Genomic DNA, 115,343 nt, shown 5'->3' on the forward strand with positions numbered 1-115,343 from the left:
CTCGTCCTTTACGTTAGGGTGTTTCTTGAATTCAAAGAGTTTTACTTGCGCCACAATTTAACGCAAGATTAGCGAAATAATTTCAGCACTATTTCGTAATGTGCCTTGTCCACCTAAATACAATGGATAGAAAAATCCTGAATAGAATAAAAATGATTCAAGCATTACAGATGCGTACATTGCTTTCCATAAGCTTTCAGGATTGCCTTCTTCGATACTGTTATAGATTTCACTAATTTTATTTGCTTTGTACTGTAAGAATTCATTGTTCTTCACCCATTCAAATAGCTCGTCAATTTCGGAGTTTTTGCATAGGGTTGTGAATATATAAGAATATGATTTTGCGTGAATGGCTTCAAAGGATCCAAAGACAGTTAAAACAGCTTTTTCCTGCAAATCTGTTACATGGGCTGCTATTTCATTCATCCCTATATTGGTTTGAACTGTATCGAGTAATGTAAGCCCCGCTAAAACTTTTTTGTAAGTCTCTTGATACTCGAAGCTTTGCCATTGCTTTACGTCTTTCGATACAGCGATTTCTTCGGGAAACCAAATTTGTTTCCACTGTTGTTCCCAGAACACTTGGGCTAGTTCACTCGTTGGTTTATTCCAATTAACTGCTTCATAGATTAAATTTGACATGCTACACACTCCTCAAGGGTTTGTAATCGTTGACGAACATAGTAAACGGACTTTATGCCGCGCGTCCAAGCGTAAATATAGATTTTCGCTAGTTGCTCCGTTGTCCACTGATCCGTTACATAAAGTGTCATTGATATTCCTTGGTCTACATGCTTTTGAGCTGCTGCATACAAATCAATCATGTCATATGGATTCACATCGTATGCTTCAACATATAAGTGAGCATTATCATTTGATAAGTGTGGCATTGGATAAATCGTTCGGCTATCCGCATAATCGCGAATTTCCACGCGTTCTGTACACGGTGCGATGGAGGCTGTGCAGGACCTTATATAACTTATGGAACCCGTTGGCGCAACTGCTAATCTATAGCTGTGGAACAGACCATATTTCATGACATCTTCTTTTAGTGCATACCACATTTGTTTCGTGATAATCGGAATATTACCCAGAGCTTTTAAAACAACTGGCGACACTTCTTGCTCGTCTTTATTCACATATTGATTAAAATAAACTCCCGAAGCATAATCGCTGTCTTCATAACGATAGAACGTTTCCCCACGCTCTTTTGCTATTTCCATAGATGATTTAAGAGAATAGTAGTTCATCGCTTCCATAAAGCAATCAATAAAATCGATAGAGTCTTTCGAACCGTAAAGGATTCCCTGTGTTACGAGGTGTCCATGTAAGTTCATTGCACCAAGCCCTACAGAATGCATTAGTTGATTCGCTTTTGCAACTGAAGGTACGTTCTTAATGTTTGTCATTGTTGAAACATTTGTTAGAAGGCGCATTGATGTGTCTATTAACTTCCCGAAATCTTGCACTTTGCTTGCTGCATGTATATCGATCGACCCTAAATTACACGAAACGTCTAAGCCGTATTCATTCTGCTGATCTTGGTCGGTGATGTTGCTTGTTTGCTGTACTTGCAATATTTCTGTGCATAGATTCGACATCTTCACCCGACCAATTCCTTTCAATGGGTGGGCTTCATTTACATTATCATCGAAAATTTCGAAGGGGTATCCAGATTCAAACTGTGCCTTCTTCACTTCTGTATAAAGCTTTCGGGCATTTAGGCGCTTAATCTGACGAATGTTTGGATTGCTTAATAGCTCTTCATATATTTCAGTGATTGAAATTTCAGACATCCGTTTATCGTATTCTTTATAAATATCGTAAGGACTAAATAGCACGATATCTTCATCTCTTCTCATGAGCTCGAAGAAAATGCTTGGTATGATAATGCCTGTGGATAAAGTTGCTAGGCGGATTTTTTCGTCGGCGTTAGGCTTTTTACTTGAAATGAAGTTTTCGATATCTGGGTGAAAAATATTTAAATAGGCGACCCCGCTACCATTTCGCTGGCCAAGCTGGTTCGAGTAAGAGAATGAATTCTCAAGTAATTTCGCTACTGGTAGCACACCGCTTGCACGATTCAAAATACCTTTAATCGGATCCCCCAAAGGTCGCAAATCTGTTAAATTAACTCCAACACCCCCACCTAATCGTGATAATTCGAGACAGTACCCGATATTTTCAGCAATACTGTTCATTGAATCATCCATCGTTAGTTTGAAACAGCTCACTAATTCTCCGCGCGCTTTCTTCCCACTATTTAAAGCGGTTGGCGTTGCTGGTTGGTATGCATCCATCATTGCTTCCACTGCCCGTTCCGCAAGCTCTTGATTCCCTTGGGCTAAATACAATGCAATAATGACAATGCGATCTTCATATTTTTCTAGAATTTCTTTTCCATCACGACTCTTCATGGCGTAGCTGTCATAAAATTTGCTAGCACTCATGAAAGACGGGAAACGGAAATTGTGTCGGTATGCTTTTTCGTACATTTGTTTAATAAATTCCATATCGTACAGTTCAAGAAATTCTTTTTCATAGTAGCCTTCATCTATTAAATAACGAATCTTTTCTTCAATCGTAATAAAATTTCGTAGTTTTGGATTTACATACTCCAAAAAATAATGACGCGTTGCATCATGGTCTTTTTCTAATTCTAATTGGCCAGTTAAACTGTACTGATTTAAAACTTCATTATTTAATTGTAAGTAAGTTTTCATTTTTCACCCTCGTTTCGTAAAACTGTTGAATTGCATCATAATCAGCTTGAAAGCCTCTTAATTCTAATTTTCGAACTAGTGGAATTTGATAAGCTTTCGCAATTTTGTCTCCAGCTCCACCAAAGAAGCTATGGCCAAAATTGCTATTCCCACTTACGACAACCCCTTTGCATAGTTGACCATTTGCTTGAAGAAATTGCGCCACTTTTGCGGGCACTTCTCCAAGGCGATCCGTATAAGTTAATAAAAGATATGGCTTGTCCACTTTTAAGGTTTCCGTCAATTCAATCGATTCCGCTTGTAATTTAGAGACGATGTATCTTACGTTTCCAGTCCGACTTGCATAGACAATCATTGAGTTACCAGCTCAATTTTTGAAACAATCTCCTTCACATCCCCTATAAACTCTCCGTTATGTTCAAGAACAGGCACACTTAAAAATCCAGCATTTAACACTCGTTGTTTGGCTTGTTCATCATGATCAATATTAATAACCTCTGCTTCAATACCGGCATTCTTTAATTCAGCCTTTACCCACATGCATTTTGGGCAGATTGTTTTCGTGTACAGTTTCATTTTTTATCCCTCTTTCTTTGTATTTAAATTGTTTCTGCTCTAAACGGTCTATAAAAGACATTTTGAATGGATATCGATACCCTTTTGACCTTTAAAGGACCTATTAAAGACATTCCTTTGTAAATTCCGCATCCTTTTGTCCTTTAGAAGCCCTATTAAAGACATTACAGTTCAATTTCCGCATCCTTTTGTCCTTTAGAAGCCCTATTAAAGACATTTCAATGCAAATTCCGCACCCTTTTGTCCTTTAGAAGCTCTATTAAAGACATTACTGTGCAAATTCCGCATCCTTTTGTCCTTTAGAAGCACTATTAAAGACATTTCAATGCAAATTCCGCACCCTTTTGTCCTTTAGAAGCCCTATTAAAGACATTTCAATTCAAATTCCACATCCTTATGTCCTTTAGAAGCACTCTTAAAGACATTACTGTGCAAATTCCGCACCCTTTTGTCCTTTAGAAGCCCTATTAAAGACATTTCAATTCAAATTCCACATCCTTTTGTCCTTTAGAAGCACTCTTAAAGACATTCATTTGTAAATTCCGCACCCTTTTGTCCTTTAGAAGCCCTATTAAAGACATTACTGTGCAAATCCCGCATCCTTTTGTCCTTTAGAAGCCCTATTAAAGACATTTCAATGCAAATTCCGCACCCTTTTGTCCTTTAGAAGCTTCTATTAAAGACATTCCAATGCAAATTCCACACCTATTTGTTCTTTTGAGCAAAATAAAAAGGCTATCTCTTCGAAAAGAGATAGCCTGGAAACGTTCAGCAATTGACAAATGGATACAATAAGCTTACGTCTCCATTCCTCAATCCCCGAAGAAATGATTGATCGGTTTTATGAGGCAGGTCTCCTGGCTTTGCTTCATCCTCCGATTCCCTTCCCATGTATATTCACACAGTGGATCATGAATCATCGTCAGCATTACAGTTGCGGGGACAGCGTCGGATTTACACCGAACTTCCCTATTAAACTACATATAGTAGTACCTCCACAAAACTTACACAATATATTGTTTTTAATTACAATGGTTAGTGTACCATATACTAACAATAGAGTAAATCTATAAATCTCTTTTAGGTCTTTTAGAATAGATAAGTAAGCTTCACAATATTAAATGCCCATAAGCATCAAATTATCACGGAAATAATCATAGAGCCATTGAACTCTTCTAAAAAAAGAAGGGGTAGCCGTACATCTCCAGCTCCCCCTTACAAAACTTAATATTTAAATTGTTGAACTGTTTGTTTTAATCTTTCAGCCATTATAGCAAGTTCATCAGCTGAAGCTGCAATTTCCTCCATGGAAGCAAGTTGCTCTTCTGTGGAAGCTGAAATATTTTGCACACTCGCCAAGTTTGTTTGAGAAAGTTCTTGTACAATATCTGTAGCATCTGCTACTAAATTGGCGTGATGAGACATCGCTCCAGTAGCTACTGAAACTTCTTCCACTTCATTTGACACTTCAATCACATTTTCACGGATACTTGAAAACTTCTGGCCCGCTTCATTCATGACATCAATTCCTTTAGATACTTCTGCAGTACCAGCTGCCATTGTATTTACCGCTTGCTCGGTTTCAATTTGAATATGTGTAATAATGTCAGCAATCTGAGTTGTTGCTTTTGAAGATTGTTCAGCAAGTTTACGAACTTCATCTGCTACAACGGCAAAACCTTTACCAGCTTCACCAGCTCTTGCTGCCTCAATCGCTGCATTTAAAGACAACAAGTTTGTTTGATCTGCAATTTGTTTAATAGTTTCAACAATATTACCGATGTCCGCTGAACGTTTACCTAAATTCGTAACTGCTCCTTCAATCGACTGAACAGATAAGTTAATGGATTGCATTTGCTCAACAGCCTTATGAATCGTTTCGTCACCAAGTTGTACCTCTTGTAGAGCTTGTTTTACTTTATTTGTTGCATTATCCGCTTTTTCGGAAATCACTCTAATATTTGTTTGCATTTCCTGTGTAGCTTGGGAACTATGATTCGCAGCAACAGATTGCTGTTCAGCTCCACTTGCAAACTGTTGAATAGAGTCTACAATTTGGTTTGTTGCTTTTTGATTCTCTACTGTGCTTGCAGTTAATTCCTCAGATGAAGCGGCTAGCGTATTGGACTGTTCACTTACTTGTCGAATGACTGTTTGTAATGAGTCCACCATTTTATTAAAGATATTTGCTAACTTGCCAAATTCGTCGTCTTTTTTAAGGTCAATTTTTTCACGTAAATCGCCTTCTCCAATTCTCACAGCAGATTCACCTAATAATCGTAAGGGTCTTAAAATTGAGCGAATAATCGGGTACCCAATTAAGAATCCGATAACAATTGAAATTAACAGTACAATTGAAGTTACTTTCAATATACTATTCGTTGCAGCAGAAACATCTTCTTTCATTAATGTTCCAACAACATACCAACCTGTTAATTCATTTTGTTTATAGAATATCTGTTTATCAACGCCATCTTCATTTATTTCAAAATTACCAATCACATTGCCTGACATGTGAGTACTATATCGCTCGTTCGCTTGGGTACCATTTTCAATAGTGGAATCAGCTAAGTAAGTTTGGTTCGCATCCATTATGGAAGCATAGCCACTCTCCCCTACTTTGATGGCTTTAGTTAAACCAACAATTGTTTCTAAATTGATGTCGATTGAAACAACACCTGAACCGTCATTTAATACAGAAGCCACTGACATCGTTAGTTGACCAGTTGCCGAAGAGATATATGGGTCAATAATTACTGGTTCCTCAGGATTGTCCATTGCACCTGTATACCACGGTCTAGTAAATGGATCATAGTCGTCATCATAACTATAATATGGATTTCTTAAAAGATTTCTCCCTGGTTGAGCAATAGTCACTGACTCTACTCTTTCTTCAATACGATTATACTTATCTAATTCTTTTATTATCTCTTTTTCAGTCCAATGACTTGAGATAATTGTACGGTAGTACTTAGCTTGTTCAATAACCGGTCGAATCTCTTTCGTAATGAGCGTATCTAATTGTTCTACTTGTTGCATTGCACTATTACTAAGTTCTGACTGAAACTCTTTGCTAGCGTTTATGTAAGAAATCGAACCAATTGCTATACTTGGAACGAATAAAATAAAGATAAAGGTTAAGATTAAACGAACCTTTACTGATATGCTTCTCCTGTTGTTCATACTGTACTTCCCCCAAATTTAGTGACACTTTACTCTACAATAGTGCTAAGCAAAATGAATCGAATGGCACCACTTTAATTTTCTTTAACTTAAACTATATTACTATAAATGTTTGATAAGAAGACATTAATTTTCAAAATAAACACCAGGCTAACTTCTATTTCTACTAAACGTCTCTTTTCCCCATCAAAAAAGGCATTTCTTCCTTAGGTAAGAAATGCCTTTCTATTAATTAATATCACTCTTCCATTTGTTCTTCGGCAGCTTCTGCATCTTCTTTTGTTCTATGAATTGTGCCATGAGGATGATGTGGAGGTGCATAGATTGAATAAATTTTAAGTGGTTTATCTCCTGTGTTAATAATGTTATGCCATTTTCCAGCAGGTACTAGAACGACGTAATCATCATAAACATCTTCTTCAAAGTCGAATTGTTTTTCGTTTCTACCCATTCGTACAATTCCTTCGCCTTCTTCAATGCGTAAAAACTGATCTGTATCTGGATGCATTTCAACACCAATTTCTCCACCTACATCAATACTCATTAACGTCAATTGTAAATGTTCTCCTGTCCATAATGCTGTACGGAAGGTATTGTTACGCTTTGTTATTTCATTAATATCTACCACAAATGGATCAGGTCCGTAATCCTTTATTTCTTTAGTTAATGATGGAATATCCGTGTTTCTAAGATTATCAGTATCATTAGAATTATTAGAGTCACTAGGGTTATCTATTTTAATTTCATTGTTAGGGTTAATAGGATTTTCTGATAATGAAATTCTAATTGCATTGAATCTTGTTGCATGTTTAATTTCATCTGAAAAAGCCCGGAAGAATACATCTCGAATTGCTTGATTTCTTGTTTTTAAATATTGGTTACGATAGGTTTCGTAATCTTTCAATTCGTCTTCGAAAGCCTCTTGTAATCCTTCTTCAAATGTATTAAACGCTACTCTTTCCACTTCATACTGGGGATGACGCTTTGTTAAAGTGTAAAACAAATTTACAAAGCTCTGTAAGTGCAATCTTTCTTCTTCAGCAATTTTTAGAATATCATTTTGATCTTTAGAGTTTGGCGCAAGTTCAGCTAGCCTACTATAGAAATCTACAGCAGCAGCTTCACCTTTCATGGCATTTAAAAGCGTTTGAAGAAGACCATCTTCATTGTACATTGGGGTATATTGGTTAGGGCTTCCATTAAAGCGCGGAAAATTATTGTTCAGTGTACTCATCCTTTCAATCAAATTCCCCTTGGCGTACTTACATTCAAGATTAGAATGATGATAAAACATTCAAATTAGCATATGCCCAAATCACAAAAAAGTTATAGATAAATAAAAAAAGCTAAGCTCCTCATAAAAAGAACTTAGCTCATAATTAGTTATTGTTTTTCACCTACAACAGTGAATCTTTCTTTTACATGTTTCGCATTTTCAATTTCATCAACAAGGGCAATTGCATAATCTGCATAACTAATATAACTTTCACCTTGAGAATTTACTAATAAATGGTCTTTCCCAGCCTTATATGTACCTGTACGTTTTCCTTCAGGATCAAACATAACTGATGGACTAATGAATGTCCAATTAAGATCTGTTGTTTGTTGTAGCTCTTCTAAGTTACGACCTTGACCTGTTGCTGTTGGCTTAAACATATCTGGGAATTCCGGTGTATCTAGTAATTTTACTGTTTTCGCTTCGTCCACGTAAAGGCTACCTGCACCACCAACAACAATAATTCTTGTGTCTGTGCCTTTAGCAGCTTCAATTAATGCATGTCCTGCATCAACATGTGCTTGTTCTTCTCCAAGCGGAGCCCCAAATGCATTCACCACAACATCAAATTGTTTCACGTCTTCAGTTGTTACATCAAAAATACTCTTTTCAATAACTGGAAAAGCTTTATCTGTTAACTTAGATGCATCACGAACGATTGCTGTTACTTCGTGTCCGCGCTCTTTAGCTTCTTTTAAAACAAGACTTCCAACTTTACCAGTAGCTCCAATAATACCAATTTTCATAAGATCCATCCTCCAATTATATGAATAAAAATCCATACTGTAACTATAATTGTTACCTGTAACTATAATAGTTACATTTCATTTCAATGTCAATTAACTTATACTGTATAAGTATAATTAGGTATAATAGATTGTAATCAAATGTATGACATTCATATAAATTAAATTTAGTTCTATATAAAGAAAGGTGACCTAGATGTCAATCAGCAGCCGTTTTTCTGTTGGCATTCATATATTAGCTTTACTTGAGATCAATAAAGATGGTAAAAACACATCAGAACTTTTAGCAAGTAGTGTTAATACGAATCCAGCTTTAATAAGGAAAATTATGGGTATGTTAAAAAAAGCCGGGTTAGTTGAAATCCACCCCGGAATTGCAGGTGCTAAGCTTGCGAAAGGTTTATCCGAAATTACATTTCTTGATGTGTATCAAGCGGTCAATGTAGTAAATGAAAATGAGTTATTTAGTGTCCATGACAATCCAAACCCTAATTGTACTGTAGGGAGAAATATTCAAGAATCGATCATGCCTATTTTCTCAAATGCCCAATTAGCACTTGAAACCACATTATCAAAAGTTACCATTGAAGATGTCGTTATGGATATCGTTCATAAAGAACATGAAAATACTTCAAAATAAAAGCGAAAGAAGGTTTCCCCTCTTTCGCTTTTTATGTTCCACAAAATGTTCTGTATGGAATTGTTGATGGCGCGGGTACGGAACAATATTCTTCTTTAACAGAATCATAATCGTAGGGATCTGCTAAAGCATTTAACAGATTTTCCATAACACTAAGATCACCATTCTCTGCAGCTTTTAACGCTTCTTCTACTCGGTGATTACGTGGTATAACAGTTGGATTGCTGATTCTCATTAACTCTTGTGATTCATCTCTAGATTGTTCTTGTCGGTTAAGACGTGCTTGCCATTTTTCATACCACACTTGGAATGGCTTTGTATCAAATAGCAATAAGTTTTCCAGTTTATTCATTGTTAAGCTACGGAATGTGTTTGTATAATCCGCTTTATGTTGGTACATGAGCTCAAGGAGTTCATTTATAAGATGTAAGTCTGCTGGCTCCTCATTGAACAAACCTATTTTTGCCCGCATTCCTGCCGACCAATTTTCTTCGTAACGTTTTGGATACTCTTCTAAGATACTTTGTGCAATTTCTACCGCTTTTTCTTCGTCTTGATCGATTAAAGGAAGTAACGACTCTGCAAATCGGGCTAGATTCCACAATCCAATCTTAGGTTGATTTTCATAAGCATAACGTCCGTGGGTATCAATTGAACTAAAGACCGTCTTTGTATCGTACGTATCCATAAATGCACATGGTCCATAGTCGATTGTTTCCCCACTAATCGTCATATTATCCGTATTCATCACACCATGGATAAATCCTACAAGCATCCATTTTGAGATGAGATCTGCTTGTCTTTTAACCACTTCGTGTAGGAAGTTACCATAACGCATTTCATCATTTTCAATATCTGGATAGTGTCTTACAATGGCATACTCAGCTAGTGTTTGTAAATCCTCAATTTTTAAGAAACCAGCTGCATACTGAAATGTTCCTACCCTTAAATGACTTGCAGCAACTCTTGATAATATGGCACCTGGTAAATCTGTTTCTCGAATAACAGGATCACCTGTAGTGACAACAGCTAAACTACGTGTCGTCGGTATACCCAATGCATTCATAGCTTCACTTATAATATATTCACGTAACATCGGACCTAAAGCAGCACGACCGTCTCCACCTCTGGAATAATGTGTTCTTCCTGCTCCTTTTAGTTGAATGTCCATTCTGTTACCTTCTGGTGTAATCTGCTCACCAAGTAATACAGCGCGGCCATCTCCTAACATCGTAAAATGACCAAATTGATGTCCTGCATAGGCTTGTGCTAAAGATTCTGCCCCTTCAGGCAGTTGATTTCCTCCAAAAATCGCTTCTCCTTCTTTACTATTTAAGAGTTCTGGATTTAAACCGAGGGATTCAGCCAATGATTTATTTAAAACTACTAATTTTGGTGAACTTACAGGTGTAGGTTTAGTCGGTTTAAAAAAGGATTCCGGTAGACGTGCATAACTATTATCAAATTTCCAACCTATATTATTTTCAGCCATTTCAATCCTCCTTTTGCGCTTCTGTAATGATCCATTCACTAGCAGCATATAAATCTGGAAACGCTGCATCTGCAAGGGGATCACTCCCACCAATAAATACTGTTCTTGTTCCTGCCTTCTTACCTGCGATTATATCCGTATCCGTGTCGCCCACCATATAGGATTTCGATAAATCCACATCGTATCGTTGTGCTAAATCTTCAATAAGCTTTGCATTCGGTTTTCTACAGTCACAACCTTCTTTTGGTTTATGTGGACAATAAACCGCTTCATGAATGATTGCACCTTCTTTTTTTAATTCCGAAATCATATGCTCGTGTATTTTTTGAAGTTGCGTTTCCTTCATATAGCCTAATCCTACTCCACCTTGGTTCGTTACGACAAAAATAAAATCAAAATACTCATTTAGATTTTTAACCGCTTCAGCAACCCTAGGTAAGAAATATAAATCTCGAGGCTTATTCACAAATTTTACTCTTTTCGTTAATACTTCATTGATCACACCATCTCGATCTAAAAATACAGCAGTTTTCGTTTTCACAATTGAACTCTCCTTATAAACAAACACTAAATGGGGTCATGTTATTTTCCCATTAATCTTACGTAAGTATTCATGATGTTAAATATGTATGATCAAAATCTTCAACCTAATTAAAAAGTTGGCAACTACTTAGTAGAGCCAACTTTATCATTTCTTATTTTAATTTATTCATCTTCTAAAATCTCATCAAACGCATTTGAAACTTTATCAAATTCTTCGTCACTTTCAATGGCCTCGAAATCGCCTTCTTCATCTACTCTTAAGAAGAACACGTCAATCTCTTCATCGGTTTCTTCTTTTAAATCTTCTACAAACCCTACTGCAACATACTGTGTACCTTCAATATTAATTGCTGCAAGGACTTCAACTTCTTGTTCTTCACCATCTTCTTCACCAATCGTGAAAATTTCCCCAACTTTAATCTCTTCCATGGATAAGTCCCCTCTCTCTAATAAAACATTCATTATTATTTTTTATCAAATTTGCTACGAATCATTCACTGTCTGAATTACCATCTTATAGAAGTTTGCTTATTAATAACACCATACTTATTTTGGATTTGCAATAGTTCCCATGAAAAGAATCGCATTTGACGTCTCATCAACAATGGCAATAAAGAATGGTCGATTCACTTCCATATGAAATGGTTTATACGTTGGTTGCATAGATGTTTCTGAAACGATGACAGATGTTACTGCGGCAGCTTCTGTCCCTTCCTCGTTCAAATCTATATAGGTTTTTTGTTTTACACTTGTAATAGCTGAATTAGATGTTCCTTCAATCATTTTTGACAAGTTAGCATTGTTAAAGGCTGTTGACATTCCTAGTGCTTCTAATGTTTCTCTTAGTTCAACTTCATACTCTAATGTAAATTTAGGAAGTAATACAGTACCTTCTGTTTTATAAAAACTGCTTTGCCATTCTTGCCACTGTTCCATTGTAAGCATTTCTTCAAATTCTTTAAGGCTAACATTTTCGTTTGGCAAAAATACCTTCATTGTTATCTTTTCATCGCCATATGGAAGAGAAACAGCTTGGAACATATTATTTTTTGTATATGACAGCTCTTCATGCATTTCCATTAACGGCACTTCAATCGTCGAGCCGTCCTGTAATGTAAATTTCTTTTCTTTCGTTAATGATGTGTCAAAAGGATAAGTCCAACTACCTTTAAAATAAATTGCGTTTATAAGCATCGTTATCATATCTGGACTTAAGTTTTCTCCAACGACATTGTCAATTTTTCCATTTGTCTTGTTATTTACCCATTCATTTATCGTTTTTGGAGTCTGTGGATTTTGAACGTCAATTTCCGTAATTTCAGCGTTATAATAATCCCTATTTGTTGACGCAAACTCAGCTTGGAATTGATATTTATTATTCAACCAAATTGAATTCGCAATGTTTAATTGGATTTTATCTGAATTATGATCAAGCAATGTCATTAATGAAGCGTTAGCTCTATTTAAATCTTCTGGTGTCAGTCCATCCACATTAAGCACATTTTCTAACTCTTCCTTCGTTACTCCATCCGCACCGTTGTACACCATGGAAAGAGCCATAAATAAACTTGTAGGCGAAACGAACACATTTCCGTTTTCACTTCTTGAGACTTTGGATAGTAAATCAAAACCTAATGCATTATTTGAAGATACTAGATCTTTATAATCTTCTTCTCCAAACTCAACATTACTGGAAATTTTCAATGTATTCCCCGTAGACAAAGAAGTAGTACCACAACCAACGAGAACCAAACTAATTGAAAACATCCAGATTAAAGCTTTTCTCATCTCATCACCACCTTAATAATTTGACTAAATCATTAATTAAAATGTTACAAAATTTATATAATCTTCTTAAACAAAACACTGAAACATAAGGCAATAGAATAAATATAAGGACCTCTAAAGTATTGCCTATTTTAATAGCGTTTATAAAATGAAATTAAAAATCTCATTAAAGATTTGTTAAAGGTTGCTTTTTTAAATGTACATTGAAAAATTTAGGGTGGGTAAACTATGTACAAGATGATTACACGGAGGGATATGGAATGAAAAAAGAAGAAAAGTTAAATGAAGAAGCAGCTATGAATAATAATTTAGGTTCCTCAACACTTCAAATGAATCAGGATATTGCAAAACAACATGTAAAACCTAAAAGTACAAAGTCAAATAATGAAAAAAAATCTAACTTAAAATTGAATTAGTAAAAATACCAATAGGCAACAAATAATTATCTGTTGCCTTTTAATTCTACCTATTCTTCTTGGATAAATTTAACCACGTCATAACCACATTCTTTACACGCAAACAAATGGGGGCAAATTTCGTCACTTGCTGTATTTGGATAGCCATCTCCCATTTTTACGGTCTCTTCATCATTATAATGACCATACGGATCTAAAAAATCTGATACTTTACCGGAGTCTTCTAAAAGAATGTTACAGTTGGAACAGTAAACTTTTAATTCTTTTAAAGAGTTACATAAAGGACAAACTGCCATTTCACATAGCTCCATTTCTAAATAGTATGTAGTACTCCATCTAGTATTACCTAATGCTGAACAGTTTCATGACTCTATTGAATGAAAAAAATAAAATTGAGCATTTCATAATGAAAAGAAATGCTCAACCTTATCCACTTTGTCCTTTTGAAAATTTCGATTGAAACTTTTTAAATATCGACTTTTTTTGTTGATTTTGATTGCCATTTGAATTTTGCTTGTCTTGGGAATTTTGATTCCTCTTGGCGTTTTGATTACTTTGGGAATTCTGATTCCCGTTGGCATTTTGATTTCCTTGGGAATTCTGATTGCCGTTGGCATTTTGATTTCCCTGGGAATTTTGATTGCCATTGGTGTTTTGATTTCCTTGGGAGTTCTGATTGCCATTGGTATTTTGATTTCCTTGGGAGTTCTGATTGCTATTGGAGATCTGATTGCCACTAGCATTTTGATTTCCTTGGGAATTCTGATTGCCATCGGTGTTTTGATTTCCTTGGGAATTCTGATTGTCATTAGCGTTTTGATTTCCTTGGGAATTCTGATTGCCATTGGCGTTTTGATTTCCTTGGGAATTCTGATTGCCATTGGCGTTTTGATTTCCTTGGGTATTCTGATTGCCATTGGCGTTTTGATTACTTTGGGAATTTTGATTTCCATTAGCGTTTTGATTACTTTGGGAATTCTGATTGCCATTGGCGTTTTGATTTCCTTGGGAATTCTGATTGCCATTGGCGTTTTGATTTCCTTGGGAATTCTGATTGCCATTGGCGTTTTGATTTCCTTGGGTATTTTGGTTTCCATAGTAATTTTGATTAGTATTGATATTTTGATTACCTGTAGAGTCCTGATTTTCTTCTTGCACCTTCCATGGTGGATCTACATTTTTATGAATTTTTTGATTCCATTTGTGAATGCCATAAGGAATTGCAAATGCCAAAAAAGTACAAAAAAATGTAAAGAGAGTAGGAAAACGTTCCATTATTATTCTCATCATCTAAACCTACTCCCATCTGATGTTTTATTTATCGTTCCCGGTCTTTCTATCAATACATCTATATCGAAAGTGATTTTACTTTTAGAAAAGTAGTTTTCACCGATTTCCCAATTATTTTTCATTTGTTCCCATAACTTAGGATGATAATGATGTAAGTAAGTCCCTAATCCTAAAACATCGGTCATATAATCTTTTTGTAATTTTTCAACAGCTTTCTCAGTTAGTTCACTTATTTTTTCCTTAAGTTCTATTTCAAATTTTTTGTGTACCTCCTCTTTCATGACATCCTGATTTCCATATTGTTCAGCGATTGTACCATTTACCTTAAGATTTATTTTAAATTGTAAGTTGCTCGGATCATTATTTTCTAATTGAAATTTATGGTCAATTCTAAGCAGTTCAATTGCAGCTACTTTTCCATCAACCTCAATGTTAAGCGTACCTGTATTTTTTTCTTCTATAATAATGTTTAACCCTTTCGCTTCATCGCCTTTTAAAGTACCGACCATTTGAGCCTTTCTTCCGTTATAGACAGCAATCCCTTCGTAATCAATAATTTTAGGCTCTAGCTTTTTTAATTGTGGAAGTGTAAAACTTTCCTGTTGTAATACTTTTTCTTGGATATCTCCAATTCGAATCGATTCAACCGTTTCAATATTACCTCTAATTTCCAATAACTCACCGATATAGTGGGAAGGAAGCTTTTCATCTTCCGGTTCAACAGATAATAAATCACCAGCTTTTCCGCTAGCAATGGCGATTAACATTCCCCTACGCATATCTTTTTCACGGAGAAATACATCAATATGTTCTTTAAATAAATTAGGTTGTTTTATTACATCTTCCGAAAAAAGAATAACCCTTAAATGAGTTACATCAGTCACTCGACTCGTTTGTTTAAGCGTTTCTCTATTATTATTGATAATTGTGTCCCCAGTCGCAGATAAATTACGATAAGCAGGACCACTACCTCCTCCACTCAAAGTAACGAGTTGCTCTGGAACTATAAGTTGAGAAGTTAACTTAATTTTTGATGATTTGGACGATGATTGTTCTTCTGCAAGATCTATTCCAACTCCATAAACAAATGCCCTTTTCTCAAGTTCTATCTTGTCCCAACATCCTGTAAGGAGTAGCAAAATTACTATTAATAAAGTTATTTGTTTCATACAATTCAATTTTGATTACCACCCTTCACTTTATAGGTGATTCCTAAAAGGATAGTGATTAATATGATTAGAAATAACATGGAATTGGATAAAAACCTACCAATTGTTGTTAGTTCGATATAATTAACCGGTAATGAACTAAGTAGGAAAACTAATGGTGACAAAAAATAGATAAGTTTCATTTTATTAGCTTTTTTAAATAACATCATCATTAGTAAAATAACTAAATCAAATGATATTAATGTTGTTGTAAAGAGAATCATTGTCCAAATAACAAATACGATGACATCAAATCGCTCAAAAAAGCCACCTGGAATTTCCACTGCTCTAGATAGATCAAAAGATGGAAAAAATAAGTTACTCGTTGTAGCATTTCCGAATGTTCCAACGCAAACTAGAAAAAGAAATAGTGAAAAAATTACAGCTATGAGGATTCCTTTTATGGCCATTTTAGGAGTGTTTTTTGGCTCTTTAACAACTTCAATATAAAAAAGAATAATACTAAACCCTAAAAACACATGAACACCAGAATAACTAGCTCTTAAGTAACCTTCGAAATCAGTTTGAAATATAGGTAATAAATTTTCCAATTTAAATAAACCTATCGGAAGTAATGTTAGAAGTAATAATCCAACAATAACAGTAGGATAAAACAAAACAATCAAACGAAAAATTCCAGCACGTGATCCAGCGACTCCATAGACAACAACCAAAAGAAAGCTTAAAGAAATCACTTGGATTGGCGTTTTATCAAACAAATATTGATGCGCCAATACACTAACTTCACGTACTTGATAGGATGACACTAAAATAAAATGTAGAATAAAAAGTACTGAAATAATTACCGCTATCGGTTTTGAAAGTAAATACGAAGTAAAATTGAAAAAGGATTGATTTGGAAAAGACGATGCAATTTTAGCTATGAGCCAAGCTAAAAAACATGCAATGCACCCGCCAATCAAAATTGGTACCCATCCATCCGCAGCACTTGTATCCTCGGCAATTATTCTTGGGAACGTTAATGTTGTAATTCCTATAATATTAGTAGTGACAGTAATCATGATGTCCCGGTCACTTATAAACCCATGGGTTAGCGTAGGTTTCATTTACTACTTTGACCTCCATCATTGATTTTTTTTATATCGTCTGTTTTCAAATATGGTGGACGTTTTGTTAGTGTCGTAATTGGTGCTCGTATAAGTAAATTTTTTAAGTCCCCTAAAAAATATGGCGCAAATGGTGATGAGTATGGAATACCCATACTTTTTAAATTCACTACATGAATCGCAAGCAATATAAATACAAGAATAATTCCGTATAGTCCTAAAATTGATGCTCCAATTAACAAGGCATACCGAATTACTCTAACAGCCATTGCCAAGCTATTATTTGGGATTGTGAATGTTGCAATTCCAGTAAGAGATGTAACGATAACAGTTGCAGGTCCTACTATACCTGCACTAACTGCTACTTCTCCAATTACAATTCCTCCAACAATACCAATGGTAGCTCCAATAGCTTTTGGCATTCGAATCCCTGCTTCTTGTAAAATTTCAAATGTAACAGCCATTAATAATACTTCAACAATTGCCGGAAAAGGTACGTTTTCCCTAGTTGCTGCAATTGAAAAAGTAAGTTGCGATGGAATCATACCAGGATGATATGCTATCAATGCTACATAAATAGCTGGTAAAAACACTGCAATAAATGCAGAAATATAGCGTAGAAACCTTAACAGTGATCCCAATAACCATCGTTGATTGTAGTCTTCAATTGAAAGTAACGCATCCCCTAAAGTAATGGGTGTTATTAATCCAAAGGGACTTCCATCTACTAGAATTCCTATTTTTCCTTGGAGTATATTATATGTTAATCTATCGGGTCTTTCTGTATCTAAAATTTGTGGGAACGGTGAAAGAAAACTATCCTCTATCCATTGTTCAACAACTCCTGAATCAGGAGCAAAGTCAATATCAATTGTTTTTAATCTTCGATTCACTTCATCCAAAATATCTTCATTGACTATACCAGCAACATAGCATACTGCAAGCTTTTGTTTGGAACGCCGACCAATTTCATGAATATCAAAGCGTAGATTGGGATCCTTAATTTCCTTACGGATTAAAGATAGATTCGTATTAATGTTCTCTACAAATCCTACACGTGATCCCCTAATGACGGATTCTGATTGTGGTTCATCAATGGAACGTTTCTCACCACCGACAGTATCCATGATTAAAGTTGTTTGCTCACCATCTAAGATAAAGATCGAGTTACCAGACAACAATGCAAATGATAATTCGTCTAAAGTCTTCACTTTCTTACTATCTGTAATAGCTATTACTTCTGTTAATATTTGGTCTAATAAAGTGGAATTAGACTGCGAGTTATTTGACTGTTCGTTACCTGACTGACTGTTTTGGGACTGATTATTGTTGTTTGATTGACTGTTTTGGGATTGACTATCGTTGTTTAATTGGCTATTGTTTGTCCCTTGATTCATTGATTTGTTGCTACTTGTTTGATTGTCACTTGATTGGGAATTGTTTGACTGCTCTTTATTGGATTGGTTGTTTTTCTGATCATTACTTGATTGATTGCTATTGTTATTTGACTGATCTTTGTTTTGACTCGATTGAATCTTACTTGATTGAACTGCTTTTAATATATTGTTGTTTACTAGGTCAGAATTTGTAATTCCACTGATATATAAAATCGCACATTTCGTTTCTGTGCTACCAACTTTAGTTTCCCTAACGACTAGATCACTTGGATTACCAAGCATTGTTTTAATCGTTTCAATATTTTTCGCCAAATCTTTTTCGATTGTAATACTAAATTCTTCACCTTTATTATTTGGTGAATTGTTGTTATTTGTATTGTTATTTTTGGGCTTATTACTATTTCCTGTAAAAATATATCTCATGCTCATGCTAATAACTCCCATAAAAGGATTTGCTTCTTATTGTGCTATAAATTTGAAATTATATACTCCAAAGGAAAAAGTTAAGGGAACTTTTCACACTTACCAGTTATTCATTTTTCGAACATGGTAATATTGGCCAAATTCGAACTACTGCCTTTTTAGAGTAGTGAAAAATTGGTTTTCCAACGGATGATAATAAGTTGAATTGTTTCAATATTGAATTGTGTTGAAAGTCCACATCCGCATCTTGGAGCAACCATGAACGATGTAAAATATCACTACGAAACGGCTCGCCTTTGTCATTAACTGTATAAAGACAATACCTTTCCACTAACCACTCTTCAAGCGTTCCTTTTTTCGCAAGTCTCGGTTCAGAAATAGGACGGTATTTCCACCATAAATTTTCTTCATTTCTCCTGTAGGGGGCACTTTCAAAATGGATGGTGTCCCCTACTTTTTTATAATCCATATTTAAATAAACATAAGGAAGTCTAAAGGATTGCTTTGCCATTTTTGCTGTCAGCCAGTTCGCTGCAGCAAGGTTGAAAAAATATACTCCCGGTTTTCCATTTATCTGGATGTATGTACGAACATTAAATCCTAGAAATTGACTTAATCCTGGTATAGGTGGAAGACCACGGGCTCTAACTGAAGTGGTTAGATAAGGAACGATCGAAATCCATCCTGTATTGTTGAATGTATCAAGTGTTAGCGACTGGGGAACTAATTTTGAGAGTTCCTCTAACTTTACTGGATAATGAATAAACAAATTATCTAACCAAGTTTGTTTCATTACCCAAGGAACTTTTCTAGGATGACTTAAACGTTGGTGTTCGTATGAGTTTGTGTTGAATTGCTCATTCATGGTGTTTCACCTCTTTAAAGGTTGTATCATTTTTCATGGCTTTCCTCATTTTTCTCAACTTTGGCCAATATTAGACAAGTTGAGTTATGTTTTGAGCGAATATTTTATATGGAGAGTTGTTAATAATGAAGAAGAATGGATGCTACTTTACTTAACATAGGAGGATTCAAAGTTGAACATTCAAAGAGCCCAGGAAATAGCAGAGTCAGGCCATTTAGCAAAGGTATTTTATAATGGGGAACGTGTTTACATTCAACACGTTGATGAACAAAAAGAAACAGCAAGAATTTATCCTTTAGATGATCCACAAAAAGAGCAAGAAGTTTCTTTATCTAGTTTAAAAGAGATGAATTAAGTACGTATAAATAATAAAGGACATTTTACTGTGATAGATACAGTAAGATGTCCTTTATCGATGTTATTATAGACATTTTGAATGGATTTCCACACTCTAATGTCTTTTATAAACCCTCTTAAAGACATTTCCAACGGATCTTACCTCTCGAATGTCTTTTATACTCTAAAATTTAATTAATTACCTCAACTACAACCAATGCCCACGCCACAAGGAATAAAAGACCACCAATTGGTGTGATTGCTCCTAGTTTTTTCACGCCAGTTACAGAGAGTACATATAAACTTCCGCTAAAGAAGATGACTCCAACAAACATTAAATAAGTCGCCCAAGTTAATAACGAAGATTCCCCTATTAACGCATCCATTGATAAGATCCCGATTGCAAGTAGACCTAACGCGTGGTACATATGGTATTGCACACCCGTGTTCCAATATTGTTCATGTTTCGGTTCTGGGAACTTGTCCTTTAAAGCATGCGCACCAAATGCCCCGAGTACTACACCTAAGAAAGCTAAGCCGGCGCCTAGTAATAAACTAATATTCATAACGACTCCTCCAACTATGTATTTCTGTTTTAACTATATAGATTTCAAGAGATGTGTTCAATTCATTTAGAAATTATCGCCGAGGTGCTAAGAGCATTACTGACACACCAATTATACAAATACAAGCACCAATCCAATCATAAATATCTGGTGTTTTCTTATCAATCCCCCATCCCCATAAAACAGAAAGGACGATGAATACTCCTCCATAAGCTGCGTACACTCGACCAAAGGATGGATACGCCTGCCATGTCGCAATAATGCCATATAACACTAATGCCACTCCACCAAACAATCCTAACCATGCTGACCTATCTTCTCGTAGCCATTGCCATATTAAATAGCCACCACCAATTTCCGCTAACCCAGCTAAAATAAACAACACCGCTGCTTTTATCAAATTGATCACCCTTTTATTCAATCATTCATTTATTATTTCATTATTTAATAAAAAGGTGAACTTTTACGTATTAAAAGAAACGCCAATCCAGAATAAGATTGACGTTTCTTTTTACCAAATATTATCCTCCAAAGAATAAATCCAATATATTCATACCTCTTGGGGAGTCTTTATTATAAAACTCTGAATATCCACAGCTTTTACAATACACAACTGTGAATTGATTGTGTTGAACATCAAACATTCTAGATAACCCAGTTCCGGTCATTGCCACTTCTTTTGTATCTGCGTTGTTACTTCCACATTTAATACACCCTTGCTTATTCATCTGTGTCGTCCCCCTTTGCTTTACTACTTCTACGAATCTAAAGTCATCAAGTTTCACTTAAGTAATAAAACTTCCAACCAAAAAAAAGCATGGATTAAGCTACTCCATGCTTTCGAATTTAAAGTTTAAAACCTTCTTCTTCTTCCTTTACTCGGTTTTGTTACTAGTGAAAGAATTACTATGATGACTAATGCACCTATAATAATTACAAACCAATTAAACGAAGACCCTTCTTCACTACCTGTTTCAGTAGCTGCCTCTGCTTGTTCAGCATTATTAACCATAAATAAATAACTGCCACTCATTGGATGACCGTCTTCACCAATAATATTCCATTTAACTTCATATGTACCGCTTTCTAGTGGGGTTTCTATTTTTGCAATCATTGTATCGTTATTAACTGAAATTGTAAGTGGTATTTCTTCACCATTTTCATCTGTTAGTGTTGCTATACTCTTACTTTCAATAGGTGTTTCAAATACTAACGTAAGTTCATTTATATTTCCTTCAATAATTTGTCCATCTGATGGGGTTGTTGTCTTAATATCTGTGTGGGCAAAGGTTGTCTGAGCAAAAACAAACAATAAAAATAAAGTAGTAATTAAAACCTTCTTCATATCATCCTCCTTCATATTCCCCTTTTGTACAATATATTGTTATCGATGAACATTTAGACGTTTATTAGACACTATTCATCTTTCCTTGCCTATTAAAATCGACAAATTAGGTAGAAATATATATTGCTATTGTAAATCTCGCCCAATTATTGCTACAATGAATAGTGCAAGTTCATATCGAGAAGAATGTAGGGGAGCTGGTGTGGCCAGCTGAGATTGTATCCTTTAGATACTAACCCTTAGAACCTGATTTGGTTAATACCAGCGTAGGGAACATTGACTTCAAATTTACTTTCATTTGAATCAATATGTTTATTTACGTCTGGGATGTATCCTAGGCGTTTTTTTATTCTTCGAGTATGAATTGACAATTCATATGAATGGGGGATCTTATCAATGAAAAAGTTATTTATGTTGCTAGTGGTTGCTGTTTTAGCCCTTGTTGGCTGTCAATCACAACAACAGTCAAACGAAACAGAGACGAATTCAGCTAATGAATCGTCTGACCAATTACAAAAAGTATCTGTCGTTTTAGATTGGACGCCAAATACAAACCATACTGGTCTATATGTAGCGAAAGAAAAAGGTTATTTTGAAGAACAAGGCTTAGACGTTGAAATTATCATGCCTGGCGAAGCAGGTTCCGATCAACTTATCGCTTCTGGAAACGCTGAGTTCGGTGTGAGTATACAAGAAAATATTACCCTTGCACGTACACAAGGAGTACCAATTGTATCGATCGCAGCAGTTATCCAACATAATACATCGGGCTTTGCTTCACCTGCGAACTTAAATATTGCTTCTCCAAAAGATTTTGAAGGGAAAACTTATGGTGGCTGGGGTTCACCGATTGAACAAGCTGTACTAGAAACAATTATGAATGTTGACGGTGCAGATATTGATAAGTTGGACATCGTGAATGCTGGTAATGCAGACTTCTTCACTATGAACAATCAAGGTATTGATTTTGCTTGGATTTACTACGGTTGGACAGGCGTTGAAGCGGAGCTTCGTGGAGAACAGATTAACATGGTTTATTTAACGGATTTTAGTGAAAAATTGGACTACTATACGCCGGTCCTAGCAACAAATGAAAAAATGATTGAAGAAAATCCTGATACAGTAAAAGCGTTCGTAGCAGCGGCTGCTAAAGGTTATGAGGATGCAATTAATAATCCTGAAGAAGCTGCTGGAATTTTATCAGCTGCTGTACCTGAACTTGACGAAAAATTAGTAGTAGAAAGTCAAAAATGGTTAAGTACAAAATATCAAGATGATGCACCTCGCTGGGGTGAACAAAAACTAGAAGTTTGGAAAAATTATGCTGACTGGATGACGGACAATGGTGTTTTAGAAGGCGAATTTGATCCGGAAAAAGCATTTACAAACGAATTCTTACCGGAATAAGGAGGGCGTCTATTTATGGCTAATGCATTAGTTAGTATTCAAATCTTACCTAAAACAAAAAGTGGCGAAGATGTAATTCCATTAGTCGATGCAGCAATTGCTGTGATCGATGAGTCTGGTGTTAAGTATCAAGTCAATCCATTAGAAACAACAATGGAAGGAGAACTTTCACAGTTGCTTGCAATCATTGAAAAAATGAATGAAAAGATGATTGAATTAGGTTGTCCAGGAGTACTGTCCCAAGTGAAAATTTCGTACAATCCATCGGGGGTTTCAATGGAGAAATTAACGGAGAAATATCGTTGATGAGGACGTTTTGGCAACGAGGAGGAAAGTCTTTTCTTTTCCTCCTCTTTTTATTCATCTTATGGGAAGTACTTGTACGACTAACAGAAACGCCGAAGTGGTTATTACCAGCTCCTAGTGATGTTTTAAAAGAAGCGACTGTGGGATTTGACACTTTTTCTGGACACATATTCCCTACAATTTCCTTGGCATTGATAGGCTTAGTGATCGGAAGTAGTGTCGGACTCATCATCGCTATCATTCTTTACCGTCTACCTAAAGTAAATGAATTGTTCTATCCATTATTAATATTGTCGCAAAACATACCAACGATTGTCCTTGCTCCCCTACTAATTATTTGGTTTGGGTTTGGAATGTTGCCAAAACTAATTGTCATCAGTCTTGTATGTTTCTTCCCAATCGTTGTAGCGAGCATGGATGGATTTAGACAAACTGCTCCAGAACTGAAACATTATATGCAAATGGTTGGTGCATCTCGTCGTCAAATCTTTTGGAAATTGGAGTTTCCACACTCCCTTCCCTCGATTTTCTCAGGGCTGAAAATCGCCGCAACTTATAGTGTAATGGGTGCTGTTATTTCAGAGTGGTTAGGAGCGAAAGCAGGTGTTGGGGTTTATATGACTCTTGCCCAATCATCCTTCCGAATTGACCGCGTATTTTTAGCTATTTTCTTTATTATGCTATTAAGTGTTATTTTGTTCGGTGTGATTCGCTTGATAGAAAAACTTTTAGTTAAAGGCAGAAACGAGGGTGCTTAATATGTTGTTAAATATAAATAAATTAAATAAAACATTTGGGGACCTTCATGTATTAAAGGACATTAACTTAACAGTAAATGAGGGTGAATTCGTTGCAATTCTTGGCCCTTCTGGAAGTGGGAAAAGCACTTTATTTCAACTAATAGGTGGAAATCAAATTCCTGATCAAGGCGAAATCTTCTTAAATGATGAACTAATCAACGGGAAAAAGGGTTTTATTAGCTACATGCCTCAGCAACCTTCCCTCTTCCCTTGGAGAACTGTTTTGGAAAATGTTGTACTAGCAGCTGAATTAAAAGGTAAACCAAATTATGAAGAAGCTAAGCAATGGCTTGCAAAAGTTGGTTTAGCTGATTTTGAAAATTCTTATCCTATTGAATTATCTGGTGGAATGAAACAACGGGTATCATTTATAAGAGCTTTACTAAGTAAGCAGAACTTACTTTGTTTAGACGAACCATTTTCAGCCTTAGATGAATTTACAAGGTTGAAAATGCAAAAGTGGCTTCTTTCTGTTTGGGAGGAAAATCGTAAATCGATTTTGTTTATAACTCATAGTATCGAAGAAGCAATCTTTTTAGCTGATCGAATCTATATACTATCGAAAAGACCCGCTGAAATTAAAGCAGAAATTAAAGTGCCCTTCTCTCGACCGCGTGATGAAAGGTTACTTGAATCAAGTGAATTTTTCACTTTAAAACAAGAAATCTTCCAATATATAAGGGAGGAAATTACCGAATGATCATTGATGCTCATATTCATTTGGATCAATATGAGAAGGACGCTCAAAATAAGATACTTTCCACATTAAACGAACATCAGGTAGAAGCTTTAATTACAGTGTCGTTTAATTTGGAATCTTGCTTGCAAAACCGCGCATTTTCAATGTTAGATACTCGAGCGAAACCTGCTTATGGTTTTCACCCAGAACAGGATATCCCAACCCAAATGGAAATCGACCAACTATTTTCTTGGATGGAACAGCATAAGGATGAAATGGTGGCTGTCGGAGAAGTTGGTTTACCTTATTATAAGAAGTTAGAAAACAATGGTCTTTTAGATTACAAGCCCTATATGAGGTTATTAGAAAGATTTATAGAATTCGCAGTTGAATGTGATAAACCCATTGTACTTCACGCAGTATATGAAGATGCTGCGTTAGCATGTGATTTGCTCGAAAAACATCGTCTAACTAAAGCGCATTTTCACTGGTTTAAAGGTGATCAACCAACTGTGAAACGAATGATTCGTAACGGTTATTATATATCTGTTACGCCCGATGTATTATATGAGAATGAAATACAACAATTGGTGAAGAGGTATCCTCTTGAGTTGATGATGGTCGAAACGGACGGTCCTTGGCCATTTGAGGGACCATTTGCAAATCAAATGACGGAACCAAAAATGATTCATCAATCCATTGTGAAAATTGCAGAACTTAAAGAACAACCAGTAGAGAAAACGAAACGAACACTCTATGAAAATACGAAGAGGTTTTATAATATTTAGTGTTATCGTGATGAAAGCATGAGTCTTCATAAATGAAAACTCATGCTATTTTATATTAAAGATGAATTAGACAACCGCATTGTTATTAACAAACTCTTCAAAGGCTTCTTTCCTTAATGGTTTGCTATAATAATAACCTTGTCCAAACAATAAGCCTCTCTCACTTAACCGAGAAACATGTTCTTCTAACTCAATCCCTTCCGCAATTACATTTAATCCTATTGTCTTTGCTAAATTTAATACTGCTAATACAATCGCTTGGCTTTCTTGATTGACATGAATATCTTTAACAAAGGATTGGTCGACTTTTAAAGTATCAATTGGCAAATGCTTTATATAACTTAATGAACTATATCCCGTACCAAAATCATCTACAGAAATTTGGATCCCTAACTTACGAACTTCCTGTAAAATAGAAACTGTATTTTTTAGGTCAGCGAAAATGCTCTCTGTCACTTCAAACTCTAGCCATTTTGGGTCTAGTCCCGTTTCTTTTAAAATCTTATGTACTTGTTCAATAAAATTCGGTTCCTCTAATTGACGAACGGATATATTTACTGATACAGATAGTGGTCCATAGCCCTTATCTTGCCATTCCTTCGTTTGTCTACAACTTTCTCTTAAAACCCACTCACCTAATGGTACAATTAGTCCTGTTGACTCCGCTAATGGTATAAATTTCATTGGAGGAATTGTTCCTAAGTCTGGATGTTTCCATCTTACCAACGCCTCCATCCCAATGACCTCATTTGTACAAATGTTAAGTTTAGGTTGGTATTCTAAGTAAAATTGTCTTTCTTTTATACCCTTTCTAAGAGCATTTTCTAAAATTCTACGTTCAAATGATTGATGTTCAATGGATTCATTGAACACGCTAAAATTATTTTTCCCATTGCCCTTCACTGTATAAAGTGCATCATCTGCGTTTTTAATTAGTTCATCGGATGATGTTCCATGATCAGGATATAGCGCTACTCCTAGACTACATGTAATTCGATGCTCCACACCATCAATGTTTAACGGGGTTTGAAATTTTTCCAGTAACTTTTTCACTACAGCGCTAGCTTCTTCTTCACTGTCTATATCTTTTAACATGACAACAAATTCATCCCCACCGAATCTTGCAGCAACATCTTTTTTGCTTAACACAGATTGGATTGTGTTTGCAGCTTCCTTTAATACTAAATCCCCTATGTCATGTCCCCATTGATCGTTAATATTCTTAAAGTTATCTAAATCAATAAATAATATTGCTAGTTTGGATTTCGTTTTCGAGCGATTCATCATTTCATCTCTTAGCTTACTAATAAAGGAACGACGATTTGGAAAATTTGTTAAAGAGTCATGATACGCTAAATGATATACAGTTTGTTCTACTGCTTTACGATTACGAATATCTCTCATAACAATTAAAAGTAATTCGTTAGAAGAATAAGTTGAATTACTAATGATTCGAATCGTTGCCTCAACATCAATATGATTACCGGAATTATTACAAATGCGAAATTCCATTAAAAGTGGTTCTTTTCTTTTTCGACAATAGGTTTGAACATCATGTTTAACAGCTTCTAGATCTTCTGGGTGTATTAAGTCGAAAAAGTTTCCATTTATTAAAGAAGCAACATCGTAATTTAAAAGAGTATTAAATGTTGGCGATACATATCTAAAAGAACCATTGGATTCTATAAGTGTTAAAAGATTGATTGTATTCTCTGCGATTAGTCGATAATTCTCATTATTTCTTCTTGCTTCTTCCGCAAATTCTTTTTCTTTCGTAATTTCTGTACTAATAGAGTAGTATTGAACAGTCTCTCCCTCTTCACCTACAATTGGTACAACTATAGAATGAACCCAGAATTTTGACCCGTCTTTCTTTTCATTTTGCATTTCCCCCTTCCAAATACGTCCTTCTAACAACGTCTTAACCATATCTTTTAGGTCGTTAGCTTTAAACGTATTCGAATAGAAAAAAGCATGTTGTTGCCCGATTAATTCGTCCCTACTGTACTGACTTGATTCACACGCTAGATCATTTACATAAATAATCTCGCCCTTTTTATCGAATACAATAACGATTGAGGATTGATCAATCGCATATTCCAACAGTTGAAGTTTCTCTAATTTTTGTCTCACTTTTAGTGGTAGATTTTCTAATTCTATTATTTCATCCTCATTATTGATGTAATTATATTTCATAAAGAAAGATACTCCTTTTTACTCAACGAAGTTATTAACTTAGTGCGAATGAATCATATATTTCACTATAAGATAATACCTAATATCTATATTGTATACAAATTTCTTAACTGTCAAAATTAAAAATAAATGATTCCCCTTTATTATGTACTTTATCTAAATAAGCGATAACCGCTTCGATTATAGAAATAAAAAATGTCGGAAAATATACTTTTTCCGGCAAATAGTAATCTTATTTTTATATTCTATTAACAGTTACAAATCATCACTACATTACCATCGGGATCTTTAATATTGAACCAAGCCGTATCCCCTACTCTTTCAATTTCTCTAACAATTGAAATTCCCTTTTCCAAAACATAGTTATAAGCTTCATCGATATTTGTAGTAAAGAAATTAAAAATTGGATTTGGACTGACATGATGTTGAAATATTGGATCAAATGTATGGTCATCTAGTGTGAGTGAAGTTGTACCTGTAATTGGAACATTAAATACAGGAGATTGTACTTTTTCTAAATTGATTTCTAAACCTAGTAAACCACAATACCATTTGGCAGATTCCTTTAGGTTAGTTACATGAATAAATACACCATTCATTTGATTTATTATCGGGACTGTTTTATTCATTTCTTCCTCCTTGGAGTTATTTTTACTTATATTCAATAAGACCAAAACTAATTCCTACTGGGTCTATTAAATAGGCAAGATAAAACTCTTCGAACTCCATTTTGTCACGTAGTATTTTAGCTCCCGCATTGCAACTTTGTTTAATGACTTCTTCAATCGAATCCACTTCTATTTGAATGCGTGTTCCGTGTGGGAAATCTGCAGGTCCCAAGCTGATTCCTCCATTAATGTTTGACTCTAACCCAGTATCTACTGGCCAGTAATCGTAATTTGGTTCTGATACTTTCCAACCGAAAACATTTTTATAAAACTCAATTGCTTTCTCGGGTTGTTGACTGTTCATTTCAAAGCCGACAATTTTAGCCATTTGTGACATCCTTTCTTTAGAATCTATTAGATTTATTATTCGGTTAATTAATTTATGATTCCTTGTTTTATTCAAGAAAACTTGTTAATTTGATTATGACTTAGTAAGAATTTGGCTATATTTCATTCATATGCTGATTCACAATATGTGAAATTTATGATATTATTTTAGGGTTGCTGTTTTAATGTTTTATTAAAATAGTGATTGAATTTCTATCATTACGTTAGAAGTTCACCGATCAGGTATATCCTGCAAATATAATTGAGAGGTGGAAACAAATTGGATTATCGAGTTTTACTTTATTATCATTATAATCACATTGAAGACCCTGCCGCTTTTGCAGCAGAACATTTAGAGTTTTGTAAGTCGATTAACTTAAAAGGTCGTATTCTTGTAGCACATGAAGGTATTAATGGTACAGTTTCAGGTACAGTTGAAGATACAAATGCATACATGGAACATATGAAAAATCATCCATTATTTGAAGGCATCGTTTTCAAAATTGATGAAGCAGACGGTCATGCATTTAAAAAAATGCATTGTCGCCCTCGTCCAGAGCTTGTTAACTTAAGCTTACCAGAAGATGTTAATCCGCACGAACTCACTGGCCGTTACCTTTCTCCACAAGAATTCTTTGAGGAAATGCAACGTGAAGATACAGTAGTTCTAGATGTACGTAACACTTATGAATATGATGTCGGTCACTTCCGTGGTGCGATTCGCCCAGAGGTAGAAACATTCCGCGATACTCCACAATGGATTCTTGACAACAAAGAGCTATTCGAAGGGAAACGCGTTTTAACATACTGTACAGGTGGTATTCGTTGTGAGAAATTCTCTGGATGGTTAATGCGTGAAGGTATTGGTGAAGAAGTTGGACAATTACACGGTGGTATTGCAACTTATGGTAAAGACCCTGTTGTAAAAGGTCAGCTTTGGGACGGGCAAATGTACGTATTTGACGAGCGCTTAACTGTTCCAATTAACCAAGTTGAGCACGTTGTAGTTGGACGTGATCATTACGATGGTACACCATGTGAACGTTATGTTAATTGTGCAAGCCCTGAATGCAATAAGCAAATTCTTGCATCAGAGGAGAACGAAGCAAAACACCTTGGTGGTTGCACAATCGAATGTACAAAAGACCCTCGCAACCGTTACGTAGCAAAACATAACTTATCAGAAGAGTATGTTGCTGAAGTCGTTGCGAAATTAGAAGAAGAACAACAACTTGTATAATAGATAAATTTTGGGCACTCCTATTCGGGAGTGCCTTTTTGTCTTATTTATAAATTTCAATCACCGTTTCTAAAAAGGCTCGTAATGCATGTGGTGTGTAACGATTTTTTTTCACGGCAATGCCAATTTTCCAAGGGATATATTGACTGCTAATTTCTTTAACAGCTATGTTGTTTCCAAACATTTTTACTAATGGACTCGGCACCATTGCCACTGCTAGACCTTCTCTTACTAAAGCAATTAGTAGATCCCATTGTGATGTGTTATAAACTTCATTTGGTACAAACCCTTCTTTTTGGCAACTATGAAGAACGATTTGACGTAGTGCAAACGTTGAGTCAAATAAAACCCAATTCTCATCTTTCAATTGTTGTAGTGACAGTTCCTTCGCATCTTGTAAGTTATGATGTTCCGGTAAGCAAACAACAAAATGCCCTTCATAAATTTGTTGTACTTCCAACTCATTACTCTTTGCGGGCAATACAACAAAGGCTGCATCTACTTCCCCCTTGGCAACAAGCTTCTCAATTTCTAGACCGCCATCCTCTACTATTTCTAGGGTCACATCTTTGTAAGTTTTAGAAAACTGCTTAGCTACTCTTGGAAAGAAAAACGTTCCAATAATTTGGGGTAATCCAATTTTTAAATGGCCCGTAATCTGTTCATTCATATCTCCGAGGGCAAACTCCAATTCCTTTTTTTGTTGAAGGATAATTAGTGCCTTTTCATAAAGTAACTTTCCTTCATCTGTTAAACGAATAATTCGGTTCGTACGGTCAATTAATTTAACCCCTAGTTTCTGCTCTAACTTTTGTATCGTTTTTGAGAGAGATGGTTGGGCAATGAAAAGCTCTTCGCTTGCCCTTGAAAAACTACCACATTCAACTACTGCCTTGAAAGCTTCTAAATCACGAAAGTTCATTATTGCCCTCCATTATTCCATTTAAGAATACTAATTATGTCTTTTATATATTTTACATTATATTCAAGCTTAAATTAGACTTTTTATGTATGGGATTTAATTAGAGTTTGTTACGCTAGGGTGCATTTAGTGATTTTTCTACTCCCTAGTGTGGATTACTACTGTCACCATTGTTGTAACAAACTCTACTATGTTTTAACAATACGCATTTCAAACAAAGGGGTTTCTATATGACGAATTGTAAAGTAGCTGTTGTACAAGCAGGTTCGATTGTCATGAATAAAGAGAAATGTATTGAGAAAGCAGTAGACTTAATTCAAGAGGCTGGAGAGCAAGGGGCTAACATTATTGTTTTCCCAGAAGCTTATATTCCAGCGTATCCTCGTGGGATGAGCTTTGGGGCTGTAGTCGGTAGTCGAACACCTGAAGGACGTAATGAATTTTTACGTTATTCTAAAAACGCGATTACAGTTCCCGGTCCTGAAACGGATCAATTAGGTGAGGCTGCAAAAAAAAGCGGTGCTTATGTTGTTATGGGAGTCATTGAACGGGATTCAGAGCTAAGTGGTGGTACATTGTACTGCACTGCGATCTTCATTGGTCCGGATGGTACTTTGCTTGGAAAACATCGGAAATTAAAACCAACTGGTAGTGAACGTCTCATTTGGGGTGAAGGAGACGGAAGTACTCTCCCAGTGTTTGATACGCCATACGGCAAAATTGGTGCTGTGATATGTTGGGAAAACTATATGCCATTACTACGTACAGCAATGTATGAAAAAGGAATCCAAATTTATATTGCACCAACTGCCGATCATCGTGATTCTTGGTTTGCAACGATGCGCCATATCGCCTTGGAAGGGCGTTGCTTCGTATTATCTTGCAATCAATACAGTACAAAAGATATGTATGAAGAAGATTTGCTGGAAACAGAAGATATGCAAAAGGCACCGTTTGAACTAACAAGAGGCGGTAGCTGTATTATTAATCCGCTGGGAGAATTTTTAGTGGAACCTGTATTTGGCAAAGAAGAAATTTTATACGCCGATTTAGATTTAGACGATATTACACGAGGTCATTTTGACTTTGATGTCGTTGGCCATTATAATCGTCCAGACATTTTCAAACTGATACTAAATGAAGAAAAACAATAATAACTTTGATGGGATGTTTTGAAAGTGAATCTTTCTTAACACCCCGTCTAATTTATAAGTCTTGAGATAATCGAATCATATCTCTACATTGAATTCCATTTTCATAGATTTCATCAGAATAATGTTTAACAAAAAAATCGTGGTCAATACCTGTTATTCTAAAGCCACATTTTTGATACAGGGCAAGCTGTGAAATACTTGAATTCCCAGTACCAATTTCGATTGTTTTATAACCATTTCCCCTAGCCTTTTGAATGGCATCCAATACCATTTGTTTCCCTAAGCCCTTCCCCTGGTGTTTTCCCTCGACTGCTACATTAACGATTTCAACAGTTTCAGGTCTAGTTGGAAGTAATACATAAACTCCAATCATTTCATGATCCACTTCAACAACATAGCACTTCCCCCTTGCCAAATAACCTTCAACTATTTTTATAGAAGGGTCTGCTAGTAATAATAAATTCATTGGTGGTTTTTCCTGATCGTTTAGTTCTCTAATAATCATAAGCTACTCCTATTAATAAATTCTCTTATTATCGGTAAATCTGGCGGACTAATGTTCTGTGGGAGATCATGAAGTTCAAAGAAAGACATAGCTTGGGATTCTCCTTCATCAATTTTGATTTCGCCTTCGTAGTCATCACAAATGTATGCTGAAACTACGTTGTACACTTCATCACCATGAGGATATTTATAATAAAATTCTTCCCCAGAGTAGACATTGAATAGCTCTAATTTGTTGGCTATCAAACCCGTCTCTTCATAAAGCTCTCTTTTTGCAGCTTCCTCCAATGACTCCCCTAGCTCTAAGGAACCGCCTGCTAACCCCCAACAGTTGTTGTCCTTCCTAAGCTGTAACAAAATCTCTTTATTTTTATTGAATACAATAACACATGCTCCAACCATGATTAGTGGAATGCTACCGACAATTTTTCTTAACTCCATTATGTAATTCATAGATTTTCTCCCTTATATTTAATGGCTATTATTCTATGAAATCAAAGATTCTTATATCGACTGCATCGATAGGTCCAAGTGGTTCTTTTAAGTCCCATAGTTTAATTTCCGATGTCTCATTATTTTGTAGAAACGATTCTAGTTCTTCGATTGTTGTTGTATATACAGGATTGTATTTAATCTTACCATCTGATAAGTTTTTAACTTTAGCTAATCCTTGAAATGCTAAATCCTGAACCTGTTGCCCAGTTTCCTCATAAAGTTCTCGAATCGCGCATTCTTTCGGTGTTTCGTTACCCTCACATTTTCCTGCCGGTATCTCCCATTGCTTTCTCCAAGTGTTGTAACAAAGAAGATATTTACCTTCGCATTTGATGAGAGCAAATGAACCTGCAAGTGGATTGAATTGATGCAGTTCCTCTTCATTTGTATAGATAAAATCAATGAACTCAAATCCATTATTTTTAGTAATATTCAACTAGTCACCTTCCTTGTTCCGGCATTAAATATGCTAGATTGGATAGGGACGAATTTCCTTTAATAATGTCACCTATCCTGTATTTTTTAGTGTAAGACCTCATGAATCTATTTTACTTGAGTCGATTTTTCATAAACTTTCGTTTCTTCCCCATTGAAAAGATATGCATTGGTTGAATGTTTCCAACCGTATTTTTCGTAATATCCATCAATATCTGTACAAAGATATAAGGTCTCATAGCCTATTTTACGAGTTTCCTGGATTGCATGATTTAGAAGCGCCTCGCCCACTTTTTGTCCCCTTGATTCAGGCACTACATATAAACATGCAAACCATGGAGTTAAATCTTGGCGGCTAATTAAATCATTTCTTAAAAGTGCATACGAACCAATAATTTTTTCGTTTTGAAGAGCTATATAAAATCTAGGTAAATCACTTTTAGTCGTAGCAGAATGCTTCATACAATCATGGTAGAAATGGAAATTCTGTTCATTGCCCCAATACCCCCATATAAAATCAATTGCTTGGTCGAATAAATCTGTTCTATCCTTTATTTCAACTATTTCAATCATGGTGTTCTCCTTAATCATCAAATCTATTTATTACTCTCCATACTAAATTCAATAAAAATAGCACTTCTCCTTCCTGGAAAAGTGCCTTTAAGAGTCTATAGTTCGTTACAGCTGTAATAAAAGATGAATCGCCTCATAGCCCTACATCTCTTCAGGTGCATGAATTCCTAATAGACGTAGTCCTTCATTTAAAACAACTTGAACGCAATACACTAGAGTTAATCTTGCTTGTTTTTGTTTTAAGTCATCAAGAATACGTACAGTCCCATAGTATTTGTTAAATGCTTTTGAAAGATCTAAAAGAAATTTTGCAATTTGGGATGGATCGTACTGTTCAAATGCACGTTTAATGACATCAGGAAAGACCATTAATTTTGTAATAATTGACCATGCTTCACCATCTGTTAATGTGACAGCATCCAGATTTTCCTCGTATCCCCCTTTTCTTAAAATGGATGAGGCACGTGCATGAGTATATTGAACATATGGACCGGTTTCCCCTTCAAATCTCAACATATCTTCAAGTGAAAATTCAATGTCATTTAAGCGATGATTTTTTAAATCATGGAAAATGACTGCACCCGTTCCTACTTGTCGAGCAACATCCTCTTTTGCATCAAGCGTCGGATTCTTTTCTTCTATATTTTCCTTGGCAAGGTTGATTGCTTCAGTTAACACTTCTTCTAATAAAACTACTTTCCCTTTACGAGTAGACATTTTTTTACCGTCTTTTAACATCATGCCAAAGGGAACATGTTTCAGACCATTATGCCATTCGTAGCCCAGCTTTTCTAAGACAGTAAAAAGCTGTTTAAAATGTAGGGATTGTTCATTGCCCACAACATAGAATGACTTTTCGAATTTGTACGTTTCCTGACGGTAAAGAGCTGCTGCTAAATCCCGTGTAGCATAAAGAGTAGTCCCATCTTTCTTTGTAATTAAGCAAGGTGGTAAATCGTCTCCGATTTCTACAATTTGTGCCCCCTCTGACTCTTGTAATAGATTCTTTTCTTTTAGTAACTGAACAACTTTATTCATCTTATCGTTATAGAATGCTTCCCCATTTGTTGAATCAAACTTAATCCCAAGTAGTTGATAGATTTTATTAAACTCTTTTAGAGATTCCTCTCTAAACCAATTCCATAACTTTAAAGCTTCTTCATTGCCATTTTCCAGGTTTTTAAACCAATGTCTTGCTTGATCATTTAGTTCTTCATTTTGTTCTGCTTCATCATGAAACTGTACATATAATTTTAAGAGTTCTTTTATCGGATTGTCTTGAACCTTTTCTTTGGTGCCCCACAATTTATAAGCAACAATTAACTTTCCAAACTGAGTTCCCCAATCACCCAAATGATTGATTCTAACTACTTCATAACCACATTTTTCTGAAATAAGAGCTAAGGCATTCCCTATAACCGTTGAACGTAGATGGCCCATCGAAAAGGGTTTAGCAATATTTGGAGAGGAAAAATCAATCGTAATGACTTTTTTGTTTCCGATAGTTATTTCTCCATAATGTTCCTTTTTAGTAAGTACCTCTTTGATGACATTTGTTGAAACGACTCTTTTATTTAAAAATACATTTACAAAGCCACTAATTGCTTCTACATGTTGAAATGTATTAGACAATTGTAAGTTTTGAGCTAGGTCTACAGCGATCTGTTGAGGCGACTTTTTGTAAATCTTCGCTAATTCAAAACATGGGAATGAAAGATCTCCCAGTTTATCGAACTTTGGTTTCTCAATCATACTTTCCAACTTACTTCTATCCGCAACTTCATGTAATTGACCAAATAATACTTCTGCAAACTCATGTTTATAGTTCATGTCATTCCTCCTTAAAATAAAAAAACTCCCGCCTCTTTTCATAAGAAAAGAGACGGGAGTTGTATTTTCCCGCGGTACCACTCTAATTGTTAATCAAATACGCCTCGGCGTATTTGCGCCCAGATTTTATCGAGCTTGCTCGATAATTACCTTTAAAAAATCTGTGGCATCCGCCGGAGGCTTTAACTTCATTCATCTTACCACCTAATTAATATTTTAAACTTCTGTACCTATCGCAAGAGCTTTATTTGTACAAAACATCTGTTGAATGAAGTTATAACCACTCTATTTGATAACGAGGTTCACCCCGACTTTCCCTACTACATTTTCAGGAAAGTATCTACAAAGTGCGCTTCATTATTTGATCCGTACTAGGCTTTCACTATCCCTAGCTCGCTTTACCTTTACAAATAACTACTCTCTTTGTCATCGATTTTTTATATTGTATTTCAATCAATTATAGCCATTCATTACCAAATTTCAAGGATTTTTTTTCAATAAAATTGCATTCATAGGTTTCTTATGAGCAACTTCAACTATGAATTGAGTAATTTTAGAACCCTAGGGATTTTTTGAGCAACTTTTGGGCGCTTGCGAGCAACTTTTATCTGTTTACGAGCAACTTTTATCTGTTTACGAGCAACTTCTTCATTTGCCGAATTTTATGAGCGACTTTCGGGAGTTTTCGAGCAACTTTCGGAACTTTATGAGCATTTTGATCGTGGAATTGAGCTACTTTCATGCACTTATGAGCAACTCTCCCTCCACACCAACAAAAAATCAGCCCTACCAAAGAGCTGATTTTTGATTTTTCATTATATATATTATTCTGCAACTGCCTCTGCAACATTAATAGCAAGCAGTTCATTTAAGTAGTTATCTACTTGCGTAAAGTAATCTGGTTCCACGCCAAAGAGTCCGAAATGACCTAGTAAACTATTAATTACTTTTAATTCACTGTTTGGAATTAGTTTTTGTTCTGCCTCACAGTCACGTACTGGGAAGAACATGTCTTCATTAAGTGGCATGACAAATACTTTAGCTTTAATGCGACCAAGAGCCTCTTCTAGATTACCATTCGTATGACGACTCACGTCACCTCTTTGCCATTTCCAAGCCATTGTAAGTAATGAATTCGGATCTAAACTTTGGAATAATGGTTGTAAAAAGCCTTCAGTAAATTGTTCTACCGTTTCAATTCCAAAGAGCTTCCACCCTTCTTGCTTGTAGAATTCTGTACTTAACCCCATCACAGCCCAAATATCTGCATGTCTCTTTAAACCATCCGCTACATCGAAATGAGACGAATAGTTTCCACCATTCCATCCTGGGTCAGACGTAATCGCATCCATTAAAGTTTTCGTAAATAAGAAGTCATGTACTGTGTTTTTAGCTGTACCTGCAATTGGCGCTGCACGTTTTACCATATCTGGGTAACGAACTGCCCATTCATATGTTTGCTGCGCTCCCATAGATCCACCGACAACTAATGCAATTTCTTCAATTCCAAATTTCTCTGTAATTAATTTGTGTTGTGCTCGCACATCATCGCCGATTCGAACATTCGGGAAATTTGCCATAGCAATCGGCTCTGGGCTGTTATGAGGTGAACTAGAAACACCATTACCAATTTGATTGATCACGATAATAAAGTACTTCTCAGGATTTAACGCTCTGTCCTTGCCGATATAAGATTCATAGTTTTTACTTGTCCCAGAAAACCAAGTAGGAACGACAATCACATTATCTTTTGCTTCATTTAACGTTCCATGAGTAGTATAAGCTAGCTTTAAATCTGGAATGATGCCACCATCTTCTAATTCAAAATCTCCTAAATTATAAATTTCAAAAGGCCCAACATTTTCTTGCGAATAGAAATCGTTTTGAATCATTAACTATTTCCACCTTTCGATATAAATTAAGATGACTGAATTTGAAATGTGCTTCTACTATAATTTTAGAATTATATGAGGCTTAAGTCTATGACTATTACTGTCGAAAAATACCGGCTCTAAAGGATCTAAATACTCTTGTCTTTTAAAGGGTCATGTTAGGGGACATTTCTTTTTGGATTCTCAATTTCTTGACTAGGTAATAGGTTTGCGTGACAGATTTTTTTGATACACCTACTTTTTGTCATGCAAATTGATTTTGCGTGACAACTTTCTTTGATCTCCCTACTTTTTGTCATGCAAATTGATTTTGCGTGACAACTTTCTTTGATCTCCCTACTTTTTGTCATGCAAGTTGATTTTGCGTGACAACTTTCTTTGGTTCAACTACTTTTTGTCATGCAAGTTGATTTTGCGTGACAACTTTCTTTGGTTCAACTACTTTTTGTCATGCAAGTTGATTTTGCGTGACAACTTTCTTTGGTTCAACTACTTTTTGTCATGCAAGTTGATTTTGCGTGACAACTTTCTTTGGTTCAACTACTTTTTGTCATGCAAGTTGATTTTGCGTGACAACTTTCTTTGATCTCCCTACTTTATGTCATGCAAATTGATTTTGCGTGACAACTTTCTTTGATCTCCCTACTTTATGTCATGCAAGTTGATTTTGCGTGACAACTTTCTTTTGGGTTCAACTACTTTTTGTCTTGCATATCCATTTTGCGTGACACTTTTATTCAGGTTCCTAATTTCTTGTCTAACAACAACCTTTTACGGAAACTATTACTTCCACACTTCATCCAACTTATCGGAATAAAATTCAATAGCCCTTTTATATTTTAAAATTTCATGATCCGTAGTCGTCTCGATTAAGGATTTTAGTAATATTTCCATTGCTTTGCCGTGTTCATTCAAGTTATATAACGTCATTGAATAAAACACCTGCATCGCTCTATTGTTAGGAAATTGCACTACGCCCTGTTGAAATACCTGCTTAGATTTTTCATACTCACCTAGAGTACGATATGTACTTCCCAATCCTAATAAAGCTCCTTCTAATTCTCCTTTTGGTAACCCTAAACGAATTGCCTCTACATAATAAGGAACTGCTTTTCCTTCTTCTCCCAATAAATCGAAACTCCATGCACATTGATAATTGATAGATGCATTCGTTGGATATTTTTCAATTAGTTTTATAAGTACTTCATTGGACTCTTTGTGGTTTCCACTTTGTCTTAAATTGAGTGCTTCCTTTAGTTCATTTTCCATTAGTAAAACTCCCCATCATCTATTTCTCTTATTCTACTTCAACAAATAACCTGTCAGTCCTCTTTCTAGGTCTTATTAGTTTTATTGATTAATAGAATATGTACAGTGTTACACAAATTTAGTTGGTGCAATTTTTAGAAAAAACTGAATATTGGTGATAAACTATTTATATCTTATGAGAATGGGAGAGTTGCTTAATGGTTCAATTTGGTAAACCGGATGTAGAACAATTTTTTCAAACGTTAGATGTTCAAGATTTCACAATTAGTCCAGATGAGAAACAATTAGTCATTAGTACTAACCTTAACGGACATTTTAATCTATGGGGATTAGACTTACCGAAACAGTTTCCATATCCTCTAACTTTTAATAATCAAGCAGCATCATTTCTTCAATTTGCGAAAACTGGTGATTTCATTATTACAGGATTTGATCAAGATGGTGATGAGAATATACAACTGTATGCTCTTTCACCTCAAGGTGGTAATCTCGTTCCTTTACGTACAAAAGAAGGAGAACGACATTTCTTATCGCATTTAACTGAAGATGGTAAACGACTTTATTATTACACAACAAAAGATAACCCAACATATTTTAATAGTTATGTATATGATATTGAGTCTGGTAATGAGGAATTATTGTTAGAAGGAACTGTTGCTCCTACTGGTGTAGCAGCCGTAAGTCCAGATGAAACATCATATGCGTTCGTTAAAATGTTTGGAAACACTTATTCATTAGGTTATGCACATATTGATGGCGAAAGCTTTTTAATGACACCTGAAACTACAGAACAACATACAATTTCTGATGGCGTATATACATCTAATTCTGAAATATATTTCCTAACAAACTATGATTCGGATTTAACATATCTTGCAAAGTTTGACTTAAACTCTAAAAAATTTGAAGCAGTTCTACAACTTGAAAATGAAGACTTTTCTAGCATGAGTTTCTCAAAGAAGGACAAAGCCCTCTATATTGTTGGTTCATTTGGAGTAGAAGATCGTTTGTACAAATATAGTTTAGAAACTGGTGAATTGAAAAACATCGAAACGCCTTCTAGTATTGTAGAAAAATTAGTTGTCACGCAAAGCGGAAATTTATACCTTCTAGGACGCTCATCTACAAGACCAAGAAATGTCTTTGTTTCTAAAGATAATGGTGCTACTTGGGAAGAATTAACTCACTTCCGTGTGCCAGGGGTTCGTGACGAAGATTTAGTTGAACCTGAAATCGTTAAATATCCGTCATTCGATGGACTTGAAATTGAAGCACTGTTCTTTAAAGCGAAAGAGGAAAATGCAAATGGACATGTCATCTTATGGCCACATGGCGGTCCACAATCTTTAGAAAGAAAATGGTTCCGTTCGATGTTCCAATTCTTACTGAATCGCGGCTATTCCATTTTTGCACCAAACTTCCGCGGATCTTCAAATTACGGCTTGAAGTTTATGAAGATGGTTGAAGGTGACTGGGGTCACGGTCCACGTTTAGATAATTTAGAAGGTGTCGAGTGGCTAATTAAAAATGGCTATGTTGAGGAAGATAAAGTATTACTATTAGGTGGAAGTTACGGAGGATACATGGCCCTTCTTCTACACGGTCGCCATGCAGATAAATTCAAAGCAGTCGTTGATATATTTGGTCCAAGTAACTTATTCTCCTTTGTTGAGTCTGTTCCGGAATTCTGGAAGCCATTTATGGAGCAATGGGTTGGAGATCCAGTAAAAGATAAAGAAAGACTGACAAAGGACTCCCCTATTACTTATTTAGATGGCATGACAAAACCGATGCTTGTTATTCAAGGTACGAACGATCCACGAGTTGTTCAAAAAGAATCAGACCAAATTGTTGCAGCACTAAAAGAAAAAGGCCGAGAAGTGGAATACATCGTTTTAGAAGACGAAGGCCACGGCTTCTCGAAAAAACAAAATGAAATTTTTGTTTACCGTAAAATGCTCGAATTCTTTGAGCAGCAAATTTCAGTAGAAACAGCTACAAAATAAAATAAACAAGGCGCTACTCCCATGGAATAGCGCCTTCTACTTTAACTCTGTGCTTGCATATAAACTTCTTCATATGGTTGAACGATAACAAATCCATCGCCTTCAAATCTCATTTGAATCGATTCGCCACTACCTCTTCCGATGAAAGTTTTAAGGGATATATCCGTTTGGAATTGTGGCTCAAGATTTCCAGACCACGCGACAGTTGCATTTGGATCTGTAATTACTGGTTTACCAGGCGTGACACGTAATGTCAATGCTTCATAGTGTGCTGTTATCGCAACTAAGCCAACTCCAGAACATCGAATATTAAATAATCCACCAGCCATCATTCCAGCAACTCTTCTCATCATTTTAATTTCATGATGAATAGATGGAGTAAAAGCAAGTAAGTCATTACCATTGACGGAGATTGATTCGTTATTTAAGTGAAGAATGATAACCTTTTTACCGCCATCAGCAAGATATAATTTCCCTTGCCCATTGGCTTTCATGAGGGAAGCCCCTTCTCCGGAGATTGCCTTTTTAAACAACGCTCCAATCCCCTGCTCTAATATCCCTTCACGCTCAAATTTAATATGACCTTCATATGCAATCATCGATCCAGCCTTAGCCCAAACTTGCCCGTTCAGATTCACTTCTAACATACGTGGTGTTTCTAATTCAAAGAATCCTTGTCCTTTATCCGTTTGCCCAGTTGTTCTAATAAGTTCATCGATCGAGTACTTATTCATCTCCCTTTACCTCCCCTTTATTTTCATTCTAAAAATAAAAGAACCAATAATCATAAACTAATTAAGTCTTTATTTGGAAGTATAAACACCAGCAATTATAATCCCACAGCTTATCAATATGATTTAAATATTATTTGTATGATTAGCAGTGATTTATATATAGATGGAAAGGAGCGTTAAATTACTTATCCCCCTCAATTATCATAAAAAAATACCCCATCAAATAAATGATGAGGCATTTAGTATTTTTGGTAAGATGGCTTAATTTTTTTCAATGAAGAATTCTTCAATATCATCAAGCATTAAATTAGCAGCGATTACTCCTCCAGCAGTATTCCAAATGGCATCACTTACTTTATGGATGTTCCCAGCTTTTACAGCATTTAAGTTTTGGAATAATGGATCATTAACCCATTCTTCTTCTAGCTGAGTAGCTTCACCATCGCCTGTTTCATATGAGAAGTAAAAAATAATATCTCCATCCATCGCAGGAATACGTTCTTTTGTTACATTCTTTTCAGCAAAATCATCCACATTTTGAGATTCAGGACGTGCAAAACCTAGTTGGTCTAAAATAACTCCAGAGAATGTATCTTTATGATATATTCGAACATCACCTGCCATGAAACGAACGATTGATACTTCTTTTTGTAGGTTATTTCCTAGTTTTGATTGTAAATCCGTTACTCGGTTATCAAAATCCTGCATAACTTGTTTACCTTCTTCTTCTTTGTTTACTGCTTTTGAATAAAGCTCAAAGTTTTTCTTCCAATCTCCTCGCAGGTCTTCTGCGAATACTGTAGGTGCAATAGCACTTAGTTGCTCATAGATTTTCTCATGTCGCATTTTATTTCCAATAATTAAATCGGGTTCCAAAGAAGCAATTGTTTCTAAACTTGGCTCACCTTCCATACCAACGTTTGTAACGCCTTCCATTTCATCTTCAATATGGTCATACCAAGGATTACCAGTCCAAGATTGAACAGCACCAACAGGTTTTACATCTAAAGCAAGTAGTGCCTCTGTTCCCTCATTTGTTAATATAACAATTTTTTCTGGAGTTTTTTCTAATTCAGTCGTACCCATTGCGTGTTCAATTGAATATCCTTCAGTCGTTGTAGGCGTTGTTTCTCCATCAGAAGTATCGCTCTCTTGCGTAGTTTCAGAATTATTTCCGCAACCACTAAGAATGAGAATACTTAGTAAAGCTGTTAATAAGAAAAATTTGTGTTGTTTAAAATATGTAAACATATTTTACCTCCTTTGATTGATAATGATTATCATTTACTTTTAGAATATTATTCGATAAAATTAACTATGTCAATAAATAATTGAAAATGATTATCAATTACTTATAAGCAGGCTATCTTTCATAATAAGATATAAATTATTTGTTTTTATAGGGAGAAAAAGATGAATGGTTCTACATAGTGTTAAAAGTAAATATTTTGGCCTTATTATTGGCCTACTGTTACTAATATTGTTTAATTTTTTAAGTATTATTCTTGGATATACAGATATTACGATTCAAACAGTTATAGAGAGCTTTACTAACTTTAATGGCTCGAATGAACATATTATTATCCAAGACGTACGGATACCAAGGGCGTTAATTGCAACTACCGTAGGAGCAAGTCTTGGGATTGCAGGCGCTTTATTGCAAGCATTAACAAGAAACCCTCTCGCATCACCAGATATTCTTGGTTTTAATGCAGGTGCGAGTTTTTCAATTGTTGTAGCACTTATGTTATTTTCAGTTTCGTCATTACAAGCAACTACTTGGATTGCTTTCGTTGGTGCAACCATCGCTGGTCTTTTAGTTTATTTCTTAGGTTCGATTGGTCGAGATGGTATGACACCTATTAAAATGACCTTAGCAGGGGCTGCCATTGCTGCCCTCTTTGGATCATTAACTCAAGGTCTACTAGTAATGGATGAATCTGCATTAGATCAAGTTTTATTCTGGATGTCGGGATCCGTACAAGGTAGAAAACTTGAAATTTTGCTTGCCGTATTACCATATTTAGTTATCGGGTTGGTTATTGCTATCTCCATTTCAAATAAAATTAATATCTTAATGATGGGAGAAGATGTTGCCAAAGGGCTTGGCCAAAGAACACTGATTGTCAAACTTATTACGGGCCTTTCGGTTGTTTTACTAGCCGGCGGATCAGTTGCAATAGCAGGTCCAATTGGATTTATTGGAATTGTCGTACCCCATGTAGTGAAGTCAATTGCAGGTAATGACTATCGTTGGATAATTCCTTACAGTGGAATTGTCGGTGGAGTCTTTCTCTTAATGGCTGACATAGGTGCTCGTTATGTGTTAATGCCTGAAGAGGTTCCAGTTGGTATTATGACTGCCCTTGTAGGTACACCTTTCTTTATATACATTGCACGTAAAGGAGGAAAGCTTGCATGAGAAAGTATACTTCAGTAAGAGCTTTTCGAGATCGTATTTCTTTTCTACTTGATCGTAAAGCTATTACATTTCATGTCATCTCCCTCTTATTACTTGGTGTGATATTTTTAATTAGTGTAGGTATGGGAGAACAGCTCTTTTCTCCATGGAAAGCATTGAACATAATGTTAGGCAATGGTAGTAGTTTTGAGTCATTAATTGTTCAATCATTCCGAATGCCTCGCATTCTAATATCAATTTTGGTAGGAATTAGTCTTGCGGTAGCCGGTGCTATTTTACAAGCTATTCTTCGAAATCCTTTAGCCTCACCTGATGTAACAGGAATTACAGGTGGCGCATCGGTAGCGGTTGTTTTATTTCTAGCCATATTTAGTAATGAAAGTAATGCTTTAACAGTGAGCATCCATTGGATGCCACTTGCAGCATTTATTGGGGCAACAATTGTTGCAATTTTACTATATCTACTTGCATGGAAGAATGGCTTATCATCTTTCCGCTTAGTGTTAATTGGTATTGGTTTATGGGCTTTAACAAAAGCGTTAACAAATTTATTTATGATCATTGGTCCAATTCATCAAGCAGCTCAAGCAAATGTTTGGATTACTGGTTCTGTTTATGGTGCTAATTGGAACAACGTTCAAATTTTAGCTCCCCTAACGCTTGTTCTGTTAATTATTGTATTCATTATGACTAGACATTTGAATATTCAAGAGCTTGGTGAAGATATTGCATTAGGTGTTGGGGCAAGAATCGAAAGACAGCGGTTTGGTTTACTTTTACTAAGTACTGCATTAATTGGAAGTTCTGTTGCCTTTGCTGGTGGTATAGGCTTTGTTGGCTTAATGGCACCACATATTGCTAGAAAGTTAGTCGGTTCATCATTTGGAAACCTATTACCTTTATCAGCAATAATAGGTGCAATTTTAGTATTACTTGCTGATACAATCGGTCGAACTGTCTTTTTACCACTCGAGATTCCGGCTGGCGTATTTACTGCAGCTATAGGAGCGCCTTACTTTATCTATTTATTATACCGACAACGAAATGCTTAAATAGGAGTGTACCATTATGAATGTTTTAGAAACGAAAAATTTAACCTTATCTTACGGAGAACATATTATTTTAGATCAATTAAATCTTACCATTCCTAAAGGTAAAATAACCGTTCTGATTGGTAGTAATGGTTGTGGTAAATCCACCCTCCTTCGCTCTATGGCACGGTTACTTAAACCCACAAGTGGTTCGATATTATTAGATGGTGAAATGATGATGAAACTACCTACAAAAGATATCGCGAAAAAGTTAGCCATTCTACCTCAAGGTCCAGTTTCTCCAGAAGGTTTAACTGTATTGCAATTAGTAAAACAAGGTCGCTATCCATATCAGAAATGGCTTCAACAATGGTCATCAAAGGATGAAGCAATCGTCCATCATGCATTACAATCAACAGGTATGACCGAACTTTCTGATCGATTAGTCGATTCTTTATCTGGTGGGCAAAGACAACGTGCGTGGATTGCCATGACATTAGCACAGGACACTGACACAATTTTATTAGATGAACCTACTACTTATCTTGATTTAACTCATCAAATTGAAGTTTTAGACCTTCTATTTGAATTGAACGAAAAGGAAAAACGTACAGTTGTAATGGTACTACATGACATAAATTTAGCCTGTCGCTACGCCCATAATATTGTTGCCGTAAAGGAAAAGGCGGTTTATGCACATGGTAAACCAGAAGATATAGTAGATCGTGAATTAGTGAGAGGTGTATTTAATCTAGAGTGTGAAGTTATTCCAGATCCGGTATTCGGAACTCCAATGTGTGTACCGTACGGGAAAGGTAGGTTGATGAATGGAGTGAAAAAAGATGTTATCCACATTCACTCCTAATGAAATAACTGTATTGAAGGAAACCTATCGATTAACTTTTAAAACTAGCGCGTCTGACTTAACTACTCAGGTATCCCTTTTGTTGGATGAAGAGAAACTTCATACTTATTTAACAAAGGTTAAATCAATAACAAAGGCAGCCAACCTGGGTGTAGCTGCCTCTCTTTTCGTGAAAAGATATAGTTTTGCTGTATTAATTGCGTTATATTCAATGACTATAATGAACAAACGAATCGATTTTTCGGTCGATAACCTATCCATTCAAACCTTAGATGAATCGGATACGATATGGCTTCCCTCAATAAAATTTGAGAGCTTAAATTTAAGCCCATCTCTGGATTTTGACAGAGCAAACTGGCGAAACGAAATATTAACTGAAATTTTTTCAAACCATATAGAGATATTATTCAGTTGTTTAAATAAAGTCTCTAAACTTTCCAAACGAATTATGTGGGAAAATCTTTATACATATATTGTTTGGATGTATACAAACTTACTAGCAAATAAAGAGTATGAAGATCTACACCCTATAATCATAGATGATTTTGATTGGATAACATCAGTAGGAAAAGGAAATGTATTTGGTGAATATATTGAAAATCCCTTTCTAAACTTTAGAGGTACAAAGGAAAGTATAAATTTATTAGACGGAACTCCTCACAAAAGAATCACTTGTTGTTTGTCATATTTAACTGAAAGTAACAGGAGCTTTTGCAAAAACTGCCCTATTAAGCGGAAACGTAAACAAGTATGAAAAAATCTAAAAGGACTATTTTTCGTTGGCATTATGCCAGAAGAATAGTCCTGTTTATACTAAAGTTTAGTTGAAATAACAATTGCCAAAATTCCCTTAATCTACAATAAATTCCGCAATCGATTCTTTCGCATCCCCAATAGAAAAAGTTGTAAATAAAACTTCATTACCTATCTCAACTTCGTTATTATCTAATTGCTCTTTAGCCTCTTCAGATAAGCGGTATGTTATATCGTTACCATTCGCAGTAATGACTACTTCATCGTCTGCTTCAATGCTTTTTAATGTACCTGTAATTTGAGGTGCTTCTTCCCCAGCTAACATTGTACCTCCAGCTAAATTCTCCGTGGATTCTTCAGTTTCATTCGTTTCATTTTCTTGTTCTGCATTTCCACAAGCCCCTAAAATAGTCAGCATAAATATACTAACTCCAATGAACGTCAGTTTCTTGATGTTTTTCACCTAGTTCGCCTCCTTTGCTTCCATCTATACATTTGTCGAATAATCATTGAATTCGTTTCACCGATATTGAAAACTACTAACTCTCATTTTTCAGGACATTAATTTATTAAATGTTGTCCTTATTTAGTAGTTTTTTGCATAAGTTGGACTATTAACAAATGTAGAAAAGTTCTATTAGTTATTTAGTAGATATCTACAATATTGGAGGAATCGTATGCATCACCACCACCATCATCACCATCACTCTGAAAATAAAAAAGCTTTATTTGTAGGTTTTATCATTATTTCTGCTTTTGTCCTAGTAGAATTCGTTGGAGGTATTTTAACGAATAGTTTAGCTCTACTATCAGATGCGGGACATATGTTTAGTGATGCTATTTCCTTAGGTGTTGGCTTAATCGCCATAAAAATAGGTGAGCAATTCACAAGTGAAAACAAGACTTTTGGTTATAAACGCATTGAAGTGTTAGCTGCACTATTTAATGGCCTTCTATTAATCTTAATATCCATTGCAATCATGTGGGAGGCACTTCATCGTTTTTCTGAACCACACATTGTTGCTAGTAAAGGGATGCTTATTATTGCAGTTATTGGTGCATTAGTGAATATTGGGGTGCTAATTTTACTAAAAGATGCTCACAATCATGGAAATATAAATATGCAAGCCGCTTTTTTGCATGTTGTTGGGGACTTACTCGGATCAATTGGCGCTATTATTGCATCACTATTAATAATGTTCTTTGGATGGACGTTGGCAGATCCATTTGCAAGTGTAATTGTTGCCTTTTTAATTATTAAAAGTGGGTTTAGTATTACTTATGATGCGGTCCATATATTAATGGAGGGAAAACCAATTCATTTGGATATGGAGCAAGTTCGTAAAAGATTAATGCAAATACCAGGTGTTGTAAAAATCCATGATTTACATGCATGGAGCATTACTTCAGATTTCCCCTCATTGAGCTGCCATCTCGTCATATCAACGAACAATCACGATGAAATACTAAAAGAAGCACTTAGAGAATTGCATGATACTTTTCATATCGAACATGCTACTGTACAAGTGGAAAGCGTACGTGTAGATCTAGAAAAGTATGAACACCATCTTTGTAATTAAAGAAAAAGCGTCTATCCATTTATAGAACTAGCCCCTGTCAAGTAGGCTGGGGCTAGTTCACATTTGGATCAACGCTTTCAATTCTTGCTTTATTTTATTAACATATACATGTCTTTCTTTTGACCCCTAATTTATCTTTCGCTTCTACCTTTTGAATATAATCTACTGCAAGAGGTACTTTACAAGCGGTATTTCCAACATCTACATGCACCTTACCAATAGATTCAGCAACTTGTTTTGCTTCCTCAGTTAACTCTGGAACATATGCGCCTACGGATATGACAAAGCCATTCATAACGTAACGTACACGATTTCGCTCCTGATGGACTGTATTTTTCACTTGATCCAATAATTCTTTTATTTCATTTATATCTAGTTCATCGTCAGGAGTAATTGATAGATAGTTTGAGTAAGCACTCCAACCACATACTGCAATCATTTCTTCCTCTGATTTCATCCATTCCCTAGCTAGTTCTAAAGCATAATTACTTTCCGCTGCCACTTGTGCAACTGTATATTCAGCAGCCATATACCAATACGCTTTTTTAGCCCAATCTTGTAGTGTCTCCTTTGTAATAAGCTTAGGATTTACCGACAGACCCGCTAGATACATTGCGTCATGATTGCCTGAGTCATACAATTGTAACGCTAATTCGTGATCCTTCTTTACAAACTTAACTAACTTCTTCAAATCACCAATCTTCACGCCAAAATAAGGCTCTTTAACTCCGTGATTTAAGTAAACTTGTTTCGTTTGTTCTGAACCTAATTCTTCTAACTTTTTCATAATTTCTTCGTATGTCATAGTACCATCCTTTCACGCACTTCAATAATTAATCAATACATTTTTTCACTAATAGTTTCAATTAATATCCCCTAAATAAACAGGTGATCTTTCACCATGATAATGATTAATAATAAACTTTTTTATTTCTTTTGGATAAATTCTGTATTGTAGCAACTCTTCTATAGGTACCCACTCAATTCCTATTTGATGACTATCAGGATGATTAGGAATTATCTTGGCATCAAATTCATTTACTAAATTACAAGTAAAATAGAACTCCACTTGATGAACATGTGCATCTTCCTCTGCATATTCATGGTTTCTTCCTATGTATTCACGTAAAAAAAGTAAATCTCCAACCTCAACTTGTTGCCCTACTTCTTCGATACATTCTCTTATTACCGCATCTTGAAGATTTTCTCCCATCTCTTGTCCACCACCTGGAAAAAGATAAAAAGCACCTTCATTATCTAGATTTTTAGTTAATAATACTTTGCCATCTTTAAAGATGACAGCCTTAGCAGAGTTTCGAATAGCCATCTTTCTCCTACCTTCCACTAGTTATCTATTTGTTAGTTCTGCTCAAATAGACTGTAATCCTTTTAAATTATTGAACTATTTACCATCAAAAATTCAATGAAAAAGTAGGTTTGTATATGATATGGTATACATTCAGGTAAAAATAGATTTGAAGGTGAAATTATGATCGATGTTAGTGAGAGTAGATTAGTAAAGTACGTAATGCATCATGTAGGTGACCAACTCGTTTTAAATGACGAGGCTTTTACACAACCGGAAATATTATTACAAGCTGCTTTTACACAGTTAGCATTTCATAAAATAGATTGGGACCAACAATACGAATTCTTCCATGAAACTGATCTTGGATTAAATGAAGTTTATACTTATGTTAACTCTATATTTGACCAGGAAGACAGTTTTTTAGAACAATCAAAAAATATAGCAACACACTTAAACAGTTCTTCAGGACACCCAGGTATTAAAAGTGGTGAGCTATTTATCGGTTTATTTGACAATTGTATAATGACGACTGGTTCAACGAAAAAAGTATTAGCTATCGTTAAAATTGAAGATAAAGAAATCTTCTTAGATGTAAAAAGCGGCGAAGATAAAGTCACTGTAGATGGAATAGACGGCATTAATGTTAAGAAAGCGAATAACATGGCTTTAGTCGTTGATATGGGTGCTGACGAACCACCATTAGTCTTTATTAAAACAAAGAAAAAAGAAGATGTTGTTTACTGGCAAGAAAGATTTTTAAAAATTAAAGTAGCAGATGAATATTATTACAATACGAATTTAGCTCTTTCAGAAGTTAAGAAATATATTCTAAAAGAAGACAATTTTTCGAACCCTGAAAAATTAGATCTTTTAAACAAAACGCTCGATTATTTTAGAAATGAAGAAGAATTTCATGCATCAAACTATATTGATACGGTTTTTGAAAAAGCTGATGAAGCACAGAAAGACATTATTGTGAATACGGTTAAGCCCTATGAAACAGTTATTTCTGAAAGTGCCATTATTAAAGCTGAGAAAAGTTATAAACGTAAAATTAAACTCGATTCAAATATTGAAATTCAAGTGAATGTTCATAACATCGAACAAATGAATGAATTAATTGAAGTCGGTTATGATGAAGAAACGAATCGTAAGTTTTATAAAATTTATTTCGAGGAAGAAGTTTAGTGTTATTACCGCAAAAGCCAATTACCTTATATTCATGGTAATTGGCTTTTGTATTAGTCGATCCTTTGAATCATCTCTACACGGTTGCCAAATGGGTCACGGAATTCGAAACGGTCAAAACCTGGGATTGGTACAGCTTCAAGGACTTTTATGTCTTCTTGTGACAATCGGTTTCTCCAAAATTCTATATCTTCTACTTCGTATGCAACATGCGCTTTCGTAGTTAGTCGATCAAATCCATCTTCCGTTCCGATATGTACATCCCTGTCTCCAACGTTTATCCAAAATCCACCGCGCCCTTTTAGCGAATCTGGCTTTTCAACTTCTTGTAAACCTAAAACTTCACAATAAAACCTTTTCCCCTCTTCTTCAGTTCCTTTAGGAATCGTAATTTGAACGTGATGTATCCCTTTAATCATTTCTTCCCCACTCCTGTAAATTCAAATTCGACAGAAAAATCCTCTATTCAAGAAATGTATTCAACAGATATATCATATTTTCCTTTTAAATGAACTATAAATGAATCTAAATAAATTTAGTAAAATAAAGCGAATAATTCACATTCCGATATGACACATTACATATAGGAGGTGTGATAAAAATGGCAAACATCATTGGTGTTGAACAATCATTATCAAACGTAGAAGCTGCATTAAAAGCAAAAGGGTACGAAGTGAAACAACTTCGTAACGAAGAAGATGCGAAAAATTGTGCCGCATGCGTTATTACAGGGCAAGATGAAAACGTGATGGGAATCAGCAACGTTGTAACAGAAGGTTCTGTTATTAATGCTCACGGTTTATCTGCCGATGAAGTAGTAGATCGTGTGGAAAAACTGTTAAATTAATATTTAATAAATGCTGTCATAAAAATCGTGATCGGTTTCTATGGCAGCATTTTTTATTTCTATAATTTCACTCTTTTTGTTAGAAAATTGTATATCCATATGACCATCGCTAACCAGAACCCACTTGCAAAATATCCAGCAATAACATCACTTGGATAATGAACACCGAGATAAATTCGACTCATCCCGATCATCAATATGAATAGAATACCAATTAGAATAGATGCTGCTCTCCCCCAAGGATTTGTTATATGTTTCGAAAATACATAAGTCACTATTCCATAAAAAGCCACCGCGTTCATGGCGTGTCCACTTGGAAAACTAAATCCTCCAATTTCTATTAGGCGATTCAAATCTGGTCGTTCACGGTGGAAAAACTCTTTCAAAAGTCGATTCAACATACGTGCACCTAAAAAAGCAATAGGAAGTAAAATAAGTTCTAATCGTTGTTTAAAGAAAGCATAATGGAAGATAAGCAAGACAATACCAATTATAAATATAACTTTAGAAGATCCTATTTCGGTAAAAAATATCATAATGGTTGTTAAAGTAGGATTTTCTAACCCTTGAATAATTGCTATAATGACACTATCAAAAGCTAAATTATCATACCTACTAATAATAAATGCCATTAAACCGAATCCTATTAGAGACCCAAAACTAATTAAAAGTAGCAGTAGATGTTGAACCCTGTTGTTGTTCATTAGACCATTCTCCTTAGACACACTATTCTTATCTTAATATTATAGAAGTGCCACGAAATAATACTTCGGGCACGAAGAAAGTTTGGTGTTGTCTATTGTGAATATAATTAAACAGCTATATTATTTACTTCCTAAGAGTTGATTCAAACGCTCTTCCTCTAAATTTTTGTCTAGATATTCATATAACCCTAGTAAGTTTCCCCAAGGATCTTCAAAGGTACACCATTTTACGGGAACACCTTCTTTATAATGGATTTCAAATGGACCAATCGGTAATTCTTTCAGTAGTCGTTCTCTCTCTTCTCCAAGATCTCTCACGCCAAAGCGTAACGGACCACTGCCTTCAGTTGGAGTCCCTTCAGCAACTTGCAACCAACAACCTGGAGTTACTTCCCACTCAATGAAACCTTCATGAGGAATGAAATCAGGCTCTCTTTTTAATAATGTTTGATACCATTGTTTCCCTTTTTGGAAATCATTCACTCGAATTTGAATCGTCATTTCAAAAAACATATACATTCCTCCAAACGATATTAATTACTATTATCTTCTTTTTCGTTTTAGGATTTCCTTTAATTTATAGGCATTGATTAGGAAAATATTATGAATTGCATTTATAATTGGAAAGGATAAATGAATGGAGGTAGTATTCATGATAAAACAAATTGCTACTGTTGCAGTTTATGTAGAAGATCAACAAAAAGCAAAAACATTTTGGACAGAAAAAGTGGGATTTAAAGTTGTTGCAGAACATCCAATGGGGCCAAATGCAACTTGGTTAGAAGTAGCACCTAAAGGGGCAGAAAGTCGTTTAGTTCTTTACCCTAAAGCGATGATGAAGGGCTCTGAAAATATGAAGGCTTCTATTGTTTTCCAAAGTGAAGACGTTAAGGGTACATATGAAAAGATGAAAGCCAATGGCGTAGAATTTTTAGGCGAACTTCAAGAGATGCAGTTCGGCTCATTTGTACAATTTAAAGATGAAGACGAAAATACATTTTTATTAAAAGGTTAAAAAAGGAAGATCTATAGAAAATATCCTTTCTATAGATCTCCCTGAGTTCATTTATTTGCTGCGTTCAATAAATTTCGAGTAATTTCTTCAGGTTTATGCACTACAAATTTCGGATTTTCCTTCTCAACTAAATCAAAACCATCAATGCCCCAGCTCACCCACATAAAAGGGATACTTACTTTGTTACAAGCTTGAATATCTCTTAATTCGTCGCCCACATAGAGTATTTGATCCGGACTTACTTTGTTTTGTTTCATAAACTTTTTTAGTACAGTATCTTTGCCGAAAATTCTGCTAGAAGTTAAGACTTCACTTACCAAATCTACCCCTTCCTGCTTTAGAAGTAGTTCAATATTTTCCTTTGCATTGGATGACACAACAACGATTTTGTATCCTTTAGCAGTTAGATCATTCAGCATGTCTTTTATACCATCAAAGAGTTTGACTTCCTTAATATTTTCCTTAAAGAAGCGATACACTTTTGGCATAATGATAGGTAATTTATACATCGGGAAATTGTATTCTCTCGCTCTTTGTGAAAGAGACATATGTTTAGTAGCAATGACACCCTCAACGTCAATCGGATCATAACGATATTTTGGAGCAAATAAATTCCACGCTTTTATAAAAACATCTGTGGAATCCGCAAGTGTTCCATCAAAGTCAAAAACAATATATTTCAAGTCTAGTTCCTCCAGAAAATCAAATTCATATTTTCTAGTGTAATGAATGGGGCCGGTAAACACAAAAATTCTCTCTATGTATTTGATATTTGACTTTATTTAAAAAAACGCTAATCTCCTACGATCAGCGCTAGATAAATAATTTATTAAGTTTACTTGTGTGTTGCGGGAAGTAGTTTTATTCCTACGATTTCAGCTATTTTTTCTACTACTTCTGATATCGATAGTTGCTCAGTATTAATTTGTGGCTGGAATCTTTCATTGGTTAATCCTTGTAAGCAACGATCAATTTGTTGAGAAGCCCATGAATTTATTTCTTCCCCTCGATTTAATAATCGATGAGCTATCGTATCTTTAGATGCCGAAAGGACAAAATGATTTACAGTGATTCCGTCATTTCTAAGCTTTCCAATCAACTCATCAAAATACTGTGGACTTACAATAGTCATTGGCACAATCAAAACACCATCGTACTCCCGGTTTAGATATTTTAAAAAACTATAATTCCCTTCACGCCAAACCTCGTAATCTTGAAAATCAGCTTTTTTTATCTCATTTGGGAAAACCCATCTTGTTGTTTGACCAAGTATTTCAGGATCATATACAAAGGATTTCGGAATTCTTCTATGTAACTCATTAGCCGTTTCAGTTTTCCCAGCGCCAAAGGCTCCATTTAACCAAATAATCAATCAAAACACCTCTAATTAAAATTTAGAAAATATACAAAGAAGTTATTAGAAAAAATTGACCACTTATTAGACAATTCACAGAAGTTATTAGACAAAATCAAAATTTTATTAGACATTCCCATGAAAGTTGCCCCCCGAGAAGAAGTTATTAGACAAATCGGAACACTTATTAGACAATCCACGGGAGTTATTAGAAAAAGTTAAGGCATTATTAGAAATTCCACTTTAAAGTAGCTCCTCACGCTGAGGATATTAGAAAGAATCTGCCACTTACTGGGGAATTGTACATATTTAAATGGTTAATAAGGAACATCATTGATTTTAATTGGTGTCGTTAAACCTGATTCCCAATCGCTACGAATAGCACCGTAAACAACACAATCTGAAGCAGTTCCATCTTCATTTTCCCAAGCACTTCGCAGGTACCCTTCTTTTACAAAACCTGCCTTAGTAAAACACTTTCTCATTCCGAAATTATCAAATCTCGTATAGCCCTCTATACGAATTTTATTTTTATCTCCAAATAAATAGTCTTTTAACCAAATAATTGTTTTAGTTCCGTATCCTTTTCCCCTATCATTTTGATCAAAACGCATATCAAAATTAGGAATTGAGTCACTTATATCATTTATGATGATGATCCCGATCCTAGTACCATTGTCGATGATCCAATATGTTTCCCTATCATTTTGATAGTACCCTTTTTGATAATTTTCACGAACTGATTCTTCTTTAATAATTTGTTTTCCGTGAAATTCCCATTGGTTCTTCGTTAGTAGTTCTACCAAATCATCGATTTCATCTTGAAATAACTTAAATTCCACTTTAATTCCCCCTCCACTACAATTAATTCAACAAAAAAAGCACCAATCCTTTTTTTGGATTGACGCTAAAGGATATCAATTATTTAGTTAAATAATGTAGAACGGGCTTCTACATATTTTGTTAAACAATCAACGATAAAGAAAATCGTGACATAGAAAATTCCAATCACAAGCGCTACTAGTATAAGACTTCCATCAAAGATTGTAAATAGGAATACACATATAAGTGCGCAAACTAAATGTTTAAAATATGAAAGTAAAAGAGCATCACTTTTACTATAGTGCTCAATTGCTAAAGAAGATAGGACACCACCTACAAAAAGAATAGGTACTGTTACTAAACTGACTGCTAATCCGATATAAAGATTGTACCCTGTACCAAATTCAAATAGAAGCGGTGCGATAAAAAAACCAATGACGGATGTTATGAATGCTGCGTATAATTTTCTTGAAAGCATTTCTTTCCCCCTCAAATCCAGATTAGAAGAATTCATATAACCCCTCATTAAATTTATGTTCTTCATTAGTTACCTTGTATCGAGTATAACCAGTATAGAAAGCCTTTATAAATTCTTCATTGTTAATAAACTTTCTAATTGCTAAAGATACATCATATCGAGGATCGCCAACCGTCATACCTGATACATCTATGAACATACTAGCTACTCCATCAATAACGAGTACATTGTCTGTTGTACAGTCACCGTGTATCATTGTTTGTTTCACAGGTTCCGGAATTGTTTTCTTTAGTTGAATTAATAATTCCTCTGTACCGTCTACATCACCAATTTTTAAATAGTGTTCTGCAGTTTTCAACTGATAGTCAAGCCAATCATCTTCCGTGCTTAACTCATGAATTAGTTTTGTTTCATGTAATTGATGCAATAATTGCCCAAAACTTTGCAATAGTAATTTCTTTTCCTCTATATTATTCGCTTTTTTCAATGCAGTTGTTAATGAAATTCCATTTTCAAAAGACATAATTACGTGATCACTATCCTGATCCTCTATATAACCATAATATTTCGGAACAGGAATGTTATTCTCGTTTTTTAAAATCTTTAATACTTCAGATTCTTGCTTTAACCATTCTCTATATCTCTCTTTAAACGAACTTTTCAACAAATAAGTTCCTTCGTAGGTTTCAATTTTACGAACTTCGGAAGTGCAACCTTGTTCTGCTAGCATAGTTATATCTTTAATTTCACCTATAACATGCTCTATTTTTCTTCGAAAATTACTTTCCATTTCTCACACTACTTTCGCATGTAAACGTTTTCTTCATGATAATAAAATGTTCAACATAAAAAGCATTAATCCTTCTTAGATTAACACTTTTTCTTCATAAAAATTATTTTATTATTCATGCAACGAATATAGACCGCCACATGATTAATTTTTAATCTTATTTATTTCTTCCCTTAGTTTTTTTATTTCTCGCGTTTGTTCTCTAATACTTTTATTAATACCGCGCATTAAATCATATATTGCGAGCAATAATGCAAAAAGTACAATTACACCAACAATTATATACTCCATCTTTTTATCCTCCCTTGAATCCATACAAATCAGTATAACAGTTATTCCCAACACGAAAAAAGAGGTTGACCCTTAGCGGATCATAACCTCTTACTTAAACGGTTTGTTCAACTTTTCTCTCTTTTACTAAAAGTACCCCGATTAATCCCATAATCGCAAAAATAACTGGAATGATAAATCCGTAATGATAGCCATAGTTGATAGAGCTTTCAGGGAATAAATCTAAGACATTACCAAAAATAATCGGTAATAGGACAGCACTTGTGAACCCACCCATATTAGCAAATCCAGTAACTACCCCTACCTCTTTGGCAGAGAATGACTCTCTCACAATAGCAAACGTTAATGAACTCGCCCCGTTGCCAAATCCAATTACGATAAATAAAAACAGAACTAACCAAAAAGATGGCGTCACTCCGGATAAAAACATCCCTATCCAGCTAGCAACTACAAGTGTATATACTAGGGTATATATTTTTTTAATAGAAGTTATTCTACTACTAATCCAACCTATAAATACTCCTCCAACCATTGCTCCGAGAAGACCATACATGATTAATTGACTTGCTTGTGAACGTGTCATATCAAAAACTTGGATACCGTATGGAACGCCCCAAGATCCGATAAACCCAACATATCCTCCAACTACACCAAAATGGCAAAGGAAGGTAGCCCAAGCTTGTCGTGTATTCATTAGTCTCCATAAGATTTTCCATACACTCTCTCTCGGTTCGGTTGGCTCTTTTTTATCTTGTTGTTCATCGTTAAATAGTTTTTTCGGTTTTAATACGAGAACGAAATAAAGTACAAATGTTAACAAAACTAACGTAATTCCGATAGTTAAAAATGGTATTCTCCAACCTGCGTATGAAATCCAAATTGAATAAGGAACGGTAGCGGTAAGAGAACCAATACTACTAACTAGCGATACTAAACTTAGTAATTTCACAAATTCCCTACCGTTGAACCATTGTGTAAAAATTAAAACGAGGTTAATAAAAATGGCAGCATCCCCTACACCTACGAATAACCGCGCGATCATTAACACATATTCATTTACAGCTGTACTATATAAAATACTTCCAATTCCTGACAATAGTGTACCAAGAATTAAAAATCGGTTTGGACCAAATCGATCTGACAATAATCCCGATGGAATTTGTAATCCCGCATAGGCAACGAATGAAATACTGCTAATTATCCCGATTACCATTGCAGTAAGTTGGAAGTCCTTCATTAATTGGTCAGTAATAAGACCAGGAGCCGTTCGTTGGCTAACAATTAAAAAGTACGGCACTAAAACAGCACTCAATACTAACCATCTATAGCTGCTTTCCCGTTTGTTCATTGAAGTAACCTCCCTTTTTCAAGATGTACTGCAACGTAGGTTAAAATTTAAATAGACTTCGCTGTAATTTAGTCGACTTTTTTTAACCCCTTATGTATCTATGATTATTTACATATATTATTCTTCTCATAAACTTCCTTAGTTTACCAAATACATTCAATCCTCAACTTCTAGATTTTAAGAAGAATAAAAGCGCTAATCATGTTATAGATTAACGCGAGTGGTAAACTAATGGTCTTTGATCATAGTAATAAATTCAGTCGTTTTACTTTTAAATTCTATCTTTTTAGCAAAACCAAACTTCTCATATAAGCGAATGGCACGTTGATTAAACTTTGCTACAGTTAGACGAATCGGTAGCCCATGCTCCTTTTGGATTTGTTCTAATACAAACGAAAAGAAGTTAGTACCATTGCCCTTACCCGTTAATGTAGGTTTCATTCCTAATCCGATATCTGGGAAAGGACTTGCGTATGCCCCAAATTGATGACCTACTGGTACTTGCGCAGAATTACCGACGCAAAAAAAACCGATTACTTCATTTTGATTGTTTACAATTGCCTTATATTCATTATTCAATAATTCACTCAAAGATTCATCATTTAATTCGTTATTGTAAAAGTCGTACGGTGGTTCGTACTTCCAGCTCAAAATTTCTTCTGCATATGTAGGTTCCATTTTTTTAACATGCAATTCGTTCATATTATTCTCCTAATTTAAACTTTGTGCGATTTTAATAATTTTTTCTATAACAGAATTTACTTCCCTATTATTTTGGATAACGAATAGATAGTCCGCTTCGCCAGGGGCAGGATCCAGAACATCTTCATTTGAAGATTCAATTTGTTGACGCTTTAGCACTTCTACAAAACTTGTATAAGGACCTCTAAATATATTCGTACTCCGTTTACTATTTTCAACACGTGCTTGAAGTACCTCATCGGGAATATCAAAATGCACTAGAATACGAGTATATTCACTTTTTGGAAATAACTCATTAAGCAAATACGATCGACCTTTTTTACTTCGATTTGAGTTTGAAATTATGAGGTGGAGATTTGTATTGTCTTTCGCATATTCTACAATAAGCCTTGAAATGGCGTGTTTTAATGTATTTGGACCCTTTTTAGGTTGCATGATTTTATAATATGTATTTATAAATTCTGCATGATTATCTTGATCCATAACAAATGAATTTTCTAGTTTTTGCTCTAGTTCCCTAGCAAAAGTCGTTTTTCCACTATGTGTTTTGCCAACAGTTACTATTACTAGTCTTTTCATTACGATATTCCTTTCTAAAACCATTACGTGCAAGTCTATTCTTTAATTAGTGAGTAAATGTACGTATCATGTGGTTTGCTATTTTGATACATATTTTTTCTCAATATTCCTTCTCTTTGAAAACCTAATTTCTCTAATAGTCTATAAGAACCATAGTTTTCAAGATAAATAATTGCCCCGATTCTAGTTAAATCCATCTCATTAAATCCATAATTAATGACTTTCTGGATTGCTTCAGATGCATATCCCTTTCGCCAATAATTCGGGTGAATTTCATACCCAATTTCAGCTTTTCGATGCTTTGATGCCCAAGCGTGATAGCCTATTGTTCCAATTAACTCGTTACTCTCTTTAAGTTCGATACCCCAACGAATAGTTTTTTTCTCTAAATAGTTCTTTGAGAAAAGTTCAATTAAGTCCTTGGCTTGATCGATATTTTGGAATGCATCACTACCGTAATATTCCATTACTTGATCATTTGAAAAACAAGCAAAAATGGCATCTGCATCTTCATTCGTAATTTCTCTTAATTTGAGCCTCTCAGTTTCTAAAATTGGAAACATGGAACTCCCCCCTGTTTAAGCATGCTTACAACAATCATCTACCTTAGGATTCTATAAATAATGTAATAATCCTCTTATAGTGACATTCAGAAACTCTAAAAATTAAATTTTAAGAATTGTTTGACTTCTGTAATTATCCATGTTAAAATTCAATCCAATAAAAGCATACAAATTCGTTGATGAGAAAAAGTAGCGTTTCGTTTTGATCCCCAGAGAGCTGACATTTGGTGCAAGTCAGTGTTCAAAAGTTACGTGAAAAATCCTCTCTGAGAAGTTAGGCTGAAATTTAGTAAGTCTCACCGGGTGTCTACCGTTAAAAGGACCGCGTATGATTGTACGTTGCTAAGTGCTATTGAGCGGATCAATAGAATTAGGGTGGTATCGCGGGTTAACCCCGTCCCTTCTTGGGACGGGGTTTTTTGCGTTCTAACGTATAAGCATTTAGGTAATACGCAAGAAAAACATCAACAGGTCCAATTTGGAGCCAGTTATGTTTATCAAGTATGTTTTTATACAAAAATTTTGTATAGGAGCGATATCTATGAATGCTAGTGTTAGTAAGGAAACAGTTGTTCATCGTGAGGAACGTATCCGAAAGTTTTGGTCAAAAGAAAATACGTTCCAAAAGTCTGTGCAATTAAGATCAGGAAAAACACCTTTTGTTTTTTATGAAGGACCACCAACTGCAAATGGTCTCCCCCATGTCGGCCATGCATTCGGTCGAACAATTAAAGATGTGGTAGCACGTTACAAAACGATGAAGGGATATTTTGTTGAAAGAAAAGCTGGTTGGGATACACATGGACTTCCAGTAGAACTTGGTGTTGAAAAGCAACTTGGAATTTCCGGGAAACAACACATTGAACGGTATGGCGTTGAGCCCTTCATCAACAAATGTAAAGAAAGTGTCTTTACCTACGAAAAGAAATGGCGATCATTTACTGAAGAGCTAGGTTACTGGGTTGATATGGATGATCCTTATTTAACCTTAAGTAATGACTATATCGAAAGTGTGTGGAACATCTTAAGCAAGGTACACAAAGACGGCCTATTATATAAAGGCCACCGCGTATCCCCTTACTGCCCTAGTTGTCAAACGACTTTAAGTTCACATGAAGTCGCACAAGGCTATAAGGATGTAAAAGATCTATCAGCAACTGTAAAATTTAAACGAATTGATGCAAAGAATGAATATTTCTTAGGTTGGACTACAACCCCTTGGACATTACCCGCAAACGTTGCTCTTGCAGTCAATCCTACATTAACGTATGTTCGCGTACAAAAAGACAATGAAGTTTATGTAGTCGCTAAATCTTTAGTAAGTAAAGTTCTAGGTGAAGATGTAACGGTTTTAAGTGAGCATAATGGTCGGGAATTTGAAGGCGTTCGTTATGTCCCTCCATTCGAGTATGTAACTATTCAGAAAGGGCACGAGATTGTTTTAGCTGAATATGTAACTGAGGACAGTGGTACGGGTATTGTACACATCGCACCTGCTTACGGTGAGGAAGACTATAAAACTGTTCAGCAAAATGGATTATCTATTGTTAATGTTGTTGATTTACAGGGCCGTTACACAAATGATGTTACGGAACTAGCTGGGAGATTTGTGAAAGAGTGCGATGTTGACATTATTAAAATGCTTTCAGAAAAAGGAATGCTTTTCCATAAAGAAAAATATGAACATAGCTATCCTCATTGTTGGAGATGTGATTCTCCCCTACTTTATTACGCAACAGATAGTTGGTTCATTAAGATGTCTTCATTAAAGGATAAAATGCTTGAAAATAATGCCACTGTCAACTGGTATCCTGATCATATTAAAGAGGGGCGTTTTGGGAACTTCCTTGAAAACCTAATGGATTGGAATATTAGTAGAAATCGATATTGGGGAACTCCGTTAAATGTTTGGATTTGTTCAAGTTGCGGGCATGAGGAAGCTCCAGGTAGCGTTCAGGAATTACAGGACCTTGCGAATACTCAAATTTCAAATGAGATTGAATTGCACAAACCTTATATTGATGATGTACAGTGTACTTGTCCGAAGTGTAATGGCGTTATGAATAGAACTCCTGAAGTAATTGATGTTTGGTTTGATAGTGGTTCAATGCCTTTTGCACAGTATCACTACCCTTTTGGCGACAAGGCCAAGTTCGAATCCCAGTTTCCAGCGGATGTAGTAATTGAAGGAATCGATCAGACAAGAGGATTTTTCTACAGCTTACTTGCGGTCTCTACCCTTTATACAAGGAAGGCTCCATATAAAAACGTATTGTCTCTTGGGCATGTACTTGATGAACATGGACAGAAGATGTCTAAAAGCAAAGGTAACGCATTAGACCCTGTTGAGTTGATTTCGGAGTATGGTACACACGCACTTCGATGGGCTTTCCTAGTAGACAGTTCACCATGGAACCCGAAGCGATTTTCTAAAAAAATTGTTCAAGATGCTAAATCAAAGTTAGTTGATACATTAGATAATACCTATAAATTCTATGAGTTGTACGCTACTATTGATGGCTATGTATATGATAAAGAGCAACTTGGGAAAAGAACGATTCTTGATGAATGGATCCTTTCTCGACTAAATAGTACAGTGAAATTGGTTAATGAATACATGGACCGTTATCAATTTACTCAAGCAACTAGAGAAATCGGGTCACTAGTTGACGAACTAAGTAATTGGTATGTTCGAAGATCCAGAACACGCTTTTGGGCTTCTGGTATGTCGGAAGATAAACGAGCTGCTTTTTCAACCCTTTATGAAACCCTTACGACAATCACTCGTCTCCTAGCTCCTTTTGTTCCCTTTGTGGCAGAAGATATTCACTTTAAATTACACAAAACGAGTGTTCATTTACAAGACTATCCTACAGTGGATGAAGCAGCAGTGAATGACACTTTAGAAGCAAATATGAAAACCGTTCTGAAAGTAGTAGAATTTGGTCGAAGTATTCGAAATAGCAAAAACTTGAAAGTAAAACAACCGTTACAAACGCTAGTTGTTTGGAGTGGTGTAGGAGTCCAATCATTAGATGTCTTCTCTAGCATCATTAAAGAAGAATTAAATGTGAAAGATGTAGTTTTTGCGGATAATTTATCGAGTTACCAATCAACTGTATTGAAGTTAAACTTTCAAACTGCAGGTGCTGCTTTTGGTAAGTTAGTCAATGATGTGAAGAACTATGTTGATCAGCTGAATGAATTAGAAAAACAGACTTTATTAAGTAATGGTCAGCTAGAATTTAACGTAATTGGTCAAACGGTTGTTTTAATGAAAGAACATGTTCTTGTAGAACATCAGGTAGCTAAAGGATATAAGATGACTGGTGATGAACAGCTCAAAGTGCTTTTAGATACTACGCTCACTCCCCTACTCTTGGTGGAAGGTCAAGTACGGGAATTAATTCGAGCAATACAAGATACTCGTAAAAAATTAGATTTACCAATAGAAAAATACATCTCTGTGAATTTCTCTTCTACCGATACAACACTTAGGAAAATAAAAGGATTTGAGGAACTAATTAAAGAGAATGTACTCGTTCATACAATAAGCTATGAAAAACATCAACAATCAGAAACTCAAATTGACTTCAGCTTTGGGGATGAAAAGGTTATTGTGTCGTTGGGAGAGTAAGAAATACGCATTTGACCTTGCTAGTAGAAATGAGTTGCGTAATAAAATTTGGTAAAACTATAAAAAGTTGTAACGCTAAACCCAGTTACAAGGAATAAATTTAAAGTAAGCACTGTCATTAAAGCATTTATGCTATTGGCAGTGCTTTATTGCTTCGTATCTTATATATACATCATCAAAATCATAGCCTTCTTCTTCACTTTGTTATATGTTAGAGAAAACATAAATACTGACGAACTGAAGAAAGGGTCACCAACATGAAACATACTTCATCCAATGATCAATCACCACTGCTTTCATTTGAATTTGCTACATCATCAGGCGAGATACAGCCTTTAACTTTCCGCAATCCAATTCAATTGATAGTGGCAACTAAAATAGAAGAAATTCTACCTTGCTTTGAGCAAATACAAGAAGCTGTTGAAAAAGGATATTATGCTGCTGGTTTTCTTACATACGAAAGTGCTCCAGCCTTTGATGCTGCTTATAAAGTACGAGATGGCCATACGATGCCGCTTCTCTGGTTTGGCATTTTTTCAGAACCTCAACAAGGGTCACTAAATAGTTCTGGTACCTTCCATATAGATAAATGGGAACCTACTGTTAGCATTGAGGAATACAACGAAGCCATCAAGTCTATTAAACAATCGATAGAAAAAGGCGATACATTCCAAACAAATTATACAATTCGTCTAAAGTCGACCTTCGAAGGTGACGACATTGCGTTATTTCAAAAACTAAAACGAGCACAAGCTTCTAATTATTGTGCCTATATTAATACTGGTGAACATAGCATATTATCTGCTTCCCCTGAGCTATTCTTTCATATTGAAGGTGACAAAATTATAACTCGTCCGATGAAGGGAACAACTTTAAGAGGCAAGACGGTAGCTGAAGATGAAGAGAATGCTAAATGGTTATACCATTCAGAAAAAAATCGTTCGGAAAATGTAATGATTGTGGATTTACTTCGAAATGACTTAGGAAGAATTGCGGAGCTTGGTTCCGTTCATGTGACGAAGCTTTTTGAAGTTGAACAGTACCCTACTGTTCATCAAATGACTTCTACAGTAAAAGCGAAAATTGCACCTGATGCAAGTTACTTTAATATTTTCAAAGCAATATTCCCTTGTGGTTCAATTACAGGTGCACCAAAAATTAGCACGATGGACATCATTTCTCAAACAGAAAGCACACCTCGCGAAGTATACTGTGGAGCCATTGGATATTTTGCCCCTAATGGTGAAGCGGTGTTTAACGTACCAATTAGAACCGTAGTCATTGACCGACAAACTGGTGAAGCCACTTATGGTGTTGGTGGCGGGATTACTTGGGATTCTACCGCTAAAGGTGAGTATCACGAAGTTCTCGCAAAAGCTAGTTTTCTCGAAAGAGATGTACCAGAATTCCAATTGCTAGAAAGTATTTTATTACAAGATGGAGAGTTTTTCTTATTAGATGAACACCTTCGTCGCCTATCAAATTCAGCTAAGTATTTTGGCTTTTCATTGAACATAGAAGACGCCCGAGCAGCACTTTCGGAAATTGTCCAAAAGCATAAAGATGGTGAATATAAAATCCGTTTACTTTTAGATAAATCAGGTACCTTAACAACTGAAGCACAACAGTTAAAAACGATGAAGGCGCCAATGACCGTAACGTTAGCTGACAAGCCTATTAATAAAGAAAATCTTTATTTATATCATAAAACCACACATCGAAAAATGTATGAAGATTATCAAAATAAATTCAAAGATTATTTCGATGTTCTCCTTTGGAATGAAAATGAAGAGTTAACGGAATTCACTAATGGAAATATCGTACTTGAAATAGACGGTTCCCTTTGGACACCCCCTATCGAATGCGGGTTACTATCGGGCACATATCGCGAAGTCCTTATAAAAGAAGGCCGAGTCAGTGAGAAAACACTAACTTTAGCTGACTTAGAAAAGTGTACAAACATCTGGTTTATTAACAGCGTGAGAAAATGGCTTCCGGTTCAATTAACAAAGTAGAGAAAAAAAATAGAAACCAATAATCTTTCTTCCGAAAACTATCGATGAAAGATTATTGGTTTTTTAAAATTGCTTATATTTGTCTTTCGTAAATTGTAAAAATGCCGTTGCAGCAGGTGTTAGTTCAGTATCTTTTTTGTAACTAATAACAACATTATTTTTATATGTTGGATTTCCAATCGTATATAAATTTGATTCAAATACAAGTTGGTCACGTGTTACAACACATTCAGGAATTAACGTTATACCTAACCCGCTATTTGCTAATCTGAATGCATTTTCAATATTATTCGTGTCTAGTATTATATTTGGTTTAATATCGTAATGCTCAAAAATTTGATCAGTTAATCGGCGCAAGCCTAATCCTGGTTTTAACAATATAAATTTATCATTGTTTAACCGAGAAGGATTAAATGGAATATGCTTCGGCTCCGTAATGTTCTTCTCGTATAACTCATGTCCAGGTGGAATTACTAGATAAATATTTTCTTCATATAATCTTTCATAAACAAGATCTGAATTTGTAATAGGCAACATATTAATACAAATATCAATTTTATTTTGAAGAACTAATGCCTCCATTTCAGCAGCAGGTGCTTCCTCAAGTTGAACCTCAATGCCTGGATATTTATCCATAAATTGAGGAAGAAATTTGTACAACGTATGAGAAGCAAGAATTGGATTAATTCCAATTGTTAACCGGCCTTTTTTCAAATTTGAAATCGCTTCAAGTTCATGTTGCATTTTTTCGTAAGTTTTTTGTATGTCTTTCATATATGCGACATACAATTCACCTGCATAAGTCAATTTGATAGGTGTCACTTGACGATTGATTAACTCAACACCAATCTTTTCCTCTAAGTTTTTTATAAATTTACTCAAATATGGTTGTGAAACAAAAAGTGCATTTGCTGCGTGTGAAATACCCCCATATTCTTCAATAGCCTGTAAATAGTTTAGAGACAAATTTTCTTTCATTTCTTTACTCCTCGATTCATGTATAACGAAGATTATTCGCTATAGTTACCTTTTCATACGAAAATTTATAGAAAAAACGAACAATACTGCTCTCAAGTATGAAACCGTTTTCTTCAAAAACGCATAATAACTTAAATGTTATACTCGCAATAATAAAATAAGTATTATAAAGTCCGACAATATTATGACATAATTCTAAAAGTGAACAGATACTGTCAATAATAATTCACAATTTACAACTAGAAAAACAGGAGGACAAATGATATGGGAACTTTAGGAATTCTTATAGCAATCACAGTCATCGTCTATGGTTCGATGAAGGGATTCAGTATTGTATTTATTGCTCCTGTAGCTTCGATTATAGTCATATTAACAAATGGAATGGAGTTCTTCCCTAGTTTAATTGGAACAGAAGCTTCATTTATGACAGGGCTTACAGGATTTATTGTTAGCTTTTTTACCATCTTTTTATTAGGTGCAATTTTAGCACAATATATTGAAAAAAGTGGTGCAGCACAATCGATTGCACAACAGGTACTTAAAATTACAGGAACGGAGAAACCATTTCCTGTATTAGTAGCAGTCTTTTTAATCAGTGCCATTTTAACATATGGTGGAATTAGTTTATTCGTTGTATTATTTGTCGTTATTCCCCTTGCAAAACCATTGTTTAAACAATTAAACATTGCCTGGAATTTGATTGTTCTTCCAGTATTTTTAGGTATTGGGACATTTACGATGACAATGATGCCGGGTACACCTTCTATTCAGAACGTAGTACCATCGAAGTACTTAGGAACACAAATAACCGCAGCACCTCTAATAGGGATCGTAGCTACAATAGTCGCTATTGCTTCTGGTTTATGGTATATGCGTAGAGCATTAAATAAAAGTTTAGTAAATAAAGAAACATTCCAAGTAGATGAGAATGCTGGTAAACAAATTGAGTTAAAAGAAAAAACACCTTCTTTCTTCTTAAGTATCTTGCCTATTTTAGTGTTAATGGTGTTTATCTTTGCTGGTAGTGCGATGAAAGTAGAGAATATTGTGTTAATTGGATTAGGTGCAGCTGTTATTACTTCTGCTATCTTGTTCCATAAATATATCCCTTCACACAAAGAAGCATTGACCTTAGGTGCGAACGGTTCTATTATGCCAATTTTCTTCACAGCATCATCTGTTGCGTTTGGTGTTGTTATTATATTAGCACCAGGATTCAAAGCAATCTCCGATTTTATATTAGGCATTCCTGGTGATCCATTAATTAGTTTAGCAATTGCTTCTTCAGCGCTTGGGGCTATTACTGGTTCAGCTTCAGGTGGGCTTGGCATTGCAATGGAAGCGTTTGCGGAAAGTTACTTAGCAATGGGTGTAAACCCTGATGTAATGCACCGAATTTCAGCAATTGCTTCAGCTGTATTTACAGGAATACCACACTCAGGTGCGGTTTTATTACTATTTGCTCTAACAGGTTTAACTCATAAAAATGGATTCAAATACGCATTCATTATTATGACAGTACCAAATTTATTAGCATTAATAGCTGCTTTATTATTAGGTATTTTCTTATATTAATAAATATTGGAGAAGATGAGACTTCTTCTCCAATACTTAACAAATATTATTAATTACTATTAATTTACTTATTAATTACTTCTGGAGGTTATATATTATGAAAACAACAAATCGTACAGTTCTTGTCACTGGTGCCGCTCAAGGTATAGGTTATGCTATTGCAGAAGAATTTATCGCAAACGGTGACTTCGTAGCAATTTTTGACTTAAATGAAGAAGCTGCACATGCTGCCGCTGAAAAATTAGGGAATGCTAAAGGCTATAAAGTAAACGTTGCAGATGAAACTTCAGTTAAAACTGCAATCGACAAAGTAATTGCTGAACGTGGTTCAGTAGATGTGGTTGTAAACAACGCTGGTTTACAATTTATCTCTAAAGTTGAAGACTTCCCAGTAGAAAAATGGGATCTTTTAAACGACGTTATCTTAAAAGGTACTTTCTTGATGACAAAACACTCATTAAAATCAATGCAAGCTCAAAATTATGGTCGTATTATCAACATCGTATCTGCTCATGGTCGTGTTCCTGATGCTTACAAATCAGCTTACTGTGCTGCTAAAGCTGGACAAACTGGATTCTCTAAAGTTGTAGCTTTAGAAAATGCTACAAACGGAATTACTGTTAACTGTATCGAACCAGGACCAGTACGTACTGAATTAATTGAAAAACAATTACCAGTATTAGCTGAAAAAGATGGTACTTCTGTAGAAGAAGCATTAAATCACCACATCTTAGGTAAACAATGGATTAAACGTTTACTTGAGCCATCTGAAATTGGTAAAACTGCTGTATTCTTAGCTTCTGAAGGAGCAGCTGCCATCACTGGTGAATCAATCCCAGTTACTGGTGGACTTTAATTTCTAATTTGTTGAAAAACGCTTGGAGAGTTTACTCTCCAAGCGTTTTATGCATTCATCTTTATATTTTCCCTGTGGAAAAAAGCGTCGTTTAGATAGTCGATTCAGACAGCAACCTAATTCAGTTGATTTTTGTTCTTACTAGAATGCTACCTCAGATTTCAAAGTATTTCGTCTTACTCGTATATATATTCCTGTTGTTTTATTGATCACTTGGGAAATTTCCTTTGTATGTGTGATTTCCAACCAATCATTTTGTATATCTACAAATAATTTTACTTCCTCATCACTTGTTCCACTTTTAATACCGCTAAATAATAAACTAGTCAACGTAATCATCCCTTCAAAAATTGCAATCTAAAATAAATTTATATTACCCGAGCCAATTAAAGTTATAAGCAATGATCCCAATAGTTGCCCCAATAATCGCACCTATAAGATAATAAAATCAAATTCTTTTACTGAACCTTTTTTCAGTTTCCATTAATATGATCCCCTTATTGCTAAGCCATATCTCGCAAGGGTTAAAAGTAAAACGATACTCTTTATGATAATGGAGAAAAGCTGGAATTGCCAGATGATACTGAATAAAGAGCTGTCACAATGTATGAAAGTAAAATTAGTCAATCACTTCGAATTAAAAGCGTCAATCCTAATCAACGCTTTTATATATCGCTTATTTCAGTATTTTGTTGTTTATGTTTATTTTTAAGAAAGAAGAACATTGATATAAGAATCGTTAACACAGCGCTTAATAATAATGTATAAAAAAACAGACTTCCTCCTAAAGTGGTAGCATCATAAAACATTGAACTTGCCCCAAGACAAAGAAGTCCAATAACAAAGGCGAGCAACATTCCCTGATTTATGTTCCTTTTTCCAACTAAGATTAGAGTTAAACTAGCCATATATAGCAAACATATTAGAATAATCATTGGGAAAAATGGCTGGAACTTAATGGCATACACAAAATAATCGAATACGAAAATTTCTTTTCCTGTCAAAATTTCAGTGCCTAATAAGTGAGTAAAAGGGGTTGAATAATCCCATTCCAAACTATTTTCAACGATGGCACTTCCTTCATACCAAGCAGCAACTGTTGAGAATAACAACACCACGCCGCTAATCATTATTTGAAGTAAATATTTAAACATTTATAGGCTCCCCCTACAATACAGTCTTTAAAGAATAACGCAAATTAACAAAATACGTTTCCACATCCTCCTGTCTTTTCATAAATGTGGTTTACTTACATAATAAAAAAAGAAGTTTGGAATTTATATCGGATTCCAAACCTCTTTTTTTATAGTCATTCGATTAATTATTTTCTAGTAACTTATCGTTGTTTTCCTTTTTATTAATTTTCCTAATTTCAAAAATTCCACCTAAAATTCCAATAAAACCGCTGACTGCAAATAAAGCAGGAATAAATTCTATCACCGGATATTCCATGATTAAGCGATACACGCCAGAGAAACATAAAAGAAGACTACCAAATAACCCAAGTTGGGCTCTGTACTTTTTAGTCATCTTCCCCTTCACCACCCTATAAATCTTTAGCTTTTCATGTATTTCTTATTTTATTTTTCTAACTCTACAATCTTTCCATTGAGTCCTATTATAAATAAATGCATTAGCTACGAGAATCAGAACGAATTCATAGATTTACTTTATAGAAACTGCAGGTAACGTTCTCTCTGTTTCAAGCAAAGTCTTTAAGTTACTAAGGATTGCTGGCCATCCATTATTAATCCCTTGAAAACCTGAGTTTTCATCGTAAAAGTCAGTTGGTAGAAGAAATTCATGTTTTAATGTTAACTTGACGGTTTCTTTCATTGATTGCAGAGTAAAAGTTACTTTTGGAGCTTGATCTCGTTCAGTATGATCCTCTACCCAAAGAAATGTATAAGATAGTCGTTGACAAGGCTCATAGTTTACTAAAACTCCATGATCAGTTAAAATGTCTTCTTCATCATGGAATGTAACCGGTGATCCCTTTTTCCAATCCGATTGAATCTTTCTACCAAACCAATATTCTTGCGTATAATCCTTATTAGTAAGTGCATCCCATAACTTTTCTGGAGTCGTTCCAATGTAAGTTACATAACTAAACGTTGAGTAGCTCATTTCTATCCTCCTATTAACTATCTTCATTTCATACTACATGGCAACTTTCTTATCATCGAATTTCATTCACTAGACGAAATCGTTATACGACATAACCATAATTATGTGCAATTGCACATAATTATGGTTATGTCCTATGTTAAATACGTTAATACGAAGTTTTGAGAAAAATAATTCAACGACATTATTTTTTCAGATCAAATCAGTTTCTCTTTATTGTCAAACTTCAGAAATAACTATCATCCTTCGAAAACTTCCTTTATTCTAGTATAAAGGGTTTTGTAAATTTTTTGAAGAAATGAGTGAAATGTGTTGAAAGAACGTTATCTTTGGATAGGTCTTTTTATTGTGCTATGTAGTATGGTTGGTAACGAATTATATTTTCAGTCAAAAAAATTAACCGAACCAATCTTCTTACAGCATTACTATGAAACATTTGTATATGAAGGTAACCAACTTCAATTTTTCTATTTAAGTGATAAGGCTGAACCAGCTGAAGTTAGTTATGTCACTGTTAATGATGTAAAGATGAATCCAATTGAGGTTCCTTTTCCTTCATTCTGGAGCAAAGACGTGTACAGACCTGATATTAAAGAAGAATTTACCCACCATACCTTACAATCTGTAACTTTACAATTACCAACAGATAGTATTCCTGTTAATGAGGGTTCAGATGATATATGGACTTTTAACAATATGGAAGTTACTTTTACTAATGGCAAAACGATTGAAGCAAATATCGGTGAAGTGCGTGTTTATGGGAAGTTGCAAGCTGATGATGCCCTAAAAAATACTTATGATTCATCAAGTAACCGCAATTTTTATGAATGGTACGCAGTTGCAACAGAGCCATTAACAATTGATGGTATATCAATTCCTTTCTCTGAGCAGGTTGGAACAGATCTTTACCTTAAATTGTTTTTCGAGCCTAAAATAACTACTCAAGTTGATATCGATACCTATTCAAAGATACCAGATTGGTATAACGAGAAATTTTTGTCTGATATGCTTTTAGATGATTTGGAGGGTGTTTCTCTAAATGATGAGCTATTTCCGATCCATTTAAGTGAGTCGGATTACATGAAACTGTATATGTATTTTAGTCCTGAGAGCAAACTTGCATTTGATTTCAATATTACGATTTATGGTACCACAGATGATGGCGAGCCTTTTGAATATGCAGTCCCTATTAACTCTAGTAATCGTCCTTCCCTAACAGAAGAGGACGTTAACAAAATCATCGAAAAACAGACGGGAGGTTTAAATCAGTAATGAGTCCGATTTTCCGTAAGATTTTTTGGGGCTATATCCTAACGATCTTTGATATACGAATCTTCATTGATATACTCATAGATCCTATCGGTTATTATTTGATCTACTCAGGAATTAAGCAATTAATAAATAAATTTCCAATTGGCAATAAATCAAAATATGTATCCCTAGCATTGATATTCTATTCAATCCCTTCCATCTTTTATGAAGATACTCTAAATGATTGGGATTGGTATTATGGGATTTTTTCATTGATGGATTTAATTTTAGTGTTTTATCTATTCCAGCTTATTATTGAAATTGCAAAAGCTGCTAATGATCCATCATTTGAAAAGCGTTCCTTATGGACTGGTAGAATCTATTTCATTAACATTTTTATCATATACTTGTTTTCAAGTTTCCTCCCGAATATTCCATTAAATAATTCATTGATTTTCATTTCTATTATCATTCTTTTGTCCACTCTCGTATTAGAAATTATGTTCCTTGTTTTACTCTGGGCAACAAGGAATTTATATGTAAAGCTTGATGAATAACCGTTCATCGAGCTTTTTTCGTAATATTCTATGAACCGCATTTATAATTCTAGGTGGTATCATTATAGAAAAATATCAAAATAGTATTGCGTATATCAAATTTATATTATATAATTACATTACTTGTCCGTGCTAGTTGGGGAGGTAGCGGTGCCCTGTAACTCGCAATCCGCTATAGCGAGAATGAAGCCCTTTTCTAGGTTGTCTGTATTGTAGTGCCTGCCTATTACACGTAGTGTTGACGGTCGGGTCCCGCGCAATGAGTACCCATGAACCATGTCAGGTCCGGAAGGAAGCAGCATTAAGTGGAGTTTACTCATGTGCCGTGGGGTAGCCTAACCTGAGCTGGCGATAATAGTAACGACTATGAGCGACTATCGAAAAAAGGTGCACGGTCATAGAATACATAAATATTACGATCTCAAACAAAATCAACCCTATGTTGGTTTTGTTTTTTTATATTTAAAAAGCAATTTCAACCTATTTATAATGTTGAAATTGCTTTTAATTTACTCTTGTTTATCATCTTTACTCGCAATTTTTTTAGTAATACCACGGTAAATTTGAGTATACATCGTCCCTTGAACGACATGGTCTAAGAAAAAGTTTCCTACTAACTTTAAGTATTCATCATCGTCATACATTTTTCTGTTTTGAATTTCCATCTCTGCTAAACTATCGTAAGTCGCATGAATTGCGTAAGTATAATCATGACCAGTAATAGGAATTAACACTTCCACCGAATGATCATATGTTTCGTTTCGATACTTCTTAATCTCCTGCAAATTTTCGATAGCCTCTTTAAATTTCTCTTGCTTAATCTGAAAGGTTTGATAAACATATACAGGCATTACTTTGACTCCTTCTCACATTTAACTAATATATTTCATATTTTGTCCTACCTTGGCCAAGCAGTGAATAGGATGGTATAAACGATTTTTTCACTTAAGGAGTTTACAATATGACTACTTTTCTTGGTTATATCTTTCTTGGGATTTCCCTTGCTGCTCCAATTGGTCCCATTAATGCCGCCCAGCTAACAAAAGGAATCTACGGTGGCTTTTTCCATGCTTGGGTACTTGGATTAGGTGCAATGTTAGCTGATGCATTTTATATGCTCATCGTGTATTTAGGTGTGTCACAATTTCTTGAAACAGCGTTTATGCAAACATTACTTTGGTCGTTTGGATGTTTTGTACTCATTTATACTGGTGTTGATAGTATTATGAGTGCCAAAAAAGAAGTTGAATTAAAATACATTAAGGGAAGAACTTTAAAGAAATCTTTCCTTTATGGGTTTTTATTATCTCTTACAAATCCGTTATCAATTCTTTTTTGGCTAGGTATATTTGGATCGGTTCTTGTTGAGACCGTTTCAACTTATGATATGAATCATGTCATTTTATACAGCTTAGCGATCTTTGTTGGTTTATTTATTTGGGATGTTACTATGGCGTTTGTTGCAAGTAGTTTCAGGAGATTACTTAAAACGAAAGTGTTAGGGTTAATATCAATTATTTCAGGTCTTTCACTTATTGGATTCGGCTTATATTTTGGTGTACAAGCTATCCGATTAATGTTTTTCTAATAAATACCTTTAGGAAATTCTTTCGTTTTCTTTTTACTCCCTTTTTTCATAAAGAGAATGACGATGAGTACAATGGCAATAAAGACTATACTAACAAAAAACCCAATACGGTTTGTCCCATCTAGTATGGTGCCACTTACTGCAAGTAAGATTAAGAACATTGCAAGAAATCTTTTAATATGATCAAATTTCGTTGCTTTTATTAGTTTAGGAAACGAAACAAGTATGAAAAACCAATTGTAAATGAGCATCAATCCAGCCGCTGTTGTAATATATTCGTATACTCGATCTGGGACAAGCCTTGAAATTATTATGGAAAGTATTAATACTGAAATTGTTAATGCTAAAGCAAACGGAGGTACTTTTAATTTTCCTTTCTTAGCAAAAACCTTTGGTGCATCCCCATCCTCTGCCATAGTTAGTAACATACTTGTTACAGCAAATAATGAAGCTGCCATTGTAGAAAAGCCTGCAATAATAATAGCTCCTATAAATACATGTGGGAAAAATGCCAAATTATATTTTGCAAGAGCAATAACGAATGGACTTTCTTGCGCATTAAACTGATCAAACGATGCAAAACCTGATGCTAAAAAAATTGAAATTAAATAGATAGACGTTAATATGATGAGCATGACGGTTGTTGATTTAATGACTTCATTTTTATTTTGAAGTCTCATGGAGAGTATTCCCATGATCTCGATACCGCCAAATGCATAAAACCCAAATATTAATGATGTCCATAATCCAATGATTCCATTGGCGAAAAGCGAATCCATTGAGTTCGGTAAAGTAAAATCAGTAATCTTACCGCCAAAGTTTCCAAATAAAATTAAAATCGCTAATATGATGAACATAAAGATTGCTGCTACTTTCATAACTGCAAAAATGTTCTCTACTCGTTCAAAACCTTTCGTACCTATTAGGACAACGATAATACCAAGGGTTGCATATATTGATGCTAATATCCACAAAGGGATTTGTGGAAACCAAAATCGAGTGAGTAAAGAAAGTGCTGTTAGCTGACTGCCAGCAATCAACATTTCGGAAAACCAATATACCCAACCACTACTAAATCCAGCCCAACGACCATACGCCTTTTTGGCATAAGTACGAAATGAACCTTTTTGTGGGTCCTGTATGAACATTTTTCCTAAAATTTCTGAGACAATCATTGCTGTTAATCCAGCTAATATAAATGCAATAAAAAAGGAAGGACCAGTTTTAAATATTCCAATACCTGAACCTAGAAAATAGCCTGTACCAATTGTACAGCCAACACCAATTAGGGAAAGTTGCCACCATTTTAACTTACCTTCACCATTCTTCTCACTCTTCCCTCCAACACGTGCTGGGATTTCCATTAAAAACTCCCTCCCTTAAATTCCTACTTATTATGGGCGTGAAATATTAGTTTATACAGGGAGCGGAGGACAATAAAAATAGACCCTAACCGGGTCTATTTTTACGTTAAGCTTTTTGAACGTTTTTAGCTTGTGGTCCACGTTCTCCATCTTCTATTTCAAAAGTAACGTTTTGTCCTTCTTCTAATGATTTGAATCCTTCACTTTGAATACTTGAGAAATGTACGAATACATCATCTCCACCTTCACGTTCGATGAATCCAAATCCTTTTTCAGAGTTAAACCATTTCACCTTACCATGTTCCATACTAAATGCCTCCCCTTGCTGTAATAATCCATAAGGTTTTTGTTAAAGCTAAAATATAAAACCCTAATAGACACTTATAAATAAGTGTACTCTTAGGGTTCTGTCTGAGGAATTAAGTTTTGTCTTAATGTAAATTAACAGTCTTCGCAGTCAACATTGTTATCATTGTTCTTATTATTGCGATTAATATTTACTTCCTCAGCGAACTCTTCTCGGTTAGCACGCTGTCTGTTTGCATTTTGGTTTTGATTTTGTTGTTTCGTTTTGTTTTGTGTTTTGTTGTTTTTATGCTTATTGCTTCCCACAATATCACCTCCATCACTCTTATTTTGAGTTAAGGGAGGTTTTTTATCCGCAAAAGGGCGGTTGGAATTATTGCTACTCTTACTGAATATACACAGTAAGTACAATTAAAATCAGTGATTCCGTTCCTAACCTTTATTAGTAAAAAAATTCTAATTAGTAATTGTATCCTTCTTACCATGTAACAAATAGTATATACCTGTGGACACTAACACTAAGATTCCCAAACTAATATATAGATTACTGTAAGTTGTTAATGGAAGAATCAAACCAAGTAAATATGGTCCAAATCCAAGTCCAGCATCAAGAAATATGAAGAACGTTGACGTCGCAAGTCCCATTCGTTCAGGTGGTGTTAACTTAATGGCGATTGCTTGTGTACAGGATTGCATATTACCAAACCCTAAGCCAATTAATGCACCGGATAATAGTAAAGTGAAGCTATTGTTAGAAAAACCTAACAGTATCATACCTGCTGTAAATATAATAAAGGCTGGATACATAACGTAATTTGCACCCTTCAAATCCATTAATCGCCCTGTAAATGGTCTTGAAATTAACACGGCTATCGAATAAACAAGAAAGAAGAAACTAGCTGTTTCCACTAAATTAATTTCAATCGCATAAAAATTAATAAAAGAAAGAACACTTGAATAACACAAAGCTAACATTAGTGTAATAACTGCTATTGGAACTGCCTTTGGTTCAACAAACTGAGAAAGTTTAAAGCCTTTAATATCAGTTGCTTTTGATGAATTTGTAAGTAATGGCACGTTCACAAAAAATGTAGTAATTACACTATTGACCCCTAATACTAGACATAAACTAAAGATCATATTTGTTGATGTGTATTGAGTCATTAATAGACCAAGGAAAGGACCGATGGCAGTAGCTAAAGTTGAGCTCATGCTGTAATATCCGATTCCTTCTCCTTTACGAGTTTTTGGAATGATTTGCGCAACAATCGTACCAGTCGCAGTACTTGCGATTCCCAACGCAATCCCATGTAAAAACCTTGTAAAAATTAGAAAGGCAATGCCAAAATGTATGTAATAAAGTGAAGTCGTTAAAAGATAAAAAACTAATCCAATAAATAAAGTTTTCTTCAAACCTATTGAATTAATACTTCTCCCTATGAATAGCCTTCCTACTAACGCCCCTACAATAAATATCCCAGTCACAAGGCCAGCTTCACTTGTTGAAGCTTGGTATTCTTCTACTGCATAAACACCTATAATTACTATTAATAAATAAAAAACTAGCGCTAACAAAAAATTTATAGTGGATATAATAATAAAATCCTTTGTCCACAATTGCTCTTTTTTCACTTTTAACCCTTCAATCTCTATCTTTTTTGTACGATTTAATTATGAAGGTAACTATATTGCTCCTTGTTCAATATGTCAAGATATCTATAGGAATAATCGCAGATTTTAATTTTATGCAATTAAAAAATGCGTTAATTCATTGCTGAACTAACGCAGGGTTTCGATATTTATCTTGCATTCAAATGAGCTTCATACATATCAATAATTTCTAAGAATCTTTCAGCTTCTCTAAATGTATGGTCCGCAAGGAGTGGATGAATGTTACTCTTAATACGACATTCCTCAATTAATTCTCTCGCTTGTTTCTTAAAGTCCCTTAAAGATTTAGTAGATACTTTATTTTGATCTAACATTTGCCCTAATATTGGTCTTGTTTCAGATTGGGGTCTCATCGAATCTAAATCTTGTGCTTGGAATAACAATTGGTCAAAGTCATGACTAAATTCCCTTGCCTGTGCTACTAATTTTCTTTCAGACGGGTCTAACAGGTGACCAATGAACTTAGCATGATCTGCCATAATCTTAAGGAAGAAAACATTTTCTTTAATAATATCATCAGGTTTTGGTGCTAATACCCCTTCATTGAGTTCCTTTAACCTTCTAGCAAAGTATGCGGCTTCCCTACTTGTATGGTCCACCAGTAATGGGTAATTATTCGTTAGGATTTCACAACGTAATGTTAAGTCCAATATCTTTCTTTTAAATGCCCAAATGTGTACTGCAGCTGAGTATACTTCGGTATTAAAGGCTTGAACTGCACGTAAATCAGAGTTTAGCGAAAATCGACTTAATTTCTCTTCAATTCTTTCAAACAAATCATAGTAATATTGTGCTTCTGCTATTAAATCTTTTTGTTCATACGTAAACCCTAACTTCAAAAACAAGGAATGCTCCTTCATGATTCTTGACCAAAACTGAATTTCATTTAGTGACCGCGCAACAATGGGATTTGCCATGGGGGACCCCTCCTAATTTATTTTCCTTACATGTATATGTTAGAGGCCCCTTGTCCTATTTCTTATGAATGAATTAGTCAATTTTACTTGCGCATTTGAAGGATTTACTTGTGAAAATGGTTGGTTTACTTGTGGATTTGAGTGGGTTACTTGCGATTTCAGAGGGGTTAATTGCAATTTTAATTTTATTTGCGAATATGGTGGATTTATTTGCGAGATTAATTGGTTTACTTGCCATTTTAGGTGGTTTACTTACGATATCCTAGAGGTAATTTGCGGTTTTATTGTTAGTTGCGATTTCTAATGATTTATTTGCGAATTCGGGGGATATACTTGCGAAAGCTTACAATAACAAAAAAAATCCTATTTCCATTCAAAAATAGGATTTTAACACTTACTTATTTTTTTCACTTGTTTTTTTGTCAAACCTCGATGACTCATTTCTAACTTTAAGATTGATAAGTATTTCTTAATCTCTAAATAATGATTGAGATCCACAAGTGAACATCTATCTTTTTGTTTTTCTTTAAAAAGTTTCTTTTCTTTTTTATATTTAACATAAAGAGTCGCAAGTTCTTTATCAGTTACATTCATATCTATCACCACTAGTATTATAAATCAATTAAATGAAATGTAAACATAATGTAAAGGTAAATATAGATATTTGTTAATACCCTTTAGAGAATTCCTTTAATTTCATTAACTTCAGCAACCCTAAATCAACAGAAGTTTCAATGTATCCAACGATTTGATCGAATGTAAATACATTTAATTTTTCCTTCTCTACTAGGTCAGAATCATAATCCATATCTCCGATTACATAAGGTATGAAATTTATCACATCTTTAGATTTAACCTCATCCAGGTCAATAATGTTAGGTTGAATACTAAGACTTTTTCTTAAATCATCTTTAAATCCATAGTAATCTAATAACTTTCCGTTCAGTAAGCGGAAATCATTATGATATTGTTGAAAGATTTCTTTGTTAGTTTCCATGCGATTTCTTAACCACGGAAGATAAAATCCCTTTAACCAAATATCATCTGCAATCAAATGCGAATAATAACCCAATATATATTGATTTTCAATATGGGAACGATATTTATGGAAAAACCCTTGATAATCAATGCTTCGATTAAATTCTTGAACATCCCCTGTATAGAAATGTGAATCATCTTTCGGCGAAACCGCATCAGGAGCAATACCCCCAAGTAAAAATTCCGTTCGATTCTCGATTGAAAGCCTATCTGCAATTCTATTAGCTATGATTAAATGCATGATTCTTGAACCCATTTTTAATCCCCCCTCTTTTTTTAATTTCAACATAAAAAACGCTAATCCTTTAACATTAGCATTTTTATAAAATAAACCATTTTTAATTAATTATTTTTAGTTCTTCTCTCCATAATAATCGTGTCATGCCACGTCCCGTATCTCTGGGCAATTTTCTCTCTCGTACCGACAACACGAAAGCCAACTCTCTCATGAAGTGCAAGACTAGGTTTATTAATAGCAAAAATGGAAGATTCGAGTGTCCAAAAGCCCTCTTTTTCACTATCTTGAATCATCGTTTCCATTAATAATGTTCCAATCCCTTTACCTCGAGCAGATTCGCTTATATAAACACTAATTTCACCCACACCCCGGTAAACTTTCCTACTTGACACTTGTGATAAAGTAATCCAACCAACTATAATCCCCTCGTATTCTGCAACGAAACGTAATTTAGGATGGTACTTCTTATCCCATACTTCTTTGGAGGGGATAGTTGTTTCAAATGTCGCATATCCCGTAGCTAATCCTTCACCGTATATTTTCAGCACTTGATCTAAATCAGTTTCAACCATTTGACGAACTTGCATATAAATTCCCCCGCTTAATTGCTATTAACAACAACTACTAATTCCACTACTACATACACCTGTTTCAGGTAGTACTAATTCCACACGTTTTGCACTTTCTAAATCACCTGTTAGATATGCAGTGATGGAACGAACTTGTTCATAGCCTGTTGCCATTAAGAATGTTGGTGCGCGACCGTAACTTTTTGCTCCAACTACATAAAAGTTTTCTTCTGGCTGACGTAACTCCTCTTCTCCATGTGGTCGCACAGTTCCACAACTATGCACATTTGGGTCAATTAATGGTGCTAAAGCTGTAACACTTTCTGTTACTGGATCAATATTTAAGCGAAGTTCGCTATTAATCAAATAATCTGGTCGACTACCCGCGTTTACAATTAATCGGTCATATCCATCTAAATTGATTTCTTCATTTCTGCTTGTGCCTCTGATAGTGATTTTTCCACTTTCACTTAATGAAGTAATAAAGAACGGTGTTATCACCTTAATTATTTCTTCCTCCACAAGTTGGCGTATCCGTGTGCCAAGAGCCCCTCTTTCAGCAAGGGCATCACTCTGTTCACCACCGTAAGCAAGTTCAACATTTTCTTTACGTAAAATCCAAGTAATTTCTGTTGATGGAGCTGTTTCCTTTAATTTAACCAAGTTTAAAAGTGAATTGATTGCAGAGTGCCCGCCACCAATTACAGCTAGTTTTTTGTTCGCATAGAGCGTTGGATTCTCTTCACAATTAGGAATATGATAGTCAATACGTTCACTTAATGCTTTTTCTATCGGAAGCCATACACCGTTTCCTTGTGCTGGGTTTGGATTTCCCCAAGTACCCGTAGCATCAAGAACTGCACGAGCTTCAAAAGTCTTAACTTCTTCATTACTATCAGCATATATGATAAATGGTGTACTAGTTCTGTTTTTATTTTTCATTTTGTCATTGTACTTTCTTGTAATTGAGATGACACGATGATTTGTTAATACAAATGGTTTCAATTGGTCTAATTCAGACAATGGTTTTAAATATTGGTCAATAATTCCCTGCCCTGTTGGCACGTCATCCTCATTGGGTAATTGCGATCCTGATTGTAAGAGCAATTCTTTTGCAGTTGCATCAAAGTTATATTTCCATGGTGAAAACAGCTTTACATGCCCCCATGTACGAATGTTTGCCCCTACTTCGCTTCCTTTTTCTAAAAGGATAAAAGGTACGTTTTTAGCAGCAAGTTGTGCAGCAGCCGCAAGTCCGACTGGCCCCGCCCCAATAATGGCAATAGGAAGCTTCGTTTCAGGCTCGAAGCAATTTGTCGTAGGTTCACAACAAGTAGCAGATTGATTTAAAATATTGAATGTCATTTTCATTTTAAAACCTCCAAATATAAGTATTTGCTTATATATCGTACAAATAAATAAGTAGCACAAAGCTACTTATCATTTTCTGACTGAATTTGTTTTAAAGCTTGAATATACTGTTCTCTTGTATGTTCACCATATTCTTCAATATTTCCATTAAAAAAGTAACTTTCAACAATTTTTTGCATTTCATCAATTGAAGAAGTTCTCGTTAATAAAATTAACCTCATATACGAGTAGAAGAACTCTTTACTCTTGTTACCTGAATGATGGACAAGCATATAATCGCTCCCAAACTTTTATGACTCACAAGTAGTGCATTAATTTGGTAATTGATCAATAATTGCTTGGATTACAGGTGATTGCTGTTCAACAATTCTGTAGTGTTTCCATGTCCCAACTTTGCGAGCAGTTACTATGCCTGCTTCTTCAAGTTTTTTTAACTGTTGACTAACAGCCGGTTGAGAGATTCCGATGACATCAACTAGGTCACAAACGCAAGTTTCTCCTGACTTCAAACAACTAAGTAAAGTAAGACGATTCACATCTGACACCGCTTTTAACTGTTTTTCTAAAAATTGAATGTCCAATTGTCGTCACCTCAGTTTTCCACATATATAAGTATATGCTTATATAATAATATTTTATATTTCTAATTTCAACCATTTTTTTAAATTTTTATTCAACAGTTTTGCGCAAACTTTTGAATTCGCGAACCTATTTCATCGCGCACACGTTGAAAAACAGCCCACTTTTCTTCATCGGTTCCTTGTGCTTTTGCAGGATCGTCAAAACCCCAATGCTCTCGGCGAACGTGCGGTGGCGTAACCGGACAATTATCTGCCGCATCACCACACAAAGTAACGACTAAATCGGCGTTATTCAGTGTTACTATGTCAATAATGTCTGACGTTTGGTATGAAATATCAATTTCTATTTCATTCATCGCTTTCACGGCATTTGGATTTAGACCATGGGCTTCAATTCCTGCACTTTTCACTTCCCAATCAGGAAGCAATTTCTTTGCCCAGCCTTCAGCCATTTGGCTTCTACAAGAATTACCTGTACATAAAAAGTAAATTGTCTTTTTCTTCATATATAAAAACTCCTTTTAGAGAATTAGTAGTGTTAAGTAAAGTCCAACTAATGTAATAAACAGAATCGGAATCGTTAATACGATACCTGTTTTAAAATAAGTTCCCCAGGAGATTTTAATTCCTTTTTGGGATAACACATGAAGCCAAACTAATGTTGCAAGGGATCCAATAGGTGTAATTTTTGGTCCTAAGTCTGAGCCAATGACATTGGCATAAATGAGTGCTTCTCTTATAATTCCATTTGTACTTGTTTCTGCAATTGCCAGTGCATCAATCATAACTGTTGGCAAATTGTTCATGACCGATGATAAAAATGCTGCAATGAATCCCATTGCTATCGTTGCTACAAATAGTCCTTGGTCTGCAAAGAATTGAATGACACTCGCAAGTGAACCAGTTAACCACGCATTCCCTAATCCGTAGACTACTACATACATTCCTATAGAGAAGAATACGATATTCCACGGCGCACCTTTTATGACTGCTTTCGTATCCACTACTGTACTTCTTCTAGCCATCAGCACAAAGAATATGGCGATAATACCTACCACAAACGAAACTGGAATTTGCATAAATTCGCTTGTAAAGTAACCGATGACTAATACAGACAACACAACCCAAGATAATTTGAACATCTTCAAATCTCTAATTGCTTCTTTTGGATTTTTTAACTTTGATAGATCATAATTTCTTGGAATGCTCTTATTAAAATAAAGTAACAATACAGTAATTGTTGCTATTAATGAGAAGATATTTGGTAAGAACATTCTTGTCGCATACTCTACGAAACCAATATTAAAGTAATCAGCCGACACGATATTCACCAAGTTACTAATAATAAATGGTAACGAAGTTGTATCTGCAATAAACCCACTCGCCATAATGAACGGGAAAATCATTGCCTCTTTAAAATTTAAGTGACGAACCATAGCTAGTACAATTGGTGTTAAAATTAATGCTGCTCCATCGTTAGCGAATAACGCAGATACAATCGCCCCTAAAATACTAACGTAGACAAACATTTTCACTCCATTACCATTTGCAGCCCTCGCCATATGTAATGCTGCCCACTCAAACAATCCAATTTCATCTAAAATTAACGAAACTAAAATGATACCAACAAACGCTAATGTAGCGTTCCAAGTAATTCCAACTACTTCAGATACATCTTGAAAATCTACTACTCCTACAAGTAATGCAAGTACTGCCCCACCACATGCCGTCCATCCGATATTTAACCCTTTAGGCTGCCAGATAACGAATAGTAAGGTAATTAAGAAAATCAATGTTGCTAATATTGCCATTTCAAATATCCTTTCTTGTTTACTGAATTCATTGTTCGAACATTAGTATATTACAATATACTTATATTTAATGTTACTATAGTATTCTATATGAGGACTAATTTCAATCGTTTTTTTCCACATAGATTGGATTTATAAATAGAGGTTTTTGCTAATTAAAGGCATGATAAAAACCTTTTCTTACGCTTAACAAGGCTAAACAATCTTCGCGCAAACCTTCTGAGAGCCTTTTTCATCACATTCTCGCTCCCACATGGTCTTCAACACCCTTCTCAGGACCATCATGTATTTTTATGAAACTCAAAAGGCCTTCATCCATTTGATGAAGACCCAGAAATCCAAGTTTCAAACCAAAAACTACTTCATAACCATTGTGAAATTATGCCTCTACTACATCATGCAAGTCAGATTTATCATTATAAACATTCTCATCTAATTCTCCATTAATTCTTCCAGTTAATATCCCTGAAGTCATACCCCCACTTACGTTTAAAGCAGTACGCCCCATGTCAATTAACGGTTCCACTGAAATTAGTAAAGCAACAATTGTTATTGGTAAGTTCATGACAGAAAGTACGATTAATGAAGCAAACGTAGCTCCACCACCTACTCCTGCTACACCAAATGAGCCAATCATTACAACTATAATAAGCGTGATAAGGAAGCCCGGGTCTAAAGGATTAATCCCAACAGTTGGTGCGACCATAACCGCTAACATTGCTGGGTATATCCCCGCGCACCCATTTTGACCAATTGTTACACTAAATGGTCCAACGAAGTTCGCAACTGCTTGTGACACACCGTATCCGTCTGTTTGCGTTTTAATATTTAATGGCAATGAGCTGGCACTAGATCGGGATGTGAAGGCAAATGTCAAAACAGGTAATCCTTTTTTCACATATGTTAATGGATTTAGCTTCGCAAAACTTATGAGCAGTAAATGAACTAAGAACATCGCGATTAATGCAACGTATGACGCAATGACAAACTGTCCTAGATTCACAATAGCTTCATAATTTGTCGTTGCAGCTGCTCTAGTCATAATTGCTAGAATACCATACGGAGTTAAACGAATGATAATTGTTACGACACGCATCGTAATGGTATACAGAGTATCCACAATTCCAGCAAATTGTTCAGCTTGTTCTGGCTGTTTGCGTCTCACTCCTAAAAATGCAAGGCCAATTAGCGCCGCAAAAATAACAACTGCGATCGTTGATGTGGAGCGTGCCCCAGTTAAATCAGAAAATGGATTCGTTGGAATAAATGAAAGAATTTGATCAGGAATTGTTAAATTTTCTACTGTTGATACACGTTCATTTAATTGTTCAATTCGCGCATTTTCAGCATCTCCAGCCTCCAATTGCACTCCATCTAATCCAAAACCAAATGTAGCGGCAATCCCAATAATTGCAGCAATACCAGTAGTAACTAGTAAAATACCTATTCCAAAGAAACTAATTTTTCCGATGTTCTTTGACAGTTTAATTTTCGTAAATGCAGCAATAATGGAGATTAACACTAATGGCATAACAACCATTTGTAATAATCTTGTATATCCTGAACCAACAATATTAAACCATTGAATCGAAGTTGATACGACCTCATTTGACGTTCCGTAAATGACGTTTAAAATAATACCAAACAACAAACCTAGAACGAGACCAATTAATACACGCACTGAAAACTTCACATGTTTCTTCTGCAATGCATATAAGCCCAAAATAATTGCTAATAGAATAACGATATTCACAATGACGAGAAATGTAGTCATCAGCTTCACTCTCCTTTATTAAGATTTTTTAAATATCATTACTCCATAATGTATTAAACCTATCTTCAAAGTATGTATTTAATTGCCTAGTGGACGCCAAAAAACTTCTGCCTAGTTTTGGCAGAAGTTTTCGTTGATTATGGTTGTTCTCAATTCTTACAGAGTGCCATGGCACAGGTAGCAGTAGTGAAAGACATTTCACTGTTGTTTCCACTTTAAAATGGGCTTCATCATACCTATGAGGACATTTCACGGCGATTTCCGCTTCAAAATGGGCTTCATGCACCGCACATATGAAGGACATTTCACGACGATTTCCATTTTAAAATGGGCTTCATAGCACCGCACCTATGAAGGACATTTTACGGCGATTTCCACTTCAAAATGGGCCTCATCGCACTTATGAAGGACATTTCACGGCGATTTCCGCTTCAAAATGGGCTTCATCAAACCTATGAAGGACATTTCATTGGGATTTCCGCTTCAAAATGGGCTTCATCGCACTTATGAAGGACATTTCACGGCGATTTCCACTTCAAAATGGGTTTCATCGCACCTATGAAGGACATTTTATGGCGATTTCCACTTCAAAATGGGCCTCATCGCACCTATGAAAGACACTTCTCTTTAATTTTCCTGCTGTTTTGTCTTTTAGAAGGCCTGTAAAAGACATTTCTCTTAAAATTCCCATTGGTTTTGTCCTTTAGAAGGTCTATAAAAGACATTTCTCTTTAATTTTCACTTTGTTTTGTCCTTTAGAAGGCTGATAAAAGACACTTCTCTTTAATTTTCCTGCTGTATTGTCTTTTAGAAGGCCTATAAAAGACATTTCTCTTAAAATTCCCATAGGTTTTGTCTTTTAGAAGGCCTATAAAAGACATTTCTCTTAAAATTCGCATTGGTTTTGTCCTTTAGAAGGCCTGTAAAAGACATTTCTCTTAAAATTCCCATTGGTTTTGTCCTTTAGAAGGCCTATAAAAGACATTTCTCTTAAAATTCCCATAGGTTTTGTCCTTTAGAAGGTCTATAAAAGACATCTCTCTTTAATTTTCACTAGGTTTTGTCCTTTAGAAGGCTGATAAAAGACACTTCTCTTTAATTTTCCTGCTGTTTTGTCCTTTAGAAGGCCTATAAAAGACATTTCTCTTAAAATTCCCATTGGTTTTGTCCTTTAGAAGGCCTATAAAAGACATTTCTCTTAAAATTCTCATAGGTTTTGTCCTTTAGAAGGTCTATAAAAGACATCTCTCTTTAATTTTCATTTTAAAATTCACCTTCGTTATGTCTTTTAGAGCGCTGATCCAAAGCGATTCACTTCGATTTCCCTTCAGAATGCTCCCTCCGCTATATTCCTTCCACGCAGTAATTCCACCTTGTAATACAACAACGTCATAATCTCGTTCGGCTAGAATATTTGCGCACTTTGTAGCGGAATTTCCTGTTGTGCAAGTTACAATGATCGCCCTATCTTTCGGTAAGTTATTTATTTCCTCACGATCGTTTTCTTCTAGATTGAAAATCTCCGTCTTGTTTATATTCAGATTCGTAATACCTGACGCTTCGATATGGTAATGGTTATATTTTTCTTCAGCCCTAACATCTAAAATTACTAGGTTTTCTTTGGACTTCAGTTTCTGATATAATTCTTCTGGTGTAATTGTTTTCACATTTCTCTCTCCTTTATTAAAAAAGTTATCCACAATTCAGACTTTTCAACAAACTTATCCTCAATTGTGCCGCTTTTCCACAAACTATCTTTCAAATTTTCAAAAAACCCAAAAGACTTATCCACATGTACTTAAGATCGATTCATCTCATAACTTACTAAAACATATTTGGTCTCAAATCCAACCTTAAAGTAGACATGATTTGCCTGCGAATTTGTATTATCTACGCATAATTGAATTTCACTTATTTGTGAATACGAGAACATTTCAGTAAGTACTTCCCTTAACAACAAAGTGCCCAATCCCTTATTTTGAGCGTTCGATGAAATCCCGATATATTCTAATGAAGCTTCCCCCATTGCAGGGTCCACTTCATAATAAGCATAGCCCAGCACTTCATCAAACTCGTTCTTCAAGATTTTCAAAACATGATGTTCACTTATTCGACCCACGATTATTGCAGCATCATAATACGTATTAGGAAATAGCTCTTTATGCAGCTGTTGAAATGCAAGAAAGTCACTTTGTTGAAATGAAGTACTTTTAAACTTTTGAACTCCCTCGAAGTTCTCACTTTGAACGATTAAAATTAAATGTTCTCCAGTTTTTGATGCACTAATTTTGTCCATATATGTACATTGCATCGTATTTTCCTTGTTATTAAAAAATTGGAAAGTTTGAATATGTGGATGACTTGTTAGTAATTTTTCAAATAATTCATGTTGAAGTTCATAAGATGTTGTTTGATTGAATGGTCCCCATACTTCTCCGCTCGTCTCGTCCGCATCAATCCCAATTGCCGCCACTATTTCACCCGAGTCATTCCTAGCAATTAGAAAGTCCGGTTCTCCATTTTCATCGATAAAATCTTCTTTTAACGTTTGATAGATTTCCTCTACCTTCTCCCCACAATAACCAATGTGAGAGGTAATCTCTTTGTTTTCTGTTGATAAAAACTGTGCCAATTCCTCAAAATCAGTTGCTTTTGACAAAACCATTGCAAATCACCCACTTCGATCGTTTATTCTAGTCTACTTGTTTTCAATTTATTGTAAAACAATTCCAAGCAAAATAAAAAATCTGTTGAACTAAACCAACCGATTTCTCTGCTGTAGCATTTATCCGAAAATTGCTCTCTCACGCCATCAAAAAAGACGTCAATCCCTAGGATGACGCCACTCAACTCTAATATTTTACCTGAGATGATAGTTGTTACATTTATAAAAACTACTAAGACCTAGATATCCTTCTTAGATTTCTTTAGGGAAATAAAAAATTTATTATGATTTCTTCATCAATCTTCACTGTCCTTCTCAACAACAGAGCGAGCAAACCAATGGATAAAGCCACAACGCTTACATATTAACGTAGTTGCATCATTATTTAGCCAGTCTAGATCTAAGAAGGTTAAACCCCTTGTGTTCAGTAAAGCTTTTCCTTGTTCAAATTTGTTATGCTTACAATGGACACAGGACACCTCTACATCCCCCGCTATATACTCAAGGCCAACTTTCTGATCTTCCCAATCTTTTTGCATTGATTGTGCAATTTTTTCCCCTTCAATTCTCATTCGTTCTAACTCTTTTTTACTAAACAATTAATCACTCCTCCTTTTAATATGTTGTGTCGTTCAAAAAACTATGTATCTTTTAATACGTTCATCACTTTTAATTGTTTCATTTTTCCCGATAAAAAAAAGGCGCTAATCTTATAGATTAACGCACAACACAACACTTATTCTTCTACACTTTCTTTTATTAACTTAGTTTCGATTTTATTTGGCGAAATAGATAGGTAACCTAAATTATTTTCTGTTTCAATAATGGAATACCCATCAACAAAGTGATAAGTAAGCTCATCTTTCCAAAGAAAATCTTTTTTCAGTGGATTGTTTTTATCCACACTATGAATATGGTATGATTTATCGGCAAAACGATTGATCGTTTCATCATCTTGTAGCACTTGATTTAATGCAGCTGCGGATTTTACAAGTTGGCCTAATTTATGAAAACTCATGTTCTTAAGTGGACTAGATGTAATTTGTTTTAGTTTCATTTGAATTCCAGATGAAAAGGTTATGTTTGAATAAACTAAAAAACTGTAATGTACATCTCCTGATAAAATAATACATTCATTTGGATTCCATTTAGCTACTTGGTTCAATAATTTTGTAAGTCCTTTACCGTTATATCTCCATGCCTCCATATCAAAGGCAGTCTCAACTTCTAAACCTAACATTTTTAAAGGAACGCTAAATTTCGTGACAATCTCTTCAATAATTTCAAATCCAACAATTGGTGTTGGAGAAATAATGAGCAGTGGCCTTTTTCGTTTCCATCCAGCTCTTTTTAATAAGTAGCTAAGCCCCTTTAATTCAAGTTCATTGACTAATTGAGGCGGATTGATTTGCACTACAGGTTGCTCTTGTTTCTTCGTTTTTGGTTGGTTATAATCCCTCATCGTTCGCGTATCGAGAAAAACTGCAGTAGGAGTAGTTGGTGCTACAAAATACCATGGCCTATGTTCCCACAATGTTTTGACCCATACTTTGTAATAAATATTTTTCCCTCTATTTTGTAATTCACGGAAATACTTTGCCATTAAATAAATAAATTCTCTTTTAAATAAAGTTGGCTCATTTCCCCATCCTTGAAATGCCCAAAAAGCAGCGAGCCCATTTGCGACAATATGTTTTCCTAAAGGCGATGTTGAAACTTTTTCTTTCCATTCTGCATTAATATTCCAATCATCCGTTACATCGTGGTCATCAAAAATCATGTAGGTAGGAATATTGGCCATCAACCTTCTAATCTTATAAGTAGATTTCCTGTAATTGACTACCTGTTTTTCTTGGTCTGTGTAGCGTTTTTTTAGTTGAATTTTTTCGTGTAACCTAAGTTTTTCACTTTTAGATCTAATATAAATATGGCCTTTTTCAACCGCTTCATCAAAAGTTTCATTCAACTCTCGTTGGTCACATACTTCCCAAAGAACAGGGCTCCAAGCAAATAAATACATTGCTGCATACTCACCAAATCCTATGAGATGATTAAAGGATTTTTCCGAAGTAAATTGAGCTAATTTTTGAATGATTGGTTTTCGACCGTTAATTTTGTCCAACGAAGATTGATAAGGCTCTTCCGATAACCGCGATTCTATAGAGGTTAGTTTTTCTCTCCTTCCTATTAATTCACGGCTTAGTACAAGAATCTTTCGAAACAGTGAATCAGGTACATCATCTGCGTAAATTTGGTCTCCCATTAGAAAGAGTGCCTGGGGACGTTCCGGTAAGTTGCGACAATGTTCTTCTACTAGTTGATCTCCTAAAGATAAAGTATCATCGCCATCGCCGTGGGGTTTTCGACAAGATCCAAACAGAAAATTATCAGTTCGATTCGTATCCTTTTCAGGGATATAGAAGGTTGGATATTTTAAGGAACCGTACACGATGCTATTAGGACTTACAGGGTTTAATAAACCCAAATCATCCAAATCAAAAGATTCGCTTTTACCTTTAAAACGTATGTTATATCCAATAAGTTGATTTGTTTTAAATGGTCTTCTAGGAGCAATTTTAATGAGATGTATATGGAGGTTTTCCCCTAAAGAAATTGTTTGAGTTTTTGAGGTTGTATGGATTTTGTCATATTCATTTCCTTCGTATCTAGTGGTAATTGCATAACAATCTGCTCGGATTTTAAATTTTCTACTTGTCGCAATCCAAATATATGCTTTAGAAGAGTCCACCCGACGAATAATCGGACCCGCTAACAATTCAGGAAATAAAATAGACTCCATCTATTTCTTCCCCCTCTTTTTGACTTTCAATAACAATATGCAAAAAGTAGGTTGAGTGTGTTGGGATGATGGAATTTTATTCTGGAATTGATGGAGGATACGGGCGAATCTTGCATTTTTACGGGCAGGTTTTGGGGATTTAGGTGCGAGTTTTGTAAGTATATTTGCGATATACTGAAGCTTATTTGCGAATCTGGAGTTACTTGCGATTCCCGTACTTTTACTTGCGATTCCACATGGATTACTTGCGATTTCCGGGAGTTTATTTGCGAATTTCCGGAACTTATTTGCGAATCTGGAGTTACTTGCGATTCCCCACAACTTACTTGCGATTCCCCACAACTTACTTGCGATTCCACATGGATTACTTGCGATTTCCGGGAGTTTATTTGCGAATCTCCGGAACCTATTTGCGAATCTGGAGTTACTTGCGATTTCCGTACTTTTACTTGCGATTCCACATGGATTACTTGCGATTTCCGGGAGTTTATTTGCGAATTTCCGGAACCTATTTGCGAATCTGGAGTTACTTGCGATTCCCGTACTTTTACTTGCGATTCCACATGGATTACTTGCGATTTTCGGGAGTTTATTTGCGAATCTCCGGAACCTATTTGCGAATCTGGAGTTACTTGCGATTCCCGTACTTTTACTTGCGATTCCACATGGATTACTTGCGATTTCCGGGAGTTTATTTGCGAATTTCCGGAACCTATTTGCGAATCTGGAGTTACTTGCGATTCCCCACAACTTACTTGCGATTCCACATGGATTACTTGCGATTTTCGGGAGTTTATTTGCGAATCTCCGGAACCTATTTGCGAATCTGGAGTTACTTGCGATTCCCGTACTTTTACTTGCGATTCCACATGGATTACTTGCGATTTTCGGGAGTTTATTTGCGAATTTCCGGAACTTATTTGCGAATCTGGAGTTACTTGCGATTCCCGTACTTTTACTTGCGATTCCACATGGATTACTTGCGATTTCCGGGAGTTTATTTGCGAATTTCCGGAACTTATTTGCGAATCTGGAGTTACTTGCGATTCCCCACAACTTACTTGCGAATTCCAAAAGGTTACTTGCGATTCAAACTTTGAACCAATAAAAAAACATCAACCCACTGTTTCCAAGGATTGATGCCTTTTACCATCTTATTCTTGACTAATTTTTAAATCCTTATAAGAAAACTCCATTTTAGAAGTATCTTTCGTAATTACAGAAACATCAATTTGCGAGGAAGTGCTAGCTAACTCATACGGTAATTCATAGGTTGCCCAGTTTTCCGTTAATTGTATCTCCATGGATTTATCTTTAATAAATCGCCCTCTAGGATCCGTTTCCGAAACTTTTAAAATAACGATTCCTTCACCTTTAAGTGCAATTTGTACAGTAATATTAGTACTAGTGAAAGATTCTCCCGGAGTAAATACGAACCCTTCTCCAGCCTTTACTCCTTCCGTTTTCACTAGAAAAGATCCATCTTCTACTTCTTGAACGTTTGCCCCAACTCCAAAGTATGGAATTTCCGGTTTATCCTCGTCTGCTAATACTTGTGGTTGTAATAAAATGAAAACTAACATTGTGGCGAGTATTGATATTAACTTTTTCATCTGTATATCCTCCTACAATTTATTTTATAGTTCCAAATATTTCATTGTTCTAGTTAAAAAAGAGGCAAATTGAGAACGTTTTACATCGTCTTTTGGAAAGTATTGTTCATTAACCGTTATACCAAGTGCGCTTAAGGCACGAATGGCTTCACGAGTGTCTTTTCTGGCTTCATTCAAATCTGTTATTTTTCCTACTTTTCCACCTGCAATTTCAATAAGTGATTCTCCATTAATTGCTTTTGTGGCACGATCTAAAACTAATGCCATGTTTTCACGGGTAATTAAACTCGAAGGATCCAACGCCCCATCTGTGCCTCCTAGGAAAACATTTGTAGAATTTACTACTGCTGCATATTTCAATAATTCGCGGTCCTTTGTTTGAATTGGAACATCTCTAAAGTATTGAGTTGACTCCCAATTTGCTGGAACAGTGGCTGTACCACTGTTTACTATCATCCTTCCAAGCATTAACACTACTTGTCCACGAGTAATTGATTGATTTGGAGAAAATGTTGTTGCAGATGTTCCTTTAATAATATTTTTGTCCACTAAATTTAAAATCTCATTTTGTACTTGTATATTTAAATGGCTAATATCTGTAAATGGATTATAATAAACAGCCGGTTCAGTAATTGTTTTCTTCACTTTTAGTACTTGGCCAATATAGATTTCATCTGATGTTAATCCATTTAGCTCCTTTAATTCATTCACTGACAAGCTAAAAGCATTAGCAATCTTCCATAATGTATCTCCTGATTTCACCGTATAGGTGTCTCCGTTTGGTTGCTGTGGTGGTATAGCAGGAGGTATGACAATCGTTGGTTGCTCGTTTGTCGGTGGTGGCTCACTAATGTATAGTACTTGACCAGCTTTAATTTCATCTGATTTTAAATTATTTATTTCCTTTAGCTTACTAACCGTTAGTTTGTTCGCTGTAGCAATCTTCCATAATGTATCACCTGATTTAACTGTATACGTCTTCGCATATTCTATATCTTCATGTTCTAACCATGAACGATAAGATTTCCACATATCAGGGTCCTCTTGACCTAAGCTCCAACTACCTGTCCCTTTTAAATTGTACTTATGCAAAAGGTCAAATTTTGCCTCAAGTGAAGCATCATTCTCATACCAAATATGGTAGGTTCCTGCTGTTAATGTTTTACCCGCAATCGTTGTTTTCGGATCACCTTCTCGAATAGTGATTGTAGCCCTTGGAGTTTTTGACCTCTCATCGAAATCGATTGTTCCTCCGTACCTCGATAATAATTCATCTACTCTTTTGTTAGAGATTCCTAACCCCATTTCACTCTTAGTTCCACCAACTTTCCATAACCGTCCATAAAAAGGTACTCCTAGTACAATTTTTTCAGCTGGAACTCCTTGGCTAAGTGCATATTGTATAGAACCTTCTACAAAAGGATAACTGGCTACGGGACCTTCAGGACTTCCTTCGTACGATTCATCATACGCCATGATCATAAGGTAACTTGCGTATTGTGCTAGCTTGTTATAGTCGTAGGTGCCTTGCCACCCACGAGTCGCTCCACTTGGGTTAGGAGCTACTGCAACCGATACTTCTTTGCCTTCTGGTATCTTTTCACGCAACAATCTAACTAAATCCGTATATTCTTCTCGATCAATTTCTGTTGTATTTTCAATATCAACTTGGACTCCATCTAAATTATTTTTAATGATGAAATCAGCTATTTGAGTAGAGATTTGTTCACGATTAGCTAGTGCTGCACGACCAACCGTTCGATCCCAGTGGTTACTAAGGAAAGGAACAACTTTTATGCCACGGTCATGCATTGCGTTTACGAAGACTGGATCAAACTGTTTAGTAATTTTAAGAGAACCGTCTGCGTTAATGTCGAAATAGCTAGGTGAAACAAGATTTAAGTTTCCTTGTGTTTTATCAATTTGAGAAATATAAGATTGCGTATTACCAAAGTAAAGGTAGCTCATATTAAAGTTGATTTCATGAGCTTTTGCCCTTTGAAGAGGAATTGTCGTTAATATGACTGCCCCAGTTACAATAACTATGGTGGCTACTTTAATTTTTGGAAAGTATTTTTTCACAAAACCTTTCGCTTCATTTTCTAAAGTATTATCTTTTTTAAAGTTAAATTCTGAACCAAACTCTTCATTATTAGGAGTGGCAATATGTAAAACTATTTGTACTTCGCCATTTTCGGTTTTCAATTCTACCTTTTCGAATTGATAGGTCATCCTTAATACACCACCTTAAATTTAGTATGTATCAAAGGCAGACGATAATATGTATTTGATGTTGTGATTCATTATTGTAGGAGGTTAAAAATAGTTAGAAGAAGTAAATTGAAGTAGGGGGTTAGTTATTTAAATCTCCCCCCTTCTTTGTAGATTTTGTAGTTGTGTTACATGAAGATTAACTTTCCTTATCCGCAGGATTGATTATTCCATAATAGACAAGACTTTCATATCGACCATCCTTAATAATATGGTCAATCAAAATTCCCTCTTGTTTCATACCTAGTTTTTCTAATACTCTTCCAGATGCTGGATTTGAACTGAAGAATCGTGCAAACACCTTATGGAGCTTTTTCTCTTTAAATGCAAATTGCATTACTGCCTGTGATGCTTCAGTTGCAAACCCCTGTCCCCAATACTCTTCACCAATCCAATAGGCAATTTCACCATGATTAAAAGGCTGATTATTAGAAAGTGCGATTGCACCATATAGTTCTCCTGATTCTTTATCTGTTATAGCAAATTCATAAGCTCTATTTTTTTCAGCATTTCCTTCATGCCTTTCAATCCACTTCAGTGCATCTTCGAGTGTATACGGATAAGGTAGGTAAAGCGTACTCTTGTAAATATTGTAGTTATTACATAATTTAGCTACAGTTTCTGCATCGGATATTTGAAAAGGTCTTAGAATTAGCCTTTCAGTTGTCATCGTTACCGTTCGAATCTTATCATTCATACAAACTCCCCCTCTCAACTATTTAATTTATTCAACATAAAAGCGCTAATCCCTTTTCTATTAGATCAACGCCATCAAATTCATTACTGTATATTTCCTTCCGAATCGCAATGAAACTCAATTGTAAATACTTTTTCATAAGAAATATTTAAATAAGTGAATATCCCTTCAATATTTAGTTCATAAGTTTGTCCATTATTTACCATTTTCCCATTATAGGATACCTGTTCCCATTCCCCCTTATTTTTGTATACGAGTTCCGTTGAGACGTTGTCTATTCCCGCAAACAAATGGCGGTTTAGTTCTGCATTATATTCTGTTTCGAATTTTGCTGTAACTTTTATTTCTTTAAATAGACCTGATATAACCATAAACGTTCCTTTTGTTGTTTCTCCATTTACATTCGTCACAGCATATTTTATATTAGGTGTTGCATCTTTAACTGCTTCTCTTTCATTTTCTATTGTTTCATCTACAATACCCTGAATCCTATTCTGGAATTGTTCAACAGTTACCCAATATGAATCTTCAAACTCCTCTATAGGCGAAACTTCAAGTTTTAACCCTAGTTTTAACTGATTCGCTTCTTCGACAATACTCACATACTCTTCATATAATGCTAGTTTTTCTTCGTCTGTTAAATTGTATAACGGCTGTTCAGGCTCGCTCATTGGCGTTGGGTTCGCAGTAGTACTTTCATGCCCCCAAATCGAGATATTAGGTAGAATTAAAATACCTAGCAAAACAACAAATAAAAAAGAAATAAAAGCTGGTTGCATGTTGCGTTTTTTTGGCACTGGCTTTTGTACACGATATCTAATTGATGCCTTTTCCTGTTCTGTCATATTTAAATTTGTAGGAATAGACTTTTTCAATTCATCTTTGATACTCATACTGTCCCACACTCTCCTCAATGGAAATTTTAGCTTGTTTTCTTCCCCTTGCTAAACGAGTTTTCACTGTATTCACGGAGCAATTCAATACTTCAGCTATTTCAGCTACGGATAATTCTAAATAATAAAACAACCAAATTACCTCTCGATACTTAACCGGCAATTCATTTACTATATCTGCAATGGTTTCGCTTTGCTCTTTACGGATCACTTCTGACTCAGCTGATTCTCGATTTTTCCACATTTTAATTTTTTCAGTTACTTCAAACTTTCGAAAATGCCAACTTTTTAAATAGTTTTTGCATTCATTTACAGCTATTCGATATAAATAAGTTTTAAAAGTAGCTCGACCTTCAAAACGGTCAAGACTCTTATAAAATTTAATAAATACATCTTGCACAATATCTTCTGTTTTCTGGATGTCTTTTACATATGTATAAACTAAGTGTTTTAAGTAATCTCCGTACTCTTCCAGCGCAGTGTTTAAACATAGTTCTTTCTCATCGTCAGTCAAAAGATAACCTCCTCTCTATAAAGTTAGACAAAGCCCAAATCTGCTCGGTTTCGTTCTCAAAATAAAAAAGCGCATAAAATCTAAAATGATTTTATATCTTACATATATTTACTATTTTATCAGACGTTGAACATTAGTAGAGTTAAATATCAACGAGAATCCCACTATTAAGATTCATTTATTTTCCAAAAAGAAAAACGCAAGATACAAGTACCTTGCGTTTTACAACAATTTTATTCATTTGTAATTTCTCTAAATGATCGAGAATCTTTCTTAACTTTTTCTGCTTTTAGTTTAATGCTTCTTTCTTCTAACTCATTTTTACTGTAGTATTTACCTTTCGTAATCACAGCAATTACAACTGTTAAAATTGAAGCTAATACAGCTGCAAAGAATGTCGCAGTATTTTGTAGGAATGTTCCCATAAAACCTAGACCAGCAATAGTACCAAGAACACTTGAAATAACTAATGGCACAACCCCAACAGGATTCCATTTGTATAATTTCGATTGTCTTGCTTCATATTCTTTTGGCCCAATTTTTAGTAACTTCTTCACTACTAATGCATCTGTAACTAAAATTGCTGCCCATGCCATTAATAGTACACCTTGGAATGTCATCGCAGCACTTAAATGATCCAATATACCACCTAACATTAAGGCAATCGATAATATTCCTGAGACCACGACCCAAAAACGACGATCCGGTTTAAAACGAAATACATTCTCAAAAAAATTGGACAGTGATAGGGAAGCACTGTAAATATTTGTGACGTTAATACGTAATTGTGTTAACATCGTAAAAACAACTCCGCCTAGTCCAAGTAATGTGACAATGTAAACCCCAGGATTTGATTCACCTAATCGGACTCCAAACCAGATTCCTAATAGTCCCATGACACCAAAACAAAAGACTTGTGGGATAAACCCAATCATAATAGATCCAAACTTAATATCTTTTGGTTTTAGATATCGAGCATAATCTGATGCAATGAGAGCTGTGAGACCCATAATACCGTGTTGCATACCAATACATAAAAGTAATGCGGTTCCACCTACTTGAACTCCATCAGGTAGGTATGTCCAAAAACTACCGTTAAATCCAGACGGTGTTTTCGCAGCAAAAATAATTGTGAGGATTAAGAAGATAAAAAAGATGGGTAATGACCATTTTTGCAATTTGTCTAATTGTTTAATACCGAACCAATTTAGTGGAATAACAATTGCTCCGAATACGACAATTAGAAGCCATACTGGAATTGAGGGGAAATATGCGTGTACTGCTGCAACGAGTATCATACCTTCAAAGGCACAATACATAATAAAATTCGATGCGTAAATTAATGATGTTAACGAAGCCCCTATGTAACCAAAACCTTGTCTAGACATTAGATTTACGTTCATGCCAGACTTTGCTGATAAGTATGCAATGACAGTACCTAAAAGCCCTGCAATAATAATTGCATAGATTGCTGAAATAATAGCGTTTGCTGCGCCAAATTGAAGTGCCATGACACTTCCTGTTTGGAAATAAAAAATCGCTGTTGCAATCCCAAATGTGATGTTGGTTACACTAAACCAACCCATGTTCCTTTTTTCTACCGGAACTTGACTAAATGAATAATCGTCTGCGCTTTTCTCTTTGAGACCTGCTGTATGGTCTAAACTCATCGAACCATCCTTTCGGTCTGTCTCCCTCCTTGCTCCATTATTAAGTAACATTCATTTACACCCTTAATTAGTTTGAATGCTTAATAAGGAGGTAACAGAATGTTTTATTTTTAGTTTGAATTGCTTCGGAATTAACCATTAATTCTTACAATCCATATAACTACTATCTGATTATATAACAATCTAGTTGACATAATCAAGGTCAATATTTTACCATGTTCAATTGACTTTTAAAAATGTTATATTATTCTCGTTTGAACAACTTTTCCTTTACTATTATTTTTATTAAGCTGATAGAATAAACGAATCATTAGTAGTTACAACCTAATTAGGAACAATATTACTCTTTAAAATTGAAATAAAAAAAGCGTTAACTTATAGATTAACGCTAGCTCTTTACAATATTTATGTTTTTCATTATCTATGATAGGCCTCATACCTTGCATCTTTGTATGCGCTAATATATAAACAAATTGCCGTTATAGTATGAAGGAACCAACCAACAATCGGAATAAACGCAAGAATACTTGTAACGATTCCTAAAATACTCGGAGCTACAGATGTCCGATTAGAAATAGCGATTGCAGCAGTAATAATGTGAAGAATTAACGCGATCGTCAACAACTGCCACGCGCTCAAAACAACAATTAATCCACCAAATAATGGGATAGCTAAAACCGCTTCAAACGTCCCAGTAATTCCTTTTGCAAAACTGGACCATTTCATTTTCTCACGCCCCTTTAATTCTTCTAATATCTTCTACGTTTCATAAACAAAAAAGATTCATTTAGAAGGTTCAAAACTTTAGGAGAATAATAAATTAAATAATTTTATTCCTACGTAATGAATTGTTTATTTATAAACGCTATGTTTAGCTACATAACATTATTTTTAACGAATTGAATAGGAGGTTAATATTTGTAAATACTTCAAAATATACAAATTCTAAATATATTCAGGGGTGTTAAAATGGTGTTTCCAACGATTTATACAAACATTTGGGATGTTCTATTAGCCATTCCTTTTGTCATGATTTTAACTCAAATTACTAAAATGATATTTCATATTAAATCGTTTTTCGTCCCTACCCTATCTATTGTAATTGGTCTTTTACTATCCATTTTTATTAGTCATAATTATGATTTACTGGCTGGTATTTTCATGGGTTTTGTTTATGGATATGGCGCTATTGGCAATTATGCTTCAATGAAAACATCTTACAATGCATACAGGAAAAGAAAATCGAAAAAATTTGCTGCATATAATCACACAATGCATCCCTAAATACAAAGGTTATTAATATCCATTAATGGCCCTTTTTAAATCCTATGTTCCTTCTTGCCTTTTGACTACAAGTGCCACTTTATGAACTTAAGATTAATCATCGCATATTATAATGATGATAATTATAAAAAAGGATGATGTAGTTATTTTAAGGATAAAAGGACCTAGTACACCATCTGGTAGCGAAGGAAAACCTCGAGATATCGAGTATGACATAGGGGACATTGATCGTTGGGAAGATGATGGCGGAAGAAATCCTGGGACAAGATCAGGACAATTTCGATGGTATGTTGATGTTTCGTATTACTTTTTATAAATTTCTTTAAAGGGAGGCGCGTTGCCTCCCTTTCTTTTTAAAAAAATTAGGCTATTGTCTTTCATAAAAAACAAAGCCTAATCATCAAAATATTTTATTCCTTATTAAACCAAAGTTCTTCATTGTCATCTACATCACCGTTATAGTTGATGAAAATCTCTTCACCTGCTTTTATATCTTTGTAAGCAAAGAAGTCAAATGTGTGATTTTTAAAATTTATTTCGTAAGTAGCATTCGGTTCATACGAATGGTTAAACAACATTCCATATCCGAGAAGGATTGCAGTGTGATTAATTCCATATTCAAATGCATAATCAGCAAGTAAAGTTTTTTCAATGTGTTCATGCTGATCATTTGGATACGCAATGACTGGGGCCTCATGGATTAACTCCCCCTTTTTTATGTCACATGTAGCAAATACTCCTCTATTGAATTCTCCGTCACTTACCTGAGATGTTTTTATTTCAATCATGTTGTTCTCCTACTATTCTAAGTTTTATTAACTGTAACATTAATTACAATTCTTCGCATGCTGCAACACTTAATTGTGCATACTATCTACCTAAAATCCCAATTAACACTTAATAATAGTTTATACTATTATTTTTTCTTTATTTATTTTCTTTAATACTTCTTTTAATTGGGCTGTTGCTTTTAGTGTTCCGTACACTTTTAATGATTTTATCGTTCTTAACGCTAATTCTTCACTTATGTCTTCTGCTAATACTAACATACCAATTACTTTTATTTCCAGAACTTTATTTTGCGAACTTACTTCTTCAAGGATATTTTTATTGAAATAACTAATTCCAACTGCAAACGATTTTTCTTGAATGAGAGGCTCAACTACATTTGAATATGTCGATAATGAATTTCGAATTGCGGTCTTTATAAAATCAGTACGATTTGAATAAAACCCTTGTTCTATTAAAACATCAACCTTCCCTAAATCTACGACATTCATGTTGATTGTAACTTTTTCCGTTTCCGCCATATATATTCCCTCCCACATCCTTTTTGAATATATATGAAAACGGTTCCATCCATATACCATCCAGATGGATGATTTATTAAGAAAAATTTTTATTAATTTGTTTTATCTCTTTAAATATTTCTCTGTCCAACCTAATGCAGCACAAATATATAAAAAAACAGCATAGATGCATACTCCAACTAAGTAATAACTGTCATCTACTTTTGGAACGATTGTAAATTCTGATTCTCCATGATTTTTTATATAAGTTGGAATGGAATTAAAATAATATCCAAAATAGATTATTGTTGTAATTAGCAATATAGCTGCTAGCATCGCTTTCTTATGTAAAACAACTTTTATCAAACTTTTCTTAAAGGCTTGTGGGAATCCAATTTTTGTGGATTTATCTTTTGTCTCAGCTCTTATACTATGTTGATGTGGTGTTAAGAAAAAGAACATTAACCACCCCCAAATACCACCAAAAATCATCATTTCATGAAATTGCACGGTAACTCACTCCTAACAGTTTAATCCCTTATTAAAACCAATATATATTATAAATTTCAACAATAATTAGCAAAAAACCTCCATCAGAATAAATCTAATATTTTGACGCAAATTAAGTTAGACTCTGTCAATCATTTAGGAGGTGAACCAGCGATGGCTAAAAAAAGTAAAACGAGCTTTAAAAAAATGAAAAAGCCGAAAAAAGATATTAATCATCGTAATGAGGAATACTCGAAAGAGTTTAACCAAGTGATTCATAACAATCCTCCACTAGAAGTAAGAAAGCACAGAGGCACATAATAAGAAAAATCCTTAGTCCCATTCGTTGAGTAGGGCTAAGGATTTTTCAGCTTTGTTTAGTTTTTGTCGCTTTTATTACACATAAACACTATCACATGATCCAGCTGCCGGTTCATAGTAACAGTGATTTTTAAATTGACCAGCAAACGGTTGACTGTACCATGTTGGAGGACAAGGAGCATAAGGGTTAAAATACCAAAGGGCATATTTCCCTGGATGATCTCTCCAATAAGTAACCACTTGTCTTGCTAATCTTCGTTCGTTTTCCCTTGCTGGGCTATAAAATAGGTTCCCTTTTTGAACAGCTTCAAAAGAATAATTCCCACCTTGTACTTGGTAAATAACATCTTCTACACTTCTTACATCTCGAAAGTCTAAACAATCGGCTACAACACGATTTACAATAACATTTCCTACATAAAGCATCCCTTGATTTCCTTCGCCCTCAGCTTCAGCTCGCATCATCCTAGCAATTAAATCAATGTCAGCATCTCGGTACTTTATTCTCGCCATATTCTCACCCCAAACTAGTGTATGAAGAAGAGCCCATTTTGTTGTCATCGTTTGTCGAATAAATTTCTAATCTAAGTGCAACATAAGATTATTAATCGTTGAGGGAAAAAATCGCAAAACATTAGCTAGGAGTGATCAATTTTGAAAGAAAAAGAAAAGTTCCTTACAACCGCACCTGAAGAAAAAAAGTTTACTATAGAAAACGATTCTAGATATCCTAATTTAAAGAACGTGCCCGGTAACTCTGTTGATGCCTACACTGATTTGAAAGAGGCAAACACCTTTTTAGCCAGTAAAGAGATAGGACAACAAAATGAAAATCTATAGCCAATTATGAAAAAAAGAGGAACCCTTTTGAAAGGATTCCTCTTTATAGCTATCCAACGAAAATTAAAGTTTTACGATGTTTGTAGCTTGTGGTCCACGTTGACCTTGTTCAACTTCAAATTCAACTTTTTGACCTTCGTCTAAAGATTTGAATCCTTCACCTTGGATTGCTGAGAAGTGAGCGAATACGTCTGCTCCACCTTCAACTTCGATGAAACCGAAACCTTTTTCTGAGTTAAACCATTTTACTGTACCTTGTGTCATTTAGATGACCTCCATTAAATTAAAATTAATATATAATCTTTTTAAAATAAAAAAATTCACATATTACAAAAAGTACCGAACAAACACGATTACTCTTTGTAATAGGTGAATTCAAGATGCTTCCTATATAGGACTTTATTAAATTTATTATATATCATCATTATATGTTTGTCCATTTAATTTTATTCACTAATTATAACTCTAATTTACGATCTATGAAAAAAAGCGCCAAATATCTTTATATTTTGAAAGAAATTGACACTTTGTGATTGAGATTAGCGTGATGTTTTAGGTGGCTGACAAACTTCACATTTACGTTGGTTATTATCTTTAAACTTCTTAAACGTCTTTTCAAATTGATTTCCACATGCACATTGTAATAATAATTTTTGTGAAAAACCGTGATATTCTGTAGTAAGTAATTTACTTTCAGAATTATTTTCAACAAATTTTTTGATCTCCCCGATTGTCCATCTTTTATTCACTCATTTACACTCCAATCTTTCGATTAAGCAAAAGGCTATGTTTGCATTCGATAATTTTCTTAAGCTATTCATTATAGCATGTTCGAACCTATATATTTACAAGTTTTCTAAATGGATGTTATTAGTTTGGAGTAAGATTTGAGTTTCATTCGTAAATACTCGTTTTTAAAGTACCTATAACTAAAAAAGACACCCAAATTTTAAGGTGTCTTCTTTATGATGAGTATGAAATAGTAAGTTCTACTGTAGCGAGAGGGGAATATATATGGCATTTTCATGTTATCAAAGCTTGTGGAAGAAATTTAACTATTACTCATTAAAGGTATTAGCAGTCTTTTTTCATGAAGTGAGCACCAACAATAATTAATAGAATAAAGAGTACAACGATTAATACGAATTCTTTGTTGTTATCTTTACGATCAAATGCACCCGCTACATAATTATTGTCATTACAATAATCGTATTGTTGTTTATGGCATCCGTACATTATTTCTCACCCCCTAAGATTTACACTATAACTTATGTGTGTTTACTAAGGAGGCATCGTACAAACGTACAGATTTCAAAAATTTAAGTTAAAAACTCATTATTCAACTACTAAGATTGTTTTTTTCATTTATTAAAAGCGATCCTAAATTATTTTTTTGTATATAGAAATAATGCTATGAACATTAGAAATACTGCTGCCAACTTGTTCACGTCAACCGGGTTTCGTTCAGCTCCAAAAAGACCAAAGTGGTCAATCACTACACTAAGTATTATTTGTCCAACAATAACAGCTAGTAAAGTAGTAGACACACCAATTTTAGGCACAACTAGCACCTGAACTAATATAAAAAATGCACCTAAAATTCCTCCAAGTAATTGCCACTTCGGAACCGTAGAAATTGATGTTATTTGCCCATTCCCAAAAAATATTAGTACGAGTAATAAGAACAATGTACCAAGCGCAAAACTAATAAACGCCCCCTCTATAACACCAATCTTTTTTCCTAATCCACCGTTAATTTGTCCTTGTATAGCTACTGTCATCCCAGCGATGAGCGCAAGTAATGGGAAAAATAATTTTATGAACATTTGATTTCAATCCCCTTTGATAATTTTGGCAATTTATTCATCTCAATACTCAAAATAGTAAATTAATAGACTAAAAGGTTCAATAAAAAAGACGTTAGTCCTTCGTGGAAAAACGTCTTGTAAATAGTATTCTCTTAATTATCATTAAACCTATCATTGTTGATGCTTTTCTAGCATCTTTTTTAAATACGCTTCAGATTTACCTTTTGGAATACTAAGATTGTTCCATAAATCGTTTTTGATCTGTTTTCCAATATATACGATCTGTCCAACATGATAAGCATAATGAGCAACTTGCCTTTCAATTGCTTCAATGACAGTATGCTTTTCTCCACGAATTGTAATTTGTTTTAATAAGTCCTCTTCCCTTAGACTATTTAATGTATCAAAAAGTGATTTCCATCCCTTCTCCCAAACGATCATTAAATCATATTTTGAAGTGATATCATCAACAAATTCGTCGTCGCGATTTCGATACTCCTTTTCCCCATCAGAAGTTAAGAAATCCGTCCATCTAGAAACCATATTTCCACTCATATGTTTGACTATTATTGAAATACTATTTGATTCTTCATTATAAGTCCAATGAATGTCTTTATCGCACAATTGTTGAAAGGTTTTATCTCCAAGATTTTTTAAACTTTTAAATCTTTCAATGATGACTTTTATATACTCGTTTCCAATACTCAAACGCATTCCCCCTATTTAAATTATTAATAGATTAGATTCTCGCTCTGACTAGATATCGTGAGAATGTAATTGGCATTCCATTCTCCGTTGCATTTTGATCAAAAATCTTAGTAATTTCATTAATATTATTTTCAATTAATGCCTGTAAGATTGTAGGTTGTTGGCCGAAACAACGTAGTTTAACAACATCTACCGCCGATTTTATATATTCTATACTATTCACGACTTCAACTTGTGCAGAACTAAAGTTAGAAGCTTCAAGTCGTAGCTTAAGTCCATCTAGAATTGGTGTGCCATTTAATGGTTGAAATAAATTAGGAAATAAAGTCGGTAATTCTTTTCCTGACTGATCTCCAGGATGAAGTCCATATACGGCCCCACCCTTTATCACGACATTCTTAAGGAGTGGATATGCAGAAGTTGGCCCTTTCCTTATATAGGCACAATCGAAAGTATTCCTTTCAAAAGGTAATCGATTCTTTGTGCTTCCAACAACAAAGGATACATTGGTCTTTTTCATCTCTTTACCTTTGTTGATAAACTGCTCCATTGCATCAAAGCCGACGATTTCACTTGCGACTTCGCTACATTTGAGTGTGAACTCTCCATGACCACAACCGACATCTATCACTTTCTTATTAGCAATGCTATGGAGCACTTCTTTATCAAACTTCGACTCTCCATTAGGTTCTGAAAATGAAGAATTCCATGGATAAGTATACTTACCTTGAAGGTGACTAAGTTGTTTGTACCACTCAATTGAATGTGGGGGTAACCAATCGGCTAATGTTGTTGGATCAATGAGTGCCAATATTTCACCTCCTTATATAAGCGTTATTCATATATTGTTATATTCGATTTCAACAAAAAATATTTTAATCCTCTTTTATTAAGCGCGAAAAAAAGTTGGAGCTAAATAAACTTAAATTTAATGCTCCAACTTGTTATTTATATAATGTTATTTACTTATGCTTGATGTTTTTTAATAAGATCTACAAATGCATCTACGAATGATTGGATGAAAGGTGCTGTTTCTTCATTGAATTTACCACTTTCATCAAAAATTTCGAAAGAATTAGCAAGATAAACTTCTGGTTGTTGAACAGTTGGCATATTTAAGAAAACTAAGCTTTGGCGTAAATGATGATTTGCACCAAACCCACTTAAATTACCTGGTGATTGACTAATAACTGCAGCTGGTTTACCATCCCATGCACTTTGACCATATGGACGTGAACCAACATCTAAAGCATTCTTTAATGCTCCTGATATTGATCGGTTATATTCTGGTGTTACAAATAATACAGCGTCTGCACTTTTAATCGCATTTCGGAATGCTGTATATTCTGCAGGTACATTACTTTCAGTATCGATGTCCTCATTGTATAAAGGAAGATTTCCGATTTCTACAAATTCTGCTTCATAACCTGCTGGGAATAATTCTCCAACGTTTTTTGCAATTTTTGTTGAAACTGATTCACTTCTTAAACTACCACTAATTAGTGCTACTTTTACCATATGACATCACCCTACCTTTATATTAATGTTTGGAGTTTAATAGGTACCCCAACTATTACCATATTATATAAATATAAGGATTTCAAATTTTCTGATTCGTATAAATATCTTATGGATTGGGATCCTTTATTTTGAGATTGAACTATTCTGATTTTATCCAAGGGATTTAGATGATTTTTTTAATTTGTGCCCAATTCTGTCCACCTTACATACACTAGTGAAAAATTAAAAGGGGATCTTTCATTGGAAATACCTATTTCTGGATTCATGTTCCACTCAGATAATTCGGGGCAGATGCACTCACATGAGCTGTTGATTACTCAGTGGGATGGAATGCCCGTGCAAGGTCATGTTCATGAACTGCGGGGAGTAACTTCTTATGATGTCGGTCACAATCACCGATACGCGGGCACAACCGAACCGGCTCCAAGTGGCGTTCAACATACCCATCGTTATTTTACATTCACTACTGTTGATGACAGACACAGGCATCAAATCCGTGGAGTGACTGGTCCAGCGATACAACTTCCGAACGGTGGACATTATCATGAATTTAGTGGGTTTACAACTGTAGATGGAGTTACTCCTCATAGGCATAGCTATAGTGGAAGAACGAGTTTGTAGAAGTTTGTGAAGCTGTATGTGGATGTTTATTAGAATAAATTGATTTGTTATTAAAATATTTGAGGTTGTTATTAGAAAAAATCACGGCGTTATTAGAATTTCATCTGGATTCAAGACTCTTGGCGAGCGATATTAGAAAAATTCTTTGTGTTATTAGAATATTTGAGGTAGTTATTAGAAAAAATCACGAGTTTATTAGAAAATTCCTCATCGAGTGCAATCAATAAAGGGGCTCACTCGACTTTAAAAGTGAACCCCTTTATCCTGGATACGCCTCTTCTTTCGAAACTCGTACCATATCAGGATGAAAATATTTTTTAACATACCTTTCAATCGCGAAGTGAATATCTTTGCGATACCACTTTGTCAGTGAATGTTCTTCGAATAATTGTGGCATACCTAACCTTGCAAAGTGCCCCAAATGCATATTCATTTCCATCACTCCTCATTTCACTATCCTAATGGAGCCAGTTTTCCTGCATAGATTATATATGATAAAATGAATGAATCCTATTAATAAGGAGTGAGTCATTTTGTTTTTACAATCCGTATTTCTTGCAGTGTTCGTTCTCTATATTATGAATCTCATATTTATTATTAAAAAGGATATTAACCATTTAAAAATTTGGAAGAGTATCATTTTAGTTTTAAATGCAGTAGCACTTATTTTTAGCGGTATATTGGTTTATTACTTTACTGTTATTGTTATTTCAATAAATGATGATGTTTTTTCATTTTTAAGGGATAATTCAGCCATTAATTTATTATTTATTGGTTTAGTTATATATTTCTTAGTGCTTAATATTGTATTATCAGTGTTTGTCATTCGAAAGAAACCTAGTAAAACATTAAAAATATAAAATTCTTTCACCTCTAAAAGATTAGGGGTGTTTTTTCATATAATAAAAAAGACGCCTCTACTTAAAGCAGAAACGCCGTTTTACATTATCGATAATTATTATGAATAGGGTTAAACAAATCGTCATCAGAGCTTCTAACAAGTGAGAAGTTGTCTACGTTATCAAGGCCGTTGAGCACACGGTTATGGTGTTGAATGATTTGTTTCGCAGTTAAATCACTCGAATCGGATGTTGAATGACCATCACCAACAAGAGTCACATCAAATCCGTTCACTGTTGCCGTTCTTACTGCAGTATCTATACAATACTCTGTCTTACAACCCATAATCGCAACATGCTCGACATTAAGCTCCTTCAAGTGCCCAAGTAAAGGTGTGCCATAAAATGAGTTTGTCGCAGCTTTGTTAAAAATTACTGCTTCTTCAGGGATAGTGATATGAGGGTGAACTTCAAAACCAGCCCCTTCTCCGTCCGCAACAGATGTATCACGGATAAAAATTATAGGAATGTTTTCTTCCGTTGCTTTTTGAACAACTTTATTTATATTACTAATTAAACGCTCTTTCTCAATGACGCCTGTTTCAAAATTGCCATCCCCATCGATGATTGCCTGTTGTGCGTCAATTACAAGTAAAGCTTGATTCAACTGATTTCCCCCTTGACCTAAACTCCTTTTCTTCTTTTGAAATAGTTCAGTATTAACCGTATCCGCTATAAGTAGAACTAAACCAATATTTAAAGCATAGTCTGCGATATTAAGAATTCCATTGCTCGTTCCAAAGGTGATAAAGTCAGTCACCTGGTTAAATAATATCCGGTCAATCGCATTTCCAATTGCCCCGCCAGCTAGGAAACCCGCACCAAGATCTAATAGTTTCCTTTTCCCCTCTTTTTTACGGTAAAAAATTAAAAATGCTACTACAAATATCGCAACAGGTACAAACCATCTTCCATAACCTTGAAATGAACTAAATGCAGCTCCGGTATTTTCATAATGTGTGATAATGATTGGACTGTTCCACAAATTAAAATATTCACCAATTGCTACGTTCATGCGAATCCATATTTTCGTTAGTTGATCAATGATAATTACAACTATTGCGAATAAATAAAACATTTATTAAAGTTTCCTTCCTTTTACAAACGAAGTATTTTACACAAGTATAAACGGATTTCCTTATCCCTTCACCCAAATCGCTTTCGTATAAGCAATCTTCATACCTGCTCTTTCCATATTATTTTGACTAACTGATCCGAACCTCGCTTGTCCAACTAACAATTCGTTATCGTTTTCATATGCTTCCATCATACGTTTTTTAATTAATGCACTTTGGATTCCTTGATTTCTTTCATAAGGTAGGGTTGTCGCTGCAGCAAGGGTTGCTATTTTATTTTTCGAAAATAAAACTCCTATCCCTACAGGACGTTCATTGATTAAAGCTAGATAAAATGTCCAATTTGGATTCGAGTATAGCACTCTATTATTTCGAGCTACCCCACTAGTTAAAAAGTCTGGCATTTGAAAGCCTTTCGTGTAAATTTCTCCAAATAACTCAAATTCGTTTTCTTTTAATTTTCTGATTGTAATATTGGGAGTATCCTCGTGAGATTCCTCAAATAGCTGTTTGTAAAGTGTAGTATGAAAATCGATTTGATAAAATCCTAATTTATTTAAATAGGTAAGTAATTCTTTAGATATGTGTGCTGGAGTTAATTCGAATTGGATAGGAATATCATGTTGATCATAGAATTTAAGGATTTTCTCTATGTAATGTTCTTCACCTGCTCTTAGTCCTTTTACAGTGTTAAAAGACGGACCAGGAATATTTTTTGCCAAGAAGGCTGTAGCTGTTCCAAAGGTTTGAAGCTCAATACCCATTGGATTTCCTTCTATATTTTGAATGGCTGAAAGTCTAGAAGTTAGTAGATCGATTTCAGCTTGCTCGAGTTTTTGTGCAAGTTCTATATTTACAACGTTTATCATTAGTTCTCTCCTAACTTTTGGTCGAACTCAAGGCATTGGACTTAAATGTTCATGAATTAATAACCATTGACCAGATTCATTGACAAACACATTTGTTGCTCGACCTTTTCCACTAGCGTATTTCCCGTCGATGTAACCTTCATAGAAGTATGTATATATGCATGTCGCTGAGACACTGTTATTAAACAACCACGTAATGTCGCGAGCTTCATAGTTTTCATCTTTTACGGTTTCCCACGCATTTTCAAAGTATTGTTGAATTTCTTGATGGCCTTTACAAGTTTGGTTCGAAAAGAAATAGACAGCATCGGGATGAAGTAATTTCCGTACTTCATTAAAATCATGTGTATTTGTTGCACGAATATAGTTATTTAATATTTCCATAAGAAACCTACCTCTAATTACTTTTCCGGGATTTGATGACAATAAATGATGGTCTCCGTTGTTCGTTAATGAGTTTTGGAATTTTTTCTAATCCTTCAGGAGTTGATTGGGGTTCGAGTACCTTTTCTAATACGAGACCATTTTCAATTAATGTGTTGATCAATGTTGAGAGTGACCTGTGATACATGACGACTCCATCCACTAGCCAATGGAATGCGCGTTTACCTTCTTCGTGATAATGATCGATTGCCCAGTGCAATCGATTCCCTTCATCATCAGTAATCCAATTTTTAGAGGTTCTCGTTAGTTGTCTTCTAGCAGTTGAGATGGGGTGCTCCGTCGAGAAGATAAATAACCCATTTCCCTTTAGTAGATTACGCACATTTTCAACTAATTTCGGATAATCTTCAACGTAATGAACAGCCAATGAGCTAATAATGATATCAAACGTCTGTTCATTGAGATTTAAATCTTCAATGGCTGTACAAATATATTCAATTTTCTCGTGGGAATTATCGTGTTTTGCTTTATTGATCATGTTGCTAGATATATCAATTCCCACAACTTTAGAGGCACCATTATCTGCACAATACTTCGTTAAACCGCCTGCCCCACATCCTAAATCCAGAACTGTTTTACCTTCTAAATTAGGTATCAATGATTTGATTGAAGGTTGCTCGACAAAGTCGTTAATTGTTAGGCCTGTTTCACGTTTTGACGTATATCCTTCGAAGAATACAGGATTATCGTAAATGTTTTGTTTCATAGGATACCTCCAAGAATAAGGTTATGAAGTTGAAATGTATTAGACATAAAAGCGCACGTAATGGTTCGAAAATGGCACGTAATATTGAATTATCGTACGTAATTTCGTGATATTCGCCCGTAAATTATTAAAATTCGCTCATAACTTTCAAGTCGCAATTATTTACCTAATCCTACTTAACCCGATCGCTCGGCTGCATTCCTTCATCTTCTATTTCTACGAACCAAGATAAGATGGTTGTGCTGTCTAATACACCGTTATTCTGTATTTCATCTAACAAATAAAATACGCCTTCTTCATTTGTTGCTCGCTGAAATGCTCGGAAAATCTCCTGTGGATTATCAAAGCTCACATTAGGACATTCCACCAGTCCATCAGTTGTAAGAAAGATGTGATTTTGACCTTTTCTTAGTTCTTTTATGCCAGTGCTGAAACATGGCACTTCTAAATCAAAGGTGTTTACCTTTCCAATCCATTCATAAAAACTGCGATGATTTTGTTGATATTCGTTCAGGGCTACCAGTTCTGGGTGATGTAAATGAAGGATACAATCGCCAACAGAGAACCACCAAAGATACTTATCTTTCCTTGCAACGATTAGACAGGCAGTTTCACCTTCAACTTCCTGACACGCTGAACGAAACGATTGACTTTCAAAAGTTGTCAAAAGTAGATTTTCAAGTTTCCTAAAGGTTTCTCTTGTTGGTAATGCTAATATTTGTTTAATGTCTGTTTGAAGGGATTCAATAGTCGCTACGACTAATTCCGCGCTTTCTGCTGATTTATGGGCATCTAAAAGAACAGCGAATTCCACATTTAAGTCAGCATTTGCCCAAACTAAGCAGCCATCCTCATTTTTCACCTTTCTGTTCGCTGTTGAGTTACCACCAAAACGTCCCAGCAAAACATTCCCTAAACATTGAGTATCGATCTTATCAACAAAGTGCTTCTGACTTCCTACCCAACTATAATCAATCCAGTTACTCATATCGATTTGACTCTAAGTAATTTTTAATTCGTTCACAAAGTGAAACAACTTCACTTTCGCGACCCATTCTTGCGTTTGGTGCATCATATACTGCAAAAGGTGCCCAAAATTCCTTCGGTGTATTTGGATAGCGTGGAATGATATGCATATGAACATGTGGTACTGAGTTACCTGAAACGACCGCGTAAATATGCTCCGCACCCTCGGTTTCCTTTAAAGCTTTACTGATTCTGGCCATTATCACTCCAAAGGCACTTGCTTCTTCAACATTCATATCCCCAAGCGTTGGTACATGACGCTTTAAATCAATCATTAAATGCCCTAAATAATTAGGCTCACCATTACTATCTACATGCCCCACATATACGTAATCATCTTCGTAAATCGCAATACCTGCCGTTTGAATCTTCCCCTTATGCTTTTTACAAATAAAACAATTCTCCCCCATTTTTGTTACCCCCTCGTATCCGACAAAAGTTAAAGTTAACAATGAAAAAACTATGATTTGAATAACAAAGCTATGAATTTATTGTTTTATGCTTATGTCTAGTAGAAGTTGTAAAAATAATAAACCGCCCCACACCATGAAAAGTACAGTGTACACAAGTAAGAGAAACCAACAAACGAGTAGAAATATTTTGTTAATCCATTTATTTGATAGGATGTTCATCATACTCCTCCTTAGATAATAAGTAATACTTCAATAAGCTTTTACTATCATCAATTTGTCCAAACTAGAAATATTCATCATACAATTGCAACACATTGTTTCTTAACTCGCGCAAGTCCATATTCGCTTGGATTGCTTCCTCTTTTGACTCGGCATCAATAAAGTCTTGCATTGCTATTTCAAATAGATCTTTAATAGCATGCAAATCTATCCTTTTAGACCCTTCAAAGGATTCAGCAACCGAATAAACTTGGTTTCCATATCCTTCGCTTATTTGTAATAATAAAATCTCTTTCTCTTTCTCTCCTAAATCCAAATCTTCATATAAAATTGATTCTTGTAACCAAATAAAATCTTGTATAGCAAAAGCGACTCGATTTAATATGTCTTCCTGCAGGTTTTTAGTTTTGTTTAATTCCCCCATTTGCATCCATATGGAGATTATAAGGGCGATAACTAGCAGTAATGAAATCCATCTCCATTTATGTTCCTTCATATGTCTCTCCAATCCAAATTAAAAAGAGTTTGCTTTACCAATTCGGCATTTCGAAGTGGAATCCTCTTCTAATCTACTTACCCAGTCCGTTTAAAAATAAAACCATTAAATCTTCATCATAATAATTTCCATCGTCTTTAAGGGCGTTTGGTTCTACTCCGTAGGTTTTAAATCCAAGAGATTCGTAGAGTTTTTTGGCACTTTCGTTCGTTGAAACGACT

General features: G+C 35.0%; 134 protein-coding genes, 1 other RNA gene, 1 pseudogene, 2 riboswitches and 2 other annotated features (1 of these 140 only partly in view). Of the genes and pseudogenes, 34 read left to right on the plus strand and 102 right to left on the minus strand.

Annotated elements, in window-relative coordinates; translation table 11 throughout:
• Nucleotides 1–57: 57 nt before the first annotated feature.
• The 7 genes from CRO45_RS09680 to CRO45_RS09710 form a co-directional block, all read right to left on the minus strand.
• Nucleotides 58–642, minus strand: coding sequence for a ribonucleotide-diphosphate reductase subunit beta (locus tag CRO45_RS09680; RefSeq protein WP_408057129.1), 585 nt, complete (start codon nt 640–642; stop codon nt 58–60).
• Nucleotides 630–2,723, minus strand: a complete 2,094-nt coding sequence (nrdE, locus tag CRO45_RS09685) for a class 1b ribonucleoside-diphosphate reductase subunit alpha (protein WP_097149460.1) — start codon at nt 2,721–2,723, stop codon at nt 630–632. Before nrdE ends, CRO45_RS09680 begins: the two co-directional genes overlap by 13 nt.
• Nucleotides 2,698–3,078, minus strand: coding sequence for a class Ib ribonucleoside-diphosphate reductase assembly flavoprotein NrdI (nrdI, locus tag CRO45_RS09690; RefSeq protein ID WP_097149461.1), 381 nt, complete (start codon nt 3,076–3,078; stop codon nt 2,698–2,700). The genes nrdE and nrdI overlap by 26 nt, the downstream gene beginning before the upstream one ends.
• The gene (locus CRO45_RS09695) at nt 3,075–3,299 is read right to left on the minus strand and encodes a glutaredoxin family protein (protein WP_097149462.1); all 225 of its coding nucleotides are present in this window, start codon (nt 3,297–3,299) and stop codon (nt 3,075–3,077) included. The genes nrdI and CRO45_RS09695 overlap by 4 nt, the downstream gene beginning before the upstream one ends.
• Before the next feature lie 830 nt (nt 3,300–4,129).
• Nucleotides 4,130–4,311, minus strand: a riboswitch (cobalamin riboswitch).
• Nucleotides 4,312–4,523: 212 nt separating this feature from the next.
• Entirely contained in the window at nt 4,524–6,482 is a 1,959-nt protein-coding gene (locus CRO45_RS09700; protein WP_097149463.1) for a methyl-accepting chemotaxis protein, read from the minus strand.
• Between the two features lie 238 nt (nt 6,483–6,720).
• Nucleotides 6,721–7,716, minus strand: coding sequence for a cupin domain-containing protein (locus CRO45_RS19840; RefSeq protein WP_235864571.1), 996 nt, complete (start codon nt 7,714–7,716; stop codon nt 6,721–6,723).
• Nucleotides 7,717–7,865: 149 nt separating this feature from the next.
• Nucleotides 7,866–8,504 carry an NAD(P)-dependent oxidoreductase gene (locus tag CRO45_RS09710; RefSeq protein ID WP_097149464.1) on the minus strand — a complete coding sequence of 213 codons (639 nt, stop codon included), beginning with the start codon at nt 8,502–8,504 and terminating at the stop codon, nt 7,866–7,868.
• A 196-nt stretch (nt 8,505–8,700) separates the two neighbouring features.
• Between CRO45_RS09710 and CRO45_RS09715 the strand changes: the two genes are divergently transcribed.
• Entirely contained in the window at nt 8,701–9,144 is a 444-nt protein-coding gene (locus CRO45_RS09715; RefSeq protein ID WP_097149465.1) for an Rrf2 family transcriptional regulator, read from the plus strand.
• A gap of 31 nt (nt 9,145–9,175) precedes the next feature.
• On the opposite strand, the gene CRO45_RS09720 is transcribed toward CRO45_RS09715, so the two are convergent.
• The 4 genes from CRO45_RS09720 to CRO45_RS09735 form a co-directional block, all read right to left on the minus strand.
• Entirely contained in the window at nt 9,176–10,636 is a 1,461-nt protein-coding gene (locus tag CRO45_RS09720; protein ID WP_097149466.1) for a protein adenylyltransferase SelO, read from the minus strand.
• 1 nt (nt 10,637) lies between these two features.
• A complete protein-coding gene (locus tag CRO45_RS09725) occupies nt 10,638–11,177 on the minus strand; it encodes a D-glycero-alpha-D-manno-heptose-1,7-bisphosphate 7-phosphatase (protein WP_097149467.1) in 540 nt (179 codons plus the stop codon).
• A gap of 164 nt (nt 11,178–11,341) precedes the next feature.
• Nucleotides 11,342–11,608 carry a DUF1292 domain-containing protein gene (locus CRO45_RS09730; protein ID WP_097149468.1) on the minus strand — a complete coding sequence of 89 codons (267 nt, stop codon included), beginning with the start codon at nt 11,606–11,608 and terminating at the stop codon, nt 11,342–11,344.
• 117 nt (nt 11,609–11,725) lie between these two features.
• A complete protein-coding gene (locus CRO45_RS09735) occupies nt 11,726–12,967 on the minus strand; it encodes a serpin family protein (RefSeq protein WP_097149469.1) in 1,242 nt (413 codons plus the stop codon).
• A 260-nt stretch (nt 12,968–13,227) separates the two neighbouring features.
• Between CRO45_RS09735 and CRO45_RS20045 the strand changes: the two genes are divergently transcribed.
• Nucleotides 13,228–13,383, plus strand: coding sequence for a hypothetical protein (locus CRO45_RS20045; RefSeq protein WP_170949455.1), 156 nt, complete (start codon nt 13,228–13,230; stop codon nt 13,381–13,383).
• A gap of 50 nt (nt 13,384–13,433) precedes the next feature.
• Here CRO45_RS20045 and CRO45_RS09740 read toward each other — a convergent pair whose 3' ends face one another.
• From CRO45_RS09740 to CRO45_RS09765, 6 genes are all read right to left on the minus strand, one after another.
• Nucleotides 13,434–13,679, minus strand: coding sequence for a hypothetical protein (locus CRO45_RS09740; protein WP_097149470.1), 246 nt, complete (start codon nt 13,677–13,679; stop codon nt 13,434–13,436).
• A 130-nt stretch (nt 13,680–13,809) separates the two neighbouring features.
• Entirely contained in the window at nt 13,810–14,673 is an 864-nt protein-coding gene (locus CRO45_RS09745; protein WP_097149471.1) for a hypothetical protein, read from the minus strand.
• Complete coding sequence (locus tag CRO45_RS09750; RefSeq protein WP_235864575.1) at nt 14,670–15,842, minus strand: Ger(x)C family spore germination protein; 1,173 nt, start codon at nt 15,840–15,842, stop codon at nt 14,670–14,672. Before CRO45_RS09750 ends, CRO45_RS09745 begins: the two co-directional genes overlap by 4 nt.
• A gap of 5 nt (nt 15,843–15,847) precedes the next feature.
• Nucleotides 15,848–16,948, minus strand: coding sequence for a GerAB/ArcD/ProY family transporter (locus CRO45_RS09755; RefSeq protein WP_097149473.1), 1,101 nt, complete (start codon nt 16,946–16,948; stop codon nt 15,848–15,850).
• Nucleotides 16,945–18,774 (minus strand): spore germination protein, encoded by a 1,830-nt coding sequence (locus CRO45_RS09760; protein ID WP_170949456.1) that lies wholly within the window; start codon nt 18,772–18,774, stop codon nt 16,945–16,947. Before CRO45_RS09760 ends, CRO45_RS09755 begins: the two co-directional genes overlap by 4 nt.
• A 100-nt stretch (nt 18,775–18,874) precedes the next feature.
• Nucleotides 18,875–19,633 (minus strand): YqjF family protein, encoded by a 759-nt coding sequence (locus tag CRO45_RS09765; protein WP_097149474.1) that lies wholly within the window; start codon nt 19,631–19,633, stop codon nt 18,875–18,877.
• Nucleotides 19,634–19,805: 172 nt separating this feature from the next.
• Here CRO45_RS09765 and CRO45_RS09770 point away from each other — a divergent pair, with 172 nt between their 5' ends.
• Nucleotides 19,806–19,988 carry a small acid-soluble spore protein H gene (locus tag CRO45_RS09770; RefSeq protein ID WP_097149475.1) on the plus strand — a complete coding sequence of 61 codons (183 nt, stop codon included), beginning with the start codon at nt 19,806–19,808 and terminating at the stop codon, nt 19,986–19,988.
• A gap of 172 nt (nt 19,989–20,160) precedes the next feature.
• Here CRO45_RS09770 and CRO45_RS09775 read toward each other — a convergent pair whose 3' ends face one another.
• The 4 genes from CRO45_RS09775 to CRO45_RS09790 form a co-directional block, all read right to left on the minus strand.
• A complete protein-coding gene (locus CRO45_RS09775; protein WP_097149476.1) occupies nt 20,161–20,535 on the minus strand; it encodes a DUF423 domain-containing protein in 375 nt (124 codons plus the stop codon).
• A gap of 73 nt (nt 20,536–20,608) precedes the next feature.
• Nucleotides 20,609–20,935: a YnfA family protein gene (locus CRO45_RS09780; protein WP_097149477.1), complete on the minus strand. Its 327-nt coding sequence runs from the start codon at nt 20,933–20,935 to the stop codon at nt 20,609–20,611.
• A 121-nt stretch (nt 20,936–21,056) separates the two neighbouring features.
• Nucleotides 21,057–21,263 (minus strand): zinc ribbon domain-containing protein, encoded by a 207-nt coding sequence (locus CRO45_RS09785; protein WP_097149478.1) that lies wholly within the window; start codon nt 21,261–21,263, stop codon nt 21,057–21,059.
• A 125-nt stretch (nt 21,264–21,388) separates the two neighbouring features.
• Entirely contained in the window at nt 21,389–21,880 is a 492-nt protein-coding gene (locus CRO45_RS09790; RefSeq protein WP_170949457.1) for a copper resistance CopC family protein, read from the minus strand.
• A gap of 180 nt (nt 21,881–22,060) precedes the next feature.
• Nucleotides 22,061–22,170, plus strand: a riboswitch (TPP riboswitch).
• A gap of 106 nt (nt 22,171–22,276) precedes the next feature.
• Between CRO45_RS09790 and CRO45_RS09795 the strand changes: the two genes are divergently transcribed.
• The 5 genes from CRO45_RS09795 to CRO45_RS09815 are packed head-to-tail and all read left to right on the plus strand — an operon-like array spanning nt 22,277 to nt 25,860.
• On the plus strand, nt 22,277–23,287 hold the full coding sequence (locus CRO45_RS09795) for an ABC transporter substrate-binding protein (RefSeq protein ID WP_097149480.1): 1,011 nt from the start codon (nt 22,277–22,279) through the stop codon (nt 23,285–23,287).
• Between the two features lie 15 nt (nt 23,288–23,302).
• A complete protein-coding gene (locus tag CRO45_RS09800) occupies nt 23,303–23,593 on the plus strand; it encodes a thiamine-binding protein (RefSeq protein ID WP_097149481.1) in 291 nt (96 codons plus the stop codon).
• Nucleotides 23,593–24,351 (plus strand): ABC transporter permease, encoded by a 759-nt coding sequence (locus tag CRO45_RS09805; RefSeq protein WP_097149482.1) that lies wholly within the window; start codon nt 23,593–23,595, stop codon nt 24,349–24,351. Before CRO45_RS09800 ends, CRO45_RS09805 begins: the two co-directional genes overlap by 1 nt.
• Nucleotide 24,352: 1 nt before the next feature.
• A complete protein-coding gene (locus CRO45_RS09810) occupies nt 24,353–25,093 on the plus strand; it encodes an ABC transporter ATP-binding protein (RefSeq protein ID WP_170949458.1) in 741 nt (246 codons plus the stop codon).
• Entirely contained in the window at nt 25,090–25,860 is a 771-nt protein-coding gene (locus CRO45_RS09815) for a TatD family hydrolase (RefSeq protein ID WP_097149483.1), read from the plus strand. Before CRO45_RS09810 ends, CRO45_RS09815 begins: the two co-directional genes overlap by 4 nt.
• Nucleotides 25,861–25,926: 66 nt before the next feature.
• On the opposite strand, the gene CRO45_RS09820 is transcribed toward CRO45_RS09815, so the two are convergent.
• The 3 genes from CRO45_RS09820 to CRO45_RS09830 form a co-directional block, all read right to left on the minus strand.
• The gene (locus tag CRO45_RS09820) at nt 25,927–28,056 is read right to left on the minus strand and encodes a bifunctional diguanylate cyclase/phosphodiesterase (RefSeq protein ID WP_097149484.1); all 2,130 of its coding nucleotides are present in this window, start codon (nt 28,054–28,056) and stop codon (nt 25,927–25,929) included.
• Nucleotides 28,057–28,304: 248 nt separating this feature from the next.
• Nucleotides 28,305–28,685, minus strand: a complete 381-nt coding sequence (locus tag CRO45_RS09825; protein WP_097149485.1) for a VOC family protein — start codon at nt 28,683–28,685, stop codon at nt 28,305–28,307.
• A gap of 22 nt (nt 28,686–28,707) precedes the next feature.
• Entirely contained in the window at nt 28,708–29,052 is a 345-nt protein-coding gene (locus CRO45_RS09830) for a VOC family protein (RefSeq protein WP_097149486.1), read from the minus strand.
• A gap of 279 nt (nt 29,053–29,331) precedes the next feature.
• Here CRO45_RS09830 and trhO point away from each other — a divergent pair, with 279 nt between their 5' ends.
• Nucleotides 29,332–30,291 (plus strand): oxygen-dependent tRNA uridine(34) hydroxylase TrhO, encoded by a 960-nt coding sequence (gene trhO, locus CRO45_RS09835; protein WP_097149487.1) that lies wholly within the window; start codon nt 29,332–29,334, stop codon nt 30,289–30,291.
• Nucleotides 30,292–30,334: 43 nt separating this feature from the next.
• Here trhO and CRO45_RS09840 read toward each other — a convergent pair whose 3' ends face one another.
• Nucleotides 30,335–31,213: a LysR family transcriptional regulator gene (locus CRO45_RS09840; protein WP_097149488.1), complete on the minus strand. Its 879-nt coding sequence runs from the start codon at nt 31,211–31,213 to the stop codon at nt 30,335–30,337.
• Between the two features lie 230 nt (nt 31,214–31,443).
• On the opposite strand from CRO45_RS09840, the gene CRO45_RS09845 reads away from it, so the two are divergent.
• Nucleotides 31,444–32,367 carry a carbon-nitrogen hydrolase family protein gene (locus CRO45_RS09845; RefSeq protein ID WP_097149489.1) on the plus strand — a complete coding sequence of 308 codons (924 nt, stop codon included), beginning with the start codon at nt 31,444–31,446 and terminating at the stop codon, nt 32,365–32,367.
• Between the two features lie 52 nt (nt 32,368–32,419).
• Here CRO45_RS09845 and CRO45_RS09850 read toward each other — a convergent pair whose 3' ends face one another.
• The 7 genes from CRO45_RS09850 to CRO45_RS09880 form a co-directional block, all read right to left on the minus strand.
• Nucleotides 32,420–32,872: a GNAT family N-acetyltransferase gene (locus tag CRO45_RS09850; protein WP_097149490.1), complete on the minus strand. Its 453-nt coding sequence runs from the start codon at nt 32,870–32,872 to the stop codon at nt 32,420–32,422.
• Nucleotides 32,869–33,324: an NUDIX hydrolase gene (locus CRO45_RS09855; RefSeq protein WP_097149491.1), complete on the minus strand. Its 456-nt coding sequence runs from the start codon at nt 33,322–33,324 to the stop codon at nt 32,869–32,871. Before CRO45_RS09855 ends, CRO45_RS09850 begins: the two co-directional genes overlap by 4 nt.
• A gap of 28 nt (nt 33,325–33,352) precedes the next feature.
• On the minus strand, nt 33,353–33,802 hold the full coding sequence (locus CRO45_RS09860; RefSeq protein WP_097149492.1) for an NUDIX domain-containing protein: 450 nt from the start codon (nt 33,800–33,802) through the stop codon (nt 33,353–33,355).
• Nucleotides 33,803–33,909: 107 nt separating this feature from the next.
• Complete coding sequence (locus CRO45_RS09865; protein WP_170949459.1) at nt 33,910–34,374, minus strand: GNAT family N-acetyltransferase; 465 nt, start codon at nt 34,372–34,374, stop codon at nt 33,910–33,912.
• A 141-nt stretch (nt 34,375–34,515) separates the two neighbouring features.
• Complete coding sequence (gene argS, locus CRO45_RS09870) at nt 34,516–36,204, minus strand: arginine--tRNA ligase (RefSeq protein WP_097149493.1); 1,689 nt, start codon at nt 36,202–36,204, stop codon at nt 34,516–34,518.
• 45 nt (nt 36,205–36,249) lie between these two features.
• Nucleotides 36,250–36,643 (minus strand) — a binding site (T-box leader).
• A 385-nt stretch (nt 36,644–37,028) separates the two neighbouring features.
• A complete protein-coding gene (locus CRO45_RS09875) occupies nt 37,029–38,096 on the minus strand; it encodes an alpha/beta fold hydrolase (RefSeq protein ID WP_097149494.1) in 1,068 nt (355 codons plus the stop codon).
• A gap of 783 nt (nt 38,097–38,879) precedes the next feature.
• Nucleotides 38,880–39,365, minus strand: coding sequence for a tetratricopeptide repeat protein (locus CRO45_RS09880; protein ID WP_097149495.1), 486 nt, complete (start codon nt 39,363–39,365; stop codon nt 38,880–38,882).
• A gap of 197 nt (nt 39,366–39,562) precedes the next feature.
• On the opposite strand from CRO45_RS09880, the gene CRO45_RS09885 reads away from it, so the two are divergent.
• Nucleotides 39,563–41,371: a S9 family peptidase gene (locus CRO45_RS09885; protein WP_097149496.1), complete on the plus strand. Its 1,809-nt coding sequence runs from the start codon at nt 39,563–39,565 to the stop codon at nt 41,369–41,371.
• A 41-nt stretch (nt 41,372–41,412) separates the two neighbouring features.
• Here the strand turns inward: CRO45_RS09885 and CRO45_RS09890 are convergent, their stop codons facing one another.
• Both CRO45_RS09890 and CRO45_RS09895 read right to left on the minus strand, forming a co-directional pair.
• Nucleotides 41,413–42,105 carry an AIM24 family protein gene (locus CRO45_RS09890; RefSeq protein ID WP_097149497.1) on the minus strand — a complete coding sequence of 231 codons (693 nt, stop codon included), beginning with the start codon at nt 42,103–42,105 and terminating at the stop codon, nt 41,413–41,415.
• Nucleotides 42,106–42,366: 261 nt separating this feature from the next.
• A complete protein-coding gene (locus tag CRO45_RS09895; protein ID WP_097149498.1) occupies nt 42,367–43,356 on the minus strand; it encodes an ABC transporter substrate-binding protein in 990 nt (329 codons plus the stop codon).
• 166 nt (nt 43,357–43,522) lie between these two features.
• On the opposite strand from CRO45_RS09895, the gene CRO45_RS09900 reads away from it, so the two are divergent.
• The 4 genes from CRO45_RS09900 to CRO45_RS09915 are packed head-to-tail and all read left to right on the plus strand — an operon-like array spanning nt 43,523 to nt 47,177.
• The gene (locus CRO45_RS09900) at nt 43,523–44,527 is read left to right on the plus strand and encodes a FecCD family ABC transporter permease (protein ID WP_097149499.1); all 1,005 of its coding nucleotides are present in this window, start codon (nt 43,523–43,525) and stop codon (nt 44,525–44,527) included.
• Nucleotides 44,524–45,579: a FecCD family ABC transporter permease gene (locus CRO45_RS09905; RefSeq protein WP_097149500.1), complete on the plus strand. Its 1,056-nt coding sequence runs from the start codon at nt 44,524–44,526 to the stop codon at nt 45,577–45,579. The genes CRO45_RS09900 and CRO45_RS09905 overlap by 4 nt, the downstream gene beginning before the upstream one ends.
• A gap of 16 nt (nt 45,580–45,595) precedes the next feature.
• The gene (locus CRO45_RS09910; protein WP_097149501.1) at nt 45,596–46,423 is read left to right on the plus strand and encodes an ABC transporter ATP-binding protein; all 828 of its coding nucleotides are present in this window, start codon (nt 45,596–45,598) and stop codon (nt 46,421–46,423) included.
• Entirely contained in the window at nt 46,401–47,177 is a 777-nt protein-coding gene (locus CRO45_RS09915) for an IucA/IucC family C-terminal-domain containing protein (protein WP_097149502.1), read from the plus strand. The genes CRO45_RS09910 and CRO45_RS09915 overlap by 23 nt, the downstream gene beginning before the upstream one ends.
• A 96-nt stretch (nt 47,178–47,273) precedes the next feature.
• On the opposite strand, the gene CRO45_RS09920 is transcribed toward CRO45_RS09915, so the two are convergent.
• Nucleotides 47,274–47,639, minus strand: coding sequence for a hypothetical protein (locus CRO45_RS09920; RefSeq protein WP_097149503.1), 366 nt, complete (start codon nt 47,637–47,639; stop codon nt 47,274–47,276).
• A 214-nt stretch (nt 47,640–47,853) separates the two neighbouring features.
• On the opposite strand from CRO45_RS09920, the gene CRO45_RS09925 reads away from it, so the two are divergent.
• Entirely contained in the window at nt 47,854–48,756 is a 903-nt protein-coding gene (locus tag CRO45_RS09925) for a cation diffusion facilitator family transporter (RefSeq protein WP_097149504.1), read from the plus strand.
• A gap of 97 nt (nt 48,757–48,853) precedes the next feature.
• Here CRO45_RS09925 and CRO45_RS09930 read toward each other — a convergent pair whose 3' ends face one another.
• Together CRO45_RS09930 and CRO45_RS09935 are read right to left on the minus strand one after the other, a co-directional pair.
• Entirely contained in the window at nt 48,854–49,561 is a 708-nt protein-coding gene (locus tag CRO45_RS09930; RefSeq protein ID WP_097149505.1) for a DNA alkylation repair protein, read from the minus strand.
• Nucleotides 49,562–49,618: 57 nt separating this feature from the next.
• Complete coding sequence (locus CRO45_RS09935; RefSeq protein ID WP_097149506.1) at nt 49,619–50,083, minus strand: NUDIX domain-containing protein; 465 nt, start codon at nt 50,081–50,083, stop codon at nt 49,619–49,621.
• Nucleotides 50,084–50,245: 162 nt separating this feature from the next.
• Here CRO45_RS09935 and CRO45_RS09940 point away from each other — a divergent pair, with 162 nt between their 5' ends.
• A complete protein-coding gene (locus CRO45_RS09940; protein WP_097149507.1) occupies nt 50,246–51,253 on the plus strand; it encodes a nucleoid-associated protein in 1,008 nt (335 codons plus the stop codon).
• A gap of 53 nt (nt 51,254–51,306) precedes the next feature.
• Here CRO45_RS09940 and CRO45_RS09945 read toward each other — a convergent pair whose 3' ends face one another.
• Nucleotides 51,307–51,672, minus strand: a complete 366-nt coding sequence (locus CRO45_RS09945; protein WP_097149508.1) for a VOC family protein — start codon at nt 51,670–51,672, stop codon at nt 51,307–51,309.
• A 182-nt stretch (nt 51,673–51,854) separates the two neighbouring features.
• On the opposite strand from CRO45_RS09945, the gene CRO45_RS09950 reads away from it, so the two are divergent.
• A complete protein-coding gene (locus CRO45_RS09950) occupies nt 51,855–52,100 on the plus strand; it encodes a YkuS family protein (protein ID WP_097149509.1) in 246 nt (81 codons plus the stop codon).
• A gap of 59 nt (nt 52,101–52,159) precedes the next feature.
• On the opposite strand, the gene CRO45_RS09955 is transcribed toward CRO45_RS09950, so the two are convergent.
• Together CRO45_RS09955 and CRO45_RS09960 are read right to left on the minus strand one after the other, a co-directional pair.
• Nucleotides 52,160–52,804: a phosphatase PAP2 family protein gene (locus tag CRO45_RS09955; RefSeq protein ID WP_097149510.1), complete on the minus strand. Its 645-nt coding sequence runs from the start codon at nt 52,802–52,804 to the stop codon at nt 52,160–52,162.
• Between the two features lie 120 nt (nt 52,805–52,924).
• Nucleotides 52,925–53,317, minus strand: a complete 393-nt coding sequence (locus tag CRO45_RS09960; protein ID WP_097149511.1) for a VOC family protein — start codon at nt 53,315–53,317, stop codon at nt 52,925–52,927.
• 139 nt (nt 53,318–53,456) lie between these two features.
• Between CRO45_RS09960 and CRO45_RS09965 the strand changes: the two genes are divergently transcribed.
• A complete protein-coding gene (locus CRO45_RS09965; RefSeq protein ID WP_097149512.1) occupies nt 53,457–53,819 on the plus strand; it encodes a VOC family protein in 363 nt (120 codons plus the stop codon).
• A gap of 47 nt (nt 53,820–53,866) precedes the next feature.
• On the opposite strand, the gene CRO45_RS09970 is transcribed toward CRO45_RS09965, so the two are convergent.
• The 10 genes from CRO45_RS09970 to CRO45_RS10010 form a co-directional block, all read right to left on the minus strand.
• Entirely contained in the window at nt 53,867–54,502 is a 636-nt protein-coding gene (locus CRO45_RS09970; RefSeq protein ID WP_097149513.1) for an HAD-IA family hydrolase, read from the minus strand.
• A gap of 152 nt (nt 54,503–54,654) precedes the next feature.
• Nucleotides 54,655–55,191: an AAA family ATPase gene (locus tag CRO45_RS09975; RefSeq protein ID WP_097149514.1), complete on the minus strand. Its 537-nt coding sequence runs from the start codon at nt 55,189–55,191 to the stop codon at nt 54,655–54,657.
• Nucleotides 55,192–55,490: 299 nt separating this feature from the next.
• Complete coding sequence (locus CRO45_RS09980; RefSeq protein WP_097149515.1) at nt 55,491–56,015, minus strand: GNAT family N-acetyltransferase; 525 nt, start codon at nt 56,013–56,015, stop codon at nt 55,491–55,493.
• Between the two features lie 83 nt (nt 56,016–56,098).
• A complete protein-coding gene (locus CRO45_RS09985) occupies nt 56,099–56,473 on the minus strand; it encodes a hypothetical protein (protein ID WP_097149516.1) in 375 nt (124 codons plus the stop codon).
• Between the two features lie 22 nt (nt 56,474–56,495).
• Nucleotides 56,496–57,263 (minus strand): phosphotransferase family protein, encoded by a 768-nt coding sequence (locus CRO45_RS09990; RefSeq protein ID WP_097149517.1) that lies wholly within the window; start codon nt 57,261–57,263, stop codon nt 56,496–56,498.
• Between the two features lie 144 nt (nt 57,264–57,407).
• Entirely contained in the window at nt 57,408–57,554 is a 147-nt protein-coding gene (locus CRO45_RS20050) for a hypothetical protein (protein WP_170949460.1), read from the minus strand.
• A gap of 94 nt (nt 57,555–57,648) precedes the next feature.
• Nucleotides 57,649–58,902: an MFS transporter gene (locus CRO45_RS09995; protein ID WP_097149518.1), complete on the minus strand. Its 1,254-nt coding sequence runs from the start codon at nt 58,900–58,902 to the stop codon at nt 57,649–57,651.
• A gap of 228 nt (nt 58,903–59,130) precedes the next feature.
• Nucleotides 59,131–59,604: a GNAT family N-acetyltransferase gene (locus CRO45_RS10000; RefSeq protein WP_235864572.1), complete on the minus strand. Its 474-nt coding sequence runs from the start codon at nt 59,602–59,604 to the stop codon at nt 59,131–59,133.
• Nucleotides 59,605–59,613: 9 nt separating this feature from the next.
• A complete protein-coding gene (locus CRO45_RS10005; RefSeq protein WP_097149519.1) occupies nt 59,614–60,183 on the minus strand; it encodes an AAA family ATPase in 570 nt (189 codons plus the stop codon).
• A gap of 35 nt (nt 60,184–60,218) precedes the next feature.
• Nucleotides 60,219–60,746 (minus strand): GNAT family N-acetyltransferase, encoded by a 528-nt coding sequence (locus tag CRO45_RS10010; protein ID WP_097149520.1) that lies wholly within the window; start codon nt 60,744–60,746, stop codon nt 60,219–60,221.
• Nucleotides 60,747–60,913: 167 nt separating this feature from the next.
• Nucleotides 60,914–61,151, plus strand: a binding site (T-box leader).
• 136 nt (nt 61,152–61,287) lie between these two features.
• Between CRO45_RS10010 and ileS the strand changes: the two genes are divergently transcribed.
• On the plus strand, nt 61,288–64,383 hold the full coding sequence (ileS, locus tag CRO45_RS10015) for an isoleucine--tRNA ligase (protein ID WP_097149521.1): 3,096 nt from the start codon (nt 61,288–61,290) through the stop codon (nt 64,381–64,383).
• 257 nt (nt 64,384–64,640) lie between these two features.
• On the plus strand, nt 64,641–66,398 hold the full coding sequence (gene pabB, locus CRO45_RS10020; protein ID WP_097149522.1) for an aminodeoxychorismate synthase component I: 1,758 nt from the start codon (nt 64,641–64,643) through the stop codon (nt 66,396–66,398).
• A gap of 63 nt (nt 66,399–66,461) precedes the next feature.
• Here the strand turns inward: pabB and CRO45_RS10025 are convergent, their stop codons facing one another.
• Nucleotides 66,462–67,376, minus strand: coding sequence for a LysR family transcriptional regulator (locus CRO45_RS10025; protein ID WP_097149523.1), 915 nt, complete (start codon nt 67,374–67,376; stop codon nt 66,462–66,464).
• Nucleotides 67,377–67,640: 264 nt separating this feature from the next.
• On the opposite strand from CRO45_RS10025, the gene CRO45_RS10030 reads away from it, so the two are divergent.
• Together CRO45_RS10030 and CRO45_RS10035 are read left to right on the plus strand one after the other, a co-directional pair.
• Nucleotides 67,641–68,951, plus strand: a complete 1,311-nt coding sequence (locus CRO45_RS10030) for a GntP family permease (RefSeq protein ID WP_097149524.1) — start codon at nt 67,641–67,643, stop codon at nt 68,949–68,951.
• Nucleotides 68,952–69,048: 97 nt separating this feature from the next.
• Nucleotides 69,049–69,807 carry a 3-hydroxybutyrate dehydrogenase gene (locus tag CRO45_RS10035; protein WP_097149525.1) on the plus strand — a complete coding sequence of 253 codons (759 nt, stop codon included), beginning with the start codon at nt 69,049–69,051 and terminating at the stop codon, nt 69,805–69,807.
• Between the two features lie 141 nt (nt 69,808–69,948).
• Here CRO45_RS10035 and CRO45_RS10040 read toward each other — a convergent pair whose 3' ends face one another.
• The 4 genes from CRO45_RS10040 to CRO45_RS10055 all read right to left on the minus strand — a co-directional run bounded on the left by CRO45_RS10040 (nt 69,949) and on the right by CRO45_RS10055 (nt 71,934).
• A complete protein-coding gene (locus CRO45_RS10040; RefSeq protein ID WP_097149526.1) occupies nt 69,949–70,137 on the minus strand; it encodes a hypothetical protein in 189 nt (62 codons plus the stop codon).
• Nucleotides 70,138–70,472: 335 nt separating this feature from the next.
• Entirely contained in the window at nt 70,473–70,961 is a 489-nt protein-coding gene (locus CRO45_RS10045) for a DUF4306 domain-containing protein (RefSeq protein WP_097149527.1), read from the minus strand.
• A 163-nt stretch (nt 70,962–71,124) separates the two neighbouring features.
• The gene (locus CRO45_RS10050) at nt 71,125–71,337 is read right to left on the minus strand and encodes a hypothetical protein (RefSeq protein WP_097149528.1); all 213 of its coding nucleotides are present in this window, start codon (nt 71,335–71,337) and stop codon (nt 71,125–71,127) included.
• A gap of 135 nt (nt 71,338–71,472) precedes the next feature.
• A complete protein-coding gene (locus CRO45_RS10055) occupies nt 71,473–71,934 on the minus strand; it encodes an SRPBCC family protein (RefSeq protein WP_097149529.1) in 462 nt (153 codons plus the stop codon).
• Between the two features lie 312 nt (nt 71,935–72,246).
• Here CRO45_RS10055 and CRO45_RS10060 point away from each other — a divergent pair, with 312 nt between their 5' ends.
• The 3 genes from CRO45_RS10060 (at nt 72,247) to ffs (ending at nt 74,137) form a co-directional block, all read left to right on the plus strand.
• Complete coding sequence (locus CRO45_RS10060) at nt 72,247–73,206, plus strand: hypothetical protein (protein WP_097149530.1); 960 nt, start codon at nt 72,247–72,249, stop codon at nt 73,204–73,206.
• Nucleotides 73,206–73,742 carry a hypothetical protein gene (locus tag CRO45_RS10065; protein ID WP_097149531.1) on the plus strand — a complete coding sequence of 179 codons (537 nt, stop codon included), beginning with the start codon at nt 73,206–73,208 and terminating at the stop codon, nt 73,740–73,742. The genes CRO45_RS10060 and CRO45_RS10065 overlap by 1 nt, the downstream gene beginning before the upstream one ends.
• Before the next feature lie 127 nt (nt 73,743–73,869).
• Nucleotides 73,870–74,137: signal recognition particle sRNA large type (ffs, locus tag CRO45_RS10070), an RNA gene on the plus strand.
• Nucleotides 74,138–74,251: 114 nt separating this feature from the next.
• Here the strand turns inward: ffs and CRO45_RS10075 are convergent.
• A complete protein-coding gene (locus tag CRO45_RS10075) occupies nt 74,252–74,593 on the minus strand; it encodes a hypothetical protein (RefSeq protein WP_097149532.1) in 342 nt (113 codons plus the stop codon).
• 110 nt (nt 74,594–74,703) lie between these two features.
• Between CRO45_RS10075 and CRO45_RS10080 the strand changes: the two genes are divergently transcribed.
• Nucleotides 74,704–75,330 (plus strand): LysE family transporter, encoded by a 627-nt coding sequence (locus tag CRO45_RS10080; RefSeq protein WP_097149533.1) that lies wholly within the window; start codon nt 74,704–74,706, stop codon nt 75,328–75,330.
• On the opposite strand, the gene CRO45_RS10085 is transcribed toward CRO45_RS10080, so the two are convergent.
• The 5 genes from CRO45_RS10085 to CRO45_RS10100 form a co-directional block, all read right to left on the minus strand.
• Entirely contained in the window at nt 75,327–76,694 is a 1,368-nt protein-coding gene (locus CRO45_RS10085) for an amino acid permease (RefSeq protein WP_170949461.1), read from the minus strand. The genes CRO45_RS10080 and CRO45_RS10085 overlap by 4 nt on opposite strands.
• 106 nt (nt 76,695–76,800) lie before the next feature.
• Nucleotides 76,801–77,001 (minus strand): cold-shock protein, encoded by a 201-nt coding sequence (locus tag CRO45_RS10090; protein WP_097149534.1) that lies wholly within the window; start codon nt 76,999–77,001, stop codon nt 76,801–76,803.
• 134 nt (nt 77,002–77,135) lie between these two features.
• Nucleotides 77,136–77,306: a hypothetical protein gene (locus CRO45_RS20055; RefSeq protein WP_170949462.1), complete on the minus strand. Its 171-nt coding sequence runs from the start codon at nt 77,304–77,306 to the stop codon at nt 77,136–77,138.
• Between the two features lie 150 nt (nt 77,307–77,456).
• Nucleotides 77,457–78,632, minus strand: a complete 1,176-nt coding sequence (locus CRO45_RS10095; protein WP_235864573.1) for an MFS transporter — start codon at nt 78,630–78,632, stop codon at nt 77,457–77,459.
• A 167-nt stretch (nt 78,633–78,799) separates the two neighbouring features.
• Nucleotides 78,800–79,588: a DUF2935 domain-containing protein gene (locus CRO45_RS10100; RefSeq protein ID WP_097149536.1), complete on the minus strand. Its 789-nt coding sequence runs from the start codon at nt 79,586–79,588 to the stop codon at nt 78,800–78,802.
• A gap of 110 nt (nt 79,589–79,698) precedes the next feature.
• Here CRO45_RS10100 and CRO45_RS20060 point away from each other — a divergent pair, with 110 nt between their 5' ends.
• Entirely contained in the window at nt 79,699–79,854 is a 156-nt protein-coding gene (locus CRO45_RS20060) for a hypothetical protein (RefSeq protein ID WP_170949463.1), read from the plus strand.
• Between the two features lie 121 nt (nt 79,855–79,975).
• Here the strand turns inward: CRO45_RS20060 and CRO45_RS10105 are convergent, their stop codons facing one another.
• From CRO45_RS10105 to CRO45_RS10210, 20 genes are all read right to left on the minus strand, one after another.
• Nucleotides 79,976–80,182 carry a hypothetical protein gene (locus CRO45_RS10105; RefSeq protein ID WP_097149537.1) on the minus strand — a complete coding sequence of 69 codons (207 nt, stop codon included), beginning with the start codon at nt 80,180–80,182 and terminating at the stop codon, nt 79,976–79,978.
• Between the two features lie 73 nt (nt 80,183–80,255).
• Nucleotides 80,256–80,882: a zinc dependent phospholipase C family protein gene (locus CRO45_RS10110; RefSeq protein ID WP_097149538.1), complete on the minus strand. Its 627-nt coding sequence runs from the start codon at nt 80,880–80,882 to the stop codon at nt 80,256–80,258.
• An 86-nt stretch (nt 80,883–80,968) separates the two neighbouring features.
• Entirely contained in the window at nt 80,969–81,451 is a 483-nt protein-coding gene (locus CRO45_RS10115) for a GNAT family N-acetyltransferase (RefSeq protein ID WP_097149539.1), read from the minus strand.
• 24 nt (nt 81,452–81,475) lie between these two features.
• Nucleotides 81,476–82,804 (minus strand): NAD(P)-binding domain-containing protein, encoded by a 1,329-nt coding sequence (locus tag CRO45_RS10120; RefSeq protein ID WP_097149540.1) that lies wholly within the window; start codon nt 82,802–82,804, stop codon nt 81,476–81,478.
• 62 nt (nt 82,805–82,866) lie between these two features.
• Nucleotides 82,867–83,076 (minus strand): hypothetical protein, encoded by a 210-nt coding sequence (locus CRO45_RS10125; RefSeq protein ID WP_097149541.1) that lies wholly within the window; start codon nt 83,074–83,076, stop codon nt 82,867–82,869.
• A gap of 39 nt (nt 83,077–83,115) precedes the next feature.
• Nucleotides 83,116–83,385, minus strand: coding sequence for an ArsR/SmtB family transcription factor (locus CRO45_RS10130; protein WP_097149542.1), 270 nt, complete (start codon nt 83,383–83,385; stop codon nt 83,116–83,118).
• A gap of 92 nt (nt 83,386–83,477) precedes the next feature.
• Complete coding sequence (gene arsC, locus CRO45_RS10135; RefSeq protein ID WP_097149543.1) at nt 83,478–83,891, minus strand: arsenate reductase (thioredoxin); 414 nt, start codon at nt 83,889–83,891, stop codon at nt 83,478–83,480.
• Between the two features lie 15 nt (nt 83,892–83,906).
• Nucleotides 83,907–85,196: an arsenic transporter gene (locus CRO45_RS10140; RefSeq protein WP_097149544.1), complete on the minus strand. Its 1,290-nt coding sequence runs from the start codon at nt 85,194–85,196 to the stop codon at nt 83,907–83,909.
• A gap of 379 nt (nt 85,197–85,575) precedes the next feature.
• Nucleotides 85,576–86,970 carry an L-cystine transporter gene (locus CRO45_RS10145; RefSeq protein ID WP_097149545.1) on the minus strand — a complete coding sequence of 465 codons (1,395 nt, stop codon included), beginning with the start codon at nt 86,968–86,970 and terminating at the stop codon, nt 85,576–85,578.
• Nucleotides 86,971–88,202: 1,232 nt separating this feature from the next.
• Entirely contained in the window at nt 88,203–88,637 is a 435-nt protein-coding gene (locus CRO45_RS10155) for a rhodanese-like domain-containing protein (protein ID WP_097149547.1), read from the minus strand.
• A 131-nt stretch (nt 88,638–88,768) separates the two neighbouring features.
• Nucleotides 88,769–89,635 (minus strand): GNAT family N-acetyltransferase, encoded by an 867-nt coding sequence (locus tag CRO45_RS10160; RefSeq protein ID WP_097149548.1) that lies wholly within the window; start codon nt 89,633–89,635, stop codon nt 88,769–88,771.
• 296 nt (nt 89,636–89,931) lie between these two features.
• The gene (locus CRO45_RS10165) at nt 89,932–90,234 is read right to left on the minus strand and encodes a hypothetical protein (RefSeq protein ID WP_212613424.1); all 303 of its coding nucleotides are present in this window, start codon (nt 90,232–90,234) and stop codon (nt 89,932–89,934) included.
• A gap of 137 nt (nt 90,235–90,371) precedes the next feature.
• A complete protein-coding gene (locus CRO45_RS10170; RefSeq protein WP_097149549.1) occupies nt 90,372–92,435 on the minus strand; it encodes an alkaline phosphatase D family protein in 2,064 nt (687 codons plus the stop codon).
• Nucleotides 92,436–93,589: 1,154 nt separating this feature from the next.
• The gene (locus CRO45_RS10180) at nt 93,590–94,048 is read right to left on the minus strand and encodes a hypothetical protein (RefSeq protein WP_097149551.1); all 459 of its coding nucleotides are present in this window, start codon (nt 94,046–94,048) and stop codon (nt 93,590–93,592) included.
• Nucleotides 94,049–94,072: 24 nt separating this feature from the next.
• A complete protein-coding gene (locus CRO45_RS10185; protein WP_097149552.1) occupies nt 94,073–96,280 on the minus strand; it encodes a LysM peptidoglycan-binding domain-containing protein in 2,208 nt (735 codons plus the stop codon).
• A 178-nt stretch (nt 96,281–96,458) separates the two neighbouring features.
• The gene (locus CRO45_RS10190) at nt 96,459–97,016 is read right to left on the minus strand and encodes a GNAT family N-acetyltransferase (protein WP_097149553.1); all 558 of its coding nucleotides are present in this window, start codon (nt 97,014–97,016) and stop codon (nt 96,459–96,461) included.
• Nucleotides 97,017–97,099: 83 nt separating this feature from the next.
• A complete protein-coding gene (locus CRO45_RS10195; protein ID WP_097149554.1) occupies nt 97,100–97,909 on the minus strand; it encodes a hypothetical protein in 810 nt (269 codons plus the stop codon).
• Nucleotides 97,893–98,423, minus strand: a complete 531-nt coding sequence (locus tag CRO45_RS10200) for a sigma-70 family RNA polymerase sigma factor (protein ID WP_097149555.1) — start codon at nt 98,421–98,423, stop codon at nt 97,893–97,895. Before CRO45_RS10200 ends, CRO45_RS10195 begins: the two co-directional genes overlap by 17 nt.
• A 233-nt stretch (nt 98,424–98,656) precedes the next feature.
• Complete coding sequence (locus tag CRO45_RS10205; protein ID WP_097149599.1) at nt 98,657–100,093, minus strand: purine-cytosine permease family protein; 1,437 nt, start codon at nt 100,091–100,093, stop codon at nt 98,657–98,659.
• 417 nt (nt 100,094–100,510) lie between these two features.
• A complete protein-coding gene (locus CRO45_RS10210) occupies nt 100,511–100,819 on the minus strand; it encodes a hypothetical protein (RefSeq protein ID WP_097149556.1) in 309 nt (102 codons plus the stop codon).
• Between the two features lie 243 nt (nt 100,820–101,062).
• On the opposite strand from CRO45_RS10210, the gene CRO45_RS10215 reads away from it, so the two are divergent.
• Nucleotides 101,063–101,377: a hypothetical protein gene (locus CRO45_RS10215; RefSeq protein ID WP_097149557.1), complete on the plus strand. Its 315-nt coding sequence runs from the start codon at nt 101,063–101,065 to the stop codon at nt 101,375–101,377.
• A gap of 112 nt (nt 101,378–101,489) precedes the next feature.
• On the plus strand, nt 101,490–101,693 hold the full coding sequence (locus CRO45_RS10220) for a hypothetical protein (RefSeq protein WP_097149558.1): 204 nt from the start codon (nt 101,490–101,492) through the stop codon (nt 101,691–101,693).
• Between the two features lie 94 nt (nt 101,694–101,787).
• Here CRO45_RS10220 and CRO45_RS10225 read toward each other — a convergent pair whose 3' ends face one another.
• The 3 genes from CRO45_RS10225 to CRO45_RS10235 all read right to left on the minus strand — a co-directional run bounded on the left by CRO45_RS10225 (nt 101,788) and on the right by CRO45_RS10235 (nt 103,176).
• Nucleotides 101,788–102,165, minus strand: a complete 378-nt coding sequence (locus CRO45_RS10225) for an SET domain-containing protein (RefSeq protein ID WP_097149559.1) — start codon at nt 102,163–102,165, stop codon at nt 101,788–101,790.
• A 120-nt stretch (nt 102,166–102,285) separates the two neighbouring features.
• Complete coding sequence (locus tag CRO45_RS10230) at nt 102,286–102,687, minus strand: CopG family transcriptional regulator (RefSeq protein WP_097149560.1); 402 nt, start codon at nt 102,685–102,687, stop codon at nt 102,286–102,288.
• 102 nt (nt 102,688–102,789) lie between these two features.
• Entirely contained in the window at nt 102,790–103,176 is a 387-nt protein-coding gene (locus tag CRO45_RS10235; RefSeq protein ID WP_097149561.1) for a hypothetical protein, read from the minus strand.
• 153 nt (nt 103,177–103,329) lie between these two features.
• Between CRO45_RS10235 and CRO45_RS20065 the strand changes: the two genes are divergently transcribed.
• Entirely contained in the window at nt 103,330–103,476 is a 147-nt protein-coding gene (locus CRO45_RS20065) for a hypothetical protein (protein ID WP_170949464.1), read from the plus strand.
• 75 nt (nt 103,477–103,551) lie between these two features.
• On the opposite strand, the gene CRO45_RS10240 is transcribed toward CRO45_RS20065, so the two are convergent.
• Nucleotides 103,552–103,989 carry a cell wall hydrolase gene (locus CRO45_RS10240; RefSeq protein WP_097149562.1) on the minus strand — a complete coding sequence of 146 codons (438 nt, stop codon included), beginning with the start codon at nt 103,987–103,989 and terminating at the stop codon, nt 103,552–103,554.
• Between the two features lie 141 nt (nt 103,990–104,130).
• On the opposite strand from CRO45_RS10240, the gene CRO45_RS10245 reads away from it, so the two are divergent.
• Complete coding sequence (locus CRO45_RS10245; protein WP_097149563.1) at nt 104,131–104,316, plus strand: hypothetical protein; 186 nt, start codon at nt 104,131–104,133, stop codon at nt 104,314–104,316.
• Between the two features lie 63 nt (nt 104,317–104,379).
• Here the strand turns inward: CRO45_RS10245 and CRO45_RS10250 are convergent, their stop codons facing one another.
• The 7 genes from CRO45_RS10250 to CRO45_RS10280 all read right to left on the minus strand — a co-directional run bounded on the left by CRO45_RS10250 (nt 104,380) and on the right by CRO45_RS10280 (nt 108,350).
• Nucleotides 104,380–104,580, minus strand: a complete 201-nt coding sequence (locus CRO45_RS10250) for a cold-shock protein (protein WP_097149564.1) — start codon at nt 104,578–104,580, stop codon at nt 104,380–104,382.
• Between the two features lie 275 nt (nt 104,581–104,855).
• Nucleotides 104,856–105,065, minus strand: coding sequence for a hypothetical protein (locus tag CRO45_RS10255; RefSeq protein WP_097149565.1), 210 nt, complete (start codon nt 105,063–105,065; stop codon nt 104,856–104,858).
• A 325-nt stretch (nt 105,066–105,390) separates the two neighbouring features.
• On the minus strand, nt 105,391–105,552 hold the full coding sequence (locus CRO45_RS10260) for a YjcZ family sporulation protein (protein ID WP_097149566.1): 162 nt from the start codon (nt 105,550–105,552) through the stop codon (nt 105,391–105,393).
• Between the two features lie 149 nt (nt 105,553–105,701).
• Entirely contained in the window at nt 105,702–106,136 is a 435-nt protein-coding gene (locus tag CRO45_RS10265) for a DMT family transporter (protein WP_097149600.1), read from the minus strand.
• Between the two features lie 159 nt (nt 106,137–106,295).
• Nucleotides 106,296–106,832 carry a DUF1572 domain-containing protein gene (locus tag CRO45_RS10270; protein WP_097149567.1) on the minus strand — a complete coding sequence of 179 codons (537 nt, stop codon included), beginning with the start codon at nt 106,830–106,832 and terminating at the stop codon, nt 106,296–106,298.
• A gap of 31 nt (nt 106,833–106,863) precedes the next feature.
• Nucleotides 106,864–107,643 carry a class I SAM-dependent methyltransferase gene (locus CRO45_RS10275; protein ID WP_235864574.1) on the minus strand — a complete coding sequence of 260 codons (780 nt, stop codon included), beginning with the start codon at nt 107,641–107,643 and terminating at the stop codon, nt 106,864–106,866.
• Nucleotides 107,644–107,798: 155 nt separating this feature from the next.
• Nucleotides 107,799–108,350 (minus strand): NADPH-dependent FMN reductase, encoded by a 552-nt coding sequence (locus tag CRO45_RS10280; protein WP_097149569.1) that lies wholly within the window; start codon nt 108,348–108,350, stop codon nt 107,799–107,801.
• A gap of 333 nt (nt 108,351–108,683) precedes the next feature.
• Here CRO45_RS10280 and CRO45_RS10285 point away from each other — a divergent pair, with 333 nt between their 5' ends.
• Complete coding sequence (locus CRO45_RS10285; protein ID WP_408057130.1) at nt 108,684–108,974, plus strand: YmaF family protein; 291 nt, start codon at nt 108,684–108,686, stop codon at nt 108,972–108,974.
• A gap of 259 nt (nt 108,975–109,233) precedes the next feature.
• Here the strand turns inward: CRO45_RS10285 and CRO45_RS20070 are convergent, their stop codons facing one another.
• The gene (locus CRO45_RS20070) at nt 109,234–109,407 is read right to left on the minus strand and encodes a hypothetical protein (protein WP_170949465.1); all 174 of its coding nucleotides are present in this window, start codon (nt 109,405–109,407) and stop codon (nt 109,234–109,236) included.
• Nucleotides 109,408–109,507: 100 nt separating this feature from the next.
• On the opposite strand from CRO45_RS20070, the gene CRO45_RS10290 reads away from it, so the two are divergent.
• Nucleotides 109,508–109,834 (plus strand): hypothetical protein, encoded by a 327-nt coding sequence (locus CRO45_RS10290; RefSeq protein ID WP_097149571.1) that lies wholly within the window; start codon nt 109,508–109,510, stop codon nt 109,832–109,834.
• Between the two features lie 85 nt (nt 109,835–109,919).
• On the opposite strand, the gene CRO45_RS10295 is transcribed toward CRO45_RS10290, so the two are convergent.
• From CRO45_RS10295 to CRO45_RS10335, 9 genes and pseudogenes are all read right to left on the minus strand, one after another.
• Nucleotides 109,920–110,480 carry a cysteine hydrolase family protein gene (locus CRO45_RS10295; protein WP_097149601.1) on the minus strand — a complete coding sequence of 187 codons (561 nt, stop codon included), beginning with the start codon at nt 110,478–110,480 and terminating at the stop codon, nt 109,920–109,922.
• A 63-nt stretch (nt 110,481–110,543) separates the two neighbouring features.
• Nucleotides 110,544–110,951: pseudogene (gene lspA / locus CRO45_RS10300) on the minus strand (signal peptidase II); the annotation flags it as partial.
• A gap of 60 nt (nt 110,952–111,011) precedes the next feature.
• Complete coding sequence (locus CRO45_RS10305) at nt 111,012–111,818, minus strand: GNAT family N-acetyltransferase (RefSeq protein ID WP_097149572.1); 807 nt, start codon at nt 111,816–111,818, stop codon at nt 111,012–111,014.
• Nucleotides 111,819–111,845: 27 nt separating this feature from the next.
• Nucleotides 111,846–112,202 (minus strand): YybH family protein, encoded by a 357-nt coding sequence (locus CRO45_RS10310; protein WP_097149573.1) that lies wholly within the window; start codon nt 112,200–112,202, stop codon nt 111,846–111,848.
• A 13-nt stretch (nt 112,203–112,215) separates the two neighbouring features.
• Nucleotides 112,216–112,968 carry a class I SAM-dependent methyltransferase gene (locus CRO45_RS10315; protein ID WP_097149574.1) on the minus strand — a complete coding sequence of 251 codons (753 nt, stop codon included), beginning with the start codon at nt 112,966–112,968 and terminating at the stop codon, nt 112,216–112,218.
• A gap of 172 nt (nt 112,969–113,140) precedes the next feature.
• Complete coding sequence (locus tag CRO45_RS10320) at nt 113,141–113,956, minus strand: protein phosphatase 2C domain-containing protein (protein WP_097149575.1); 816 nt, start codon at nt 113,954–113,956, stop codon at nt 113,141–113,143.
• A complete protein-coding gene (locus CRO45_RS10325; RefSeq protein WP_097149576.1) occupies nt 113,949–114,404 on the minus strand; it encodes an HIT family protein in 456 nt (151 codons plus the stop codon). The genes CRO45_RS10320 and CRO45_RS10325 overlap by 8 nt, the downstream gene beginning before the upstream one ends.
• 286 nt (nt 114,405–114,690) lie before the next feature.
• On the minus strand, nt 114,691–115,122 hold the full coding sequence (locus CRO45_RS10330; RefSeq protein ID WP_097149577.1) for a hypothetical protein: 432 nt from the start codon (nt 115,120–115,122) through the stop codon (nt 114,691–114,693).
• Nucleotides 115,123–115,195: 73 nt separating this feature from the next.
• A protein-coding gene (locus CRO45_RS10335) for a GNAT family N-acetyltransferase (protein WP_097149578.1) crosses the window boundary here: on the minus strand, nt 115,196–115,343 show its final stretch. 368 nt of this gene lie beyond the right edge of the window; only the last 148 of its 516 coding nucleotides appear in the window; the start codon falls outside the window, past its right edge; its stop codon occupies nt 115,196–115,198.

This window comes from Ureibacillus acetophenoni, from assembly GCF_900220965.1.
In the GTDB taxonomy this organism is placed as follows: Bacteria; Bacillota; Bacilli; order Bacillales_A; family Planococcaceae; genus Ureibacillus; species Ureibacillus acetophenoni.

Coding starts and splice junctions, on each gene's coding strand:
- CRO45_RS09750 (WP_235864575.1), bottom strand. CDS start 15,842: ATGAAACAAATAACTTTATTAATAGTAATTTTGCTACTCCTTACAGGA.
- CRO45_RS09930 (WP_097149505.1), bottom strand. CDS start 49,561: ATGACATACGAAGAAATTATGAAAAAGTTAGAAGAATTAGGTTCAGAA.
- CRO45_RS09885 (WP_097149496.1), top strand. CDS start 39,563: ATGGTTCAATTTGGTAAACCGGATGTAGAACAATTTTTTCAAACGTTA.
- CRO45_RS10090 (WP_097149534.1), bottom strand. CDS start 77,001: ATGGAACATGGTAAGGTGAAATGGTTTAACTCTGAAAAAGGATTTGGA.
- CRO45_RS09795 (WP_097149480.1), top strand. CDS start 22,277: ATGAAAAAGTTATTTATGTTGCTAGTGGTTGCTGTTTTAGCCCTTGTT.
- CRO45_RS10055 (WP_097149529.1), bottom strand. CDS start 71,934: ATGAGCTACTCAACGTTTAGTTATGTAACTTACATTGGAACGACTCCA.
- CRO45_RS10005 (WP_097149519.1), bottom strand. CDS start 60,183: ATGAAAAGACTAGTAATAGTAACTGTTGGCAAAACACATAGTGGAAAA.
- CRO45_RS09715 (WP_097149465.1), top strand. CDS start 8,701: ATGTCAATCAGCAGCCGTTTTTCTGTTGGCATTCATATATTAGCTTTA.
- CRO45_RS09955 (WP_097149510.1), bottom strand. CDS start 52,804: ATGAACAACAACAGGGTTCAACATCTACTGCTACTTTTAATTAGTTTT.
- CRO45_RS10305 (WP_097149572.1), bottom strand. CDS start 111,818: ATGATAAACGTTGTAAATATAGAACTTGCACAAAAACTCGAGCAAGCT.
- CRO45_RS10075 (WP_097149532.1), bottom strand. CDS start 74,593: ATGCCTGTATATGTTTATCAAACCTTTCAGATTAAGCAAGAGAAATTT.
- nrdI (WP_097149461.1), bottom strand. CDS start 3,078: ATGATTGTCTATGCAAGTCGGACTGGAAACGTAAGATACATCGTCTCT.
- CRO45_RS10325 (WP_097149576.1), bottom strand. CDS start 114,404: ATGGGGGAGAATTGTTTTATTTGTAAAAAGCATAAGGGGAAGATTCAA.
- CRO45_RS10010 (WP_097149520.1), bottom strand. CDS start 60,746: ATGTTTCCAATTTTAGAAACTGAGAGGCTCAAATTAAGAGAAATTACG.
- CRO45_RS09790 (WP_170949457.1), bottom strand. CDS start 21,880: ATGAAGAAGGTTTTAATTACTACTTTATTTTTATTGTTTGTTTTTGCT.
- CRO45_RS09855 (WP_097149491.1), bottom strand. CDS start 33,324: ATGAATTACATAATGGAGTTAAGAAAAATTGTCGGTAGCATTCCACTA.
- argS (WP_097149493.1), bottom strand. CDS start 36,204: ATGAACTATAAACATGAGTTTGCAGAAGTATTATTTGGTCAATTACAT.
- CRO45_RS09735 (WP_097149469.1), bottom strand. CDS start 12,967: ATGAGAAAAGCTTTAATCTGGATGTTTTCAATTAGTTTGGTTCTCGTT.
- CRO45_RS10115 (WP_097149539.1), bottom strand. CDS start 81,451: ATGCAAGTTCGTCAAATGGTTGAAACTGATTTAGATCAAGTGCTGAAA.
- CRO45_RS09695 (WP_097149462.1), bottom strand. CDS start 3,299: ATGAAACTGTACACGAAAACAATCTGCCCAAAATGCATGTGGGTAAAG.
- CRO45_RS10125 (WP_097149541.1), bottom strand. CDS start 83,076: ATGCTTGTCCATCATTCAGGTAACAAGAGTAAAGAGTTCTTCTACTCG.
- CRO45_RS09940 (WP_097149507.1), top strand. CDS start 50,246: ATGATCGATGTTAGTGAGAGTAGATTAGTAAAGTACGTAATGCATCAT.
- CRO45_RS10185 (WP_097149552.1), bottom strand. CDS start 96,280: ATGACCTATCAATTCGAAAAGGTAGAATTGAAAACCGAAAATGGCGAA.
- CRO45_RS09720 (WP_097149466.1), bottom strand. CDS start 10,636: ATGGCTGAAAATAATATAGGTTGGAAATTTGATAATAGTTATGCACGT.
- CRO45_RS10140 (WP_097149544.1), bottom strand. CDS start 85,196: ATGGCAATATTAGCAACATTGATTTTCTTAATTACCTTACTATTCGTT.
- nrdE (WP_097149460.1), bottom strand. CDS start 2,723: ATGAAAACTTACTTACAATTAAATAATGAAGTTTTAAATCAGTACAGT.
- CRO45_RS10205 (WP_097149599.1), bottom strand. CDS start 100,093: ATGAGTTTAGACCATACAGCAGGTCTCAAAGAGAAAAGCGCAGACGAT.
- CRO45_RS20065 (WP_170949464.1), top strand. CDS start 103,330: ATGGCTAAAAAAAGTAAAACGAGCTTTAAAAAAATGAAAAAGCCGAAA.
- CRO45_RS10330 (WP_097149577.1), bottom strand. CDS start 115,122: ATGAAGGAACATAAATGGAGATGGATTTCATTACTGCTAGTTATCGCC.
- CRO45_RS09960 (WP_097149511.1), bottom strand. CDS start 53,317: ATGTTTTTTGAAATGACGATTCAAATTCGAGTGAATGATTTCCAAAAA.
- CRO45_RS10215 (WP_097149557.1), top strand. CDS start 101,063: ATGGTGTTTCCAACGATTTATACAAACATTTGGGATGTTCTATTAGCC.
- CRO45_RS09865 (WP_170949459.1), bottom strand. CDS start 34,374: ATGATTGAAATAGTTGAAATAAAGGATAGAACAGATTTATTCGACCAA.
- CRO45_RS10230 (WP_097149560.1), bottom strand. CDS start 102,687: ATGGCGGAAACGGAAAAAGTTACAATCAACATGAATGTCGTAGATTTA.
- CRO45_RS09965 (WP_097149512.1), top strand. CDS start 53,457: ATGATAAAACAAATTGCTACTGTTGCAGTTTATGTAGAAGATCAACAA.
- CRO45_RS09680 (WP_408057129.1), bottom strand. CDS start 642: ATGTCAAATTTAATCTATGAAGCAGTTAATTGGAATAAACCAACGAGT.
- CRO45_RS10180 (WP_097149551.1), bottom strand. CDS start 94,048: ATGAAAAAGTTAATATCAATACTCGCCACAATGTTAGTTTTCATTTTA.
- CRO45_RS10030 (WP_097149524.1), top strand. CDS start 67,641: ATGGGAACTTTAGGAATTCTTATAGCAATCACAGTCATCGTCTATGGT.
- CRO45_RS09880 (WP_097149495.1), bottom strand. CDS start 39,365: ATGGAAAATGAACTAAAGGAAGCACTCAATTTAAGACAAAGTGGAAAC.
- CRO45_RS09985 (WP_097149516.1), bottom strand. CDS start 56,473: ATGCTTTCAAGAAAATTATACGCAGCATTCATAACATCCGTCATTGGT.
- CRO45_RS09995 (WP_097149518.1), bottom strand. CDS start 58,902: ATGAACAAACGGGAAAGCAGCTATAGATGGTTAGTATTGAGTGCTGTT.
- CRO45_RS09915 (WP_097149502.1), top strand. CDS start 46,401: ATGTTATCCACATTCACTCCTAATGAAATAACTGTATTGAAGGAAACC.
- CRO45_RS10320 (WP_097149575.1), bottom strand. CDS start 113,956: ATGAGTAACTGGATTGATTATAGTTGGGTAGGAAGTCAGAAGCACTTT.
- CRO45_RS09910 (WP_097149501.1), top strand. CDS start 45,596: ATGAATGTTTTAGAAACGAAAAATTTAACCTTATCTTACGGAGAACAT.
- CRO45_RS09815 (WP_097149483.1), top strand. CDS start 25,090: ATGATCATTGATGCTCATATTCATTTGGATCAATATGAGAAGGACGCT.
- CRO45_RS10315 (WP_097149574.1), bottom strand. CDS start 112,968: ATGAAACAAAACATTTACGATAATCCTGTATTCTTCGAAGGATATACG.
- CRO45_RS09785 (WP_097149478.1), bottom strand. CDS start 21,263: ATGAATAAGCAAGGGTGTATTAAATGTGGAAGTAACAACGCAGATACA.
- CRO45_RS10050 (WP_097149528.1), bottom strand. CDS start 71,337: ATGACTAAAAAGTACAGAGCCCAACTTGGGTTATTTGGTAGTCTTCTT.
- CRO45_RS10170 (WP_097149549.1), bottom strand. CDS start 92,435: ATGGAGTCTATTTTATTTCCTGAATTGTTAGCGGGTCCGATTATTCGT.
- CRO45_RS10025 (WP_097149523.1), bottom strand. CDS start 67,376: ATGAAAGAAAATTTGTCTCTAAACTATTTACAGGCTATTGAAGAATAT.
- CRO45_RS09895 (WP_097149498.1), bottom strand. CDS start 43,356: ATGTTTACATATTTTAAACAACACAAATTTTTCTTATTAACAGCTTTA.
- CRO45_RS09730 (WP_097149468.1), bottom strand. CDS start 11,608: ATGGAAGAGATTAAAGTTGGGGAAATTTTCACGATTGGTGAAGAAGAT.
- CRO45_RS20070 (WP_170949465.1), bottom strand. CDS start 109,407: ATGAATATGCATTTGGGGCACTTTGCAAGGTTAGGTATGCCACAATTA.
- CRO45_RS10285 (WP_408057130.1), top strand. CDS start 108,684: ATGCCCGTGCAAGGTCATGTTCATGAACTGCGGGGAGTAACTTCTTAT.
- CRO45_RS09755 (WP_097149473.1), bottom strand. CDS start 16,948: ATGAAACCTACGCTAACCCATGGGTTTATAAGTGACCGGGACATCATG.
- CRO45_RS09890 (WP_097149497.1), bottom strand. CDS start 42,105: ATGAATAAGTACTCGATCGATGAACTTATTAGAACAACTGGGCAAACG.
- CRO45_RS09820 (WP_097149484.1), bottom strand. CDS start 28,056: ATGAAATATAATTACATCAATAATGAGGATGAAATAATAGAATTAGAA.
- CRO45_RS10195 (WP_097149554.1), bottom strand. CDS start 97,909: ATGAGTATCAAAGATGAATTGAAAAAGTCTATTCCTACAAATTTAAAT.
- CRO45_RS09945 (WP_097149508.1), bottom strand. CDS start 51,672: ATGATTAAAGGGATACATCACGTTCAAATTACGATTCCTAAAGGAACT.
- CRO45_RS09840 (WP_097149488.1), bottom strand. CDS start 31,213: ATGAACTTTCGTGATTTAGAAGCTTTCAAGGCAGTAGTTGAATGTGGT.
- CRO45_RS10100 (WP_097149536.1), bottom strand. CDS start 79,588: ATGGCAAATCCCATTGTTGCGCGGTCACTAAATGAAATTCAGTTTTGG.
- ileS (WP_097149521.1), top strand. CDS start 61,288: ATGAATGCTAGTGTTAGTAAGGAAACAGTTGTTCATCGTGAGGAACGT.
- CRO45_RS10105 (WP_097149537.1), bottom strand. CDS start 80,182: ATGAATGTAACTGATAAAGAACTTGCGACTCTTTATGTTAAATATAAA.
- CRO45_RS10120 (WP_097149540.1), bottom strand. CDS start 82,804: ATGAAAATGACATTCAATATTTTAAATCAATCTGCTACTTGTTGTGAA.
- CRO45_RS10085 (WP_170949461.1), bottom strand. CDS start 76,694: ATGGAAATCCCAGCACGTGTTGGAGGGAAGAGTGAGAAGAATGGTGAA.
- CRO45_RS09810 (WP_170949458.1), top strand. CDS start 24,353: ATGTTGTTAAATATAAATAAATTAAATAAAACATTTGGGGACCTTCAT.
- CRO45_RS09925 (WP_097149504.1), top strand. CDS start 47,854: ATGCATCACCACCACCATCATCACCATCACTCTGAAAATAAAAAAGCT.
- CRO45_RS10220 (WP_097149558.1), top strand. CDS start 101,490: ATGATGATAATTATAAAAAAGGATGATGTAGTTATTTTAAGGATAAAA.
- pabB (WP_097149522.1), top strand. CDS start 64,641: ATGAAACATACTTCATCCAATGATCAATCACCACTGCTTTCATTTGAA.
- CRO45_RS10250 (WP_097149564.1), bottom strand. CDS start 104,580: ATGACACAAGGTACAGTAAAATGGTTTAACTCAGAAAAAGGTTTCGGT.
- CRO45_RS09845 (WP_097149489.1), top strand. CDS start 31,444: ATGACGAATTGTAAAGTAGCTGTTGTACAAGCAGGTTCGATTGTCATG.
- CRO45_RS10310 (WP_097149573.1), bottom strand. CDS start 112,202: ATGGAAATATTAAATAACTATATTCGTGCAACAAATACACATGATTTT.
- CRO45_RS10000 (WP_235864572.1), bottom strand. CDS start 59,604: ATGAACGAATTGCATGTTAAAAAAATGGAACCTACATATGCAGAAGAA.
- CRO45_RS09850 (WP_097149490.1), bottom strand. CDS start 32,872: ATGATTATTAGAGAACTAAACGATCAGGAAAAACCACCAATGAATTTA.
- CRO45_RS09740 (WP_097149470.1), bottom strand. CDS start 13,679: ATGGCAGTTTGTCCTTTATGTAACTCTTTAAAAGAATTAAAAGTTTAC.
- CRO45_RS09800 (WP_097149481.1), top strand. CDS start 23,303: ATGGCTAATGCATTAGTTAGTATTCAAATCTTACCTAAAACAAAAAGT.
- CRO45_RS09875 (WP_097149494.1), bottom strand. CDS start 38,096: ATGATTCAAAACGATTTCTATTCGCAAGAAAATGTTGGGCCTTTTGAA.
- CRO45_RS10280 (WP_097149569.1), bottom strand. CDS start 108,350: ATGGTAAAAGTAGCACTAATTAGTGGTAGTTTAAGAAGTGAATCAGTT.
- CRO45_RS20045 (WP_170949455.1), top strand. CDS start 13,228: ATGAAAAAAGAAGAAAAGTTAAATGAAGAAGCAGCTATGAATAATAAT.
- CRO45_RS09700 (WP_097149463.1), bottom strand. CDS start 6,482: ATGAACAACAGGAGAAGCATATCAGTAAAGGTTCGTTTAATCTTAACC.
- CRO45_RS09745 (WP_097149471.1), bottom strand. CDS start 14,673: ATGATGAGAATAATAATGGAACGTTTTCCTACTCTCTTTACATTTTTT.
- CRO45_RS09775 (WP_097149476.1), bottom strand. CDS start 20,535: ATGAATATTAGTTTATTACTAGGCGCCGGCTTAGCTTTCTTAGGTGTA.
- CRO45_RS10260 (WP_097149566.1), bottom strand. CDS start 105,552: ATGTACGGATGCCATAAACAACAATACGATTATTGTAATGACAATAAT.
- CRO45_RS10080 (WP_097149533.1), top strand. CDS start 74,704: ATGACTACTTTTCTTGGTTATATCTTTCTTGGGATTTCCCTTGCTGCT.
- CRO45_RS10110 (WP_097149538.1), bottom strand. CDS start 80,882: ATGGGTTCAAGAATCATGCATTTAATCATAGCTAATAGAATTGCAGAT.
- CRO45_RS09905 (WP_097149500.1), top strand. CDS start 44,524: ATGAGAAAGTATACTTCAGTAAGAGCTTTTCGAGATCGTATTTCTTTT.
- arsC (WP_097149543.1), bottom strand. CDS start 83,891: ATGAAGAAAAAGACAATTTACTTTTTATGTACAGGTAATTCTTGTAGA.
- CRO45_RS09830 (WP_097149486.1), bottom strand. CDS start 29,052: ATGGCTAAAATTGTCGGCTTTGAAATGAACAGTCAACAACCCGAGAAA.
- CRO45_RS10145 (WP_097149545.1), bottom strand. CDS start 86,970: ATGACTACATTTCTCGTCATTGTGAATATCGTTATTCTATTAGCAATT.
- CRO45_RS19840 (WP_235864571.1), bottom strand. CDS start 7,716: ATGAGTACACTGAACAATAATTTTCCGCGCTTTAATGGAAGCCCTAAC.
- CRO45_RS10225 (WP_097149559.1), bottom strand. CDS start 102,165: ATGATTGAAATAAAAACATCTCAGGTAAGTGACGGAGAATTCAATAGA.
- CRO45_RS10065 (WP_097149531.1), top strand. CDS start 73,206: ATGAGTCCGATTTTCCGTAAGATTTTTTGGGGCTATATCCTAACGATC.
- CRO45_RS09990 (WP_097149517.1), bottom strand. CDS start 57,263: ATGGAAAGTAATTTTCGAAGAAAAATAGAGCATGTTATAGGTGAAATT.
- CRO45_RS10160 (WP_097149548.1), bottom strand. CDS start 89,635: ATGGTTTTGTCAAAAGCAACTGATTTTGAGGAATTGGCACAGTTTTTA.
- CRO45_RS10045 (WP_097149527.1), bottom strand. CDS start 70,961: ATGTTTAAATATTTACTTCAAATAATGATTAGCGGCGTGGTGTTGTTA.
- CRO45_RS09710 (WP_097149464.1), bottom strand. CDS start 8,504: ATGAAAATTGGTATTATTGGAGCTACTGGTAAAGTTGGAAGTCTTGTT.
- CRO45_RS09765 (WP_097149474.1), bottom strand. CDS start 19,633: ATGAATGAGCAATTCAACACAAACTCATACGAACACCAACGTTTAAGT.
- CRO45_RS09935 (WP_097149506.1), bottom strand. CDS start 50,083: ATGGCTATTCGAAACTCTGCTAAGGCTGTCATCTTTAAAGATGGCAAA.
- CRO45_RS09825 (WP_097149485.1), bottom strand. CDS start 28,685: ATGAATAAAACAGTCCCGATAATAAATCAAATGAATGGTGTATTTATT.
- CRO45_RS10240 (WP_097149562.1), bottom strand. CDS start 103,989: ATGGCGAGAATAAAGTACCGAGATGCTGACATTGATTTAATTGCTAGG.
- CRO45_RS09900 (WP_097149499.1), top strand. CDS start 43,523: ATGGTTCTACATAGTGTTAAAAGTAAATATTTTGGCCTTATTATTGGC.
- CRO45_RS10210 (WP_097149556.1), bottom strand. CDS start 100,819: ATGAAATGGTCCAGTTTTGCAAAAGGAATTACTGGGACGTTTGAAGCG.
- CRO45_RS09950 (WP_097149509.1), top strand. CDS start 51,855: ATGGCAAACATCATTGGTGTTGAACAATCATTATCAAACGTAGAAGCT.
- CRO45_RS09805 (WP_097149482.1), top strand. CDS start 23,593: ATGAGGACGTTTTGGCAACGAGGAGGAAAGTCTTTTCTTTTCCTCCTC.
- CRO45_RS10190 (WP_097149553.1), bottom strand. CDS start 97,016: ATGAATGATAAGATTCGAACGGTAACGATGACAACTGAAAGGCTAATT.
- CRO45_RS10035 (WP_097149525.1), top strand. CDS start 69,049: ATGAAAACAACAAATCGTACAGTTCTTGTCACTGGTGCCGCTCAAGGT.
- CRO45_RS20050 (WP_170949460.1), bottom strand. CDS start 57,554: ATGGAGTATATAATTGTTGGTGTAATTGTACTTTTTGCATTATTGCTC.
- CRO45_RS09760 (WP_170949456.1), bottom strand. CDS start 18,774: ATGAGCATGAGATATATTTTTACAGGAAATAGTAATAAGCCCAAAAAT.